Genomic DNA, 83,365 nt, shown 5'->3' with positions numbered 1-83,365 from the left:
GGCAAGCCGGCTCCTACAGGAATTGTGGGAGCCGGCTTGCCGGCGATGGGATGCGAAGCGGCCCTGGAACGAAGGATTCACATGTCTTCATTAGTCACCGACTGGCACCACCGCCTCACCCACCGCAAGGTCTGGGCGCTGGCCGCACCGATGATCCTGTCCAACATCTCGGTGCCGCTGGTGGCCCTGGTCGACAGCACCGTGATCGGTCACCTGCCCCATGCGCACCAGTTGGGTGCCGTGGCAGTGGGCGCGACCTTGTTCACCTTCATGGTCGGGCTGATGGGGTTCCTGCGCATGGGCTCCACCGGTTTCGCCGCCCAGGCCGCCGGGCGCGCCGACGGCGCGGCATTGCGCCAGGTGCTGGTGCAGGGGTTGCTGTTGGCCCTGGTGCTGGCGACGGCGATCGGCTTGCTGGCGATCCCCTTCAGCCAGCTGGCGTTACATGCGATGGCGCCCAGCGCGGCGTTGCAACAAGCCACCGAGGCGTTTTTCCACACCCGCCTGCTCGGCCTGCCGGCTGCGCTGGCCAGTTACGCGCTGGTCGGCTGGTTCCTCGGCACTCAGAACGCCCGGGCGCCGTTGGCGATCCTGCTGACCACCAACCTGCTGAACATCGCGCTGAACCTATGGTTCGTGCTCGGCCTGGACTGGGGCGTGCTGGGCTCGGCACGGGCCTCGGTGATCGCCGAATGGAGCGCCGCCCTGCTCGGCCTGGCCCTGACACGCCCGGCGCTGCGCGCCTACCCAGGCCGGGTCGACTGGGCACGGCTCAAGCGCTGGCTGGCCTGGCGGCCGCTGCTGGCGGTCAACCGCGACATCTTCCTGCGCAGCCTGGCGCTGCAACTGGTGTTCCTGCTGGTGACCGTGCAAGGCGCGCGCCTGGGCGAAGCCACGGTGGCGGCCAACGCCCTGCTGCTCAATGGCCTGATGCTCACCGCCTATGCCTTGGACGGCCTGGCCCATGCGGTCGAGGCGCTGTGCGGCCATGCCATCGGTGCCCGCGACCGCGAGGCGCTGCGTCGCTCGCTGGTAGTGGCGTGTGGGTGGTCGTTGATCGTCAGCCTGGGCTTCGCCGTGGTGTTTCTGCTGGGAGGGCATCTGTTCATCGACCTGCAGACCGATATTGCCAGCGTGCGCGAGGCCGCCTACGCGTACTTGCCCTACCTGGCGGTGCTGCCGTTGGTTGCGGTGTGGAGCTACCTGCTCGACGGGTTGTTCATCGGCGCGACCCGAGCGCGGGAGATGCGCAATGCGATGTTGCTGTCAGTGCTGATCGCGCTGCCCTTGGCAGTGCTCATGAACGGGCTCGGCAACCATGGGTTGTGGTTGGCGTTCCTGGGGTTCATGGGGTTGCGGGCGGTGACGCTGGGGTGGATGGGCTGGCGGTTGCAATCGAAAGGGCAGTGGGTTCGGTGAAGTTGGGGCCGCTTTGCTGCCCTTTCGCGGCACAAGGCCGCTCCTATAAAGGATCAGAATCCCCTGTAGGAGCGGCCTTGTGCCGCGAAAGGGCCGCAACGCGGCCCCCGGGGTTTTACGACGAAAGATACGACGAACGGGTCAGCCCCAGTCGCAGCGCATCCAGGTACTGCGTCCGCTCGCGAGCGGTGATGCGGGCGCTGGCGACTTTGTCGCGGTAGTGCGTCATCAGCTCTTCCGGCGACAGGTGCACGTAGCGCAGCATGTCCTCGATGGTGTCGTGGGTCTCGATGCCGGCGTGGTACACGCTGCCGTCGGCGTTCTGGTAGATGTTCACCGAATCGGTGTCACCGAACAGGTTGTGCATGTCGCCAAGGATCTCCTGGTAGGCACCGACCAGGAACACGCCCAGCAGATAGTCCTCGCCTTCCTTGACCGCATGTACCGGCATGCTGGTCTCGATGCTCTGCTCGTCGACGTACTGGTTGATCTTGCCGTCGGAATCGCAGGTCAGGTCCTGCAACACGGCGCGGCGCATCGGTTCCTCGTCCAGGCGGTGCAGCGGGATGATCGGCAGTACCTGGCCGATGGCCCAGGTGTCCGGCAGGCTCTGGAACACCGAGAAGTTGCAGATGTACTTGTCGGCCAGCTTGTCGTTGAGCTCGTCCAGCACCTGGCGGTGCGAGCGCTGGCGGGCTTTGAGCGAGTTGTGCAGGCGACGGCACACGGCGAAGTAGCACTGTTCGGCCAGGGCCTTCTCGGCCAGGCTGATCTTGCCGTCGGCATATTGCGCGGCCACATCGCCCATGTAGTGGGTGGCGCGCCAGTAGGTCTCGGTGACCATCTCGATGTCGGTAGGGCCCAGCAGGTCGACCAGCCACTGTACGGTCTCGGGCAACGCCTGCTTGTTCTCGATGGTCGGTACCTCGTCGTTGTGTTTCTCGACGTCGGTCACCTGGATCACCAGCATGGCATGGTGCGCGGTCAGCGAGCGGCCGCTCTCGGAGAAAATGTGCGGGTGCGGCAGGCCCTGGGCGTCGCAGAACTCTTTGAGCATGCCCACCACCACGCCGGCATAGTCGTCCATGTCGTAGTTGATGGAGCTGGCGTTGCGCGAGTGGGTGCCGTCGTAGTCCACGCCCAGACCACCGCCGACGTCGATGTGATCGACCGGCAGGCCTAGGGCACGCAGCTCGCCGTAATAGCGGATGGCTTCCTTGAAACCGTGCTGGTAGTCGGCCAGGTTGGCGATCTGCGAGCCCATGTGGAAGTGCAGCAGGCGGATGCCCTGGTCCAGGCCGGCATCGCGGAAGCGCTGCACCACCGAGATCAGCTGGGCGGCGGACAAGCCGAACTTGGACTTCTCGCCGCCTGTATCGGCCCACTTGCTCGAGGCCAGCGACGACAGGCGCACGCGCAGGCCGACCTGCGGCTTGACCTTGAGCTCCGCGGCTTCCTCGATCACCAGGGCGACCTCGGATTCCTTCTCGATGACGATGAACACGTTGTGGCCGAGCTTCTGGCCCATCAGCGCCAGACGAATGAATTCGCGGTCCTTGTAGCCGTTGCAGACGATGGTGCCCCCCTTGGGCGCCAGCGCCAGCACTGCCAGCAGCTCGGGCTTGGAGCCGGCCTCCAGGCCAATGGAGACGTTCTGGGTGGCGATGATGTTCTCCACCACCGCTTCCTGCTGGTTGACCTTGATCGGGTACAGGGCGGTGTACTGGCTCTGGTACTCCAGGCGCGCGATGTTGGCGTCGAACGCGCCGGTCAGTTGGCGCACGCGGTCCTGCAGGATGTCGGGGAAACGCACCAGCAGCGGCAGCGACAGGCCGCTCTGGCGCAGTTCGTCGACCTGCTCGTACAGGTCGATCGGGGCGCTGTCCGGGCCGTTGGGGCGCACTTCGACGCGCCCGGCCTCATTGATGGCGAAATAACCAGCGCCCCAATGGCGGATACCATAAACACTGCGGCTGTCGGCCACGGTCCATTGGCTGCCATCGTCTTTGCGTGTGCGTCGTACGGACATTCAAGTCCCCTGTAGATAAGTCGAAGACACTGCCCCACATGGGCGCGCAGGCAGTGTAGAAACCGAAAATGACGATTCGTCCGTGTCAGGGGTAGACCCTTGCCACGGGAACGAGTTTAGAAAGCACTGGGCAAAAAATCGCGCGAGCAGGCTCAACCGCCGGATTTCTTCGCCTTGAAGCCCTGCTTGGTCAACTCGCCGAGCAGCAGCTCGACGTGGTCGCCCTGGATCTCGATGACCCCATCCTTCAGCGCTCCCCCTGTGCCGCAACGGCGCTTGAGGGTGCTGGCCAGCTCCTTGAGCTGGTCGAGGGGCAGCGGGACGCCAGTGATCGTGGTCACGGTCTTGCCGCCACGGCCTTTGCTTTCGCGGCGCACGCGGGCGATACCGTCACCTTCGGGGATGACCTGTTGCTTGCAAATGCAGGCGTCCACCGGCTTGCCGCAATCCGGGCAATGCCGGCCGGCATCGGTGGAATAAACGAGACCGCCAAGGGCGGCGAAGGAAGAAGCTTTCTTGGCCACTTTTGTTCCTCTTGCTGAGGACAAAATACTGGTCGGCACCTGGGGCCAGGGCCGACCGCGAAGCCCCACTCTGGCAGGGGCAGCGCTACTGCCGCAGATCCTGCGACAGCCCGAAAAGGGCGCGCAGTGTAACGATAAATCAGGCGATTGCTAAGTACTGGAATGCGCCATTTTGCGAAACTTTTGCGACCCTCGGGCAAAGGGGCTGCCTTGCAGCCCTTTCGCGGCACAAGGCCGCTCCTACAGGTTTCCCGTCGCCCTGAAGACGGGTGGAGCACCTGTGGGAGATTCCCCATCCCTGCCGGGCTGCGCTGTCGCTCAAAGAACAAGCGGCTAGCGCAGCCTCCCCCTGTGGGAGCGGGCTTGCCCCGCGATGGGGGCCACGCGCTCAGGCCAGGCTGGCCTTGTAGCGGTCCAAGGCCGCCAGCGAATCGGGGCAGAACGGCAACTGCCCGCGATCGGCTTCCACCTGCGCCAAGCTAATGAAACGCGCCTCGCTGACCTCCTCCGGCTGCAACGTGAGCGGCCCATCGGACACCGCCGAATACACCGCGCACCACAGCCGGTTATCCGGCTGGTCGAAATAGAACCGTTCGTGGAAACGCAATTCGACACCTGCGATACCGAGCTCTTCGGCCAGCTCCCGGGCGGCCGATTCGGCGTAGCTTTCACCCGCTGCCACCATGCCGCCAGCCGCCACGTCCCAATAACCGGGGTACAACGCCTTGCTCAAGGTGCGCCGGTGCACGCACAGCTCACCGGCACCGTTGAACAACAGGATGAAGGTACAGCGCCCGATCAAGCCACGTTCACGCAGCTCGGCCCGGGGCAGCGCGCCAAGCGACTGGTCGGCCTCGTCGACCCAGGCCACCAGTTCGCGGTCGGAGGCTGCGCGGTGCGCGGCCTCCGCTGGGCTGATGGCCACCGTCAGCCCTGCGACAGCAGCTGGCGAAGGTCGATGACCGCAGCGTTGGCGCGGGAAATGTAGTTGGCCATGACCAGCGAGTGGTTGGCCCACATGCCGAAGCCGCTGCCGTTGAGCACCATTGGGCTCCACAGCGCTTCCTGGGAGGCCTCCAGTTCACGGATGATCTGGCGCACGCTGACCGTGGCGTTCTTCTTCGCCAGCACATCGGCGAAGTCCACCTCGATAGCGCGCAGCAGGTGCGACAAGGCCCAGGCCTGGCCACGGGCTTCGTAGAACACGTTGTCGATCTGCAGCCACGGGGTTTCCACCAGCTCCTCGTCCACCTGTGGCGCCTGGCCGGCGACCACCGACTCGGTCTTCAGAGTGCTGTTGAGCTTGACCCGGCCCACACTGGCCGAAAGGCGTTGGGAAAGCGAACCCAGGCGGGTGGCCACATCGCCCAGCCAGTTGTTCAGGTTGTCCGCGCGGGTATAGAAGATCGCGCCCTGGTCACCGGCGGCCAGGCGCTTCTGGTAACGGCTCAGGGACTTGATGCCTTCCTCGAACTCCGACTCGCTCGAGGGCAGGATCCAGCTCTTGTTGTCGAAGTTGAAACGCGGCTCGGCCTTGGCCAGGTCCGCATCCTCGGTGGACTGCGACTGGGAGCGAGCGAAGTCCTTGCGCAGGGCACGGGACAGGTCGCGCACCTGGACCAGCACGCCGTATTCCCAGCTCGGCATGTTGTCCATCCACAGCCCCGGCGGGAAGCGGTCGTTGGAGATGTAGCCGCCCGGCTTGGTCAGCAGGGTATTGGCGACGCTCTTGAGGGTCTCGATAGTGGTGTAGCCGACCACCATCTGCTGGCCGCTCTGCTCGGCGGCAGCCTGGGCGCTCTGCTGCACCGGGAACAGGTCCGGCTCCTGGCTCCAATACCAGCCCAGGCCGATGCACACCAGCAGGTACAGGCCGATCAGGGTACCCAATGCGCGGCTCCACAGCCCGCCCAGGTAGCTACGGGTGGCGGCGCCACGGGCGTCGACACGCTCGCGGGGCTCGGCTTTGGCCTCGCGGTTTTTCCAGTCCAGCATGGCGTTGTCCTTATCAGTCACGACAGTTCAGGGGCTTGGACCACCAGCCCCAGCCAGGGTGCCACGGCAAGCCCGCGTGGCAGCACTATAAAGCAGACACCGCCTTACGCATAAGCGACCAATGAGTCGGTAACTGAATATTCGTCCTTACAAACTTTGTTGATATAGGGCAGGCGCCACCCGGGAAAGGGATGCTAGCATGGAGCCATCATTGCACCTGCACATTCCTCCAACAAGCAGCCAGGACATGACCCAGCCAGCCGAGTCGAACCACGAGCGCCTTCAGCAGCACCGCCTGATGCACCGTCTTTCGCGCAGCGGATTGCGCAAGGGCGACCCGCTCGACAACGTAGTGCTGCCGCCCTTGCGCAAACCGGTGTACATCCTGCTCCAGGACCACGACCGCGCCGAGCGCCTGGCCCAGCAGTTGGAATTCTTCGGCCTGCACGTACAGGCCTTGTTCGATGCCCAGGCTTTTGCCGCCGCGATGAGCGAACGCCAGCCGTGCGCCATCGTCATGGATGTCGATTTCACCGGCCAAGGCCAAGGGTTGGTGTTGGCAGCCCAAGCCCAGCAAGGCCGCGAACAGCCTATCGCACTGCTGTTCTTCAGCCACCATGAAGCCGACACCCCTACCCGCCTGGCTGCCGTGCGCGCCGGCGGCCAGGAATTCCTCACCGGCCCCCTGGACGCCTCGAGCCTGCTGGAAAAGGTCGAGCTGCTGACCAGTGCCGCCCAGTACGACCCACTGCGGGTGCTGATCGTCGACGATTCTCGGGCCCAAGCCATGTTCACCGAACGCCTGCTAAACGGCGCCGGCATCATCACCCGCACCCTAACCGACCCGATCCGCACCATGGCCGAACTGGCCGACTTCCAGCCCGACCTGGTGATCCTGGACATGTACATGCCCGCCTGCACCGGTACCGAACTGGCCAAGGTGATCCGCCACAATGACCGCTACGTCAGCGTGCCGATCATCTACCTTTCCGCCGAGGATGACCTGGACAAGCAGTTGGACGCCATGAGCGAAGGCGGCGACGACTTCCTGACCAAGCCGATCCGCTCGCGGCACCTGATCACCACGGTGCGCAACCGCGCCGCTCGCGCCCGCCACCTCAAGGCCCGCATGGTGCGCGACAGCCTCACCGGGCTGTACAACCACACCCATATCCTCCAGCTCCTCGAAGATTGCAGCTTCCGCGCCCGTCGCGAGGCGCAGCCGCTGAGCTTCGCCATGCTCGATATCGACCACTTCAAGAAGATCAACGACCGCCACGGCCACCCCATGGGCGACCGGGTGATCAAGAGCCTGGCACTGTTTCTCAAGCAGCGCCTGCGCAAGACCGACTTCATCGGGCGCTATGGTGGCGAGGAATTCGCCATCGTCATGCCCGACACGCCGCTGGAGGCCGCGCACAAGGTGCTCGACGAGATTCGCCAGCGCTTCGGCGAGATCCTCTATCCGGCCCAGCCCCACGACCTACGCTGCACCTTCAGCGCCGGGGTGGTGCAACTGGACGACAGCCTCGATGCGCTGACCATGGCCAGCGCCGCCGACGAAGCGCTGTACCGGGCCAAGCACGCCGGGCGCAATTGCGTGGTGCGCGTAGAACCCTGAGGCGCGTGCAGGTCCAATCGCCGGCAAGCCGGCTCCTACTCCGATCGCTATGGGCGCGTGCCAGCGATTGGGCCAATACAGGCAAAACGCCACTTTTTTCCCGTCGGTCATCACCCGGTCACAAAACCGCAATAACTTCAGGCACCTACCTTTACACCTCCCCGCTGGAAGTTCACGGCTATGCGCCTGAAGTGGCTGACCAATTTCAATACCCTGCTGCTGGTAACCGTCTGCATCGCCCTGGGCGCGACCCTCTGGTGGTCGCAGCGCGCGCTGGAGCGCCCCTATCAACTGATGGAGCGCTACCTGGGCCTTTCCCAGCAGTTCCAGAACGATGCGGCTCGTAACATCCAGGCCTACCTGGCCAGCGGCGACACCCTGCGCCATGCCGCAGCCAGCGAGGCTACCCAAGGGCTACAAGCGGCCCTTGCCGACTGGCCCGCGAACCTGGCCCAGACCCTGCGCCCCAGCCTGGACGACCTGCAGGCCTTCACCGCCACTGAACTGCTCGCCGCCGGCAAGCTGGCCGGCGACCCGCAGGCCTTGCTGTTGCAGGCCGAACGCGAACTGGGCGCCAATTTCGAGCAGCTGGCAGGTTATGCCCGCAATAGCGCCAACCCAGACGCTGCCCGCTACCTGGCACCTTTGCTGGACGCCTCGTTACACCTGGGGCGCTTGTCGCTGGCCCGTGGCAAGCTGGTGGCCAGCGGCCGGGCCGAGCTTGCCGAGGAAGTCGAGCGCGAACTGCAGCTGATCCGTGCCCAGGCCCAGGTGGTCGATGGGCTGCCGTTGCTTGGCGTGACCCGTGCCGCCGAATCCAACGCCGACGATTTCGCCGCGCTGATGGGCCTGGATACCCAAACCAGCGCCCAGCAGGAAGACGTCGCGCTGGGCCTCAAGCGCGAATTGCAAAGCCTGCTGGCGCGCTACCCGGCCGAGCTGCAACGCACCCGCGAGCAGATCGAACGCCGCGCGGCCCTGGCCGCCAGTACCGGCGAGCGCCTGGCCGCCGTGCAGCAGGCCATCGCCGGGCTGGAGCCGCAAGTCCGCGGCCTGCACGCGAAGATCGCCAGCGAAGTGCGCCTGATCCAGGGCCTGATGATCGGCCTGATCCTGCTCATCGCCCTGCTCATAGACACCCTCCAGCGTCGCCTGGCAGGCACCTTGACTGGTCTGGCACCGGCCCTGTCACGCTGGGCCGAGGGCGATTTCGCCCAGCCTGTCGACCTCGGCCGCACCAACCGCGAGCTGCACGATATCCAGGCCTCGCTCAACCGCCTGCGCCAGTACCTGGTCGAGCTGGTCGGCACGCTGCGCCACAACGCCGAGCAGGTGGCCGGTAGCAGCCATGCCCTGGCCAGCATGAGCAGCGCCCTGCACGAAGGTGCTGAGCGCCAGGCCGGCGACACGGGGCAGATCCGTGACGCCCTTGGCGAGCTCGAGGCGACCATCCAGCAGGTGGCTGGTGACGCCAGCGCCGCCGCCGATGCCAGCCGTGACGCCGGCCGTGCGGTGGAGCAGGGCCAGGCGGTGATCGGCCAGAGCCTGTCCGGCCTGCGGGCGCTGGTGGACGAGGTGCAAGGCAACGCCCAGGCCATCGAGCAGTTGGCCGAGGAGTCGGCCACCATCGGTGGCGTGCTGACGGTGATCCGCGCCATCGCCGAGCAGACCAACCTGCTGGCCCTCAACGCCGCCATCGAGGCGGCCCGGGCCGGCGAAATGGGCCGGGGGTTCGCCGTGGTCGCCGACGAAGTGCGCTCCCTGGCCCAGCGCACCACCGGCGCCACCGGCGAGATCCAGACGCTGATCGACCGTCTGCAACAGGCCGCCCGCGAGTCGGTGAGCGGCATGCGCGCCCAGCTCGAGCACGCCGAGGCCACCGCCAGCCAGGCCCAGGCGGCCGATGGCGCGCTGGACGAGATCGTCGGAGCGATTCGCACCATTGCCGATACGGCCGTGCGCATTGCCGAGGTGACCGCACAGCAGACGGGCGCGGTGAGCGAGATCCGCGATCACAGCGAGCGGATTCATGCATTGGGCGAAGACAACCTGCAGCGCATCGGCGAAGGGCGGGAGCAAGGGGAGCAGTTGCTGAGCCTGGGAGGTGAACTGAACCGGGCGGTGCGAGCTTTCAGGGTGTGAGTAGGCTAGTGCTTGCCGCTGCATCGTCATCGACTGGGAGATCGCGCGATGACGATGCCATGATGAGCGCCAGCCCCCAATCGGCGGCAACTCCGCTATCATGCCCCCACGTTTCACCTAGCGAGACCACCATGCGCCGCCTGTTTTTCCTGTTGCTCCTGCTACTGGCCAGCCCCACGTTCGCCGCAGGCCTGCTCGACAACCGTCCCAGCGCCACCCTCGGCGCCGCTTCGCTGGGCAACAGCGCCGACTTTCTTCCCGTCCATGAAGCCTTCAAGCTCAGCCTGGTCCAGGCCGACGCCCAGTCGATCAAACTGCGCTTCGTCGCCACCGAGGGCTATTACCTCTACCGCCATCGCTTCCAGTTCCGCACAGAACCGGCCGACATCGCCCTCGGCACGCCGAACATCCCTAAAGGCGAAGCCAAGCACGATGAGTTCTTCGGCGACGTGGAGGTGTACCACGGCGTGCTCGACATCGAATTGCCTCGCCCGGCCAACGACCCGCGCCCCTTCACCCTGCTGGTGGGCTACCAGGGCTGCGCCGACAAGGGCCTGTGCTACCCACCGGAAACCGAACGCCTGAGCATCGACGGCGCAGGCGGCCCAGCCGGTGCCACGCCGGCCAGCAGCGAACAGGGCTGGAACTGGCAATCGCTGCTGCTGTTCTTCCTCGCCGGCGTGGGGCTGACTTTCACCCCATGCGTGTTGCCCATGCTGCCGATTCTCTCCGGCGTGGTACTGCGCGGCCAGGTGGGCGGCTGGCGCGGCCTGAGCCTGTCGTTGGCCTACGTGCTGCCGATGGCCGTTTCCTTCGCAGTGCTCGGCGCCCTGATGGGTGTGTTCGGTGCCAGCCTGAACCTGCAGGCACGCCTACAGTCGGCCTGGGTGCTGGTGCCCTTCGCCCTGTTCTTCGTGCTCTTCGCCCTGGCCATGTTCGGCCTGTTCGACATCAAGCTGCCCCAGGCCCTGAGCAACCGCCTGAACAGCGTCGCCAACCGCACCAAGGGCGGTTCGCTGGTGGGCGCCGCGGTGCTGGGCGTGCTGTCCAGTCTGTTGGTCTCGCCCTGTGTATCGGCACCGTTGGCCGGGGCGCTTTTGTATATCAGTGCCAGCGGCGATGCCCTGGGCGGTGCGCTGAAGCTGTTCGCCCTGGGCCTGGGCATGGGGGCACCGTTGCTGGTGGTGGCCACTGGCGGTGCAGCCTGGTTGCCGAAAAGCGGCCCATGGATGAATACGGTCAAGAACGCCATCGGCGTGTTGCTGCTGGGCCTGGCCATCGGCCTGCTCAGCCGCGTGTTGCCGGGGCCTGTAACCTTGTTGCTGGTGGGCCTGCTGGCCGCGGGCGTAGCGCTGTTCCTCGGTGCCCTGGAGTTCGTGGTCAAGACACCACGCCAGCGCCTGGCGCAGCTTCTTGGCCTGGCCCTGCTGTTCTATGCCTTGGCCTGCTGGTACGGCGCTCTTAATGGCCAGGGCGACCCCTTGCGTCCCCTGCCATCACCTGCCATCGCAAGTACCGCCAGCACGCAAGCCAACCAGGCCGATGCCTGGCAGACCATCACCACCCCGGCTGCGCTGGACGCCGCTCTGGCCCAGGCCAAGGCGGCCAGCCAGCCGGTGCTGCTGGACTGGTACGCCGACTGGTGCATCAGCTGCAAGGTGATCGAGCGCGAAGTGCTCGATGCGCCCCAGGTTCAGGCACAGCTCGCCGGCTTCAAGCTGCTGCGTTTCGACATCACCGACAGCAATGCCGAGCAACGCACCCTGCTCGATCGTTACCAGCTGTTCGGCCCACCTGCGCTGCTGTTCTTTGCCGCGAACGGCAGCGAAATAACCGCCGATCGGGTCATTGGCGAAGTGAATGCCGTCGAATTTGCCGATCACCTGGCGCGCGTGCGCCGCGATCTGGGTCTATAACTTCCCGCGAGCCGGCAATTTTCCCGCGATTAATGACCAAACTTAATCATCTGGTCACATATTTTGCGCGAATCTCGGACAACGTGCTGGCTATTGCCGGGAACTGGACACCCGACGCCCTCTTGCGGCATAGTCGCCGCGCTCATGTCGTATTGCCCTACAAGACCAAGGAATTCGCAGATGGCTACCTTACTGGTGCTACACGGCCCTAACCTCAACCTGCTCGGCACCCGCGAGCCAGGCCACTATGGCGCCGTGACCCTTGCCCAGATCAACCAGGACCTGGAGCAGCGTGCCCGCGCCGCTGGCCACCACCTGCAATACCTGCAGAGCAATGCCGAGTACGAGCTGATCGATCGTATCCACGCCGCGCGCAACGAAGGCGTGGACTTCATCCTGATCAACCCGGCTGCTTTCACCCACACCAGCGTCGCATTACGTGACGCATTGCTGGCTGTGAGCATCCCATTCATCGAAGTGCACCTTTCCAACGTGCACAAGCGTGAACCGTTCCGTCATCACTCCTACTTTTCCGATGTCGCCGTAGGGGTGATCTGCGGCCTGGGCGCCACCGGCTACCGGTTGGCCCTGGAGTCTGCACTGGAATACCTGGCTGCCAACGCACAGCCCTGATGACACAAGGCCTTGGCTCCTTCGGGCCAGGGCCTGGATAAACGTTCTAGCCACGTTTTTTAAATTACGTCCCCGACCGAACCTTGGGAGTTGATGATTAATGGATATCCGTAAAGTCAAGAAGCTGATCGAACTGCTGGAAGAGTCTGGCATCGACGAACTGGAGATCAAGGAAGGCGAAGAGTCCGTTCGCATCAGCCGTCACAGCAAGACCCCGGCCGGCGCCCAGTACTTCGCAGCTCCGGCTCCGGTAGCCGCCCCGGCTGCCGCTGCCGCCCCAGTCGCTGCCGCTGCCCCGGCCCCGGCCGCCGAAGCCGCCGCTCCTGCCCTCAAAGGCACCGTGATCCGCTCGCCGATGGTCGGCACCTTCTACCGCAAGCCTTCGCCGACCTCGCCGAACTTCGCTGAAGTTGGCCAGACCGTGAAGAAGGGCGACACCCTGTGCATCGTCGAAGCCATGAAGATGATGAACCACATCGAAGCCGATGTCGGTGGTGTCATCGACGCCATCCTGGTGGAAGACGGTCAGCCGGTTGAGTTCGACCAGCCGCTGTTCACCATCGTTTGAATCGCGGAGAGCCAACGATGTCTGGGAAGCTCGAAAAAGTCCTGATCGCCAACCGCGGGGAAATTGCCCTGCGGATCCTGCGTGCCTGCAAAGAGCTGGGTATCAAGACCGTCGCTGTTCACTCCACGGCCGACCGCGAACTGATGCACCTGGGCCTGGCAGACGAGTCGGTCTGCATCGGCCCTGCATCGTCCAAGGAATCCTACCTGCACATCCCGGCGATCATCGCTGCCGCCGAAGTGACAGGCGCCACCGCGATCCACCCCGGTTACGGCTTCCTGGCGGAAAACGCCGACTTCGCCGAACAGGTGGAGAAATCCGGTTTCGCCTTCATCGGCCCTAAAGCCGACACCATCCGCCTGATGGGCGACAAGGTCTCGGCCAAGGACGCGATGATCCGTTCGGGCGTACCGACCGTGCCTGGCTCCGATGGCCCGCTGCCCGAAGACGAGGAAGTCGCCCTGGCGATCGCCCGTGACGTCGGCTACCCGGTGATCATCAAGGCCGCCGGTGGCGGCGGTGGCCGCGGCATGCGCGTGGTGCACAAGGAAGAGGACCTGATCGCCTCGGCCAAGCTGACCCGTACCGAAGCCGGTGCAGCCTTCGGCAACCCGATGGTCTACCTGGAGAAGTTCCTGACCAACCCACGCCACGTGGAAGTCCAGGTACTGTCCGACGGCCAGGGCAACGCCATCCATCTGGGCGATCGCGACTGCTCGCTGCAGCGCCGTCACCAGAAGGTCCTGGAAGAAGCGCCGGCCCCGGGCATCGATGAGAAGGCCCGCCAAGAAGTCTTCAAGCGTTGCGTCGACGCGTGCATCGAGATCGGCTACCGCGGTGCCGGTACCTTCGAGTTCCTGTACGAAGACGGCCGCTTCTACTTCATCGAGATGAACACCCGCGTCCAGGTCGAGCACCCGGTCTCGGAAATGGTCACCGGCATCGACATCGTCAAGGAGATGCTGAGCATCGCCGCTGGCAACAAGCTGTCGATCCGCCAGGAAGACGTGGTGATCCGCGGTCACTCCCTGGAGTGCCGTATCAACGCCGAAGACCCACGCAAGTTCATCCCGAGCCCAGGTACCGTCAAGCACTTCCATGCCCCAGGCGGCAATGGCGTGCGCGTCGATTCGCACCTGTACAGCGGGTATTCGGTTCCGCCGAACTACGACTCGCTGATCGGCAAGCTGATCACCTACGGCAAGGACCGCGACGAAGCCATGGCGCGCATGCGCAATGCCCTGGACGAGATCGTCGTCGACGGCATCAAGACCAACATCCCACTGCACCGCGACCTGGTGCGTGATGAAGGTTTCTGCAAAGGCGGCGTCAACATCCACTACCTCGAGCACAAACTGGCCAACCAGGAGTGATCGCGTTAGCGTGATGCAACAGAACCCCGGACTTGTTCCGGGGTTTTTTATTGACTGAAGATCCGTCCCTGTGGGAGCGGGCTTGTCCCGCGATTGGGCTACGAAGCAGCCTCGATGCGTTGTTGCATCGCCAGCCCCTGAGCCGACCTCTACAAACCCCACGCACTCAAGTAAACTGCCAGGCTCCGCGCAGCCCTGGGCTGCCCCTGTCGATTTACCAAAGGTGCCCGCCATGCCCTGGCTGCAAGTACGCCTGGCCATCAGCCCAGACCAAGCCGAAACCTACGAAGACGCCCTGCTCGAAGTGGGTGCCGTTTCCGTGACCTTCATGGACGCCGAAGACCAGCCCATCTTCGAACCGGACCTCAACACCACGCCGCTCTGGTCGCACACCCATCTGCTGGCCCTGTTCGAGGCCGATGCCGAGCCCGAGGCGGTATTCGCCCACCTGCGCCTGCTGACCGGCGCCGAGCTGCCCGAGCACCATGCCGAAGTGATCGAGGACCAGGACTGGGAACGCAGCTGGATGGATAACTTCCAGCCCATGCGCTTCGGCCGCCGCCTGTGGATCGTCCCGAGCTGGCACGACGCCCCGGAGAAAGACGCGGTCAACCTGCTCCTGGACCCGGGCCTGGCCTTCGGCACCGGCACCCACCCCACCACCGCCCTGTGCCTGGAATGGCTCGACGGCCAGCAACTCGAAGGCACCCAGGTGCTGGACTTCGGCTGCGGTTCGGGCATCCTGGCCATCGCCGCCCTGCTGCTGGGCGCCCGTGAAGCGGTGGGCACCGACATCGACGTCCAGGCCCTGGAGGCCTCGCGTGACAACGCCGGGCGCAACGGCATCGCCGACGCGCGGTTCGCCCTGTACCTGCCCGAGCAGATGCCGGCCATGCAGGCCGACGTGCTGGTCGCCAACATCCTGGCAGGCCCGCTGGTCTCGCTGGCGCCGCAGTTGTCCGGCCTGGTTCGCCCTGGCGGCCTGCTGGCACTGTCAGGCATCCTCGCCGAACAAGGCGACGAAGTAGCCGCTGCCTACGCCGCCGACTTCGACCTGGACCCGATCGTCGTGCGCGACGGCTGGGTACGCATCAGTGGTCGCCGTCGCTAGGTCAACCTAGACTTAACCCTCTGCACAGCCCGGATCGCCGCATGACCGACAGTTTCGTCACCCAGTGCCCCCATTGCCAGACCAGCTTTCGCGTCACGCACAATCAGTTGAGCGTGGCCCGGGGCGTGGTGCGCTGCGGCCACTGCCTGCAGGTGTTCAACGCCGCCAAGCAGTTGCTGGAGCAGAACCGCACGCCCCCAGCCCCAGCGGCACCGATACAGGCACCGGCACCCGAGGCGGCGCAACCGACGATCAGCGAGCAGCCGAACACCGAACCCGAGGACTGGGCCATTACCGCACAGGCCCTGGATGACCTGGACCTGGACCAGGAACTGGCCCGCCTCGAGCGTCGCGATGCGCCCGTGGAACGCCAGGCCCCGCCCCGTGAAGATGCCTTGCAGGCCCGGCGCGACGAGCATGGCCCTGATGACCACGCCGACGAACCCTTCGGTACGGCGACCGGCGAACAGCCGGAGCTTCACGCGAACGACGAGCCGGCGCCTGTCCTGGTCGAAGAGCCAACCCTCCACCTGCAAGCAGAACCGGAACCGGGCGATCGTACCGAGCCGACCTTGGGCAATGGCCTGGTGCTGGACGACGAGGAACCAGGCGCATTCGACCAGGTCGAGCGGCAGGGCAATGACGAGCGGGCCGCGCATTTCACCCGCCTGGACGACGACATCCCTGAAAAAGGACTGTCGGCACGGGACGATGACGAGCACGGCCACGTCCGCCTGTCGGCCCGTGATGACGACGAGTTGGAGAACCTCGCCGACGAGCGGCCCGAACCGGCCTTGGCAGCCAAGGCCGAACGCCAGGCGCGCAAGGAACCGCTGGTGCATGTGGTGGACGACCCGCTGCAGCTCGACTGGCAAAAGGCCAAGCCCAACTGGGCCAAGCGCCTGCTGTGGAGTGTGCTGACCCTACTGGCCGCAGGTTTGCTGGCCTTCCAGTACATCAGCTACCACTTCGACGAAATGGCCCGCCAAGACCAGTACCGCCCGTGGTTCCAACAGCTGTGCCCGATGCTTGGCTGCCAGGTGCCGACCCGGGTCGACGTCAGCCGGATCAAGAGCAGCAACCTGGTGGTGCGCAGCCACCCCGATTTCAAGGGCGCGCTGATCGTCGATGCGATCATCTACAACCGGGCCCCCTTCTCCCAGCCGTTCCCACTGCTGGAGCTGCGATTTGCCGACCTCAACGGCCAGCTGATCGCCAGCCGTCGCTTCAAGCCCAGCGAATACCTTTCGGGCGAGCTGGCCGGGCGCGGGGACATGCCGAGCCAGACGCCGATCCACATCGCCCTGGATATCCTCGACCCCGGCCCGAAGGCGGTGAACTACAGCCTGAGCTTCCGCTCGCCGGAGTGATCCACAGGGGCGCCTTGCACCCGAACACCTGTAGGAGCGGGCTTGTCCCGCGATCAAGGGCGACCTTGCCAGGCGGCGGTAATATCGGGCCCGACCCAATCGCGGGACAAGCCCGCTCCTACAAGGCTCCTTCAAGGGCCAGCAGATTTTCGCCGCGCATGTGGGAGCAGCCTCGTGTCGCGATGGCCCGCGAAACAGGCCCGAGAAAACCCACCAACGGCCCACAATTTGCAACTTGGATCGCAAAGTCATAAGCCCCTAGCTGTTCAGATTTTATCCAGATTCATCTTTATCCGGTCATCGAGAGCGGGTATCATGCCAACCCTTTTTCGGACTCCAATGATTCGGCCCCACAACAGGGAACACCTATGTCGGCGGTACGCATCGGCCCTTACACACTGCGAAACAACCTGATCCTCGCGCCCATGGCCGGGGTCACGGACCAACCTTTCCGTACGCTTTGCCAGCGCCTGGGCGCCGGCATGGTCGTCTCGGAAATGGTGACCAGCGACATGAGCCTGTGGAACAGCCGCAAGTCGCGCCTGCGCCGCATCCATGAAGGCGATCCCGAGCCACGCTCGGTACAGATCGCCGGTGGCGATGCGCAGATGCTGGCCGCGGCGGCCCGGGCCAATGTCGAGGCTGGCGCCCAGATCATCGATATCAACATGGGCTGCCCGGCGAAAAAAGTCTGCAACAAGGCCGCCGGCTCTGCTTTATTGAAAGACGAAGCCTTGGTCAGCGAAATCCTCCACGCCGTGGTCGGCGCAGTGGAGGTACCGGTGACCCTGAAGATCCGCACCGGCTGGGACCGGGCGAACAAAAACGGCCTGACCGTGGCGAAGATCGCCGAGCAGGCCGGTATCCAGGCGCTGGCGGTACATGGCCGCACACGCGCCGACCTGTACACCGGCGAAGCCGAGTACGACACCATCGCGGCGATCAAGCAGGCGGTGTCGATCCCGGTTTTCGCCAACGGCGACATCACTTCGCCAGAAAAGGCCCGGGCGGTGCTGCATGCCACCGGTGTCGACGGCCTGCTGATCGGCCGTGCCGCCCAAGGGCGGCCGTGGATCTTCCGCGAGATCGAGCATTACCTGCGTACGGGCGAGCACCTGCCTGCCCCGGCGCTGGAGGAAGTGGAACACATTCTGCTGGAGCACCTGGCGGCGTTGCATGCCTTCTATGGCGATGTGATGGGCGTACGTATCGCCCGCAAGCACGTTGGCTGGTACCTGGCAACACGACCGGGCGGCAAGGAGTTCCGCGCCCGGTTCAATGCGCTGGAAGATACACAAGCGCAGTGCGCCAACGTTCGCGCGTTTTTCCGCGAGCGTCGAGAGAGCCTTGAGACAGAGGACGGACAAGGGGTGGCCGCATGACGATGATGACCGAGACATTAGTGAGTGGAACAACGCCCGTGAGCGACAACGCCAACCTGAAACAGCACCTCAATACGCCGAGCGAAGAGGGTCAGACCCTGCGCGACAGCGTGGAGAAGGCGCTGCACAACTACTTCGCGCACCTGGAAGGGGCGACCGTCACGGACGTCTACAACCTGGTGCTGTCGGAAGTCGAGGCACCGCTGCTCGAAAGCGTGATGAACTACGTCAAGGGCAACCAGACCAAGGCCAGCGAGATGCTCGGGCTCAACCGTGGCACCCTGCGCAAGAAGCTCAAGCAGTACGACCTGTTGTAACCCGAACCCCAACCAGAAAAGGCGGCTCTCCCAAGAGGCGCCTTTTTTGCTGAATCCACCGCGTTATGGAATCCGAAATGACCGACCAGACTACCCGCCTGCCGATCCGCCGCGCCCTGATCAGCGTCTCCGACAAGACCGGGATCCTCGAGTTCGCCCGTGAGCTGCAACAGCTCGGCGTCGAGATCCTGTCCACCGGCGGCACCTACAAGCTGCTCAAGGACAATGGCGTGAACGCGGTGGAAGTGGCCGACTACACCGGCTTCGCTGAAATGATGGATGGCCGGGTCAAGACCCTGCATCCGAAGATCCACGGTGGCATCCTGGGCCGTCGCGGCATCGACGATGCCATCATGAACGAGCACGGTATCAAGCCGATCGACCTGGTCGCGGTCAACCTGTACCCGTTCGAGGCGACCATCGCCAAGCCAGGCTGCGACCTGCCGACCGCCATCGAGAACATCGATATCGGCGGCCCGACCATGGTCCGTTCCGCAGCGAAGAACCACAAGGACGTCGCCATCGTGGTCAACGCCAGCGACTACGCCAGCGTCCTGGAAAACCTCAAGGCCGGCGGCCTGACCTACGCCCAGCGCTTTGACCTGATGCTCAAGGCCTTCGAGCATACCGCCGCCTACGACGGCATGATCGCCAACTACATGGGCACCATCGACCAAGCCGAGGAGACCCTGTCCACCGAAGGCCGCAGCGAGTTCCCGCGCACCTTCAACAGCCAGTTCGTCAAGGCCCAGGAAATGCGCTACGGCGAGAACCCGCACCAGAGCGCAGCGTTCTACGTCGAGGCCAAGAAGGGCGAGGCCAGCGTTTCCACCGCGCTTCAGTTGCAGGGCAAGGAACTGTCGTTCAACAATGTGGCCGACACCGACGCTGCGCTCGAGTGCGTCAAGAGCTTCGTCAAGCCGGCCTGCGTCATCGTCAAGCACGCCAACCCGTGCGGCGTGGCCGTGGTCCCGGAAGACGAAGGCGGTATCCGCAAGGCCTACGACCTGGCCTATGCCACCGACACCGAGTCGGCCTTCGGCGGCATCATCGCCTTCAACCGTGAGCTGGACGGCGAAACCGCCAAGGCCATCGTCGATCGCCAGTTCGTCGAAGTGATCATCGCGCCCAAGATTTCCCAGGCCGCCCGTGAGGTGGTCGCTGCCAAGCAGAACGTACGCCTGCTCGAATGCGGCCAATGGCCTGCCGAGCGTGTTGCCGGCTGGGACTTCAAACGCGTCAACGGTGGCCTGCTGGTGCAGAGCCGCGACATCGGCATGATCACTGCCGAGGACCTGAAAGTCGTGACCAAGCGCGCCCCGACCGAACAGGAGATCCACGACCTGGTCTTCGCCTGGAAAGTGGCCAAGTTCGTCAAGTCCAATGCCATCGTCTATGCCAAGCAGCGCCAGACCATCGGCGTGGGCGCCGGCCAGATGAGCCGCGTCAACTCCGCCCGCATCGCCGCCATCAAGGCCGAGCATGCTGGCTTGCAGGTACAGGGCGCGGTCATGGCCTCGGACGCGTTCTTCCCGTTCCGTGACGGCATCGACAATGCAGCTAAAGTGGGTATCACCGCAGTGATCCAGCCAGGCGGTTCGATGCGCGATGCCGAAGTCATCGCCGCTGCCGACGAAGCCGGCATTGCCATGGTGTTCACCGGTATGCGCCACTTCCGCCACTGATACACGGCCAGCCTGACCCCGCGATCCCTGTGGGAGCGGGCTTGCCCCGCGATAGCGCCAGCAGGAACACCTTTGTTGCCTGACCCGTCGCAATCGCGGGACAAGCCCGCTCCCACAGTACGCAACGATCGCCGGCCCATAGAATTCGAGGTTTTGACATGAAAGTTTTGATCATCGGCAGCGGCGGCCGTGAGCACGCCCTGGCCTGGAAAGTCGCCCAGGACCCACGGGTCGAGAAAGTCTACGTTGCCCCGGGCAACGCCGGCACCGCCACCGAAGCCAAGTGCGAGAACGTCGCCATCGACGTCACCGCCCTGGAACAACTGGCCGATTTCGCCGAACAGCACGTGCAGATGACCATCGTCGGCCCGGAAGCCCCGCTAGTCGCCGGCGTCGTCGACCTGTTCCGCAGCCGCGGCCTGGACTGCTTCGGCCCAACCAAGGGTGCGGCCCAGCTGGAAGGCTCCAAGGCCTTCACCAAGGACTTCCTGGCACGCCACAAGATCCCGACCGCCGACTACCAGAACTTCACCGAGATCGAGCCGGCCCTGGCCTACCTCAAGGAAAAAGGCGCGCCGATCGTCATCAAGGCCGACGGCCTGGCCGCGGGCAAGGGCGTGATCGTCGCCATGACCCTCGAGGAAGCCGAAGCCGCCGTGCGTGACATGCTCGCTGGCAACGCCTTCGGCGATGCCGGTTCGCGCGTGGTCATCGAGGAGTTCCTCGATGGCGAGGAAGCCAGCTTCATCGTCATGGTCGACGGCCACAATGTGCTGCCGATGGCGACCAGCCAGGACCACAAGCGCGTCGGCGACAAGGACACCGGGCCGAACACCGGTGGCATGGGCGCCTACTCCCCGGCGCCGGTCGTGACCCCGGACGTGCACCAGCGCGTGATGGATCAGGTCATCTGGCCGACCGTGCGTGGCATGGCCGAGGAAGGCAACGTCTACACCGGCTTCCTGTACGCGGGCCTGATGATCGACAAGGCGGGCAACCCCAAGGTCATCGAGTTCAACTGCCGCTTCGGCGACCCGGAAACCCAGCCAGTCATGCTGCGCTTGGAATCGAGCCTGGTGCTGCTGGTCGAAGCGGCCTTCGCCAAGGCCCTGGACAAGGTCGAGGCGCAGTGGAACCCGCAACCGAGCCTGGGCGTGGTCCTGGCTGCCGGTGGCTACCCAGGCGACTACGCCAAGGGTGATGCCATCAACGGCCTGGACGCCGCCGCCAAGCTCGACGGCAAGGTCTTCCATGCCGGCACCGCTCTGAAGGACGGCCAGGTCGTCACCGCAGGCGGCCGCGTGCTCTGCGCTACCGCCATGGGCGCCACGGTCGAGGCCGCCCAGCAGCAGGCCTATCGCCTGGCCGAGCAGATCGACTGGAACGGCAGCTTCTATCGCACTGATATCGGCTACCGGGCCATCGCCCGCGAGCGTGGCGAGCATCAGTAACCTGCACCGAATCGCCGTGTCGCCCTGGCGCACGGCCTTCGGCCAACCGACAAGGCCCCGTTGGGGGCCTTGCCTTCGTCTTGGCGCCCCGCGCATAGTTGTAATCCGGCATTTCAGCTAGGAAGGACCTCGTCGTGCGTCGGCTTCGGATTGCCATTGCCCTGATCGTCAGCCTGCTGACGCTGCTTTGCCTGCCTCCGGCCACAGCCGAGCAAGGTGCAGGCTGGTCGGTCCTGCTCGATGAACAGGCCAACCTGCAATTGAGCGACGTGCGCTCGGACCGCTACCGCAACCAGTTCAGCCCCATCCGCCTGCTCGAGCTGGACGCAGCGCCGGCCGACCAGGCCCTCTGGCTGCACTACCGGCTCGAACCCGGCGAGCAAGAACAACTGCTGCGTATCTTCGCCCCGGACCTTTCGCGCCTGGACTTCTATGCCCTGGATGGCGAGAAGCTCGTGCGCCAGCTGCACCATGGTCGCCAGGCCGGCAATACCAGCCCGACCCTGCGCAGCAGCGACCACCTGTTGCCGCTGCCCAACAGCCCCAACGCCCTCGAAATCTATGTACGGCTGGTCTCCGAACACCAGCTGCGCCCGGCTATCAGCCTTGAACCTGCATCGTCGGTCGCCGCCGACCAGACCCGCCCCCTGCTGTTCGGCCTGCTGTTCGGTGGCCTGGCGATGCTGATCCTGCATAACCTGATCCGCTTTCTCTACACCCGCTCCAGCACCACGCTGATCCTGGCCCTCTATCATGGCCTGATGCTGCTCAGCGCCCTGATCCTGCTCAACCTCAGCGGCCCATGGTGGCACCTGTGGCACAGCGCGCAGACGCCGGCGGCCTACCTGACCCTGGTCCTGGCGGGCCTGGCCGGGCTGTACTTCACCCAACACTTCTTCAGCCCGTGCAGCTCCCCCCGATGCAACCGCCTGTTGCATGGGGAAATGCTGATCGTCGCGGTCAGTGGCCTGGTGCTGCTGTTCGTCGATACCTTGCCGTTGAACCTGATGACCTACGCGCTGATGGCCCTGGGCAGCGTCACCATGCTGCTGGTCAGTGCCTACCATTGGTACAAGGGCTACGGGCCAGCGCGCTTGTTCGCCGTGGCCATGCTGGTGTTCAACCTGGGCGGGCTGGTGCTGCTGCCTGCCCTGCTGGGCCTTACCCGCACCACGACCCCCTGGCTGCTGTGCATTCTCATGGGGCTGACCGTGGTCAGCGGGCTGCTGCTGAACCTGGCGGTCAGCGAGCGCCTGCGCAGGATCAGCGAGGAACGCTTCCGCGCCAGCCGCGCCCTGGCCGCCAGCGATGCCGAGATCAACGCCAAGGCCGAGTTCCTGGCCAAGATCAGCCACGAAATCCGCACCCCCATGAACGGTGTGCTGGGCATGACCGAGCTGCTGCTGGGCACGCCGTTGTCGGTCAAGCAACGTGATTATGTGCAGACCATCCACAGCGCCGGCAACGAACTGCTGACCCTGATCAACGAGATCCTCGACATTTCCAAGCTCGAGTCCCGGCAGATCGAGCTGGACGATGTGCAGTTCGACCTCAACGCGCTGATCGAGGATTGCCTGAACATCTTCCGGGCCAAGGCCGAGCAGCAGAACATCGAACTGATCAGCTTCACCCAGCCGCAGGTGCCACGCGTGATCAGCGGCGACCCGACGCGCCTGCGCCAAGCCCTGTCGAGCCTGCTGGACAATGCCCTGAAGAACACCGAGCAGGGCGAGATCCTACTGGTGGTGGCCCTCGACCAGCGTGGCAACGTCCCGCGCCTGCGCATTGCCGTACAAGACAGCGGCGAATCGATGCCGCCCGCTGAGCGAGAAGCCTTGTTGCAGGCCGAGCTGCACAGCCACCAGTTCCTCTCCAGCAACAAGCTCGGTGGGCACCTCGGGCTGGTCATCGCCAAGCAATTGATCGGGCTGATGCAAGGCGAGTTCGGGATCAAGAGCAGCAGCAACACCGGCAACACGCTGTGGCTCACCCTGCCCCTGGACCCCTCGCGCCTGGAGCAACCGCCCACCGACCTGGACGGCCCGTTGCGCGACGCCCGCGTGCTGGTGGTGGACGACAACGACACCTGCCGCAAGGTGCTGGTGCAGCAGTGCAGCGCCTGGGGCATGAATGTCAGTGCCGTGCCGTCGGGCAAAGAGGCCCTGGCCCTGCTGCGCACCAAGGCGCACCTGCGCGATTATTTCGACGCCGTGCTGCTGGACCAGAACATGCCCGGCATGACGGGCATGCAACTGGCCGCGAAGATCAAGGAAGACCCCAGCCTGAACCACGACATCCTCGTAGTGATGCTCACCGGCATCAGCAACGCGCCGAGCAAGATCATCGCCCGCAATGCCGGGGTCAAGCGCATCCTGGCCAAGCCGGTTGCCGGCTACACCCTGAAGACTACCCTGGCCGAGGAACTCGCCCAGCGCGGCCGCGAACAGGCGCCCGCGCCTGGCCTTGCCGGCCCGCCGACGCCGCTGGACCTGCCCAACGACTTTCGTGTGCTGGTGGCCGAGGACAACAGCATCTCGACCAAGGTCATCCGCGGCATGCTCGGCAAGCTCAACCTGGAACCGGACACCGCCAGCAATGGCGAGGAGGCGCTGCGCGCCATGAAGGCGCAGCGCTACGACCTGGTGCTGATGGACTGCGAGATGCCCGTGCTCGATGGCTTCTCCGCTACCGAGCAATTGCGTGCCTGGGAAACGGCCAACCAGCGCCAACGCACCCCGGTGGTGGCGCTGACCGCGCACATCTTGAGCGAACACAAGGAACGCGCGCGCCAGGCGGGCATGGACGGGCACATGGCCAAACCGGTGGAGCTGTCGCAATTGCGCGAAACGGTCCAATACTGGGCCCGCCAGCGAGCGGCGGCCTCGGACCCTCTGCAGACTCCATGAGGGGGCGCTTTGCGCCCCAATCGCGGGTCAAGCCCGCTCCCACAGAACAACGCATAACTATTTGAGTTTGCGGGCCTTGTGGGAGCGGGCTTGTCCCGCGATGGGGCACCGCCGACATGACTGCTGATACACTTGCCCACACCTCTTCCCTGCCATGGGTCCGCGCCATGCTTCATGAGTTGTTCAGCGTCTACCTGAAAATGCTCGTGCTCTACAGCCCGTTCTTCGTGCTGTCCTGCTTCATCAGCCTGACACGCGGCTACTCCAGCAAGGAACGCAAGCAACTGGCCTGGCGCGTGGCCATCGCCGTACTGGTGGCCAGTGTCCTGCTCTACCTGTTCGGGCGGGTGATCTTCGGTGTGTTCGGCATCACCGCCGACGCCTTCCGTATCGGCGCAGGCAGCGTGCTGTTCATCTCTGCCCTGGGCATGGCCCAGGGCAAGTCGGCAGTACAGACCGACAACGTGCAACAGGACGTGACCATCGTACCGCTGACCATTCCCCTCACGGTCGGCCCCGGCACCATCGGTGCGCTGCTGGTGATGGGCGTAAGCCAGCCCCATTGGGACGACAAGCTGCTGGCCATCGTCAGCATCGCCATGGCCAGCTTCACCGTGGGCCTGGTGCTCTACCTCTCCTACCACATCGAACGCATCCTCGGCGACCAGGGCCTGCAGATCGTCAGCCGCCTGATGGGCTTGTTCGTCTGCGCCCTGGCGGCGCAGATCATCTTCACCGGGATCAAAGGTTACCTGGTCACCTGAGCTTGAGGTCGAGGATCGATTGACGACTTTGCGCCGTCACCCGGGATTGCACCTTCGCCTTGAACTCATCACGGAAGATCCGCAGGTTGAAGCGGATCAACTCGGCACTTTGGACGCGCACCTGGGTCTTGTCGTTGAAGTTGTAGAACAGAAGACTCTGCAGCTTGGCATCAAGCGGCACATTCAACTCCATGTGATAAAGCACCATGTCGAAGTAATCGCCCGAATGCCGTACGCAGGGCAACAGTTGGAAACTCAACCCGCGCCCGACCCGCGCGTTTAGCTCGAATACCTGCATCGCCTTCGAATCGTTTTCCAGCGCGGTCAACGCCTGGCCGGTCAGTTCGGCGTGCACGCCTGAGCCTGCCTGCTCGATCTGCCTCACAGCATGGTCCACCAGCCGCCCACGGTCCGGGCCCCGACGTCGCACATTGGGTGGCGGCGTGGCATCCCAACCCAGGTAACTCAGCTTGCGTCGGTAATTGTCGAACCAGTTGGTGTTCAAGCCCGAGGTGAACTCGTCGCGCGTGGCGCGCTGCGCGAACAGGTTCACCAGCAGGATATCCTCCCGATCCGCAGGACTCACGCTCGGCATGAACGCTGCCAGGCTGCCGGAGACGATGCTGGCACTGATACGGTTTGCTTCACTCATGGTGTTGTCCTCCTGACGCAGGCAAGGCGACCTGACATACGTACTTGGCTCGCTCCTGCGCATATTTCTCCCGAAGCCCATCACGGATATCCGCCAACGCACGTTCGGAAACCAGGTAACGGGTGGCATGCAGGGTCAACTGCTCCAGCGCCAATACATCGAACCGCTGCCAGGGCCAACGTCGTTCGATGCCCTCACGGCTTTTGAAGCGCATTTCCCCACTTACGATCGACGCGTCAGGCAACACCACTCGCAGCTCGGTCACCAAGGTGGCGCAAAGGTCCCGCTCGGGGGGGAGGACGCATTCGGTCCATAAGACCTGCAAGGCTGGGTGCGCCTCAGGTAGGTCGACAGCTTGCAGGCAACGGGCGACTCCCGCTCGGTGTGCATGTCCAAGCCTGTTCAATACATTGCAGCACAAGGCCTTGAAAGGTTCGATCGAGACAGCGGGCTTGTCGGGCGCCGCCAGTTCGGTGAAGGGGCAACCCAGATCCAGCTGGGTGTTTCGGTATTCCGACCGCCACCGTGTGTAGTCATCGAACATGGCATATTCCGCGCTCGCCTGAAGGTAGGCGGCCAATTGCAGGTCGAGCAAGGTATCGACCTGTCGCGAGCTCAACGCACTGGACATCAGTACCAGGCTGTTGCCGTTGAGCCACAAGGTGTAATCATGGGGCATGATTCATCCCTCCAAAGGCGCATCGGGAACGATCTCCCGATGCGCATGGGCTCAACGCTTGAGTTTCAGGCTCAGCAAGGTGGAGCGAGCATTCTTGCTCACGCGGTCGATCAAGACATCGCGGTTCTGCTCGTAGAGGCCACGATGGAAGGTCAAGGCAGCGACACCGGTATAGGTGGTGCTGCCCCTGCTGTTCCAGTTGAACAACAGGTAGTTGCTGTTCACGTCCGGCTCGGCATCGGTATGGACAGCGGTCAGCAGCATGACCACCTCACCGTTGGCCGATTGGTTGCACTGTGCCAGGCTCAGGCCGCTGCGATCCTTCTCGAGGGCGTCGCGCTGGAGCAGCTCGATGGCTTCGGGGCTATTGGCAAGCGCGTCGATGGCCGCCGTGCCGACTTCCTTGGCCGCACCGACGATGCCACCGGACAGAAAGCCGATCGCTACCTGCAACCCTTTACCCAGCAAATTGCTGACCTGCAACTGCACATTGCTGCTGACGGTGCGGTTCATTTCATAGCGAACCGGCACCCAGCCCGTTTGCTGCATGACATCGATGTAGAAGCCGAACCACTGGTCCGCCTGGTTCGTCGGATGAAACTGCGCGGTGGCCGCCTGGGTGGCGAAGACATGACATTCCTTGGCAGCGTCACAGTTCGCCTTGCTCATGTGGTCAGGGAAGACGAACAGGTTCTTGTCTGCCAGCACTTCGACGCGCTGATCCTCGATTTTTTCGCTCATGGCCATGTTTCCTCGGGTAGTTGAAGCTGGAGCCGGGTGACTCCAGCCCTCAACCTACCGAGCGCGACAGGCCATGCCTGCCACGAAAGGCTTCCCAGCCCGGTACGCTTTCAACCGTCAGGGCCGGGTGCCATACCAACGTGGCGTGTATACCCATTCGCCACCGCCAGAGCGCTCGAACCGGCAGGTCGTCGAGGATCCCACCAACACCATGGTGCGCATGTCGACCATTTCCGGCACCAGCTCGGCCAAGGTGACGACCCTGAGTGTCTGCCCTGGCCTACCGATATCTCGGCCAAGGACTACAGGCGTTTGCCCATCGCGATGCTGACGCACGATGTCCAGCGCACGCCCTAACTGCCAGGGCCTGGCCCGGGAGATCGGGTTGTAGAACGCCAGCACCAGGTCGGCTTGCGCGGCCAGGTCCAGACGCCGCTCGATGATCGACCAGGGCTTGAGGTTGTCCGACAGGGACATGACGCAGAAGTCATGGCCCAATGGTGCCCCTGCTTGCGCGGCGGTGGCCAGGGAGGCCGAGACGCCTGGCAGGATCTCCAGGTCCACTTGGTGCCAAGCAGGATCACTGGACTCGTGCAAGGCTTCGAGCACCGCCGCCGCCATGGCGAACACGCCTGGGTCACCGGACGACACGACCACCACCGAACGCCCCAGGGCAGCCAGCTCGAAGGCGTGGCGAGCGCGCTGCATCTCCTCGCGGTTGTCGGTGCAATGCAGCACCTGGTCCTCACGGAACGGGCCGGCCATGCGCACGTAGGTCTCGTAGCCGAGCACGTCCTGGGCCCGGGCCAGCTCGGCCTTGACCGCCGGGACCATCAGCTCGGCCGCGCCGGGGCCAAGGCCGATCACGGCCAGGCGCCCTCGACGCCTGCCCACCTGCTGGGCATCCACTGGCGCCGCGGCCACCGCGAGGACGACTCCGTCCTGCTCGATCAACCGGGCCCCGGGGACGGCTGCGGCGGCCATCTCGGCGAGGCCCGAGCCCATGGCGGCGAAACGCAGTTCGATCCCCAGCGTTTGCGCGGCTTCCTGCAAGGCCTGATCGGCCATGGCCTGCTCGTCGGCCAGCAGGCAGGCCAGCGATTGCTCGGCGATACCGGCCTTCTGAAGCCCCCAACGTACCCGTTCGACGACACCCGCGCCTGCGCCCTCGACCGCCACGACCACGCAGCGGGCATGGATGAGCAGCTCGTCACGGCTGGCCGGTCGCGCCTCGCACCCCACGTGGATGGAGCGCTGGGCGGCTTGATCTTCTGGCAGTTGCGCCTGTGCGAGCCACGGCGCATCCCCGTGCACCCGCACCGACTCGCCGGCCAGCAGGTCGGAGACGAAGCGCTTGCCCTGCTCCAGGTCCGCGAGCAGGTAGCCCGGCGGCGGGTTGAGCAGGCAGGTGCCGAAACGCAGCTCGCCACTGGTGGTGATGGCCGGTGCCACGTCCAGCGCCTGGCCAATCTCCCGGGCCATAACGTTGACCCCACCCAGGCCGCCCAGCAGTGGCACCACGGCGCTGCCGTCCTCGGCCACGGCCAGTACCGGTGGTTCGACGCCCTTTTCCGCAAGCACACCGGCCAGGCTGCGAATCACGATGCCGGCAGCGCACAAGGCGATGATCGGTGAGCCCTGCCGGTAGAGCTGACGCAGGGTCTCGCCGAAGTTGTCGTAGCATGAATCCACTGCCTCGACCCGCCCCTGCAGGCCATGGATGATCGCGTGTGGATAACGCCGTTGGATCCGCTGCGCGGTAACCAGGCTGCCCGGGCCAAGGATGACGATCGCCGGGGCCTTCTCCATGTTCAGCCCTGCCATTTTTCACCTGGCACGACAATCAGCGAGAAGTACGGCGAGGACTGCGGGTCCACCTCGTCCAGAGGGACGATCTTCTGGTTGGCCATGGTCGCGCGCTCCACGTATAGCGCGCGCCCCTCCAGGCCCAGTTCGCCCAGCACCTGGCGCACCTTGGGGAAGTTGCGCCCAAGCTTCATGATCACCGCGGCATCGGCATCGGCCAGGCGCCGCTTGAGTTCTTCGTGGGGCAACACCCCAGAGAGCACCGACAGGCTCTGGTTGCGATACACCAGCGGTGCGCCCAGCACCGAGGCGCCTCCGAGCATCGAGCACACGCCAGGGACCACGTCGGCCTCATAGCGCTGGGCCAGACGATCGTGCAGGTACATGTAGGAGCCGTAGAAGAACGGGTCGCCTTCGCAGATCACCGCCACGTCACGCCCCGCGTCCAGGTGCGCGGCCACCTGCTGGGCGGCCTCGTCGTAGAAGTCGCTGATCACCTGTTCATAGGACAGCGGTGCCGGCAGGACCTCGGTGGTCACCGGGTACACCAGCGGCAACAGGGTCTGCGCCGCCTGCAGGTGCGCCTCGATGATGCCGAAGGCATTGCCCCGCTTGCCCTTGGCCACGAAGTAGGCCACCACGGGGGCTTCGCGCAGCAGGCGCAGGGCCTTGACGGTGATCAGTTCCGGGTCGCCAGGGCCTACGCCCAGGCCGAACAGACGTCCACGCGGCTGCATCACTCCACCTCCGTGGCCAGGGCGTTGACCGCGGCGGCGGCCATCGCGCTACCGCCCAGGCGACCTTGCATGATCACGAACGGCACGCCACGGCTGTCGGCAGCGAGCATCGCCTTGGATTCCGCAGCGCCGACGAAGCCCACCGGGAAACCGAGGATCAGCGCGGGCTTGGGCGCGCCGGCGTCGAGCATCTCCAGCAGGTAGAACAATGCCGTCGGGGCATTGCCGATCACCACCACGCTGCCTTCCAGGTGCGGGCGCCACAGCTCCAGGGCCACGGCCGAACGGGTGTTGCCCTGCGCTTGGGCCAGGCCAGGCACGCTAGGGTCGCGCAGGGTGCAGATCACCTCGTTGTTCGCCGGCAGGCGGGCGCGGGTGACGCCCTCGGCAACCATGTGTGCGTCACAGAGGATCGGCGCGCCCTTGGCCAGGGCCTCGCGACCAGCGCGGCCGGCACCTTCGGAAAACTGCAGGCCGTCGATGGCATCGACCATGCCGCAGGCATGGATCACCCGCACGGCGAGCTTTTCCAGGTCGGCGGGTATCCGCTCGAGCCGGGCTTCCTCGCGGATGATCCGGAAGGAATTGCGATAGATCTCCTGACCATCGCGGATGTAGTCAATCATCAAGGTGCTCCGTCGGCAGGTCGAGCATGGCGCCTGCTTCTTCTGGGGTGATGTCGGTTGCGCGAAGCCTGCCGAAGCCCGGCTGGCACCTGTCGCGCAGATAAAGGTCGTATCGGCCCGGTGAGCGGGCCAGCAAAGTGGCCGGGGCAACGTGGGCCGCAGCGCAGGAACGCAGGCACCCGGACACGTGCACGCTGCCGGGGCGCCCGGCGCGCAACAAGGGGGCGAGCGTTTGGGCATCGGCCTTGGTGTCGGCCAGCGCCTTGGCGCACCCGCTGGAACCCGTGCAAGCGGTGAGCCGGGCAAGGGGGTGATCGGCGTGGCAGAGCAGGCCCAAGGCGTGCAGTTCCGCCTGGGCCTGGTCGAGCCGCGTCAGGTCGAGGTTCGGTATCACTAAGCTTTGCCAAGGGCTCAGGCGCAGGCTGCCATCACCTGCTGTACGGGCCACGCCTGCGATGCCGCGCAACTGGTTCGCTGTCAGGCGCCCCAGCGGCGGGGCGACCCCCAGGGCCATGCCCTGTCGCTGGGCCAACGGGCCGAGCCAGGAGGCACGGGCCGGCGCGCGGCGCCATCCAAGTACCGCCGCATCGCGGCGGATCTCCAGGCCCAGGCCGTCGATGAACGCGTCGACCGAACAGTCGGCGAGCAACTGACGCATGCGTGACTGCTGCGGCCCGGCCAGGTCGAGGAAACGCACCAGCACCGCCTGCACCAGCGCCAGCCCCTGCTCGACCGGCACGGCGCCCAACGCCTGGCCAGGGCACCCCGCCAGGCCGAACGCAAACCAGGTGCGCTGGTCGAGCGTCATCGCCGCCAGCCACAGGTCATGGGGATGCTCGAGCATCGCCAGGTCTTCGCCACCGTCGAGCTGGATGGCGAACTTGGCCGACAGCTCATGCAGGCGGGGCGTGGCTTCCAGCATCCGCAGAATCTCCCCGGCCAATGGGCGGGTATCGAGCAGCATGGCGGGATCGAGGCCCGCCAGTGGGCTGAGCATCAAGTTGCGCACATCATCAAAGGCGGCGTCACGCGGCCCGAGGCCGGCGTCGAGCAAGCACTGCACCAGGCCCTGGCGGTCGTTGCCAATACCGCGGATTTGCAGGTTGGCACGGTTGGTCGCCTCGATCACCCCCGTGGCGAAACGTTCGGCGGCGTCGGCCACGGCCTCGGCCTGCCCGGCCTGCAGCAAGCCGCCGGGCAACTTGATGCGACAGATCCCGCCGTCGCGCGCGTCGACGATACGCCACAACCCCGGGCAAGCCGAGGGGCGGGGCGAAACGAGGGCGGCTGGGGGCTGCGTCAAGGGGGCGTCCGGCATCTTGAAAATGCGCTTGAGTGTAGAAGGCGCGGTATTATGCCTGCTTTGTCCGACGGCATGAAAAACCGGCGGTCGAACATGCACAGAATTTCCGGGCGGCGTACCCAGCTCCTGTAGGCGCGGGCTTACCCCGCGATGGGCTGCAACGCGGCCCCAACATGGCGGATCAACAACAGATGGCACCCTGGCTGACAATAGTGGGCATCGGCGAAGACGGCTTCAGCGGCCTGGGCAAGCAAGCACGGCGGGCGCTGCTGGCCGCCCCGCGAATCTTTGGCAGCCCGCGCCAGCTGGCGCTCCTGCCTCGCTGCGTGGCCGGCGAACGCCTGAACTGGCCGAGCCCGTTTTCCCTCGCTCCGGTCCTGGCACTGCGTGGCGAGCCGGTGTGCGTGCTGGCCAGCGGCGACCCGATGTTCTACGGCGTGGGCGCCAGCCTCGCGCGCCAACTGCCCGCCGAAGAACTGCAGGTGCTGCCAATGCCGTCCTCCTGCGCCCTGGCCGCCGCCCGCCTGGGCTGGGCGTTGCAGGACGTGCAGGTGATATCGATCGTCGCCCGGCCCCTGGCCGCCCTCAACGCCCACCTCTACAGCGGCCTGCGCCTGCTGGTGCTGAGCAACGACGGCGACAGCCCGGCGGCCATTGCCCGCCAGCTCTGCGAGCGCGGTTTCGGCCCCAGCCGGCTGCATGTCCTCGAACACCTGGGCGGCCCCCAGGCACGCCAGGTGTCCGGCAGCGCAGAGGACTGGCCCCACGGTCGGGCCGCAGACTTGAACCTGGTGGCCATCGAATGCCAGGCCTCGGCCACCACCGTGCAGCTGTCGCCTATCGTCGGCTTGCCCGATAACGCCTTTCGCCATGACGGTCAGCTGACCAAGCGCGACGTGCGCGCCATCACCCTCGCGCGCCTGGCCCCTCGCCCAGGTGAGCTGCTATGGGACGTGGGCGCCGGATGCGGCTCGATCGGCATCGAGTGGATGCGCGCCCACCCCAGTTGCCGGGCCCTGGCCATCGAAGCCGACGAGGGGCGCCAAGCCTACATCGAACATAACCGCGACACCCTTGGCGTACCCGGCCTGCAACTGGTCCGCGGCAAGGCTCCCGAGGCGCTCGCCGGGCTGGAGCGCCCCGATGCGGTCTTCATCGGTGGCGGCGTCACCCGCGACGGCGTATTGGCAACATGCTGGGAACAATTGCGCCCCGGCGGGCGCCTGGTGGCCAATGCCGTGACCCTGCAGAGCGAACTGGCCCTGGCCACGTTCCGCGACACCCATGGCGGCGAGCTGACCCGTATCCATGTGGCCCATGCCCAGCCCCTGGGCAGCTTCGACACCTGGCGCCAGGCCTTGCCGATCACCCTGCTCGATGTGGTGAAGCCTCTCGATGCGTGAAGAAACCCGCGAGAAAGCCGCCCCCCTGCGCAGCGGCCTGACCACCGGCAGTTGCGCCACCGCCACCAGCCTGGCGGCGGCGCGCCTGCTGCTCACCGGCGAGCCCGCCGACGCCGTGGGCATTACCCTGCCCAAGGGCAAGCAGGTGCAGATGCGCCTGGAATTCTGCCGCCTCACGGCCGAGGGCGCCGAGGCTGGCACCTTGAAGGATGCGGGCGATGACCCCGACGTGACCCACGGCGCCCTGCTCTACAGCCAGGTACGCCTGCTCGATGCGCCGGGCGTGCGCTTCGTCGCAGGCGCGGGTGTGGGCACGGTCACCCGCCCAGGCCTGGTGCTGGCGGTGGGCGAGCCGGCCATCAACCCGGTGCCACGGCAGATGATCCGCGAACACCTGCAGCGTCTGGCGGACGAATGCGGCCATGAAGGTGGTTTCGAAGTGACCGTCAACGTGCGTGACGGTGAACAGCTCGCCCTCAAGACCATGAACCCGCGCCTGGGCATCCTCGGCGGGCTGTCGATCCTCGGCACCAGCGGCATCGTCCGGCCGTTCTCCTGCTCGGCCTACATCGCCTCGATCCAGCAGGGCATCGACGTTGCCCACACCAATGGCTACACGCACATCGCCGCCTGCACCGGCAACGCCAGCGAAGACACCATGCGCCGGGTCTACGGCCTGCCGGAAATCGCCCTGATCGAAATGGGCGACTTCGTCGGCGCCGTGCTCAAGCACCTGCGCAAGGTCCCGGTGCCACGCCTGACCCTGTGCGGGGGCTTCGGCAAGATCAGCAAGCTCGCCGCCGGGCACATGGACCTGCACAGCCGCAGTTCGAGCATCGACCTGCCGCAACTGGCCGGTTGGGCTGCCAACCTGGGTGCCGATGCTGCGCTGCAAGCATCGATCATCGGCGCCAACACCAGCCAGCAAGCGTTGGCCCTGGCCCATGCGGCGGGCATTCCTCTGGGCGATGCGGTGTGCGCCCATGCCCTGGCGTTCGCCCGCAGCGTGGTGCCGGCACAGGTGCAGGTCGAGGTGTTCGCCATCGATCGCCAAGGCGGCATCGTCGGCAAGGCGGGCGTGCCATGAGCACACGCATCCTGCTGCTCGGCGGCATCACCGAAGCCCTGGCCATCGCCCGCCAACTAGGCCCTGAACATGTCTATAGCCTGGCCGGCATCGGCCGCGTGCCTCAGGACCTCGCCTGCCAGGTGCGCGTAGGTGGCTACGGCGGCGCCGAAGGCCTGGTCGCCTTCCTGCGTGAAGAACGCATCGGCCTGCTGATCGACGCCACGCACCCCTATGCGGCGCAGATCAGCGCCAACGCAGCCCAGGCCGCCGCCACTGCCGGCATCCCTTGCTGGGTCCTGCGCCGCCCGGCCTGGCAGCCCCAGCCGGGCGACGACTGGCGCGAGGTGGACGGCTGGGCCGAGCTGATCGACGCCCTCGCCCCGTTCGAACGCCCCTTGTTCACCCTCGGTCGCGAACCCTTGCAGCACCTGCATGAAATCCCCGCTCACCAGTTCTGGACCCTGCGTGCCCTCGAGGCCTGCCCCGGCAACGAGCGCTGCGAAGTGATCGGCGCACGCGGGCCGTTCCATCTCGCGGACGAGCGCGCCTTGTTCGCCAGGCGGCGAATCGATGTGCTGGTGAGCAAGAACAGCGGCAGCACCGCCACCGAGCCCAAGCTCGAGGTGGCTCGGGAGCTGGGGGTGCCGGTGCTGGTGCTCAAGCGGCCGGTATTGCCCAAAGTCGACCGGGAATATGAGGAGGTACGTTTGCTGCTCGAAGCAATCCACAAGCAAAAACGCCTCATGTGATGGCGAAGGTAGAACACGTAGAAATCGCCGAATCCGATCATGCCCGCACCACTGCACCTGCTGATGAAAGTTGGAGCAGTTGGTTCGATGGAGACGAGGTCGGCCCTGACTTCGGCGTTAGCCGCAATCAACCTGTCGACCCGGACGATGATCCGCTCTGCGAACTCCAACCTTTTCGCGAATAGTTTTGAGTAAATCCCTACATCGGCTTGCCTACCCATGGTGCGACACTTCATCGCACCCGGGCATTTTTACCTATACTCGCCCTTACAATAGCCACCTGATTCCTGACCGGATCTCTCCCATGACCCCACGTCGGCACATTGCGTGGATAGCCTGCCTGGCAGTGCTGTTCAACCTGCTGGCCATGCCGCTGTCCTCGGCCGCGCCCAAAGGGCCGGCCGAGCAGCTGCTGTGGGGTGCCTTCTGTTCGAGCATGGCGAACAAGAGCAAGGTCGATGTCCAGGCCCTGGCCAAGATCGACCTGGGGCCGCAGAGCGACGACAGCGCCAGCATGATGAACTGCTGGTGCTGCTCCGGCGCCGCGCCCCTGCTCGCATTGCCCGGCTACCCGCCGCAGCTGCATAACCCCCCGCTGCGCCTGGCCAGCCCTGCAACGCACCTTGCCGACTACCAGCCCACGCCGCGCCAGCTATGGCCGGCGCTCAACCCGCGCGCGTCCCCCCTGGCCTGAGTTCCCCCCGCTGTCTGCCTGAACCTGTACAGATCGGAGACTCACCATGCTCAAGCAAGCCCTCGTCCTGGCCGCACTGATGCTGCCCGGCGCTTTCGCCAATGCTCATGAATACACCGCGGGCGACCTGCATATCGCCCACCCCTGGTCCTTGGCGCTGCCGCCCAATGCACCGAATGTCGCGGCCTACTTCGTCGTGCACAACAACGGCCAGCAGGACGACCGCCTGCTCTCGGTCGACAGCCCCATCACCGACGACGCCCAGTTGCACGAGCACGCCAGAACTGCCGACGGCCTGATGAAGATGCAGCAGGTGCCCAGCGTGGTGGTCCCGGCGGGCAAGGACCTGACCTTCGCCCCCAGCGCCTACCACGTGATGCTGATGCAGCCCAAGGACCGCAGCCTGCTCAGTGACGGCAAGCGCTTCCCGCTGACCCTGCACTTCGAGAAAGCCGGCGACGTCACCGTCGAGGTGGCCGTGCAGCGACAGCCTCCTGCCGAGCAGCAAGGGCAGGCGCATAACCACTGATCGTCGACGAGCACTCGCCATGAGCCTGCCGCGTAACCGGTTCGCCCGCACCTTGCGCCCTGATCGCAGGCGCGCGGGTGGCGGCTGGCTGAGCCTGTTCGCCATGTGGATGATCTTCATCGGCCCACTGGTTTCCCAGTCGATGCCGACGGAGCACCACGCCGGCATGAACATGGCCATGCCGATGGACATGGCCATGGCGGCCGGGCACGACCATGGCAGCACAGGCCACCGCGGCCAGGCCGACGGCCAGTTGCACGTGGTCTGGGAAAAATGCGGTTATTGCAGCCTGCTGTTCAATTGCCCGGCCCTGCCCCAGCCCCTCAGCCCGCTCAACGCCGCAAGCGCCCTCCCCCCGCTGCTCAGGCCCGCCCCGGTTCGCCAAGGGCATGCCCGCCAGGCCATATTCCCAGGTGCCCGCAGCCGCGCCCCGCCCATTTCGATCATCGCCTGAACACAACTTGCCAACGCACGGAGCCACGTGGCTTCGCACCTGTTCACGACTGATCGACTGGAATCACTATGTCTGGCTGTACCTCTGTTTTTGCCCTTTCCCTGCGCGGCACCGTCGCCGTGCTCTGCGGCTCGCTGCTCGCGCCCGTGGCCCTGGCCGCCGAAGCCGGCCACCTCGAAGGCCATGAGCACGACCCTGCCGAGCTGAGCCCGACGGTGGTCACTGCCATCGCGCCCAGCTCGCCGCTGACCGTGGTCGCCAACCCCAAGGACCCACGCCAGCCCGTGCCGGCCAGCGACGGCGCCGACTACCTCAAGACCATTCCCGGCTTCTCGGCCATCCGCGCAGGCGGCACCAACGGCGACCCGGTGCTGCGCGGCATGTTCGGCTCGCGGCTGAACATCCTCACCAACGGCGGCGTGATGCTGGGCGCCTGCCCCAATCGCATGGACGCACCGACGTCCTACATCTCGCCGGAAACCTACGACCGCCTAACGGTGATCAAGGGCCCGCAAAGCGTGATCTGGGGCCCAGGCGGTTCGGCCGGGACCATTCTCTTCGAGCGTGAGCCGGAACAGTTCGGCGAGCTCGGCAGCCGCGTCAATGCCAGCCTGCTGGCTGGCTCCCATGGGCGCTTCGACAAGGTGCTCGATGCCGCCGCCGGCACCCGCCAGGGCTACGCCCGCTTTGTCGGCAACCAGTCGCGTGCCGATGACTACGACGATGGTAACGGTGACACCGTGCCCTCGCGCTGGGACAAGTGGAACGCAGACGTCACCCTTGGCTGGACGCCGGACCAGGACACCCTGCTGGAACTCACCGCCGGCAAGGGCGATGGCGAAGCCCGCTACGCCGGGCGCGGCATGGACGGCTCGCAGTTCAAGCGCGAGAGCCTGGGCCTGCGTTTCGAGAAGTCCAACCTGGGCGAAGTGCTCGACAAGGTCGAGGCGCAGGTCTACTACAACTATGCCGACCATGTGATGGACAACTACAGCCTGCGCTCGCCAGGCATGATGGCGATGGTCAGCAACGTCGACCGTCGCACGATGGGCGCACGCATCAAGGCCACCTGGCGCTGGGACGACATGCAGTTGGTCAGCGGCATCGACGCGCAGACCAACGAACACCGCAAGCGCGGTGGCATGGCCGTGGATGCGCACAAGGGCCAGTCCTGGACCAAGGACGCCGACTTCCACAACTACGGGCTGTTCAGCGAGCTGACCTGGTACGCCACCGGGGAAGATCGCCTGGTGACCGGGGCTCGCCTCGATCGTGCCTCGGCCCGCGATTTTCGCGCGAAAAGCCTCACCGAAGGGGACACCCGCGCCGACACCCTGCCCAGCGGTTTCATACGCTACGAACATGACCTGGCTGCCGTTGCGGCCACCACCTACATCGGCCTGGGCCATGCACAGCGCTTCCCTGACTATTGGGAGCTGTTCTCGCCCACCCTGCCACCCAATGGGTCAGCGAACGCCTTCGATGGCATCAAGCCTGAAAAGACCACTCAGCTCGACGTTGGCATCCAGTACCACGACGAGCGCATGGAAGCCTGGGCCTCGGGCTACATCGGGCAGGTTCGCGACTACATCCTGTTCGACTACGTACCAGGCAGTGGCGGCATGGGCAGCAAACTCGTATCCCAGGCCCAGAACATCGACGCCCGCATCATGGGCGGCGAACTGGGTGCGGCCTACAAACTGAGCGAACACTGGAAAGCTGACGCCACCGTGGCCTATGCCTGGGGCAAGAACAGCAGCGACGGCAAGGCCCTGCCGCAGATGCCGCCCCTGGAAAGCCGCCTGGGCCTGACCTACAGCCGCGACACCTGGAGCGTCGGGGCCCTGTGGCGCCTGGTGGCCGCGCAGAACCGCATTGCCGAGAACCAGGGCAACGTGGTTGGCAAGGACTACGAGAAGAGCGCAGGCTTCGGCGTGTTCTCGTTCAACGGCGCCTACAAGGTGAACCGCAACCTCAAGCTCAGCGCAGGCGTCGACAACCTGTTCGACAAGGCCTACGCCGAGCACCTGAACCTGGCTGGGAACGCCGGGTTCGGCTACCCGGCCAGCGACCCGCAGCCGGTGATGGAGCCAGGCAGGACCTTCTGGACCAAGGTCGATATCAGCTTCTGACAACAACGACCCAGGCGCGGTCTTCCCCGCGCCTGACCAGTCACTCGGGGGGTTCACATGAGCGAAAAACGCGTCTCCTTCTACAACCTGGCCTGGCGCTGGCATTTCTACGCCGGGCTGTTCGTCGCGCCCTTCATGATCCTGCTGGCGATCACCGGGATCATCTACCTGTTCAAGCCACAGCTCGACCCACTGCTGTATCGCGACTTGATGGTGGTCGAGGCCGGCCATCACCGGCAGGACGCCGACAAGCTCCTGGCCGAGGTACGCCGGGTCTATCCACAGGGGCACGTGGGCCAGTACCTGCCACCGGTCAGTGCCGAGCGCAGCGCGCAATTCGTCGTGCACGACGGCGGACGCGAGCTGAACGTGTTCATCGACCCGTACACCGGCCAGGTGCTCGGCGAGCAGGACGGCAAGAACAACCTGCAGGCGGTGGCCCGCGCCCTGCACGGTGAGCTGATGGTCGGCACCGTGGGCGATCGCCTGGTGGAGCTCGCCGCCGGCTGGGGCATCGTGCTGGTGGTGTCCGGCCTGTACCTGTGGTGGCCACGCGGGCGCAGCAGCGCCGGTGTGTTGTGGCCGCGGTGGTCGGCACGCGGCCGGGTGCTGTGGCGTGACCTGCATGCTGTCACCGGGTTCTGGGGCTCGCTGTTGTTATTGTTGATGCTGCTCAGCGGCATGACCTGGACTGGCCTGTGGGGCAAGCAGTACGCCGACCTGTGGAACCGCTTTCCGGCCGCCATGTGGAACGACGTGCCCAAGTCCGACCAGCAGGCCCGCGAGCTGAACAATGCCCACCGCCAGACCGTACCCTGGGCCGTGGAGAACACGCCAATGCCGGTCTCCGGCGCACATGCCGAGCATGCGGGCCACCACGCCATGGCCAGCGGCCCCGCCGCGCCCCAGGTGAGCCTGCAGCAGGTCGAGGACGTGGCCACGGCACGCAAGGTCGAGCCAGGCTACAGCATTACCCTGCCGACCACCGCCGAGGGCGTGTTCACCATCGCGGTGTTCGCCGACGACCCTCGCAATGACGCCACCCTGCATGTGGACCAGTACACCGGCCAGGTGCTGGCCGATGTGCGCTGGCAGGACTACAGCCCGGTCGCCCGTGCCACAGAGCTTGGGGTGATGCTGCATGAGGGCAAGATGTTCGGGCCGCTCAATCAGCTCATCATCCTGCTGGTGTGCCTGATGATCCTGCTCGGTTCGGTCAGCGGGTTGGTGATGTGGTGGAAACGCCGGCCCGATGGTCGTCTGGGCGTGCCGCCGCTGCGCCATGACCTGCCACGCTGGAAGACCGCCACGGGGGTGATGTTGGTGCTGGGTATCGCGTTCCCGCTGGTGGGGGTGTCGATGCTGGTGATGTGGGTGGTCGATAGCCTGGTGGTGAGGCAGCGGGCATTCGCCCGGGCCTGAGACATTGCTTGGCTGGTCCGGCCGCAAACCCCGGCCCCCCGGGCCCCCCGCGGGCCCCCCCGGGGGGGGGGGCCCCGGGGGGGGCGGCGGGGGGCCGGGGTGGGCGGCCCCCCCCCATGCAACCATTGACGCCCGTCATGTCGAGCATCGCGCCGTACCACCAAGGTCGTGCCGATCTGCCACATCCGTGATTGGGACGCGCGTGTTAGCCTACCTAGCTTTCCCACAAGAAGACCGACCCTCAATGGAATGCAGCCCATGACCCGGACCTCCTCCACACCGGCAGACGATACCCATCTGCAACGCAACCTCACCAACCGCCATATCCAGTTGATCGCCATCGGTGGCGCCATCGGCACCGGCCTGTTCATGGGTTCGGGCAAGACCATCAGCCTGGCGGGCCCGTCGATCATCTTCGTCTACATGATCATCGGCTTCATGCTGTTCTTCGTCATGCGCGCCATGGGCGAACTGTTGCTGTCGAACCTCAACTACAAGTCGTTCATCGACTTCTCCGCCGACCTGCTCGGCCCCTGGGCCGGCTATTTCACTGGCTGGACCTACTGGTTCTGCTGGGTCATCACCGGCATCGCCGACGTGATCGCCATCGCCGCCTACTCGCAGTTCTGGTTCCCCGACCTGCCCCAGTGGATACCCGCGCTCACCTGCGTGGCGGTATTGCTGTCGCTGAACCTGATCACTGTGAAGATGTTCGGCGAGATCGAATTCTGGTTCGCCATGATCAAGATCGTCGCCATCCTGGGCCTGGTCGCGACAGGCCTGTACATGGTGATCACCGGCTTCGAGTCACCTGCCGGGCGCACGGCGCAGCTGGCCAACCTGTGGAACGACGGCGGCATGTTCCCCAACGGCCTGATGGGCTTCTTCGCAGGTTTCCAGATCGCCGTGTTCGCCTTCGTCGGTATCGAGCTGGTAGGCACCACCGCCGCCGAGGCGAAGAACCCCGAACGCACCCTGCCACGGGCAATCAACTCCATCCCGGTGCGCATCATCGTGTTCTACGTGCTCGCGCTGATCGCCATCATGGCCGTCACCCCATGGCGCGACGTGGTACCAGGCAAGAGCCCGTTCGTTGAACTGTTCGTCCTGGCCGGCCTGCCAGCGGCGGCGAGCATCATCAACTTCGTGGTGCTGACTTCGGCGGCGTCCTCGGCCAACAGCGGCGTGTTCTCCACCAGCCGCATGCTCTACGGCCTGTCCCAGGAAGGCGACGCACCCAAGGCCTTCGAGAAGCTGTCGCGGCGGGCCGTGCCGGCCAATGGCCTGTACTTCTCCTGCACCTGCCTGCTGCTCGGGGCCGTGCTGATCTACGTGATCCCCGACCTGGTCGAGGCCTTCACCCTGGTCACCACGGTCTCGGCGCTGCTGTTCATGTTCGTCTGGACGCTGATCCTGCTGTCGTACCTGACCTACCGCAAACACCGCGACGCGCTGCACCAGGCCTCGACCTACAAGATGCCTGGCGGGCGCCTGATGTGCTATGTATGCCTGGTGTTCTTCGCCTTCATCCTGGTGTTGCTGAGCCTGGAGGCCGATACCCGCGCTGCGCTGGTTGTCACGCCGCTGTGGTTCGTGATCCTGGCCGCGACCTACCAGATGGTGCGGAGCAAGCGTCACCCACGCACCGCCGTGCGTGGCAACCAGGACAGCTGAAGCTGCCCCAACCCGCACAGCCCCTTGCGAGCCGCCACCATGCGCCATGAAATCCGCGAAGCCCAACCCGAAGACGTCCCCGGCATCCTCGACATCTACAACGACGCCGTGCGCAACACCCTGGCAATCTGGAACGAAGCGCCGGTGGACCTGGCCAACCGTCTGGCCTGGTTCGCCGCGCGGGCCGAACAGGGCTACCCGATCCTGGTGGCGGTGGATGACAGCGGCGTGCTGGGCTACGCCTCGTTCGGTGACTGGCGGCCATTCGAAGGGTTTCGCCACACGATCGAGCATTCGGTCTACGTGCGCAGCGACCAACGCGGCAAGGGCCTGGGCCTGATGCTGCTCGAGGCCCTGATCGAACGGGCGCGGGCGTGCCGCAAGCATGTGATGGTCGCGGCGATCGAAAGCGGCAATGCGGCTTCGATCCGCCTGCACGAGCGGCTGGGCTTCGTGGTGACCGGGCAGATGCCGCAGGTGGGGGTGAAGTTCGGCCGCTGGCTGGACCTGACCTTCATGCAGCTGATGCTTGACCCAGGGGCCGAGCCGAGGGACTGAAGGATGGCCCGATCGCGGGACAAGCCCGCTCCTACAAGGGGCAGCGCTAACCCAATGGTTTTCTGCATGACAACGCAGCCGAAGGGCTGGGAAAGCCCCTTCACATGTGAATGAACCGCCCCAACCGCTGGCGCAGCATGCTGTTCTCGCTGCGCAGCTGCTGCACCTCGTCCAATAGCTCCAAGGCCAGGGCCACGCCCTCCCATTCCAGCTCCAGTTCCTGGTGCAGCTTCACCGCCCGCTTGGCCAGCAACGGCGCCTGATCGTCGAACAACCAGTCCTCCGGCGTTCGCCCCGAGGGTTCAACGATGCCGTGCTCGACGATTTCGATCACGCAGTCAGCCGTGATGTCGGCTTCCTGGCAGAGGGTTCGCATGTCCAGTTGAACGATCAGGGTGCTGCTCATGATCAACTACTCCATTGTGTCCTCGGATTGAACGCGGCCTTCTCGGAGAGCTTGGTCCAGAGTTCGCGCGTGGTGGCGTCCGACTGGGTGGGCATCACCACCTTGAGCTGGGCGTAGAGGTCGCCACGCTCGCCCTGCTTGTTCGCCAAGCCCATGCCCTTGACCCGCAGGCGCTGGCCGCTCTGGCTGTCGGGGCGGATGGTCAGGTTGATCTTGCCGGTCAGCGTCGGCACCGCCACCTTGGCCCCCAGGGCCGCTTCCCATGGCGCCAGGGGCACGGTGATGATCAGGTCATGCCCTTCGACATCGAACAGCGGGTGCGGTGCCATGCGGATGGTCAGGAACAGGTCGCCATTGGCCCCGCCACCGATACCCGGGGCGCCCTGGCCCTTGAGGCGGATGCGCTCGCCATCGGTTACCCCGGCAGGAATCTTGACGTTGAGGGTCTTGGTGGTGAACCCGGTACGCTGCCCGGCCGCGTTGGTCTGCGGGACCTGGAAGCTGATCTGCTTGGATTCCTTGCTCAGGGTTTCTTCGAGGAAGATCGCCAGTTCCAGCTCCACGTCCTGCCCTCGCCTGCCCGCGCTGCGCTGCTGACCACGACCGAACGGGTTGCCGCCACGGGCGCCGAAGATCGAACTGAAGAAATCGGAGAAGTCGCCGCCTTCGAAACCACCGCCGCCGCCACGGCTTTCCCAGCCCGGCGGCGCCTGGAACGGCCTGCCGTGCTGGCCGCCGTACTTGCGAATCTCGTCGAACTCAGCGCGTTTCTGGGGGTCGCCCAGCACTTCGTAGGCCTCGTTGGCCTCCTTGAATTTTTCCTCGGCGTCGCGCTCCTTGCTGACGTCGGGGTGATACTTGCGCGCGAGCTTGCGGTAGGCGGCCTTGATCGCCTTGTCATCCGCCGTCGGCTCCACGCCGAGTATCTTGTAATAGTCTTTGAAGTCCATCTAAGGCATCACCGTTGGAAATTTTTACGATGTTTCTGAAGATTGGGGTCAAGCATAGCCTTTCAAGGTTCGCCTGGGGTTGCTGCAGAGCAGACGACCGGTCTTGATTTAGCTGGCCACTGGCATAAACTGCGCGGCCGTTTTGCCTCCGGAAGCTGCTCCCCATGTCTGACGTATCCCCGGCCCGTGCCTGTGGCATCGACTTCGGCACCTCCAATTCCACGGTCGGCTGGCACCGCCCCGGCGTGGAATCGCTGATCGCCCTGGAAGACGGCAAGATCACCCTGCCCTCGGTGGTCTTCTTCAACATCGAGGAGCGTCGCCCGGTCTACGGCCGCCTGGCCCTGCACGAATACCTGGAGGGCTACGAAGGGCGCCTGATGCGTTCGCTCAAGAGCCTGCTTGGGTCCAAGTTGATCAAGCATGATACCAGCGTGCTGGGTACCGCCCTGCCGTTCAAGGACCTGCTGGGCATGTTCATCGGCGAGTTGAAGAAGCGCGCCGAGGCCAGCGCCGGCCGTAGCTTCGACGAAGTGGTACTGGGCCGCCCGGTGTTCTTCGTCGACGAAGACCCGGCAGCCGACCAGGAGGCCGAGGACACCCTGGCCGAGGTGGCCCGCAAGATCGGTTTCAAGGAGGTCTCGTTCCAGTACGAGCCGATCGCCGCAGCCTTCGACTATGAGTCGGGCATCAGCCGCGAAGAGCTGGTACTGATCGTCGACATCGGCGGTGGTACCTCCGACTTCACCCTGATCCGCCTGTCGCCGGAGCGCCATTTGCTGGCCGAGCGCCAGAGCGACATCCTCGCCACGGGCGGCGTGCACATCGGCGGTACCGACTTCGACAAGCAACTGAGCCTGCAGGGCGTGATGCCGTTGTTCGGCTATGGCAGCCGAATGAAGAGCCAGGCCTTGATGCCCACCAGCTACCACCTCAACCTGGCGACCTGGCACACCATCAACTCGCTGTATTCGCAGAAATCGCAACTGGCCCTGGGCAGCATGCGCTACGACATCGAGGACACCTTGGGGATAGATCGGCTGTTCAAGCTGATCGAGGAACGTGCCGGGCACTGGCTGGCCATGGAAGTGGAAGCGAGCAAGATCGAGCTGACCGAGCACGAAAGCCGGCGCATCGACCTGGGCCGCATCGAGCCGGCACTGGCCGTGGACCTGACCCGTGCGCTGTTCGAGGAGGCCATCGAGGGGCTGCTGGAGCGGGTGCGCGGTAGCGTCAGCGAACTGCTGAACAAGGCCGGCGTGAGCGAGGGGCAAGTGGACACGGTGTTCTTCACCGGCGGCTCCAGCGGTATCCCGGCACTGCGCAACAGCGTGGCAGCGATGCTGCCCAATGCCCGCCATGTCGAAGGCAATATCTTCGGCAGCATCGGCAGCGGCTTGGCGATCGAGGCGCGCAAGCGCTACGGCGTAGCCTGATGTTGTTGGGGCTGCTGCGCAGCCCTTTCGCGGCACAAGGCCGCTCCTGCAGACGCGAAAGGGCCGCAAAGCGGCCCCAGCCATCGCTCAGACCAACTCCGCCCGCTTCAGCTCGCTCTTGAGGTAGGCATAGTAGATCGGCCCCGCCACCACCCCTGGCAACCCGAACGCCGCCTCGAACACCAGCATCGCCAGCAACAGCTCCCACGACTTGGCACTGATCTGCCCGCCGACGATCCTCGCGTTGAGGAAATACTCGACCTTGTGGATCACGATCAGGTAGCCCAGTGCCGCCACCGCCACCCAGATCGACAGCGACAAACCGACGATGGTGATCAGCGTGTTGGACATCAGGTTGCCGATCACCGGCAGCAGGCCCAGCAGGAAGGTCAGCACGATCAGGGTCTTGGTCAGCGGCAGGTGCACGCCGAACAGCGGGAACACCACGGCCAGGAAGATCCCGGTGAAGAAGGTGTTGAGCAAAGAAATCTTGATCTGCGCGAAAACGATGTTGCGAAACGCCTGCACCAACAGGCTCAGGCGCTCGAACAGCGCCGCGGCCAATGGCTTGCGCCGGGAGATGTCGGGGATACGCTGCAGGGCGACGATGGCGCCCAGGATCATGCCGATCAGCAAGGTGACGAACATGTGCGCCATGCCCTTGCCCACCAACTGCAGCTCGCCCAGGTGGCTCTTGAGCCAGTCGCCGATGGCCACCTTGAACTCGGCGGCGCTGGCCGGCAGGTAGCCTTCGATGAACGGCGGCAACTGGCTGCGGGCGCGCTCGACGAGGCCCATGAACTTGTCCAGCGAAGCGCCGGGGTTTTCCGCCTCGTGCAGCAGGAAGCTGAAAGCACCCGCGATCAGCAGGGTCAGGGTGCTGACCACCAGGGTGCCGAGCAGGGCCACGGCCAGCCAGCGCGCACGCTGCCCAGCAATGACCGGTTGCAACCGGGGGGTGAGCATGTTGACCAGCTCGAACACCAGCAGGCCGGCCAACAGGCTGGGTAACAGTTTCAGGGGCAACGCCAGCAGCAGGCCGGCAAACACGATGATCCAGCTGGCCAGGGTGACCTGGCGGGGGGTGAAGGTCATACAGCCTCAACGGCAGACAACGGGAAAGAACCGCAGTCTGCCAGCCTTCGCCGTACAAACATAGGCACAGGTCACTTCTTCTTGAGGCAGTCGCTCATGAAGGCCTTGCGCTCATCGCCCTTGAGGGCCTTGGTGGTGGCATCGGCGTTACAGGTCTTCATCTTCTCCTGCTGGGTGGCCTTCAGGCATTTGCTCATGAACGCCTTGCGCTCGTCACCCTTGAGGGTTTGCGCGGTGGCTTCGGCGTTGCAGGTCTTCATTTTTTCTTGCTGCGCAGTGGCGGCGAATCCCTGCGCGCTGATCATCACACCCAATACCAGCAATGGTACGTGCAGCATCTTCATGAAGCGGTCTCCTTGTCTCCACGCTGTGTGCGCGGTCGTCGAGCAGAGTGTAGACAAATTTTGTCACTCCCTGATCAGCCCATGCGCGCCCGCCGCCGGTACTGCTCCGGCGTGCAATGGGCCTGGCGCTGGAACATGGCGATGAACGCCGAGGCAGTGCTGTAGCCGAGGTCAAAGGCAATGGCCTGAATCGGCAAGCCCGCCTCCAGCGCCTCGATCGCGCGCAGGAACCGCAGGCGCAGGCGCCACTCGCCGAAGCTGATCCCCAACTCACGCAGAAACTGGCGCGCCAGGGTCCGTTCGCTGACGAACACCTGGCTGGCCCAGTCGGCCAGCGGGCGGTTGTCCCCGGGCTCGGCATGCAGGGCGTCGAGCACCTGGCGCAGGCCCTCGCTGCGGGCGAAGGGCAGGTAGCAGCGCTGGGTCGGCGCCAAGTGCAGTTGGTCGAGCAGTACCTGGACCAGGCGCTGGTCGCGCTCGTCCCGCGCCACCTTGAGGTCGCGCTGGGCGAAGTCGCCGAGGATGGCCTTGAGGATGTCGCTGATGACCAGGCTACAAGGGGCCGTCGGCAAGCCCTGGCACAATTCCCGGTCTAGATAGACCGAACGATAGACGATGGCCTGGGGGTTGTAGCAACCATGCTCGATGCCCGGCGGTACCCACACGGCATAATGCGGCGGCGAGACGAAGCGCTGTCCCTCGACATCCAGGTGCATGACGCCGTGGGCAGCATAGTTGAGCTGGCCCCAGGGATGACGGTGCGGGGCGCTGTGGGTGTCGGCGCTGAACTCGTCATAGCGGAAGTACACCGGGGCCGGGAGCTGATCGAAGGTCGGGATGTCGAGGTATTTGCGGGCCATGTTGGCTGCTTCGTGGGGTGAATTGTCCGTTTGCAAGTATAGGCATATGGACAGACAAGGGATAATGACTGCCAGTCGGCGCCGCCGCGTGCCCCTTTCGCGGCAGCCCCAAAACCTCGCGACACCAAGAGATCCACCGCCACATGAATTACCTGTTCCCCCTGCTTGCGATCCTCATCTGGGCCGGCAATACCGTGGTCACCAAGATGTCCGCAGGCGCTATCTACCCTGCGGAAATCGGCTTCTACCGCTGGTTGCTGGCCGGCCTGCTGTTTACCCCGTTCCTCTTGCCTCAGGTCTGGCGCAACCGCGCGGCCATCGCCCCGCACCTGGGCAAGATCTTCGTCCTTGGCGTGTTGGGCATGGCCCTGTACCAGAGCCTGGCCTACTTCGCCGCCGGCATCACCAGTGCCACCAACATGGGCATCATTCTCTCGCTGATGCCGTTGATGTCGCTGGCCCTGGCCATCGCCTGGCTGGGCCAGCGGCTGACCTTCGGTGCGCTGTTCGGTGCCCTGGTGTCATTCTTCGGCGTACTGGAAGTGGTCTCGGCAGGCCAACCCGCAGCGCTGCTGCACCAAGGCCTGAACAGCGGCGACCTGATGATGCTGGTGGCCACCTTCGCTTATGCGCTGTACAGCTTCCTGCTGAAGAAATGGCAACTGCGCGTGCCCGCGATGCAACTGCTGTACTTGCAGGTGCTGGTGGCGATCATCGTGCTGCTGCCGTTGTTCGTGCTGTCACCGAAGACCGGCCTGAACGCGCACAACATCGGCCTGGTGCTGTATGCCTGCGTCCTCGCTTCGATGGTCGCCCCCCGGGTGTGGATGCAGGCCGTGCATCGTCTGGGCCCGAGCCGTACCACGCTGTTCTTCAACCTGCTGCCGGTGGTCACTGCGGTGATCGCCGCCCTGGTGCTGGACGAGCGCCTGGCCAGCTACCACCTGTACGGCGGCGTGCTGACGCTGCTGGGCGTGCTGCTTGCCGAGCGCTGGACCACGCCGCTGCGCAAGGTCACTACAGCCCCGCGGCCTTGAGCCTTGCGGCATGCTCGGTGAACAAGCGCACCGGGTCGGCGCCCTTGCCTACGGCGCCGAGGGACTGGTTGACGATATCCAGGTGGTCCAATGGATAGTCGTCGCCGATCACCTGGCCAAGGTGCGAGCTGTAGCGCCCGACCATGCCATCGCACTGGCCCCGTTCCCGTACGAAGGTACGGGCGAACAGGCGGCAGAAGCGGTTGCTGCCATCGAAGCGGTTGCGCCCCTGGTCGGTGCGCCCGGGCTGCAAGGTCCCAGACCAGGAGTAATAGCGCACGCCATCGACCTCATAGGCGCCTTCGCCGCCCCAGGTCGTCGGCAAGCCCTGTGGATACGCCTGGTTGAAGCGGGCGACCCCGGCCGTGGTGAAGGACTGGTGCGAGGCGTGCACATCGATGGGCAGCGGGTCGCGGCGCCAGCCGGTCTCCAGCCACACCAGCAACACGGCCAGGGCATGCAAGGCCGCCTTGAGCAGCCGCCCCTGGGGTGAATCGCCTGGCGCCTTGCGCTCGAGGTAGTCGGCCAGCTCCGACCCCTGGTTGGGGCCCGCCACCGAAGTCACCGAGGCCACCCGGTCCGGGCGCTGGGCCGCGGCGTAGCGGGCGCTCAAGGCGCCCTGGCTATGGCCGATCAGGTTGACCCGCTCGGCACCGGTACGCCGGCAGATATCCTCGATGATCGCCAGCAACTGCTCGCCACGCAGCTCGCTGCAATGCAGCGGCGAGACCTGCACAGGGAACACCTGCGCTCCGCCCCGGCGCAGCGCCGGCACGATGCCGAACCAGTAGGGGTAGAGCAGCACCCGCACGAAACCGAGCATGCCCGGTACCAGCACCAACGGGTAGCGCGTGGCCAACACCTGGTTCATGGCTCCCTCCCCTCTCCTCTCCTGGGCGATGCGCCCAACACTACCGCGCAGGGTCCGGCCATCGCAATCGAACTCCTGGCGCGCGGTGCGGTTCCAAACCAGAACATACCCCTGAGCAAGGAGCGGGACCATGTACAAGCAGACCCTGGCAATTCTTTTGACCAGCGCGGCCCTGGCCGGCTGCGGCAGCCACCCGGAAAACCCGGTGGACTACGTGACCTACCGGGACGAGCCGCTGGTCAAGCAGGTGGAAAACGGCATGACCATGCAGAAGGTCATCGCCATCGGCGGCAGCCCTTCGAGCGCCACCGACCTGCCCAATGGCGGCACCTGCAACGACTACATCCTCAACCGTGACGGCCACCAGCAGCCGTACTACGTGCGCTTCGATGCCACCGGCCATGTCGACGCCAAGGGCTTCAAGACCTGCAAGCAACGAGAAGAGGACCGCGAGGCCGTCCCCGGCGCCTGAGCCCTCCCAGATTGACCGTGACCCACCTGATCCTTTCGGAGATGACCATGAACACGACTGAACTGACCGACGTGCAGACCCTGCGCGAGCGAGCGCGGCAACACGTCGAGCAAGGCGCCGTGACCGAAGGCTACAGTGCCGACCGCGACAAGATCCTGCGCCTGCTCAACGAGGCCCTGGCCACGGAGCTGGTGTGCACCCTGCGCTACAAGCGCCACTACTTCATGGCCAGCGGCATCAAGGCCAGCGTAGCGGCCGACGAATTCCTCGAACATGCCAACCAGGAAGCCGAGCACGCCGACAAGCTGGCCGAGCGCATCGTTCAGCTCGGTGGCGAACCGGACTTCAACCCGGACAACCTGAGCCAGAACGCCCACGCCCAGTACGTGGCGGGTAATTCTTTGAAGGAAATGGTGCTGGAAGACCTGGTGGCCGAGCGCATCGCCATCGACAGCTACCGCGAGATCATCCAGTACATCGGCGAGAAGGACCCGACCACACGGCGCATCTTCGAAGAGATCTTGGCCCAGGAAGAAGAGCATGCCGACGACATGGCGGACCTACTGAAAGGGTTGTAGATCGCTGGGGCTGCTTTGCAGCCCTTTCGCGGCACAAGGCCGCTCCCACAGGGTGTGGTTGGCGCTGCACCAGTGGGAGCCGGCTTGCCCACAACCATAGAATCTCCTACAGATACCGTGCAGGACCTGTAGGCGCGGCCTTGTGCAGCGAAAAGGGCCGCAAGTGGCCCTCTTGCACTATTTCCTGCCCTTCACCGCAGCCGGCGCCTTGCCCGCCTTCATCCGCTCGAGCAAGGGCGTGCACTGGTTGGGCACATCCCCACTGGGCGCGATCAGCGCCAGCAGCCCCGCCGCCGGCCCGATGGCCACGCCCAGGGCAACCATCCCCGCCCCACGCAACGCCAGCGGTACCGCTTGCACCCCGGCGCGCGGGTTGGCGAAGGTGCCGCGCACATAAAGCGGCGAACGCAGCGAGAACAGCCGCACCCCCTTGGACTCAGGCGTGATCTTCAGGTCCAGCTGTTCACTGGCGAAATTCGCCGTGCCGTTGACATAGATGATCGCGTTCTCGGTGTCGAAGACGAACAGCCGCGTAGTCGCCAGGCCATCCTTGATGCCGACATCGGCCGCCGCGCAGTTGATCTTCACTTCCTCGTCGCCGAACAGCTTGCCCAGCACATAATTGCCCACGTTGAGCCCGGCGATCTCCATCAGGCTGCGGCTGATGGCCCCGTCGTTGATCAGCAGGCTCAGGTCACCGTTCGAGGTGCCCAGCAAGGCCGCCACCGAATTGCCGCGCCCACTCAGGTCGGCATCACCGTTGAGCTCGCCGAAGCTGGTCTGCATCGGTGCGAAGGTCGGGAACAACTGCTTGAGCTTGAAGCCACGGGCCGACAACCGTGCCCTGCCCTGCAGCGGCACGCTGCGGCCATCCAGGCGGATGTTCGAATTCAGGTTGCCGCCGGCCACGCCAAAACGCAGGGGCTCCAGGCGCAGCACGCCATCCTCCAGGACCACATGGGCAGACAGGTCCTTGAACGGCAGTTGCTCACTGTGAACGATGCGCTTGCCGCTGAAGGTGACGTCGGCATCCATGGCCCGCCAGCGTTCGGTACGAAATTCCTCCACCGGCAGCACCTTGCCTGCTGGCTGCTTGCTCGCCCCGCCGCGGGCCTTCTGCTCGGCGTTGGAGTCAGCGCCGATCAGCGGCGCCAGGTCCTTGAACAGCAGCTGGTTGGACACCAGCGTGCCGGAGAGCCTGGGCCGTGGCTTGCTGGCGACGAAGGCCAGATCGCCATGGATATCGCTGTCGCCGATCTTGCCGTTGAAGCCTTCATAGCGGAACCGCGCACCCACGGGCTCGTGCAGGTTGGCAATCAGGTGGCCATCGGTGGCATAGGCCGGGGTATCGGGCAGGGTCACGCCGGTCAGCGGGTAGAGGTTGCCCAGGCTGCTGCCGGACAAACGCAGGCGCAGATCCAGCGCGCCGAGGTTGCGCGGATCGGTCAGGGTGCCAGCGAGCGCCACCCGGGTATCACCGATGCGTGCATCGGCCTGCAGCGGGAATGGCTGGCTGGCGTCCTGCAAGGCCAGCAGGCCACCGATCTTGCCGGTGCCGGACACGGCCTGGCCCTTGTAGGTGCCCTGGGCCTTCAGGCCGAAGGCGTAGTCCTGGGCGCCACCGGCTTTCTCGGCGCTGGCCTTGCCGACGATCTCGCTGAACGGGATCGGCTTGCCCAAGGGGTCGATCTGCACCTTCATGCGGGTCTTGAGGGTCTGGTCGTCGAAACGCACGTTGCCTTGATCGAAGCCGATGGCGCCAATGTCCAGCACCCAGTTGGATGGCTCGGCGTTCTCGTCCTTGGGCCCGAAATCGAAGGTCCAGTTGGCGCGGCCGTCGGCCAGGCGAGTGAGGCTCGCGGTCGGCTTGGTGAGGTCGATGCGCGGAATGACGATCTGCTGGAACACCAGCGGCACCGGCGCCAGGCGGAAGGCCACGCGCTCCAGGCCGACCATGCGTGGCTCCTCGAGCCAGTCGGGGTTGCCCAGGGTGAGGTCCTCGGCAATGAAATGCGGCCAGGGCACCCAGGCCCGCCAGCCGCCTTCCTCGGGTTCGCGGCGCCACTGCACGGCAAGGTTGCCATTGATCGCGAATGGCCTGTGCAGGGCTTCGGACACCTTCTCGTTGAGCAGCGGCTTGACGCGGTTCCAGTCGAATGTGGCGATCACCACCACCAGTATCGCCAGCAGGGTCAACAGGCTGGTGAGGATCCAGGTGAGGATTCGGATGGGACGCGTCATTGCGTGATTCTCCTGACTGCATGGCACAAAGCGGGTGCGACGGGGCACATAGTATTTCGGACTGATGAAAACCCGCTGGGTTTTATCGATGGCGATGATAACGGAGATTTTCCTGGCGCCTTTCTCAGCTTTTGGTCGGCTGTCACCGGACCATTGCCAGGCCCACACGTTTCCTCAAGGCCCTGAAAGCCTCGAGCCAGAGCCTTCTTTCGCTGTATCAATGCCGTCGATTGTTACCATTATCCGTATGAACTTCTCTCTGGAGTTACCAAGCGTAGCATTGGCCTCGTACCCACTTTCCCAGCCCCCCAGAGGAGCACCGAGATCATGAAACGCCACCTGCTGCTGAGCCTTGCCCTGTCTGCCCTTGCCGCCAACGCCTTCGCCCTGCCGGCCGAGGAACAACACCTGAACGCCGAGTCGCGCTCCAGCGCCGCCACTGTTTCGCAACCGCTGAACACCCTGGCAGAAGGTGGCTCCGATCGTTTGATCGAACGTAACAACCGCGTCGCCGAAGGCGGCTCCGATCGCCTGATCGAGCGTAACAACCGCGTCGCCGAAGGCGGTTCCGATCGCCTGATCGAGCGTAACAACCGCGTCGCCGAAGGCGGTTCCGATCGCCTGATCGAGCGTAACAACCGCGTCGCCGAAGGCGGCTCCGATCGCCTGATCGAGCGTAACAACCGCGTTGCCGAAGGCGGCTCCGATCGCCTGATCGAACGTAACAACCGCGTTGCCGAAGGCGGTTCCGATCGCCTGATCGAGCGTAACAACCGCGTTGCCGAGGGTGGTTCCGATCGCCTGATCGAGCGTAACAACCGCGTTGCCGAGGGTGGTTCCGATCGCCTGATCGAACTCAGCCGCATGAGCTGATCGCCATGGCCAAGAACAATAACCCTTCCTGCGCTGGCTGTTCCCCTCCAAGCCCGGTCCATTGACCGGGCTTCGTTTTTTTATCTAGAGTGCCCAGCCGTATAGCCACAGAATCCGCCCCATGCTGCCGCGCGCTGAACAGAAGCTACAGACCCGCCAGGCCCTGCTGGATGCCGCCTGCCAGCTCATGGAGAGCGGCCGGGGCTTCGGCAGCATCAGCCTGCGCGAGGTGGCCAAGGCCGCCGGCATCGTGCCCACGGGCTTCTACCGCCACTTTCCCGACATGGACGCGCTGGGCCTGGCTCTGGTCGCCGAAGTCGATGCCACCTTCCGCCAGACCATCCGTCTGGTGCGGCACAACGAATTCGAGCTCGGTGGCATCACCGATGCCTCGGTGCGCATCTTCCTCGATGTGGTCGCCGCGCACCGCGCCCAGTTCCTGTTCCTGGCCCGCGAGCAGTACGGCGGCTCCCAGGCCGTGCGCCAGGCCATCGCCCGCCTGCGCCAGGACATCAGCGACGACCTGGCCACCGACCTTGCCCGCATGTCCCGCTGGCAGCACCTGGACAGCGCGGCCCTGGCGGTCATGGCCGACCTGGTGGTCAAGACCGTGTTCGCCACCTTGCCGGAACTGATCGATTGTCCCGACCCCGACAATCCGCAAACACTGACGCCCCAGGAAAAGATCACCCAGCAGCTGCGCTTCATCTTCGTCGGCGCACGACACTGGCAAGGGCTCGGCAACCCAGGCTGAACAGCGTCAGCCCAATCGCCGGCAAGCCGGCTCTCACAAGGGTCCGCAAAATCAAGTAGTTATGCGCTGTTCTATGGAAGCCAGCTTGCCGGCGATTGGGGCAGCGCAAGCAACCCGCAACCCCGTTCTGCTACCATGGCGCACTGCCCGATAGCGACGAGCGCCTTCATGCCCAACCCCTGCCAAACCCTGCCCGAACTGGCCCGCTTCAACCAGCATTTCGCCGAGCGCATCGTGCCGCTGTGGCAAGGCCCGGGCTGGAATGCCGAGCTGGCCCTGCCCTTCGAGGCGCTCGACAGTGCGCACCGGCCGATGCCGGTCCAACGCTACCGGGCCATGGCCTGCGCCCGCCAGCTGTACCTGTTCAGCTGCCGTATCGAGCAACCAGGTGCGGCCGAACGTGCTGCAGCGCTGTTCCGCTCCCTGCAACGGCATTTCCATGATGCCGAGCACGGCGGCTGGTTCTACAGCATCGACGCCGAAGGCCGGCCGCTGGACCGGCGCAAGGACCTCTACACCCATGCCTTCATCGTTTTCGCCTGCGCCCATTACTGGGGCAAGGTGCGCGAAGGGTTGGTGGAATCGGCGCTGAACGCGGCCCTGGGCATCGTCGCCGAGCGCTTCGCCCGTGACGACGGGCTGTACGAGGCGAGCCTGGGCGAGGATTGGTCGGACCTGGGCAGCGGCCCGTTGCAGAACCCGCAAATGCACCTGGCCGAGGCCTTCCTGCAAACCTTGGCGGTACGCGACGATGACCCTACCCGCCAGGCCCTATTGCACCTGTGCGAGGCCCTGCAAGCCCACTTCATCGACCCGGCCCACGGCCTGATGCTGGAAAAACCCCGTGGGGCTGTGGATAACTGGTTCGAACCAGGCCACCAGTTCGAATGGTTCTATTTGCTCGATACTTCGCCGCTGTTGCGTGAAAGCGCGCTGCACGCCTCCATCACCCGGGCGTTCGACTATGCCGAGCGCCATGGGGTCAAGGATTCGGCGGTGCTGGCCATGCTGGATGTGGACGGCCGGGTGCTCGACCCGACCCAACGCATCTGGGCCCAGGCCGAATACCTGCGGGCACTGGCCCTGCGGCCGGGCAACGAGGGCAAGGTGCAGGCCCAGTTGCACGCGCTGGAAGAACGGTTCCTGCATGCAGGCGGCTGGCACGAATGCCGCGACGGCAATGGCGCGGTGAGCCGGCATGACATGCCCTCGACCACGCCCTACCACCTGGCGACCTGCCTGGAAGGCTTGCAGCGCCTGGCCTGAACGATTGCACGTTACCTGTGGGAGCACACCCCGAAGGGCTGGGTGATCTCCCACAGGTCTTGTGCCGGCCTACTGCTTGGCCGACCGATCGATCGAGAACCCTGCCCAGTCCTGGCTCACCGGCATCAACTCCAGGCTGTTGATATTGATGTGCGCCGGCTGGTTGAGGATCCAGAAGATGGTCTCGGCGATGTCCTGTGGCTGGATCGGCTCGGCACCCGCGTAGGTCGCGTCGTAGCGCGCCTGGTCCCCGCCGAAGCGCACCAGCGAAAACTCGCTTTCGCACAGCCCCGGCTCGATGTTGCTGACGCGCACGCCCGTGCCACGCAGGTCGCAGCGCAGGCTCAGGGAGAACTGCCCGACGAAGGCCTTGGTGCCGCCGTACACATGGCTGCCCGGATAGGGATAGTTACCCGCCACCGACCCCACATTGAGGATGCTCGCGCCACGGCCATGGGCGATCAGGCGCGGCAGCAACAGCCGGGTGGTGTACATCAGCCCCTTGATGTTGGTGTCGACCATGGTTTCCCAATCGTCCAGGTCACAGTTCTGTGCAGGCTCCGCGCCCAGGGCCAAGCCCGCGTTGTTGACCAGCCCGCGCAGCTTGTCGAACGCCGGCGGCAGGTTGCCGATGGCCTGCTCCATGGCCTTGCGGTCACGCACATCGAGCACCAGGCCATGCACTTCGGTCTGGGCCGACAGCTCGGCGCACAGGGCATCCAGGCGCTCCTTGCGTCGACCGGTGAGCACCAGCTTCCAGCCAGCCTCGGCGAAACGTCGGGCAGTGGCTTCACCGAACCCGGAAGTGGCGCCGGTAATGAATACGGTGGACGTCATGCTGATCTCCTTTCAGGTGGATAAGTTCGTAGGCAGGCTTGCAGCATGCCCGCCAGCGCGATTGCCAGCAAGCCAATCCAACAGCTGATCAAGAAATAGCCAGATCGCCGAAACCCTTGTGGCAGAGGCCTCGAATGCACCTATGCGCACGTTATCCACAAGGCTTTCCCCACGGATTGGGGGCAAGTTGTCCATGCAGCGGAACGTTTTTTCCCAGGCAGGCTGCCGAAAGCGCCTTGCCATGATGGCCCAAGGCTTTCAGCGGCGGCGCCTGCAGCGGTCTGTCCAAGGCTTTTGCACAGAGTTATCCACAGCTTTTCCCAGGCAGCCGCACGTCGCCCCAGGTGCTTGAAAGCAAGGGGAAATCACCCACGGAATGCTTTTGGTCAAAAAACGTACAGATCACTACAACCCTTGATGCCAAAGGCTTTGCGCCACATGCCACCATGTTTTCCACAGCCGGTTCCACACGATCCGTGGACAAAGCGAAGCCTGTGGAAACAATGACTTGCGAAGCAGTTTTACGAAGCTTCAAGCAAGGTGTGCGACAAGTTGTCCACATACGAGAACCCAAGTGCCCAATCGCCGGCAAGCCGACTCCCACAGAGGGTCAGCACTGGCCGTTGTTCTTTGCTCGACAGCGCAGCCCAAAGGGCTGGGTGACCTCCCGCAACAAGCGTACACAGGGCCTGTGGGAGCCGGCTTGCCGGCGATTGGCCAGAACGGGCAACAGCATCATGAATCCTGAGCGAGCAGGGCTGGTTGAGTGCATGGTGATTACCCACACTGGGATGCGATCTGGCTTTGGGTAAAGGGTTGTCTTCATCGCCGGCAAGCCGGCTCCCACAGGGTGTGGTTGGCGCTGCACCAGTGGGAGCCGGCTTGCCCACAACCATAGAATCTCCCACACGTGTAATGCTGCCCTACCCTGTGGGAGCCGGCTTGCCGGCATCAGGCCATTGGTCAGTGCCCGCCCAGGTAGGCGTTACGCACCTCCTCGTTGGCCAGCAGTTCCTTACCTGTCCCGCTCATGCGGATCTGCCCGTTGACCATCACATAGGCCCGGTCGGACAGCTTCAACGCATGGTTGGCGTTCTGCTCCACCAGGAAGATGGTCATCCCGCTCTGGGCCAGTTCGCGCAAGGTCGAGAAGATCTGCTTGACCACGATCGGCGCCAGCCCCAGCGATGGCTCGTCGAGCAGCAACAGCTTGGGCCGGCTCATCAACGCCCGGGCGATGGCGAGCATCTGCTGCTCGCCGCCGGACATGGTCATGGCCCGCTGATTGCGGCGTTCCTTTAACCGCGGAAACAGCTCGTACATGCGCTGCATGTCCGCATCGGCATGCTTGTCGCCGATGGGGATGGTCCCCATCATCAGGTTCTCCTCGACGGTCATGTCGGGGAACACCCGGCGCCCTTCCGGCGACTGGGCAATGCCGTTGGAGGCGATGTAGTGCGACGACTTGCGGGTGATATCGGTACCGCGGTAGACGATATGCCCCGACGCCGCCCGCGGCTGGCCGAAGATCGACATCAGCAGGGTCGACTTGCCGGCGCCATTGGCCCCGATCAGGCTCACCGTCTCGCCTTCGTTGATGTGCATGCTGACTTTCTTCAGGGCCTGGATCGGCCCGTAGAACACGTCCAGGTCCTTGAGCTCGAGAATGGGTGCACTCATACCAGTTCCTCTTCGTCGGCACCCAGGTAGGCGGCGATCACCGTCGGGTTGTTGCGGATGTCCTGCGGGGCGCCTTCAGCGATCACGTTGCCATGATCGAGCACCACGATGTGGTCGGAAATGCTCATGACCATGCCCATGTCGTGTTCGATCAGCACCACGGTGATGTCGTGCTCGTCGCGCAACACCCGGATCATGCGGCTGAGCGCCTCGGTTTCCTGGGGGTTGAGGCCAGCGGCCGGCTCGTCCAGGCAGATGATCTTCGGCCGGGTGCACATGGCCCGGGCGATTTCCAGACGGCGCTGCTGGCCGTAGGACAATTCGCCCGCCAAGCGGTTGGCACAATCGACCAGGTCGACCACTTCCAGCCAGTAGAACGCATGGTCCAGGGCATCGCTCTCGGCCTTGCGGTAGGCCTTGGTATTGAGCACACCGGCCAGCAGGTTGCGGTTGACCCACATGTGCTGGGCCACCAGCAGGTTTTCCACCACCGACATTTCCTTGAACAGCCGGATGTTCTGGAACGTGCGGGCCAACCCGGCGCGGTTGACCAGGTGGGTACCGCCGAACATCTTGTAGTACATGCGGTTGGCGAAACGCGCCGGCGACACGAAGTCGCCCGGCTGGAAGCGCTCGCCCAGCAGCTGGATGACGTTGGTCTTGCCGCCGCGCACATTCAGCTCGATGCGCCCGCCACTGGCCTTGTAGAAGCCGGTGAGGCAGTTGAACACAGTGGTCTTGCCGGCTCCGTTGGGGCCGATCAGGGCGAAGATCTGGTTGCGCCGGACCTTCAGGCTGACATCGCTGAGCGCCTTGATGCCGCCGAACTGCATCATCAGGTTGTCGACCGAGAGAATGATATCGTCGCTCATGGCGCCACTCCTTTACGCGGGACCACACCGGCGCGGCTGATACGGATCAACCCGCGAGGTCGCCAGATCATCATCAACACCATCAGTACGCCGAACAGCAGCACCCGGTATTCGGAGAAGCTGCGCAGAAGCTCCGGTGCCACGGTCAGCACGAACGCCGCGATCACCACGCCCACGGTCGAGCCCATGCCGCCCAGCACCACGATGGCCAGGATCAGCGCAGACTCGAAGAAGGTGAACGAGGACGGGTTGACGAAGCCTTGGTAGGTGGCGAAGAACACCCCGGCAAGGCCTGCGGTGGAGGCGCCGATGGTGAAAGCCGAGAGCTTGACCAGCACATGGTTCAGGCCCATGGAGCGGCAGGCGATCTCGTCTTCGCGCAAGGCTTCCCAGGCGCGGCCGACCGGCATGCGGGTCAGCCGGTGCTTGATGTACAACACCGCCAGCACCACCAGGAACAGCACCACGTAGATGAAGAGGAATTTCAGGTTGGGGTTGTAGTCGATGCCGAAGAACTCATGGAACGGCACCCCACCGTCCTTGGCCCGGCGCCCGAACTCCAGGCCCATGAAGGTCGGTGCAGGCGCCGGCATGCCGTTCGGGCCGCCGGTGAACGACAGCCAGTTGTTCAGCACCAGGCGGATGATCTCGCCGAAGCCCAGGGTCACGATCGCCAGGTAGTCGCCGTGCATGCGCAACACCGGGAAACCGAGGATACACCCGGCCAACGCTGCCGCGATCGCCGCCAGCGGCAGCACGCTCCAAAAGCCCAGGCCCAGGTACTGGTAGCCCAGGGCCAGGCCGTAGGCGCCGATGGCGTAGAACGCCACATAGCCCAGGTCGAGCAGGCCGGCCAGGCCCACCACGATGTTCAGGCCCAGGCCCAGCAGCACGTAGATCAAGCCGAGGATGACCACCGTGAGCAGGTACTTGTTGGCGAAGATCGGGAAGACCATGGCGATGACGATCAGCGCCGGGATGATGTAGCGCAGCCGCGACTTGTAGTCCGGCGCCAGCACATGCACCCCCGAGCCGCCGCTTTCGAAGCCCTGGAGCATGCGCTGCCCGCGGGCGGTCTGCAGGTACAGGCTGAGCAGGAAGCGCCCGAGCATCACGCCGCCGACCAGCCAAGCCACGCGGCGAGGCTCGGCGTTGAAGCTGTAGCCATCGAGCACCACGCCGACCACGGGGCCGAAGACGATCAGGGCGAGCAGGCCCGCGACGATGGTCTCCAGCAGGCTGCGCTTGATGTCGAAACCGGAAGAAACAGTATTGGGCGAAACAGGATTGGCAGCAGACATGTTCACACCTTAGCCACGAGCGGGCGACCCAGCAGGCCCTGGGGACGGAAGATCAGGATCATCACCAGCAGCGAGAAACTGAACACGTCCTTGTAGTCGGAGTTGATCAGGCCGGAGAACAGCGACTCGGAGATCCCCAGGATGATGCCGCCAAGCATGGCGCCGGGGAGCGAGCCGATCCCGCCGAGCACCGCGGCGGTGAACGCCTTGATGCCGATGATGAAGCCGGCATAGAAGTCGAAGGTGCCGTAGTTCATGGTGATCAGCACGCCAGCCAGGGCGGCCATCACCGCGCCGATGACGAACACGTAGGAGATCACCCGGTCGGTGTTGATCCCCAGGATCGAGGCCATCTTGCGGTCTTGCTGGGTGGCACGGCACATGCGGCCGAGCTTGGTGTACTTGATGACATAGGTGAGCAGGGCCATCCCGATGAAGGCCGCCACCAGGATGAAGATCTTGGTGTAGGTCAGCTGCACGAAACCGGTGCCCACTTCGACGCGTACAGCGCCTTCGAGCAGGGTCGGCACGCCTTGCTGGCGGGCGCCCTGGCTGATCTGCGCGTAGTTCTGCAGGATCAGCGAGATGCCGATGGCACTGATCAAGGGTGCCAGGCGGGTGGAGTTACGCAGGGGCTTGTAGGCGATGCGCTCGATGGTGAAGCCGTAGACGCCGGTCACGACGATGGTGAACAACAAGGTTCCCAACATCAGCAGCGGAAACGACTCGATACCGAAATAGGCCAGCAATGCCAGGCTGATCGCCGCGAGGTACGCGGAGATCATATACACCTCGCCGTGCGCGAAGTTGATCATGCCGATGATGCCATAGACCATTGTGTAGCCGATGGCGATCAGACCATAGACAGACCCGAGGGTCAGCCCATTGATCAGTTGCTGCAGGAAAATACCATCCATAACGCAATCTCACCTGATTGAGATTGCACGAGCGCCGACCACGGCGGACCACCGCTGAAGCGGCCCTCGCAGCGCAGAACTGTGCAGATCTACGGATAAAGACAGGTACCGCGGGGCTATGGCCCGGAGCACTGCGCATCCGGGCCGGTCGCCATTTTTATTTTTGTTTTTCCAGCTGGTGGTACTTGCCGTTGGCATCCCACTGGTAGACCACGTAGTCGGAGACGGTCAGGTCGCCCTTGCTGTCCCACTTCTTCTCGCCCATGACGGTCTTGACCGGGTTGGCCTTGAGCCATTCGGCGGCGTCTTCGCCCTTGTTCGACTTGGCGCCGTTGAATGCGGCGGCCAGGGCCTGCAAGGAGGCATAGGCGTACAGGGTGTAGCCTTCAGGCTCGGTGCCGGCCTTGCGGAACTCCTCCACCACCGCCTTGCTGTCGGGCAGCAGGCGCGGGTCGGCGCCGAAGGTCATGTACACGCCATTGACGTACTGGGCGCCACCGGCAGTGGCCACCAGTTCGTCGGTGACGATGCCGTCGTCGGACATGAACTTGACGTCCTTCAGGCCCTGCTCGCGCAGCTGGCGTACCAGCGGGCCGGCTTCCGGGTGCAGGCCGCCGAAATAGACGACATCGGCACCGGCGGCGCGGATCTTGGTGACCACGGCGCTGAAATCCTTCTCGCCACGGGTCAGGCCTTCGTACAGCACCGGCTTCACGCCGCGTTTCTCGAGTTGTGCCTTGGTGGCGTCGGCCAGGCCCTGGCCATAGGTGTCCTTGTCATGCAGGACCACGACCTTCTTGCCCTTGAGCACATCGACGATGTAGTCGCCGGCGACGATGCCCTGCTGGTCGTCACGGCCGCACATGCGGAACATGGCGCTCAGGCCACGCTCGGTGACCTGCGGGTTGGTGGAACCTGGGGTGATGGCGATCACGCCGGCTTCGTCGTAGACCTCGGAAGCGGGAATGGTGTTGGAGGAGCAGAAGTGGCCGACCACGCCGATCACCTTGTCCTGGTCGACCAGGCGGTTGGCCACGGCCACGGCCTGCTTCGGCTCGCAAGCATCGTCCCCTTTGACCAGGACGATCTTCTCGCCGTTCACCCCGCCGGCGGCGTTGATCTTGTCGGCGGCCGCCTGGGCACCTTTCATGTACTGTTCGCCAAACGCTGCGTTGGCTCCGGTCATCGGGCCCGCGACGCCGATCTTGACGTCGGCTTGAACAAACGAAGAGACACCCAGTGCCGAAGCGACGGCGAGCGCCAGGAAACCTTTCTTGTAGAACGTCTGCGACATGAGGTGGTGCTCCTTAGAGTTTTTTTGGTTGGCACTACAACTTTCAGCATCAAGCTCAGAGCAAGCGGCGTGCCAGAGGTTTTGTCCTTGCGCAAAACGCACCCATGCGGCAGGCCAGAGGCGACCGACGGCCTTTTCTTTATTGAGCGTGCAACCGTCTGCCACAGGCACGTCGCCACCCTCTTCCCTAGACAAGGCGCAACCATGCAGCGCCATCATTGCAACCAGGGCAAGTGTTTACGTGCAACCACCCTGTAACAGCGAACGTCACCGAACTGCACACTGATAGTGCGCGACTGCTACAGGCGGCACCGTTTCAAGGCTGGGAAATAGGTCGATGTGTGCCGTGCCCTTTGTAGGAGCAGGCTGGGCCCGCGATCGAGGGCCAAGCCCTTGCCATCAATCGTGATCGCAGGACCGGCCAATCGCGGGACACGTCGGACCGCCGCACCTCCTACAAGGCCGCCGACACAATGACAGCCAAAAGACTGGCACAATGGCCCGCATTCAGCGCGCTCGCCTTCATTACGCGAGCGCCGCCACCTGGAGCCTTTCAATGAGCGAGAGCGCATTTGCCGAGCGCATCGTGCACAACCTGCTCGACACCGACTTCTACAAGCTGACCATGATGCAGGCCGTCCTGCACAACTACCCGGATGCCGACGTGGAATGGGAATTCCGCTGCCGCAACGGCGAGGACCTGCGCCCCTACCTGGGCGAGATCCGCAATCAGATCGAACTGCTCAGCGACCTCACCCTCGACGATGGCCAGCTGGAGTTCCTCGAACGCATCAGCTTCCTCAAGCCTGACTTCCTGCGCTTTCTGCGCCTGTTCCGCTTCAACCTGCGCTACGTGCGCATCGGCATCGAGCACGACCAGCTGTGCCTACGCCTGCGTGGCCCCTGGCTGCATGTGATCCTCTTCGAAGTGCCCCTGCTGGCGATCGTCAGCGAAGTGCGCAACCGCCATCTGCACCCGCGCATGCGCCTGGCCGAAGCGCGCGACCAGCTCTACCGCAAGTTCGACTGGCTACGTGCCCATGCCACCGCCGAGGAGCTGGCCGCACTGCAGGTCGCCGACTTCGGCACCCGCCGGCGTTTCTCCAGCCGCGTACAGGAAGAAGTGGTGAAGGTGCTGCGCGATGACTTCCCGGCGCGCTTCGTGGGCACCAGCAATGTCGACCTGGCCTGGAAATTGGACGTAAAACCCCTGGGCACCATGGCCCACGAATGGATCATGGCCCACCAGCAGCTCGGCCCGCGGCTGATCGACAGCCAGATCGCCGCCCTGGACTGCTGGGTACGCGAATACCGCGGGCTGTTGGGTATCGCCCTGACCGACTGCATCACCATGGATGCTTTCCTGAATGATTTCGACCTGTATTTCGCCAAGCTCTTCGACGGCCTGCGCCACGATTCCGGCGAGCCGGTGGCCTGGGCGGAAAAAGCCATTGCCCACTACCAGAAACTGGGCATCGACCCGATGACCAAGACCTTGGTGTTCTCCGACGGGCTGAACCTGACCCGCTCGCTGGAAATCTTCCGCGCCCTGCGCGGTCGCATCAATGTGAGTTTCGGCATCGGCACCAACCTGACATGCGACATCCCTGGGGTGGCGCCCATGAGCATCGTGCTTAAAATGACCGACTGCAATGGCTCGCCGGTGGCCAAGATTTCCGACGAAGCCGCCAAGACCCAATGCCGAGACGCAAACTTCGTCGCCTACCTGCGTCACGTATTCAAAGTCCCCAGCAAGGAGTAACCCATGCAAGCCGTTCAGCGAGAGATTGCCCAGCAGCTCAAGGTGCAGCCGCCGTTCGCCGATGCCGCTGCGCTCGAGGCCGAAGTCGCCCGGCGCGTGGCCTTCATCAAGCAGTGCCTGGCCAATGCCCGGCTCAAGACGCTGGTTCTGGGCATCAGCGGCGGGGTCGACTCGCTGACCGCCGCCCTGCTCGCCCAACGCGCCATCAACGAGCTGCGTGCCGAGACCGGCGACGAGACCTACCGCTTCATCGCCGTGCGCCTGCCGTATCAGGTGCAGCACGACGAGCACGATGCCCAGGCCTGCCTGGAGGTCATCAAGGCCGACGAAGTCCACACCGTCGACATCGCCCCGGCGGTGCGCGCCCTGGCAAACGAAACCAAGGCCCTGGAAGGCGGCTCGCCAACGTTGGTGGATTTCGTGGTGGGCAACGTCAAGGCACGCATGCGCATGGTGGCCCAGTACGCCATCGCCGGCGCCCGCGCAGGGCTGGTGATTGGTACCGACCACGCGGCTGAAGCGGTCATGGGCTTCTTTACCAAGTTTGGTGATGGTGCCTGCGACCTGGCGCCGCTGAGCGGGCTGGTGAAGAACCAGGTTCGCGATATCGCCCGCAGTTTCGGCGCACCCGAGGCGCTGGTGGAGAAGGTGCCGACCGCAGACCTGGAGGACCTTGCGCCGGGCAAGCCGGACGAAGCCTCCCACGGTGTGACCTATCAGGAAATCGATGCGTTCCTGCATGGCGAGCCGGTGCGCCAGGAAGCGTTCGACATCATCGTCGCCACCTACCGCAAGACCCAGCACAAGCGCGAGCTGCCGTTCGCGCCGTAATAAACGGTAGAACGAACGGTGGGAGCGGGTTTACCTGCGAATGCGATGATGAATCCACCGTCGCATTCGCGGGCAAGCCCGCCCCCACACGAGGCACTGCGTCAGGTTTTGCTTACTTGACGATGACCTTGCCCTTCATCATCGAGATGTGGCCCGGGAAGGTGCAGAAGAAGCTGTAGTCACCACCGGCTTCCAGCTTGGAAGTGTCGAACTTCACCTCGGTTTCCTTCTCCGGCGCGCCGATCATCTTGGTGTGGGCGATGATGTTGGCGTTATCGGCCTTCAGGTAGTCCTTGTCCAGGCCCTGGGACATGCCTTCGGTGGCGATGGCCTGCATGTCGGCAGTCTTGCTGATCACCAGGTTGTGGCCCATGACGTTCTTCGGCAGGTTGCCCGAGTGGGTCAGCTTGACGGTGAACTCCTTGCAGCTCTTGTCTACGGTGAATTCCTTGGTGGTGTAGGACATCTGGTCGGTGGACTCGACAGTCACCGAGCACTCGGCTGCGAAGACAGAGGCGCTGGCGAGGGTCAGCAGGGATACCGCTACAGCTTTCGCAAACATCGTGAATCTCCTTGGCAGGGTTTTATCAATTGCGAGACTGCCTGAAACCTGTTTCCCCCTCGCTGACGTGCGTCAAGGAGGATCGAAGGGCCAGCCAGTAGATTTGTTCAATGGATTGTATACAACCAATCTAAGTGCACATCATGCCCTCTTGAAGGACGATGGGACAACCTCTCATTACAGGAGCCATGACAATGTTTATTTCGAATTTCATGAACAGCCTGCTCGCCGCCTATGCCCACGGGGCCACCGGCGCGCTGTGCGAGTTCTCCCGCCCGGAGTGAGTCCGGCCTTGGGAGCGGATGGGATTGGAGATAAGCGGGTCGACAAGATGCCTGATTGATCTTGGGATTCGAGCCCGGTTTGCGGTCGGTTCGCGGCACAAGCCCGCTCAAACAGGACAACCCATACCCCTGTAGGAGCGGCCTTGTGCCGCGATGGGCTGCAAAGCAGCCCCAGAAATGGACCCGTCAGCGCGGAATGACTGGCTGGCGCGGCTTCTTCTTGCCCTTGCCACCCTTGGCCGCTTCCTTGCGCTCCTTGGCCGCCTGCTGGTTGCGGGCGAATGCCTCGGCCTTGGCCTTCTCGCGCTTGTCCCACGGCTTGCTGCCATCGCTGGCCCGCGGCGGCAGGCCGGTGTGCTGGGTGAGGACTTTCTGGTCCTTGCCCACCTTGTGGCTGCCGGCCGGGGTCGAGTTCTTGCGCCGCGCGCTTTGGTAGCTGTCGGTCTGCGGCTGGTGCAATGGAATCAGCTGGTGCTTGCCCGGGCCAATCAGGTCGGCGCGGCCCATACGCTGCAGGGCCTCACGCAGCATCGGCCAGCCCTTCGGGTCGTGGTAGCGCAGGAACGCCTTGTGCAGGCGGCGTTGCTCCTCGCTCTTGACGATCTCCACCCCCTCGCTCTTGTAGGTGACCTTACGCAGCGGGTTCTTGCCCGAGTGGTACATGGCCGTGGCCGAGGCCATGGGCGATGGGTAGAACGCCTGCACCTGGTCAGCGCGGAAGCCGTTGCCCTTGAGCCACAGGGCGAGGTTCATCATGTCCTCATCGGTGGTGCCGGGGTGGGCGGCGATGAAGTACGGGATCAGGTACTGCTCCTTGCCCGCCTCCTTCGAAAACTTCTCGAACATGCGCTTGAAGCGGTCATAGGTACCGATGCCCGGCTTCATCATCTTGTCCAGCGGGCCACGCTCGGTATGCTCCGGAGCGATCTTCAGGTAGCCGCCCACGTGATGGGTCACCAGCTCCTTGACGTACTCCGGCGACTCCACCGCCAGGTCGTAGCGCAGGCCCGAGGCGATCAGGATCTTCTTCACCCCCGGCAAGGCACGGGCCTTGCGGTACAGCTCGATCAACGAGCTGTGATCGGTGTTGAGGTTCTCGCAGATCCCCGGGAATACGCACGACGGCTTGCGGCAGTGCTTCTCGATGTCGTGGCTCTTGCAGGCGATGCGGTACATGTTGGCGGTCGGGCCACCCAGGTCGGAGACCACGCCTGTGAAGCCCGGTACCTTGTCGCGCATCTCTTCGATCTCGTGCAGGATCGACTCGTGCGAGCGGTTCTGGATGATGCGGCCTTCGTGCTCGGTGATCGAGCAGAAGGTGCAGCCACCGAAGCAGCCACGCATGATGTTCACCGAGAAACGGATCATCTCGTAGGCCGGGATACGCTCCTTGCCATAGGCCGGGTGCGGCACGCGCGCGTAGGGCATGCCGAACACGTAGTCCATTTCCTCGGTGCTCATGGGAATGGGTGGCGGGTTGAACCACACATCCACCTCACCATGTTTCTGCACCAGGGCACGGGCGTTGCCCGGGTTGGTCTCCAGGTGCAGCACACGGTTGGCGTGGGCATAGAGCACTGGGTCGTTGCGCACCTTCTCGAACGACGGCAGGCGGATCACCGATTTCTCCCGGGTCATGCTCGGGCTGTCGAGGATCTGCACCACCTTGGCTTCGTTCGGGTCCTCGACCTCGCCCTTGGCCTGCTCGATGGCGCAGGCCTGGGTATCCTGGGTGTTCACGTACGGGTTGATGATCTTGTCGACCCGGCCCGGGCGGTCGATGCGGGTGGAGTCGATCTCGTACCAGCCTTCTGGCGTGTCACGGCGTACGAACGCGGTACCACGCACATCGGTGATGCTCTCGATCTTCTCGCCGCTGGCCAGGCGCTGGGCCACCTCGACCACCGCGCGCTCGGCGTTGCCGAACAGCAGGATGTCGGCGCTGGCGTCGATCAGGATGGAGTGGCGGACCTTGTCCTGCCAGTAGTCGTAATGCGCGATACGGCGCAGGGAGGCTTCGATGCCGCCGAGCACGATCGGTACGTGCTTGTAGGCTTCCTTGCAGCGTTGGCTGTAGACCAGGCTGGCACGGTCCGGACGCTTGCCGGCCATGCCACCTGGGGTATAGGCGTCGTCGGAGCGGATCTTCTTGTCCGCGGTGTAGCGGTTGATCATCGAGTCCATGTTGCCGGCCGCGACACCGAAGAACAGGTTCGGCTCGCCGAGCTTCATGAAGTCGTCCTTCGACTGCCAGTTCGGCTGGGCGATGATGCCAACACGGAAGCCCTGAGCCTCCAGCAGACGGCCGATGATGGCCATGCCGAACGACGGATGGTCGACGTACGCATCACCGGTCACGATGATGATGTCGCAGGAGTCCCAGCCGAGCAGATCCATCTCCTCCCTGCTCATCGGCAGGAAAGGCGCTGGCCCGAAGCATTCGGCCCAGTACTTGGGATAGTCGTAGAGTGGCTTGGCTGCTTGCATGTCAATGACCGGTGTGATGTGCAGGGAAATCGCGGGCGCGGAATATAGCACAAATTTTGATCAAATCCGACGGCAAAGGTCGGATTCATCGAAAGCGAGGGACGGCTGGAATGCTGTAGGAGCGGCCTTGTGCCGCTCCTACAAGGGTCTATTCGTCGTCGTCGAAGTTGTACATGCCCGGTGCGAGGTTCTCGAAACGGGTGTACTTGCCGATGAACGCCAGACGGATGAAGCCGATGGGGCCGTTACGCTGCTTGCCGATAATGATCTCGGCTATGCCCTTGTGCTCGGTCTCGGGGTGATACACCTCGTCGCGGTAGACGAACATGATCACGTCGGCATCCTGCTCGATCGCACCGGATTCACGCAGGTCGGAGTTCACCGGGCGTTTGTTCGGGCGCTGCTCCAGGGAACGGTTGAGCTGGGACAGGGCGATGACCGGGCAGTTGAATTCCTTGGCCAGGGCCTTGAGGGAACGGGAGATCTCGGAAATCTCGTTGGTCCGGTTGTCACCACTGGAACCTGGGATCTGCATCAGCTGCAGGTAGTCGACCATGATCATGGCGATGTCGCCGTGCTCGCGCACCAGGCGACGGGTACGGGCACGCATCTCCGACGGGCTGATACCGGCGGTATCGTCGATGAACAGCTTGCGGTCGTTGAGCAGGTTGACCGCCGAGGTCAGGCGCGGCCAGTCATCGTCGTCCAGCTGGCCGGAACGCACCTTGGTCTGGTCGATACGCCCCAGCGACGAAAGCATACGCATGATCAGTGCATCGCCGGGCATCTCCAGGGAGAACACCAGCACGGCCTTGTCGCTGCGCAGCACAGCATTCTCCACCAGGTTCATGGCGAAGGTGGTCTTGCCCATCGATGGACGGCCCGCGACGATGATCAGGTCGGCTGGCTGCAGGCCGCTGGTCTTTTCGTCGAGGTCGGTATAGCCGGTGGACAGGCCCGTGATGTCGCTGTCGGAGTTGAACAGCGTGTCGATGCGATCGATGGCCTTGGTCAGCAGTTCGTTGACGCCCACCGGGCCACCCGTCTTGGGGCGGGCCTCGGCGATCTGGAAGATCTGCCGCTCGGCATCGTCGAGGATCTGCGCAGCGTTTCGGCCTTGGGGGTTGAAGGCGTTGTCGGCGATGTCGGTGCTGATGCTGATCAGCTGGCGCAGGGTGGCGCGCTCGCGAATGATCGCCGCATAGGCCTTGATGTTGGCTACCGAGGGGGTGTTCTTGGCCAGCTCGGCCAGGTAAGCCAGGCCGCCGATCTGCGACGACAGGCCTTCCTTGTCCAACTGCTCGTGCAGGGTGACCACGTCGAACGGCTGGTTCTGATCCACCAGCTTGTGAATGGCGCGGAAGATCAGGCGGTGGTCATGCCGGTAGAAATCCCCGTCCGACACCTGGTCCAGCACACGTTCCCAGGCGTTGTTGTCCAGCATCAGGCCACCGAGCACGGCCTGTTCGGCCTCGATGGAATGCGGCGGCACCTTGAGGGCGGCAGTCTGCAGGTCTAGCTGTTCGGGGTTGCTGATCTCGTTCATGTCCACGCGAAGAATCTGGGTGATGAAAAAGACAAAGGGCACGACCTGCTGGAAGCAGGACCGTGCCCGATGTTACCGGCTGGCCCGCAAGGAGCCAACCGATCGCTGCAGCTTAGGCTGCGACGACAACCACGCGTACAGTGGCTTCGACGTCGCTGTGCAGGTGCACGGCTACGTCGTATTCGCCAACCTGGCGGATGGTACCGTTCGGCAGACGAACTTCAGCCTTGGCCACTTCAACGCCGGAGGCGGTCAGGGCGTCAGCGATGTCGTGGGTGCCGATCGAACCGAACAGCTTGCCTTCGTCACCGGCGGTGGCAGTGATGGTCACTTCCAGCTCGGCCAGTTGGGCAGCACGGCTTTCAGCCGAAGCTTTACGGTCAGCAGCGGCCTTTTCCAGCTCGGCGCGACGCTCTTCGAACGCAGCCAGGTTGACGGCGTTGGCAACGACAGCCTTGCCGAAAGGCAGCAGGAAGTTACGGCCGTAACCACCTTTAACTTTTACTTTGTCGCCCAGGTTGCCCAGGTTGGCGACTTTTTCCAGCAGGATCAGTTCCATTTGGTAAAACCTCTTAACTTTTAACCTTCACCGTTCGCGGAGTCGTCACCCTGGTGAGGGGACTTGCGACCGCGAAAATCAATCAGGCTATCGACAATGGCCAGGACCACGAGCAACGGATAGGTCAGCTGCATGAACAGCACCAGCGTCACGTACAACCCCACCAGCCAGAACCTGGCCAGGCGTTTCTGGGCCACCAACCCATGCAGCAGGGCAATGCCCGCGAACATGAGCGGTACGCTGCACAGTGGCGTCAGCAATGCCAGCCCGGAACCGAGGTTCGGGCCGAACAGCATGCAGGCCAACAGCACCAGCATCGGCACCAGGGGAATCCGCACCGCTTGAAACTCGCGGCCGAAACCTCCCGGGTTGTACAACACGGCTTGCCAGTAGCGCCCCAACATCAGGGCCAGCACACTGACAACTTGCAACAGGGCCGCGATCAGGCCGCCGAGCACCGGTACGATGAGGCTTCCAAGGTGTGCCTGTTCCTCTACCGATAACTGCTGGTAGAGGCCGTCGAGCATCTGCGGCAGGGCTTTTTCAAGCGCTCGCGCCAGAGCTTCGATCGGTTCGCGGAACACCGAACCAAGCACAACACCGTACAACAGGCCCAGAGCGATGCTGGACAACAGCACCCGGTTCCAGGAATGCCCGGCGCGCAACAGCGCAGCCAGCCCCAGCGTCCCCAGCAGCACCATCAAGGTGCGTGGCTCGCCGAAGACCCACCAGGCCAACGCCGGCAAGATGCCCCAGACGATGACCGAGGAAGCGTCCTTGAAACCGCGCCGCAGGAACACCAGGCTCCCGGCGGCGGCACTCAACCAGAACAACAGCGGCAATGCCGCACAACCGGCCACCACGATGGAGGCCTGCACACGACCGCGCATGATGAAATCAGCCAACGCTCGCATGCTTATCCCTTGCTACTTGTCGACGACCCGGTCTCAGCGGCCGTGGCTGTCGGTGTAGGGCAGCAGGGCCAGGAAGCGGGCGCGCTTGATAGCGGTAGCCAGCTGACGCTGATAACGAGCTTTGGTACCGGTGATACGGCTTGGAACGATTTTGCCGGTTTCGGATACGTAAGCTTTCAGGGTGTTGAGATCTTTGTAGTCGATCTCTTTCACGTCTTCGGCAGTGAAGCGGCAGAATTTACGACGACGGAAGAAACGTGCCATGTAATAGGCTCCTCAAAAAGGTCCGTGGATTACTCGTCAGCGTTATCGCTGTTGTCGCTGTCGTTGCTGTCGTCGCCTTCGGCGCCATCAGCAGCTTCAGGACGCTCACGACGCTCACGGCGCTCGCTGCGGTTCTCTTCGGCCTTCAGCATCTCGGACGGGCCGGTGACGGCTTCGTCGCGACGGATGATCAGGTTACGGATCACGGCATCGTTGTAGCGGAAGTTGTCTTCCAGCTCGGCCAGGGCCTTGCCGGTGCACTCAACGTTCAGCATCACGTAGTGAGCCTTGTGAACGTTGTTGATGGCGTAGGCCAGCTGACGACGGCCCCAGTCTTCCAGGCGGTGGATCTTGCCGCCGTCTTCTTCGATCAGCTTGGTGTAACGCTCAACCATGCCGCCGACTTGCTCGCTCTGGTCCGGGTGAACCAGGAAGATGATTTCGTAATGACGCATGAATGCTCCTTACGGGTTAGTAGTCTGCCAGCACCCTGGTCAGACAAGGAGTGAATGACACTGTATGTCTTGCCTTGAAAAAGAAGGCACATGCGCGCCTGCCTGCTTGGCAAGGGGCGCAATTGTAGAGAAGGCGGGGGACACAAGCAAGGCTATTGGCGATTATTTGAACAGCCTGAAACCATTCCCGGCCGCAATACCGCCATCGCCGGCAAGCGGGCTCCTATAGGGACCTCTGTAGGAGCCGGCTTACCGGCGATAGAGCCATCACACTCAGCGCTTGCCCTGACGCTGGCGCACGGCCTCGAACAAGCACACGCCGGTGGCCACCGACACGTTCAGGCTGCTCACGCTACCGGCCATCGGCAGCTTGACCAGGAAATCGCAATGCTCGCGGGTGAGACGGCGCATGCCCTTGCCTTCGGCCCCCATGACGATGACGATCGGCCCGGTCAGGTCCTGCTGGTACAGCTCCTGCTCGGCCTCGCCGGCGGTGCCGACGATCCACAGGCCTCGCTGCTGGAGTTTTTCCAGGGTACGGGCGAGGTTGGTCACGGCCACCAGCGGGATCACCTCGGCGGCGCCGCAGGCAACCTTACGCACCACGGCGGTCAAGGTCGCCGACTTGTCCTTGGGGATGACTACCGCAGTCGCGCCGGCGGCATCCGCGGTACGTAGGCAGGCACCGAGGTTGTGCGGGTCGGTGACGCCATCGAGCACCAGGATCAGCGGCGGCTGCTCGGCGCGCTCGAGCATCTCGTCGAGCATGGCCTCGCCCCAGACCTGACTGGGGCTGACCTCGGCGACCACGCCCTGGTGCACGCCCTCGACCCAGGCGTCCAGCTCACGGCGTTCGGCCTGGCCGACCGGCACGCGGTTTTCCGCGGCCAGCTCCAGCAGGGCCTGGACACGCGGCTCGCTGCGCCCTTCCGACAACCAGATCTGCTTGACCCGCTTGGGATGGTGCTGCAGCAGGCCTTGGACGGCATGTACGCCGTAGATTTTTTCCAGCTGGCTCATGACTTCTTGCCTTTACGCGGCGCGCCGGACTTCGACGGCCCCTTGCGATGCTTGGTCGGCTTGCCGGACGCCTTGGCGCCCTTCTCCGACTTGCCGCTGGCGTGGCTGTGGCGGGCCTCGCTCATCAGCGCCTTCTTCATTTCGCGGCTCTTGCGCACTTCGGCGTTGCGCTGCACGGCGTCCTTGGGGAAGTACGCCTCGGACGCCTCGCTCTTGCGGCTGCGCGGCTTGGGCGAAATCTTCGGCTCCGGTGCAGGCTCGACGGTGGCAGTAGCGGCTTGCGGGGCGGCACCACGCGACTTGCGGCCGACCGGGGCGGCGACGGCCTGCTCGGACATTTCGAAGTCGATCTTGCGCTGCTCCAGGTCGACGCGCATGACCTTGACCTCGACCGTATCGCCCAGGCGGAAGCTGCGCCCGCTGCGTTCGCCGGACAGGCGGTGATGCACCGGGTCGAAGTGGTAGTAGTCGCCCGGCAGGGCGCTGACATGCACCAAGCCTTCGACATAGATGTCGGTCAGCTCGACGAACAGGCCAAAGCCGGTCACCGCGGTGATCACCCCTGGGAAGGTCTCGCCGACGCGGTCACGCATGTATTCGCACTTGAGCCAGTTGACCACGTCGCGGGTGGCCTCATCGGCGCGCCGCTCGGTCATCGAGCACTGCTCGCCCATCTGCTCGAGGGCATTCTCGTCGTACGGGTAGATCCGCGCCTTCGGGATGCTCATGGCGCCGGCACGCTTGACGTGCGGAGTGTCGACCTTCGAGCGGATGACGCTGCGGATGGCGCGGTGGACCAGCAAGTCCGGGTAACGGCGGATCGGCGAAGTGAAGTGGGTGTAGGCCTCGTAGTTCAGGCCGAAGTGGCCATTGTTCTCGACGCTGTACACCGCCTGGCTCAGCGAGCGCAGCATGACGGTCTGGATCAGGTGGAAGTCCGGGCGCTCGGCGATGCTCGCCAGCAGGGCCTGGTAGTCCTTCGGCGAAGGCTCCTTGCCCTTGTGCAGTGACAGGCCCAGCTCGCCCAGGAAGGCGCGCAGTTTTTCCAGGCGCTCCGGCGGCGGGCCGTCGTGCACGCGGTACAGGGCCGGGACGCCATGCTTTTGCAGGAATTCGGCAGTCGCGACGTTGGCCGCCAGCATGCATTCCTCGATCAGCTTGTGGGCGTCGTTGCGCACGGTCGGGCGGATTTCATCGATCTTGCGGTCTTCACCGAAGATGATGCGGGTTTCCTGGGTCTCGAAGTCGATGGCGCCACGGGTATGGCGAGCAGCCACCAGCGCCTTGTACAGCGCGTAGAGGTGCTTGAGGTCCGGCAGGACGGCGCTGTACTCCTCGCGCAGGGCCTTGCCTTCGCGGGTGCGGGCATGCTCGAGCATGCTGCTGACCTTGTTGTAGGTCAGGCGCGCATGGGAGTGGATGACGCCTTCATAGAACTGGTAGTCGACCATTTGGCCGGCCTTGTTGATGGTCATTTCACAGACCATGGCCAGGCGATCGACGTGCGGGTTCAGCGAGCACAGGCCGTTGGACAGCTCCTCGGGCAGCATGGGCACGACGCGCTCGGGGAAGTACACCGAGTTGCCGCGCTGCTGCGCCTCGACGTCCAGGGCCGAACCCAGGCGCACGTAGCTTGAGACATCGGCGATCGCCACGTACAGGCGCCAGCCACCGGAGAACAGGCGCAGCTTGCCCAGCGGTTCGCAATAGACCGCATCGTCGAAGTCGCGGGCGTCCTCGCCGTCGATGGTGACGAACGGCAGGTGGCGCAGGTCGACACGCTTCTCCTTGTCCTTCTCCTCGACTTCGGAGCGGAACTTGCGCGCTTCCTTGATCACGTCCTTGGGCCAGACATGCGGGATGTCGTAGCTGCGCAGAGCGACATCGATCTCCATGCCCGGCGCCATGTAGTTGCCGATGACCTCGACCACGTCGCCCTGGGGCTGGAAGCGCGGCGTCGGCCAGTGGGTGATCTTGATCTCGACGAACTGGCCGATCTTGGCCCCCCCGTTACGCCCGGCAGTGACCAGCACTTCTTGCTGGATCTTCGGGTTATCAGGGGTCACGTAGCCGATGCCGCCTTCCTCGAAGTAACGGCCGACCACGCTCTCGTGGGCGCGGGAAATGATTTCAACCAACACGCCTTCGCGGCGGCCACGGCGGTCGACCCCCGAGACGCGGGCAAGGCCGCGATCGCCGTCGAACACCAGGCGCATCTGCGCGGGGCTGAGGAACAGGTCCTCGCTACCATCGTCGGGAATAAGGAAGCCGAAGCCGTCACGGTGGCCGGAGACGCGGCCGCAGATCAGGTCCAGCTTGTCCACCGGGGCATAGGTGCCGCGCCGGGTATAGATCAGCTGGCCGTCACGCTCCATGGCGCGCAGGCGACGGCGCAGGGCTTCGATCTGGTCTTCGTCGTGCAGGCCGAACTCTGCGGCCAGCTCTTCGCGGGCGGCGGGCTCGCCACGGTCGGCAAGGCGCTGCAGGATCAGCTCACGGCTGGGAATGGGATTCTCGTATTTTTCCGCTTCGCGAGCGGCCTCGGGATCGAGGGATTGCCAATCGGCCATCAGAAGGGGTTCACCTTGGGGTATATAGATAGGAATTCTGGCATAGGCGTATTGAAACCGGAAATGTCAGCCTTGGACAGCCCCAGCGGCATGTCCGGTGTGCGGGAATAGGCCTGCGGAATCAACAAGTTGAATTTTTTGAAATTTTTTTGAGCTGGGGGCTTTACAGCCCTCAGGAGCGTCCGTATAGTGCGCACCACAACGACGGACAACCCCGAAGTTGTAGTAGAGATGAGCGGCGCTGTAAAGCATCTTTTATCTCGAATGTGTGCCCAGGTGGCGGAATTGGTAGACGCGCTGGTTTCAGGTATCAGTGGCTTAACGGCCGTGGAAGTTCGAGTCTTCTCCTGGGCACCAATGATTTTCAAGTAACAGATGACCAAGGATCTGTTACTACTGTGTGAAAGCGAACGATTGTCGCCTCACCAGACGATGTAAAGCTTTGCCCAGGTGGCGGAATTGGTAGACGCGCTGGTTTCAGGTATCAGTGACTTAACGGTCGTGGAAGTTCGAGTCTTCTCCTGGGCACCATACAAAAACCCACTAGCTTGCTAGTGGGTTTTTTCTTGCATGCGTTTTTTACCTCCCCAGGTCCCCCTTGTAGAAGCGGCCAGGCCGCCCTCACCCTTTGGTCTGCCCCTGAATTTTCCTTCATACGGCCACTTGAGAAACGATTTCGTTTACCATTGTTTCCAAATATGTAGCCGTAAGCGAGGAAGTACCCGCATGACGATCCGCCCGCAATTGCTGATGCGCAGCCTGGCCACCGTTGTTCTCGGCCTGGTGATCGGCGCACCGGCCGCCCTGGCTGACGACCCGGTCACCTTGACCCTGTACAACGGCCAGCACAAGGAAATCGGTGAAGCCATCGCCAAGGCCTACGAGGCCAAGACCGGTATCCACATCAATATCCGCAAGGGCAGCAGCAACCAGCTGGCCAGCCAGATCATCGAGGAAGGCGACCGCTCCCCGGCCGACGTCATCTATACCGAGGAATCCCCGCCCCTGAACAACCTGGGCGAGCTGGGCCTGCTGGCCAAGATCGACGACGCCACCCTGAACATGCTGCCCAAGGAATATGTCGGCGCCAACGGCACCTGGATGGGCGTCACCGCACGCACCCGCGTGGTGGTGTACAACCCCAAGAAGGTCGACGAAAAAGACCTGCCGACCACCGTGATGGATTTTGCCAACCCCGAGTGGGACCGCCGGGTCGGCTACGTGCCCACCAGCGGCGCCTTCCAGGAGCAGGCCGTGGCCATCCTCAAGCTGCACGGCCGTGAAGCCACCGAGGAATGGCTGACCGGCCTCAAGGCCTTCGGCAAGACCTACACCAACAACATGGTTGCCCTCAAGGCCGTGGAGAAAGGTGAAGTCGATGCCGTGCTGGTGAACAACTACTACTGGTATGCCCTCAAGCGCGAGCGCGGCCAGCTGGACACCCGCCTGTACTACCTGGCCGACGGTGACGCCGGCAACCTGGTGACCATCTCCGGCGCAGGCGCGGTCAAGGCCAGCAAGCACCCCAAGGAAGCCCAGGCCCTGCTCAACTGGATGGCCAGCGAAGAAGGCCAGCGCGTGATCACCCAGACCACCGCCGAGTACCCGCTGCACAAGGGCATGGTTTCCGACCAGGGCCTGAAGCCGTTCGAGGACCTGCGCCCGCCGAAGATCACCCCGGCCGACCTGGGTAATGCCGAGGAAGCCCTGGAGCTCGAGCGCGAGGTCGGCCTGCTCTGATGACCGCCGCCCTGCCCCAAGCGGCCTTGCCGCGCTTCGTGCCACGCCGCAAACGCCCCTCCATCTGGGTCGTGCTGCCGGTCCTGTTCCTGGTGGCGATGAGCGTGCTGCCATTGCTGTATGTCGGTACCAAGGCCTGGGAGGCCGGCTGGCATGAAGCCTTGCGCCTGCTCTGGCGGCCATTCGTCTGGGGCCTGCTGCGCAACACCCTGATGCTGATGGCCGGGGTGACAGCACTGTGCATGGTCGTCGGCCTGGCCCTGGCCTGGCTGCTCGAGCGCAGCGACCTGCCGGGTCGCCGTCTCTGGGGCGTGGTGCTGTGCCTGCCGTTCGCCGTGCCGTCGTTCGTCAGCAGCTTCACCTGGGTATCGCTGAGCTCGGACTTCGAAGGCCTGGGCGGGGCGATCCTGGTCATGGCGCTGTCCAAATACCCACTGGTATTCCTGCCGGTGGCGGCGACCCTGCGTAACCTGGATACCTCCCTGGAAGAGTCGGCACGCACCCTGGGCTGCAGCCGCTGGGGGGTATTCCTGAAAGTCACCCTGCCGCTGTTGTGGCCTTCGATGCTGGGCGGCGCACTGCTGATCGCCCTCCACATGCTGGTGGAGTTCGGCGCACTATCGATCCTCGGCCTGCAGACCTTCACCACGGCGATCTACCAGCAGTTCGAGCTCGAGTTCAGCAATGCCAACGCAGCCATGCTTTCGGCAGTGCTGCTGGCGCTGTGCCTGGCGATGCTCTGGCTCGAACTGCGGGTACGCGGCAAGGCGCGCCATGTGCGCATCGGCCAGGGCGTGGCACGCCGCGCCCAAGCGGTGAAACTGCGCGGCTGGATGCCGGCGGCCCAGCTGTTCTGCCTGGCCTTGGCGGTACTGGGCAGCGGCATTCCGTTGGCGATGCTTGGCTACTGGTTGAGCGTTGGCGCCTCGGCCGCCTTCCCGGTGGCCGAGATCGGCAGAGCATTGCTGACCTCGCTGTCGGTGTCCCTGGGTGGCGCCGGTTTCTGCGTCCTCTTGGCATTGCCGATCAGCTTCCTGGTGGTGCGCTACAAAGGCCGCCTGGCGATCTGGGCCGAACGCCTGCCCTACCTGTTGCATGCCCTGCCAGGCCTGGTTATCGCCCTGACCCTGGTGTTCTTCGCCCTGCACTACGTGCCGGCGCTGTACCAGACCACCGCGCTGCTGATCCTGGCCTATGCCCTGTTGTTCCTGCCCCTGGCCCAGGCGCCAGTGCGCACGGCACTGAACAAGGCCTCGCCAACCCTGGAAGAAGCCGCCCGCACCTTGGGCTCGAGCAGCTTCGGCGCCTTCTGCCGGGTCACCCTGCCGATCATCTTCCCTGCCCTGGCGGCGGCCTTCGCCCTGGTATTCCTCGATGCCATGAAAGAGCTGACCGCGACGCTACTGCTGAGCCCGACTGGCATGACCACCCTGGCCACCGAGGTGTGGGCGCATACCGCCAACGTCGAGTTCGCGGCGGCGGCGCCTTATGCGGCGTTGTTGATTGTGGTGTCTGGGTTGCCGGTGTATCTGCTGACTACGCGGATGTATTTGAACAAGGCTTGAGAGCTTGCCCAGGCTGCCATGTGGCCTGGGTTTCACCATCACAGCTAACTTCTACCGCTCAAGACATTGTCCAAAGATGAGCAATCACACCCTACAAGACAAGCTATATGCATAGTCAAATAGTGGCTTGCCCAGAATGCCCAGTGAACTTACGAGAAGTATCGAGAGCCGTTTACTTCAGCCTCGTATTTTCTCGATAGATTTTCAAGAATCGATAGATGAGATATAACATTAAAATAAAAACACAAAAATTTAGAGCAATAAAAACTGACTTTACACTCGCCTCATAAAAATAAATGAGAAGCCACGTTAGAAACAGCCCTACCCCATTAAGGCAGACCATTGTGGCAATGGTAGGGGCCCAAGAATCACCAAGACTTCGCAACGTCATCCTAAGCACAACGTACACAAACTCAAAAATCAGAAATGGCACTGAAATTTTTATATTATGGCCAATTAATTCCGCCACCGCCAAATCTGACGTGTAGAGCCTAGCCACATACCCAGACAGAAAGAAACAGACGATTAGGCATGGGATCATCAAGCACCCACCAAACTTAAGCCCTTCCAGCAGATTTTCTTTTGCCGCCAAACTATTTCTACCGGGAGCAACTCCCGCAACGCGTATGGCAACGGCATTCCCCACGCCAATTGATATCATATAAATCAAACTCAAAAAATGCAAAGATGCCTGATAGGCTGAAAGCCCAAGACTTCCTAGGCCGCTTGAGATTAATGACAATGCAAAATACAAAAAACTCTCACCGGCAAAACACAACGCTAGTGGAGCCCCCTTAACCATGAAGGGAATGACTTTCGCCTTTCGAAAATAAAATAAAATTGACCTTTTGCTTCCTCTTCTCGCAGCGCTAGAAACATATACCAACAGTAAAAATACCATTATCCAGCGCATTAAAATATATATAAAAACAAACAAACTGAACGACACTGACAAATTGGCGTATACGTAACCTAATCCAGCCAGCATGAATATAGCATTCGACAGCCAGACAAACTTAACCTCATACCCCGGACGACCGATTGCATTTAAATAGCTAAAGGCGACAATTTGGCAGTAGATTGCGGGAAGCGATAGCGACATTATCAAGAGCCCTAGACTTATAGGCGTTAACAATCCTGCCAACCCATGCCACATCATCGAAAAAACCAGAATACCTCCGAAGATAGAAAAGGCTACTGTTAAAGCTACCCTCAAGCCCGTTGCAAGCAAGATACTAGCTTGCTCTTTGGCATTTCCTTTGAGGCCCGCAGCATCAATCATAAGTGTAGAGAATAAACCAATTCCAACTACGGTAGAGAACGAAATGAACGCCCATGCGAAAGACGCTTGACTTAACGATTTAGGTAAGAAGTGTCCCACGAATGACAAGAACAGAAATGAGGACGCCATGTCTCCCAGCCTTGATATTATAAGAGGGCCGGCCAATGTTGCGACTGTCATGATGACTGTATCTCTGAAAGTAAGTCTGCGTATACTTCTGCTTCCCAATCTGATATTCGGTTGAACCCAAGCACCCCCAAAAAGCTGGAAAATATTCGTCCAAATAGAAAATGCAAAGACAAATTTCTAGCGTCAAATGCGGCAAACTTGGACAAATTGATCGACCGCCCCTTATTAATGATATTTATTGTCTTATTATTCCATTTTACTGTCTCGCGATCTCCAGATTCGAACAAGCCTCTGACGGATGACTCAAACTCATCATCGTATGATGTAACCACGGATATATATGAATTATCTTTTAGCGCCGCGAGCACCATCGGAGTAACTCCGTGTTGACCAGACATAGCAAAACAATAATCAAACTTATCAACAGTCGTGCTTAGCTGCGAGCGTGTAAATGTCTTAAACCCTTCTGTCGCTGCCATAAACAATCAGCCGTTGTCGATATCAACCACGCCTATGTTCTTAACGCCTTTAGCGCGCAACCCGAAGCACAGCGAGCGTCCGATGCGTCCATACCCGACGACTAATATAGATCGATATGCAGACCAGTCGGGTATAAACGACCCCACATGCCCTACGGTAATGTTGGCGACCATGACATTTTCTGCCATTTTATAGGAGTCGTATGCTACAGACTTGAATCCCATTGACGTCAAATAGTAATTTGTATTTTTATACTTGATATGTCCATTGGCGGTATCTTCAAGAACCAGGCGAAGGCGGCCACCCAACAACACTGACAGGTCATCTATATAGGGTGCAAAATAACCGCCTATATCAAACAAAATAACAGGAAGATCCGATTGAGATAAAACACCTTTAATCTCATCGACTGTATTCTTGAAATCCGACCTATCCCTAGCCCGCAATATACGTGTCGGATTCGCAACATGACGAAGCAGCGCAGTATTTAAAGAAGACTTTTTCGGTATCAAATAAATGTTTTCAAAAATGGAAATCCAGTGGTTACAGATGCTCAAATTGACAGTAGAGGACAGATGCGAAAAACAAAAAATAACGCACTTACCTAACGCATCACCGCTTGTTGCATCATGTGAAGCCAGTATTCGGGCATAAAATAAACCAGCCATTTTATGTGCACTTAGATATGTCAACCGATTATCAACTGCCGCACTCTGTAAAATACGTTCTACATTACTCATTTGACATCCTGTCTCAATAATAAAATTTTAAAAATCTTTGAGCGCCAAATTAATAAGACAACCGTAGGCTTTGGAGAGAATGCGCAGTGGGAGAACACGCTCATGATCTCTCCTACCGGGTAGGTTTCGTGGACACGCTTCGAAAGTGCTATTGATTGCGGAAAGTAACGCAGCGACATCTTCGCTCAGATCCTGCCGATGGCCAGCGTCGTTACGTTTCATAAAAGCTAACCCGTTCGAGCACTCACCAGGCAGTTTCAGCGCTATTGCCAGATCGATCTCCATCGGGTTTGTAGTGTCTCTTATCCTGGTTTGCTCACTGGCATCTATAATCCTCTCCGTTATGTAGAGAACTCCCAACAAGGCTCGTGCTCTCGCCTCAGTAAATAGCCCCTGCCTCAATGACTGATCCATCTCTGATATAAGTACGCCTAGCTCACCGTCGGAAACAATTTCTCTATTTTTTGTTATGGTTTCCCATTCATTGCTGGACAATATACCCTTAAAGGGCAACATCAACTTTAGCTCTGCAATATAGTTGGAGAAACTACTATTCATAGTATCACCACCTTTTGGGTTGGCGTATCCATGTAAATATTTTTACCCAAGAGGGAGCAAGGGCCTTGCGATGAACGCTCTATGAAAACTGCTGGAATCCCACTATTTCTAGCAAGCGCAGCTCTCAGAAAAAAATCACCGCGTGACTTACCATAAAAAATAAAACCTTCCGGCAATGTCGAACAATCAAATGGAAGTTCGGTATCACTCAAGCACAAGCAGATACTACCGCGCCTCCAGCCATTTCTACCTTCTTCTACAATTCCGACGGATGTCCCTGGCACCTCGCAAGCACCACTTGTAATTTCAAAGTCATCGGCGGCTGAAGAGAAATCCTCGCACGCGTCCAGGATGCAGGCTTGTTCATCAACATCAATTAGATAGAGCGCAGTATCTCCTGCCGTAGCATAGCGAGCCCCCGGCGTATTCAAATCAGCGACAAAGGAATCTTTTATTTCTGGGGTGATGGCTTTAGCACTCAGTAGCAATTCCGGCCCAAGCCAGCGGTGTTTCGTAGCCAGTCCCCCGGAAAAAATAAATCCGTTGACACTTTCAAGTGCTGTGATCGCTCTAAAAAGTTCGACGCCGTTAGCCTTTAGATACGCGTTTTTGGCCTGAGTATATTGGGGCTGGCTTAGAATATCCTCAACAGTGATCGAACTGTCTGCCGACAAATTAGCTAAGCCGTAAATACCGCTTAATCGACTATACACATTTGACAAATCACCTGATTTCAACCCATATTTCAAGAAACGTAATGCGATGCCTATGGGCTGTGTGCCTGAACGGTTATGCATAACTGCCCCATCACACGCCGCATATTGCATTGTATTAAAAACCACCTTTCCACTTGAGACAGCAGTAAAGCTAACCCCTGAACCCACGTGGCATATAACGCCATTAAAATCACTCGTATTGAAGTCTTTGCGCATCTGCGCTAAGCACGCTTTCACTGCAAGGCCATGGTAACCATGCGCGTAAAGTCCATAGCGCCGTATCGTGGGATGATCGAAAGGGATTTTACTTTCATTGTGAAGTGACAGATCGTCATTAATCTGATCGCGCACCATTAGTTGCTCTGCGTCTGGAAATGCCTGCT

74 protein-coding genes and 2 tRNA genes (1 of these 76 running past the window's edge) are annotated in these 83,365 nt (G+C 63.4%); 39 read left to right on the top strand and 37 right to left on the bottom strand.

The window, feature by feature from the left end; genetic code table 11:
• Window positions 1-81: 81 nt before the first annotated feature.
• On the top strand, window positions 82-1,419 hold the full coding sequence (locus ACNFG0_RS03260; RefSeq protein ID WP_416763997.1) for an MATE family efflux transporter: 1,338 nt from the start codon (window positions 82-84) through the stop codon (window positions 1,417-1,419).
• Window positions 1,420-1,534: 115 nt separating this feature from the next.
• On the opposite strand, the gene speA is transcribed toward ACNFG0_RS03260, so the two are convergent.
• The 4 genes from speA to ACNFG0_RS03240 form a co-directional block, all read right to left on the bottom strand.
• Window positions 1,535-3,448: an arginine decarboxylase gene (gene speA / locus ACNFG0_RS03255; RefSeq protein ID WP_196146666.1), complete on the bottom strand. Its 1,914-nt coding sequence runs from the start codon at window positions 3,446-3,448 to the stop codon at window positions 1,535-1,537.
• A gap of 152 nt (window positions 3,449-3,600) precedes the next feature.
• Entirely contained in the window at window positions 3,601-3,972 is a 372-nt protein-coding gene (locus ACNFG0_RS03250) for a translation initiation factor Sui1 (RefSeq protein WP_196146665.1), read from the bottom strand.
• A gap of 388 nt (window positions 3,973-4,360) precedes the next feature.
• A complete protein-coding gene (locus ACNFG0_RS03245; protein ID WP_196146664.1) occupies window positions 4,361-4,897 on the bottom strand; it encodes an NUDIX hydrolase in 537 nt (178 codons plus the stop codon).
• 2 nt (window positions 4,898-4,899) lie between these two features.
• Window positions 4,900-5,967, bottom strand: a complete 1,068-nt coding sequence (locus ACNFG0_RS03240; RefSeq protein WP_196146663.1) for a DUF2333 family protein — start codon at window positions 5,965-5,967, stop codon at window positions 4,900-4,902.
• 247 nt (window positions 5,968-6,214) lie between these two features.
• Here ACNFG0_RS03240 and ACNFG0_RS03235 point away from each other — a divergent pair, with 247 nt between their 5' ends.
• From ACNFG0_RS03235 to ACNFG0_RS03170, 14 genes are all read left to right on the top strand, one after another.
• Entirely contained in the window at window positions 6,215-7,588 is a 1,374-nt protein-coding gene (locus ACNFG0_RS03235) for a diguanylate cyclase (RefSeq protein ID WP_196146670.1), read from the top strand.
• 180 nt (window positions 7,589-7,768) lie between these two features.
• On the top strand, window positions 7,769-9,730 hold the full coding sequence (locus tag ACNFG0_RS03230) for a methyl-accepting chemotaxis protein (protein WP_416763996.1): 1,962 nt from the start codon (window positions 7,769-7,771) through the stop codon (window positions 9,728-9,730).
• A gap of 131 nt (window positions 9,731-9,861) precedes the next feature.
• Window positions 9,862-11,646, top strand: coding sequence for a protein-disulfide reductase DsbD (locus ACNFG0_RS03225; RefSeq protein ID WP_416763995.1), 1,785 nt, complete (start codon window positions 9,862-9,864; stop codon window positions 11,644-11,646).
• Between the two features lie 180 nt (window positions 11,647-11,826).
• Window positions 11,827-12,279 carry a type II 3-dehydroquinate dehydratase gene (gene aroQ / locus ACNFG0_RS03220; RefSeq protein ID WP_070090423.1) on the top strand — a complete coding sequence of 151 codons (453 nt, stop codon included), beginning with the start codon at window positions 11,827-11,829 and terminating at the stop codon, window positions 12,277-12,279.
• Between the two features lie 100 nt (window positions 12,280-12,379).
• On the top strand, window positions 12,380-12,847 hold the full coding sequence (gene accB, locus ACNFG0_RS03215) for an acetyl-CoA carboxylase biotin carboxyl carrier protein (protein WP_196146660.1): 468 nt from the start codon (window positions 12,380-12,382) through the stop codon (window positions 12,845-12,847).
• Between the two features lie 17 nt (window positions 12,848-12,864).
• The gene (gene accC / locus ACNFG0_RS03210) at window positions 12,865-14,220 is read left to right on the top strand and encodes an acetyl-CoA carboxylase biotin carboxylase subunit (protein ID WP_196146659.1); all 1,356 of its coding nucleotides are present in this window, start codon (window positions 12,865-12,867) and stop codon (window positions 14,218-14,220) included.
• Window positions 14,221-14,452: 232 nt separating this feature from the next.
• On the top strand, window positions 14,453-15,331 hold the full coding sequence (gene prmA, locus ACNFG0_RS03205) for a 50S ribosomal protein L11 methyltransferase (RefSeq protein WP_416763994.1): 879 nt from the start codon (window positions 14,453-14,455) through the stop codon (window positions 15,329-15,331).
• A gap of 41 nt (window positions 15,332-15,372) precedes the next feature.
• Window positions 15,373-16,701: a DUF3426 domain-containing protein gene (locus ACNFG0_RS03200; protein WP_196146657.1), complete on the top strand. Its 1,329-nt coding sequence runs from the start codon at window positions 15,373-15,375 to the stop codon at window positions 16,699-16,701.
• A gap of 368 nt (window positions 16,702-17,069) precedes the next feature.
• A complete protein-coding gene (gene dusB, locus ACNFG0_RS03195) occupies window positions 17,070-18,083 on the top strand; it encodes a tRNA dihydrouridine synthase DusB (RefSeq protein WP_196154828.1) in 1,014 nt (337 codons plus the stop codon).
• Window positions 18,080-18,400 (top strand): DNA-binding transcriptional regulator Fis, encoded by a 321-nt coding sequence (gene fis / locus ACNFG0_RS03190; protein ID WP_008093076.1) that lies wholly within the window; start codon window positions 18,080-18,082, stop codon window positions 18,398-18,400. The genes dusB and fis overlap by 4 nt, the downstream gene beginning before the upstream one ends.
• A 77-nt stretch (window positions 18,401-18,477) precedes the next feature.
• The gene (gene purH, locus ACNFG0_RS03185; RefSeq protein ID WP_416763993.1) at window positions 18,478-20,085 is read left to right on the top strand and encodes a bifunctional phosphoribosylaminoimidazolecarboxamide formyltransferase/IMP cyclohydrolase; all 1,608 of its coding nucleotides are present in this window, start codon (window positions 18,478-18,480) and stop codon (window positions 20,083-20,085) included.
• A 158-nt stretch (window positions 20,086-20,243) separates the two neighbouring features.
• Window positions 20,244-21,536, top strand: a complete 1,293-nt coding sequence (gene purD / locus ACNFG0_RS03180; protein WP_196146654.1) for a phosphoribosylamine--glycine ligase — start codon at window positions 20,244-20,246, stop codon at window positions 21,534-21,536.
• Window positions 21,537-21,670: 134 nt separating this feature from the next.
• The gene (locus ACNFG0_RS03175; protein ID WP_416763992.1) at window positions 21,671-24,442 is read left to right on the top strand and encodes a response regulator; all 2,772 of its coding nucleotides are present in this window, start codon (window positions 21,671-21,673) and stop codon (window positions 24,440-24,442) included.
• A 167-nt stretch (window positions 24,443-24,609) separates the two neighbouring features.
• Window positions 24,610-25,206, top strand: coding sequence for a MarC family protein (locus ACNFG0_RS03170; RefSeq protein ID WP_416764004.1), 597 nt, complete (start codon window positions 24,610-24,612; stop codon window positions 25,204-25,206).
• Here the strand turns inward: ACNFG0_RS03170 and ACNFG0_RS03165 are convergent.
• The 7 genes from ACNFG0_RS03165 to cobG all read right to left on the bottom strand — a co-directional run bounded on the left by ACNFG0_RS03165 (window position 25,199) and on the right by cobG (window position 31,765).
• Window positions 25,199-25,858 (bottom strand): hypothetical protein, encoded by a 660-nt coding sequence (locus ACNFG0_RS03165; protein ID WP_416763991.1) that lies wholly within the window; start codon window positions 25,856-25,858, stop codon window positions 25,199-25,201. The two genes, ACNFG0_RS03170 and ACNFG0_RS03165, sit on opposite strands and share 8 nt — an antisense overlap.
• On the bottom strand, window positions 25,851-26,537 hold the full coding sequence (locus tag ACNFG0_RS03160) for a hypothetical protein (protein WP_416763990.1): 687 nt from the start codon (window positions 26,535-26,537) through the stop codon (window positions 25,851-25,853). The genes ACNFG0_RS03165 and ACNFG0_RS03160 overlap by 8 nt, the downstream gene beginning before the upstream one ends.
• 51 nt (window positions 26,538-26,588) lie before the next feature.
• Window positions 26,589-27,278, bottom strand: coding sequence for a hypothetical protein (locus ACNFG0_RS03155; protein ID WP_196146650.1), 690 nt, complete (start codon window positions 27,276-27,278; stop codon window positions 26,589-26,591).
• A 117-nt stretch (window positions 27,279-27,395) separates the two neighbouring features.
• On the bottom strand, window positions 27,396-29,102 hold the full coding sequence (cobJ, locus tag ACNFG0_RS03150; RefSeq protein ID WP_416763989.1) for a precorrin-3B C(17)-methyltransferase: 1,707 nt from the start codon (window positions 29,100-29,102) through the stop codon (window positions 27,396-27,398).
• Window positions 29,090-29,821 carry a precorrin-2 C(20)-methyltransferase gene (locus tag ACNFG0_RS03145; RefSeq protein ID WP_196146648.1) on the bottom strand — a complete coding sequence of 244 codons (732 nt, stop codon included), beginning with the start codon at window positions 29,819-29,821 and terminating at the stop codon, window positions 29,090-29,092. Before ACNFG0_RS03145 ends, cobJ begins: the two co-directional genes overlap by 13 nt.
• Window positions 29,821-30,447, bottom strand: a complete 627-nt coding sequence (locus tag ACNFG0_RS03140) for a precorrin-8X methylmutase (RefSeq protein WP_196146647.1) — start codon at window positions 30,445-30,447, stop codon at window positions 29,821-29,823. The genes ACNFG0_RS03145 and ACNFG0_RS03140 overlap by 1 nt, the downstream gene beginning before the upstream one ends.
• On the bottom strand, window positions 30,440-31,765 hold the full coding sequence (gene cobG, locus ACNFG0_RS03135) for a precorrin-3B synthase (protein WP_416763988.1): 1,326 nt from the start codon (window positions 31,763-31,765) through the stop codon (window positions 30,440-30,442). The genes ACNFG0_RS03140 and cobG overlap by 8 nt, the downstream gene beginning before the upstream one ends.
• A 176-nt stretch (window positions 31,766-31,941) precedes the next feature.
• Between cobG and cbiE the strand changes: the two genes are divergently transcribed.
• From cbiE to ACNFG0_RS03080, 11 genes are all read left to right on the top strand, one after another.
• Window positions 31,942-33,153 (top strand): precorrin-6y C5,15-methyltransferase (decarboxylating) subunit CbiE, encoded by a 1,212-nt coding sequence (gene cbiE / locus ACNFG0_RS03130; RefSeq protein ID WP_416764003.1) that lies wholly within the window; start codon window positions 31,942-31,944, stop codon window positions 33,151-33,153.
• On the top strand, window positions 33,146-34,240 hold the full coding sequence (locus ACNFG0_RS03125) for a cobalt-precorrin-5B (C(1))-methyltransferase (protein ID WP_196154822.1): 1,095 nt from the start codon (window positions 33,146-33,148) through the stop codon (window positions 34,238-34,240). Before cbiE ends, ACNFG0_RS03125 begins: the two co-directional genes overlap by 8 nt.
• Window positions 34,237-34,971: a cobalt-precorrin-6A reductase gene (locus ACNFG0_RS03120; protein WP_416763987.1), complete on the top strand. Its 735-nt coding sequence runs from the start codon at window positions 34,237-34,239 to the stop codon at window positions 34,969-34,971. The genes ACNFG0_RS03125 and ACNFG0_RS03120 overlap by 4 nt, the downstream gene beginning before the upstream one ends.
• The gene (locus tag ACNFG0_RS03115; RefSeq protein ID WP_416763986.1) at window positions 34,971-35,156 is read left to right on the top strand and encodes a hypothetical protein; all 186 of its coding nucleotides are present in this window, start codon (window positions 34,971-34,973) and stop codon (window positions 35,154-35,156) included. Before ACNFG0_RS03120 ends, ACNFG0_RS03115 begins: the two co-directional genes overlap by 1 nt.
• A gap of 119 nt (window positions 35,157-35,275) precedes the next feature.
• Window positions 35,276-35,665, top strand: coding sequence for a DUF2946 domain-containing protein (locus tag ACNFG0_RS03110; RefSeq protein ID WP_196146642.1), 390 nt, complete (start codon window positions 35,276-35,278; stop codon window positions 35,663-35,665).
• Window positions 35,666-35,711: 46 nt separating this feature from the next.
• Window positions 35,712-36,194: a copper chaperone PCu(A)C gene (locus tag ACNFG0_RS03105; RefSeq protein WP_196146641.1), complete on the top strand. Its 483-nt coding sequence runs from the start codon at window positions 35,712-35,714 to the stop codon at window positions 36,192-36,194.
• A 19-nt stretch (window positions 36,195-36,213) separates the two neighbouring features.
• Window positions 36,214-36,648, top strand: coding sequence for a DUF2946 domain-containing protein (locus tag ACNFG0_RS03100; protein ID WP_416763985.1), 435 nt, complete (start codon window positions 36,214-36,216; stop codon window positions 36,646-36,648).
• Window positions 36,649-36,716: 68 nt separating this feature from the next.
• Window positions 36,717-38,780, top strand: a complete 2,064-nt coding sequence (locus tag ACNFG0_RS03095; protein WP_416763984.1) for a TonB-dependent copper receptor — start codon at window positions 36,717-36,719, stop codon at window positions 38,778-38,780.
• Between the two features lie 57 nt (window positions 38,781-38,837).
• Window positions 38,838-40,202, top strand: a complete 1,365-nt coding sequence (locus ACNFG0_RS03090) for a PepSY-associated TM helix domain-containing protein (RefSeq protein WP_196154816.1) — start codon at window positions 38,838-38,840, stop codon at window positions 40,200-40,202.
• Between the two features lie 258 nt (window positions 40,203-40,460).
• Window positions 40,461-41,876, top strand: a complete 1,416-nt coding sequence (cycA, locus tag ACNFG0_RS03085; RefSeq protein WP_196146961.1) for a D-serine/D-alanine/glycine transporter — start codon at window positions 40,461-40,463, stop codon at window positions 41,874-41,876.
• Between the two features lie 39 nt (window positions 41,877-41,915).
• Window positions 41,916-42,434, top strand: a complete 519-nt coding sequence (locus ACNFG0_RS03080; protein ID WP_196154815.1) for a GNAT family N-acetyltransferase — start codon at window positions 41,916-41,918, stop codon at window positions 42,432-42,434.
• 100 nt (window positions 42,435-42,534) lie between these two features.
• Here the strand turns inward: ACNFG0_RS03080 and ACNFG0_RS03075 are convergent, their stop codons facing one another.
• Both ACNFG0_RS03075 and cbpA read right to left on the bottom strand, forming a co-directional pair.
• The gene (locus tag ACNFG0_RS03075) at window positions 42,535-42,840 is read right to left on the bottom strand and encodes a chaperone modulator CbpM (RefSeq protein WP_196146963.1); all 306 of its coding nucleotides are present in this window, start codon (window positions 42,838-42,840) and stop codon (window positions 42,535-42,537) included.
• A gap of 2 nt (window positions 42,841-42,842) precedes the next feature.
• Window positions 42,843-43,790, bottom strand: coding sequence for a curved DNA-binding protein (gene cbpA, locus ACNFG0_RS03070; RefSeq protein ID WP_196166395.1), 948 nt, complete (start codon window positions 43,788-43,790; stop codon window positions 42,843-42,845).
• 164 nt (window positions 43,791-43,954) lie between these two features.
• On the opposite strand from cbpA, the gene ACNFG0_RS03065 reads away from it, so the two are divergent.
• Window positions 43,955-45,226 carry an Hsp70 family protein gene (locus ACNFG0_RS03065; RefSeq protein ID WP_196146965.1) on the top strand — a complete coding sequence of 424 codons (1,272 nt, stop codon included), beginning with the start codon at window positions 43,955-43,957 and terminating at the stop codon, window positions 45,224-45,226.
• An 87-nt stretch (window positions 45,227-45,313) separates the two neighbouring features.
• Here the strand turns inward: ACNFG0_RS03065 and ACNFG0_RS03060 are convergent, their stop codons facing one another.
• From ACNFG0_RS03060 to ACNFG0_RS03050, 3 genes are all read right to left on the bottom strand, one after another.
• Window positions 45,314-46,321 (bottom strand): AI-2E family transporter, encoded by a 1,008-nt coding sequence (locus ACNFG0_RS03060; RefSeq protein ID WP_084854268.1) that lies wholly within the window; start codon window positions 46,319-46,321, stop codon window positions 45,314-45,316.
• 71 nt (window positions 46,322-46,392) lie between these two features.
• Window positions 46,393-46,665: a PsiF family protein gene (locus ACNFG0_RS03055; RefSeq protein ID WP_416763983.1), complete on the bottom strand. Its 273-nt coding sequence runs from the start codon at window positions 46,663-46,665 to the stop codon at window positions 46,393-46,395.
• 74 nt (window positions 46,666-46,739) lie between these two features.
• The gene (locus tag ACNFG0_RS03050; RefSeq protein ID WP_196146967.1) at window positions 46,740-47,525 is read right to left on the bottom strand and encodes an AraC family transcriptional regulator; all 786 of its coding nucleotides are present in this window, start codon (window positions 47,523-47,525) and stop codon (window positions 46,740-46,742) included.
• Window positions 47,526-47,668: 143 nt separating this feature from the next.
• Between ACNFG0_RS03050 and ACNFG0_RS03045 the strand changes: the two genes are divergently transcribed.
• Window positions 47,669-48,562: a DMT family transporter gene (locus tag ACNFG0_RS03045; protein ID WP_196154813.1), complete on the top strand. Its 894-nt coding sequence runs from the start codon at window positions 47,669-47,671 to the stop codon at window positions 48,560-48,562.
• On the opposite strand, the gene ACNFG0_RS03040 is transcribed toward ACNFG0_RS03045, so the two are convergent.
• Window positions 48,543-49,433, bottom strand: a complete 891-nt coding sequence (locus ACNFG0_RS03040) for an esterase/lipase family protein (RefSeq protein ID WP_416763982.1) — start codon at window positions 49,431-49,433, stop codon at window positions 48,543-48,545. The genes ACNFG0_RS03045 and ACNFG0_RS03040 overlap by 20 nt on opposite strands.
• 130 nt (window positions 49,434-49,563) lie before the next feature.
• Between ACNFG0_RS03040 and osmE the strand changes: the two genes are divergently transcribed.
• Together osmE and ACNFG0_RS03030 are read left to right on the top strand one after the other, a co-directional pair.
• Complete coding sequence (osmE, locus tag ACNFG0_RS03035; RefSeq protein ID WP_084854257.1) at window positions 49,564-49,905, top strand: osmotically-inducible lipoprotein OsmE; 342 nt, start codon at window positions 49,564-49,566, stop codon at window positions 49,903-49,905.
• Between the two features lie 47 nt (window positions 49,906-49,952).
• On the top strand, window positions 49,953-50,483 hold the full coding sequence (locus tag ACNFG0_RS03030; protein WP_196146970.1) for a ferritin-like domain-containing protein: 531 nt from the start codon (window positions 49,953-49,955) through the stop codon (window positions 50,481-50,483).
• 177 nt (window positions 50,484-50,660) lie between these two features.
• Here the strand turns inward: ACNFG0_RS03030 and ACNFG0_RS03025 are convergent, their stop codons facing one another.
• Window positions 50,661-52,724, bottom strand: a complete 2,064-nt coding sequence (locus ACNFG0_RS03025; protein ID WP_416763981.1) for an AsmA family protein — start codon at window positions 52,722-52,724, stop codon at window positions 50,661-50,663.
• A gap of 327 nt (window positions 52,725-53,051) precedes the next feature.
• Here ACNFG0_RS03025 and ACNFG0_RS03020 point away from each other — a divergent pair, with 327 nt between their 5' ends.
• From ACNFG0_RS03020 to ACNFG0_RS03010, 3 genes are all read left to right on the top strand, one after another.
• Complete coding sequence (locus ACNFG0_RS03020; RefSeq protein WP_416763980.1) at window positions 53,052-53,597, top strand: phage infection protein; 546 nt, start codon at window positions 53,052-53,054, stop codon at window positions 53,595-53,597.
• Window positions 53,598-53,718: 121 nt separating this feature from the next.
• Entirely contained in the window at window positions 53,719-54,351 is a 633-nt protein-coding gene (locus ACNFG0_RS03015; RefSeq protein WP_196145027.1) for a TetR family transcriptional regulator, read from the top strand.
• Between the two features lie 168 nt (window positions 54,352-54,519).
• Window positions 54,520-55,617, top strand: a complete 1,098-nt coding sequence (locus ACNFG0_RS03010; protein WP_416763979.1) for an AGE family epimerase/isomerase — start codon at window positions 54,520-54,522, stop codon at window positions 55,615-55,617.
• 69 nt (window positions 55,618-55,686) lie between these two features.
• Here the strand turns inward: ACNFG0_RS03010 and ACNFG0_RS03005 are convergent, their stop codons facing one another.
• From ACNFG0_RS03005 to ACNFG0_RS02980, 6 genes are all read right to left on the bottom strand, one after another.
• Complete coding sequence (locus ACNFG0_RS03005) at window positions 55,687-56,454, bottom strand: SDR family oxidoreductase (protein ID WP_196145029.1); 768 nt, start codon at window positions 56,452-56,454, stop codon at window positions 55,687-55,689.
• A 963-nt stretch (window positions 56,455-57,417) separates the two neighbouring features.
• Window positions 57,418-58,134: an ABC transporter ATP-binding protein gene (locus tag ACNFG0_RS03000; protein ID WP_084854241.1), complete on the bottom strand. Its 717-nt coding sequence runs from the start codon at window positions 58,132-58,134 to the stop codon at window positions 57,418-57,420.
• Window positions 58,131-59,006 (bottom strand): ATP-binding cassette domain-containing protein, encoded by an 876-nt coding sequence (locus ACNFG0_RS02995; protein ID WP_084854238.1) that lies wholly within the window; start codon window positions 59,004-59,006, stop codon window positions 58,131-58,133. The genes ACNFG0_RS03000 and ACNFG0_RS02995 overlap by 4 nt, the downstream gene beginning before the upstream one ends.
• Window positions 59,003-60,307: a high-affinity branched-chain amino acid ABC transporter permease LivM gene (livM, locus tag ACNFG0_RS02990; protein ID WP_196145030.1), complete on the bottom strand. Its 1,305-nt coding sequence runs from the start codon at window positions 60,305-60,307 to the stop codon at window positions 59,003-59,005. The genes ACNFG0_RS02995 and livM overlap by 4 nt, the downstream gene beginning before the upstream one ends.
• Before the next feature lie 2 nt (window positions 60,308-60,309).
• Window positions 60,310-61,224: an ABC transporter permease subunit gene (locus tag ACNFG0_RS02985; protein WP_084854233.1), complete on the bottom strand. Its 915-nt coding sequence runs from the start codon at window positions 61,222-61,224 to the stop codon at window positions 60,310-60,312.
• A 157-nt stretch (window positions 61,225-61,381) separates the two neighbouring features.
• Window positions 61,382-62,518 (bottom strand): branched-chain amino acid ABC transporter substrate-binding protein, encoded by a 1,137-nt coding sequence (locus ACNFG0_RS02980; RefSeq protein ID WP_196145032.1) that lies wholly within the window; start codon window positions 62,516-62,518, stop codon window positions 61,382-61,384.
• A 556-nt stretch (window positions 62,519-63,074) separates the two neighbouring features.
• Here ACNFG0_RS02980 and pncB point away from each other — a divergent pair.
• Both pncB and nadE read left to right on the top strand, forming a co-directional pair.
• Window positions 63,075-64,280 carry a nicotinate phosphoribosyltransferase gene (gene pncB, locus ACNFG0_RS02975; protein WP_416763978.1) on the top strand — a complete coding sequence of 402 codons (1,206 nt, stop codon included), beginning with the start codon at window positions 63,075-63,077 and terminating at the stop codon, window positions 64,278-64,280.
• A gap of 3 nt (window positions 64,281-64,283) precedes the next feature.
• Window positions 64,284-65,111 (top strand): ammonia-dependent NAD(+) synthetase, encoded by an 828-nt coding sequence (gene nadE, locus ACNFG0_RS02970; RefSeq protein WP_196154804.1) that lies wholly within the window; start codon window positions 64,284-64,286, stop codon window positions 65,109-65,111.
• A 112-nt stretch (window positions 65,112-65,223) separates the two neighbouring features.
• Here nadE and azu read toward each other — a convergent pair whose 3' ends face one another.
• From azu to rnr, 9 genes are all read right to left on the bottom strand, one after another.
• Entirely contained in the window at window positions 65,224-65,673 is a 450-nt protein-coding gene (gene azu, locus ACNFG0_RS02965; RefSeq protein ID WP_196145035.1) for an azurin, read from the bottom strand.
• A 470-nt stretch (window positions 65,674-66,143) separates the two neighbouring features.
• Window positions 66,144-68,444, bottom strand: coding sequence for a YgiQ family radical SAM protein (locus tag ACNFG0_RS02960; protein ID WP_416763977.1), 2,301 nt, complete (start codon window positions 68,442-68,444; stop codon window positions 66,144-66,146).
• A 148-nt stretch (window positions 68,445-68,592) separates the two neighbouring features.
• Window positions 68,593-69,990: a replicative DNA helicase gene (dnaB, locus tag ACNFG0_RS02955; RefSeq protein WP_196145037.1), complete on the bottom strand. Its 1,398-nt coding sequence runs from the start codon at window positions 69,988-69,990 to the stop codon at window positions 68,593-68,595.
• Between the two features lie 112 nt (window positions 69,991-70,102).
• Complete coding sequence (gene rplI / locus ACNFG0_RS02950) at window positions 70,103-70,549, bottom strand: 50S ribosomal protein L9 (RefSeq protein WP_196145038.1); 447 nt, start codon at window positions 70,547-70,549, stop codon at window positions 70,103-70,105.
• Window positions 70,550-70,569: 20 nt separating this feature from the next.
• The gene (locus ACNFG0_RS02945) at window positions 70,570-71,463 is read right to left on the bottom strand and encodes a hypothetical protein (RefSeq protein ID WP_084854206.1); all 894 of its coding nucleotides are present in this window, start codon (window positions 71,461-71,463) and stop codon (window positions 70,570-70,572) included.
• A gap of 33 nt (window positions 71,464-71,496) precedes the next feature.
• The gene (gene rpsR / locus ACNFG0_RS02940) at window positions 71,497-71,727 is read right to left on the bottom strand and encodes a 30S ribosomal protein S18 (RefSeq protein WP_009403887.1); all 231 of its coding nucleotides are present in this window, start codon (window positions 71,725-71,727) and stop codon (window positions 71,497-71,499) included.
• Window positions 71,728-71,756: 29 nt separating this feature from the next.
• Window positions 71,757-72,182, bottom strand: a complete 426-nt coding sequence (rpsF, locus tag ACNFG0_RS02935; RefSeq protein WP_084854204.1) for a 30S ribosomal protein S6 — start codon at window positions 72,180-72,182, stop codon at window positions 71,757-71,759.
• Window positions 72,183-72,455: 273 nt separating this feature from the next.
• Window positions 72,456-73,202: a 23S rRNA (guanosine(2251)-2'-O)-methyltransferase RlmB gene (gene rlmB, locus ACNFG0_RS02930; RefSeq protein WP_416763976.1), complete on the bottom strand. Its 747-nt coding sequence runs from the start codon at window positions 73,200-73,202 to the stop codon at window positions 72,456-72,458.
• Window positions 73,199-75,772, bottom strand: coding sequence for a ribonuclease R (rnr, locus tag ACNFG0_RS02925; RefSeq protein WP_416763975.1), 2,574 nt, complete (start codon window positions 75,770-75,772; stop codon window positions 73,199-73,201). The genes rlmB and rnr overlap by 4 nt, the downstream gene beginning before the upstream one ends.
• A gap of 270 nt (window positions 75,773-76,042) precedes the next feature.
• On the opposite strand from rnr, the gene ACNFG0_RS02920 reads away from it, so the two are divergent.
• The 4 genes from ACNFG0_RS02920 to ACNFG0_RS02905 all read left to right on the top strand — a co-directional run bounded on the left by ACNFG0_RS02920 (window position 76,043) and on the right by ACNFG0_RS02905 (window position 79,077).
• Window positions 76,043-76,129, top strand: a tRNA-Leu gene (locus tag ACNFG0_RS02920).
• 87 nt (window positions 76,130-76,216) lie between these two features.
• A tRNA-Leu gene (locus tag ACNFG0_RS02915) sits at window positions 76,217-76,303 on the top strand.
• 195 nt (window positions 76,304-76,498) lie between these two features.
• Window positions 76,499-77,512, top strand: coding sequence for an extracellular solute-binding protein (locus ACNFG0_RS02910; RefSeq protein WP_196145042.1), 1,014 nt, complete (start codon window positions 76,499-76,501; stop codon window positions 77,510-77,512).
• On the top strand, window positions 77,512-79,077 hold the full coding sequence (locus ACNFG0_RS02905) for an ABC transporter permease (protein ID WP_196145043.1): 1,566 nt from the start codon (window positions 77,512-77,514) through the stop codon (window positions 79,075-79,077). Before ACNFG0_RS02910 ends, ACNFG0_RS02905 begins: the two co-directional genes overlap by 1 nt.
• Window positions 79,078-79,249: 172 nt before the next feature.
• Here ACNFG0_RS02905 and ACNFG0_RS02900 read toward each other — a convergent pair whose 3' ends face one another.
• The 4 genes from ACNFG0_RS02900 to ACNFG0_RS02885 all read right to left on the bottom strand — a co-directional run.
• Complete coding sequence (locus ACNFG0_RS02900) at window positions 79,250-80,488, bottom strand: MATE family efflux transporter (protein WP_416763974.1); 1,239 nt, start codon at window positions 80,486-80,488, stop codon at window positions 79,250-79,252.
• Between the two features lie 485 nt (window positions 80,489-80,973).
• Window positions 80,974-81,708 carry a hypothetical protein gene (locus ACNFG0_RS02895; protein ID WP_416763973.1) on the bottom strand — a complete coding sequence of 245 codons (735 nt, stop codon included), beginning with the start codon at window positions 81,706-81,708 and terminating at the stop codon, window positions 80,974-80,976.
• A gap of 27 nt (window positions 81,709-81,735) precedes the next feature.
• Window positions 81,736-82,266, bottom strand: coding sequence for a hypothetical protein (locus ACNFG0_RS02890; RefSeq protein ID WP_416763972.1), 531 nt, complete (start codon window positions 82,264-82,266; stop codon window positions 81,736-81,738).
• A protein-coding gene (locus ACNFG0_RS02885) for a hypothetical protein (RefSeq protein ID WP_416763971.1) crosses the window boundary here: on the bottom strand, window positions 82,263-83,365 show its 3' portion. It continues 388 nt past the right edge of the window; 1,103 of the gene's 1,491 nt are visible here — the last part of the coding sequence; its start codon lies off the right edge, out of view; it ends in the stop codon at window positions 82,263-82,265. Before ACNFG0_RS02885 ends, ACNFG0_RS02890 begins: the two co-directional genes overlap by 4 nt.

This window comes from Pseudomonas sp. NY15372 (assembly GCF_048068215.1).
In the GTDB taxonomy this organism is placed as follows: Bacteria; Pseudomonadota; Gammaproteobacteria; order Pseudomonadales; family Pseudomonadaceae; genus Aquipseudomonas; species Aquipseudomonas guariconensis_A.
This window is presented reverse-complemented; position numbering and strand designations above follow the sequence as displayed.

Coding starts and splice junctions, on each gene's coding strand:
- ACNFG0_RS03125 (WP_196154822.1), top strand. CDS start 33,146: ATGCGTGAAGAAACCCGCGAGAAAGCCGCCCCCCTGCGCAGCGGCCTG.
- ACNFG0_RS03020 (WP_416763980.1), top strand. CDS start 53,052: ATGAAACGCCACCTGCTGCTGAGCCTTGCCCTGTCTGCCCTTGCCGCC.
- ACNFG0_RS03115 (WP_416763986.1), top strand. CDS start 34,971: ATGGCGAAGGTAGAACACGTAGAAATCGCCGAATCCGATCATGCCCGC.
- ACNFG0_RS02995 (WP_084854238.1), bottom strand. CDS start 59,006: ATGAGCGACGATATCATTCTCTCGGTCGACAACCTGATGATGCAGTTC.
- ACNFG0_RS03080 (WP_196154815.1), top strand. CDS start 41,916: ATGCGCCATGAAATCCGCGAAGCCCAACCCGAAGACGTCCCCGGCATC.
- ACNFG0_RS03010 (WP_416763979.1), top strand. CDS start 54,520: ATGCCCAACCCCTGCCAAACCCTGCCCGAACTGGCCCGCTTCAACCAG.
- ACNFG0_RS03045 (WP_196154813.1), top strand. CDS start 47,669: ATGAATTACCTGTTCCCCCTGCTTGCGATCCTCATCTGGGCCGGCAAT.
- purH (WP_416763993.1), top strand. CDS start 18,478: ATGACCGACCAGACTACCCGCCTGCCGATCCGCCGCGCCCTGATCAGC.
- ACNFG0_RS03170 (WP_416764004.1), top strand. CDS start 24,610: ATGCTTCATGAGTTGTTCAGCGTCTACCTGAAAATGCTCGTGCTCTAC.
- ACNFG0_RS02980 (WP_196145032.1), bottom strand. CDS start 62,518: ATGTCGCAGACGTTCTACAAGAAAGGTTTCCTGGCGCTCGCCGTCGCT.
- ACNFG0_RS03145 (WP_196146648.1), bottom strand. CDS start 29,821: ATGCAGCCGCGTGGACGTCTGTTCGGCCTGGGCGTAGGCCCTGGCGAC.
- ACNFG0_RS02960 (WP_416763977.1), bottom strand. CDS start 68,444: ATGCAAGCAGCCAAGCCACTCTACGACTATCCCAAGTACTGGGCCGAA.
- rplI (WP_196145038.1), bottom strand. CDS start 70,549: ATGGAACTGATCCTGCTGGAAAAAGTCGCCAACCTGGGCAACCTGGGC.
- ACNFG0_RS02985 (WP_084854233.1), bottom strand. CDS start 61,224: ATGGATGGTATTTTCCTGCAGCAACTGATCAATGGGCTGACCCTCGGG.
- ACNFG0_RS03030 (WP_196146970.1), top strand. CDS start 49,953: ATGAACACGACTGAACTGACCGACGTGCAGACCCTGCGCGAGCGAGCG.
- ACNFG0_RS03260 (WP_416763997.1), top strand. CDS start 82: ATGTCTTCATTAGTCACCGACTGGCACCACCGCCTCACCCACCGCAAG.
- ACNFG0_RS03075 (WP_196146963.1), bottom strand. CDS start 42,840: ATGAGCAGCACCCTGATCGTTCAACTGGACATGCGAACCCTCTGCCAG.
- cobJ (WP_416763989.1), bottom strand. CDS start 29,102: ATGGCAGGGCTGAACATGGAGAAGGCCCCGGCGATCGTCATCCTTGGC.
- ACNFG0_RS03065 (WP_196146965.1), top strand. CDS start 43,955: ATGTCTGACGTATCCCCGGCCCGTGCCTGTGGCATCGACTTCGGCACC.
- purD (WP_196146654.1), top strand. CDS start 20,244: ATGAAAGTTTTGATCATCGGCAGCGGCGGCCGTGAGCACGCCCTGGCC.
- livM (WP_196145030.1), bottom strand. CDS start 60,307: ATGTCTGCTGCCAATCCTGTTTCGCCCAATACTGTTTCTTCCGGTTTC.
- ACNFG0_RS03155 (WP_196146650.1), bottom strand. CDS start 27,278: ATGAGCGAAAAAATCGAGGATCAGCGCGTCGAAGTGCTGGCAGACAAG.
- aroQ (WP_070090423.1), top strand. CDS start 11,827: ATGGCTACCTTACTGGTGCTACACGGCCCTAACCTCAACCTGCTCGGC.
- azu (WP_196145035.1), bottom strand. CDS start 65,673: ATGTTTGCGAAAGCTGTAGCGGTATCCCTGCTGACCCTCGCCAGCGCC.
- ACNFG0_RS02910 (WP_196145042.1), top strand. CDS start 76,499: ATGACGATCCGCCCGCAATTGCTGATGCGCAGCCTGGCCACCGTTGTT.
- ACNFG0_RS03095 (WP_416763984.1), top strand. CDS start 36,717: ATGTCTGGCTGTACCTCTGTTTTTGCCCTTTCCCTGCGCGGCACCGTC.
- rpsF (WP_084854204.1), bottom strand. CDS start 72,182: ATGCGTCATTACGAAATCATCTTCCTGGTTCACCCGGACCAGAGCGAG.
- ACNFG0_RS03005 (WP_196145029.1), bottom strand. CDS start 56,454: ATGACGTCCACCGTATTCATTACCGGCGCCACTTCCGGGTTCGGTGAA.
- prmA (WP_416763994.1), top strand. CDS start 14,453: ATGCCCTGGCTGCAAGTACGCCTGGCCATCAGCCCAGACCAAGCCGAA.
- ACNFG0_RS02900 (WP_416763974.1), bottom strand. CDS start 80,488: ATGGCGTCCTCATTTCTGTTCTTGTCATTCGTGGGACACTTCTTACCT.
- ACNFG0_RS03055 (WP_416763983.1), bottom strand. CDS start 46,665: ATGAAGATGCTGCACGTACCATTGCTGGTATTGGGTGTGATGATCAGC.
- ACNFG0_RS03060 (WP_084854268.1), bottom strand. CDS start 46,321: ATGACCTTCACCCCCCGCCAGGTCACCCTGGCCAGCTGGATCATCGTG.
- dusB (WP_196154828.1), top strand. CDS start 17,070: ATGTCGGCGGTACGCATCGGCCCTTACACACTGCGAAACAACCTGATC.
- ACNFG0_RS03025 (WP_416763981.1), bottom strand. CDS start 52,724: ATGACGCGTCCCATCCGAATCCTCACCTGGATCCTCACCAGCCTGTTG.
- ACNFG0_RS03200 (WP_196146657.1), top strand. CDS start 15,373: ATGACCGACAGTTTCGTCACCCAGTGCCCCCATTGCCAGACCAGCTTT.
- ACNFG0_RS03100 (WP_416763985.1), top strand. CDS start 36,214: ATGAGCCTGCCGCGTAACCGGTTCGCCCGCACCTTGCGCCCTGATCGC.
- dnaB (WP_196145037.1), bottom strand. CDS start 69,990: ATGAACGAGATCAGCAACCCCGAACAGCTAGACCTGCAGACTGCCGCC.
- ACNFG0_RS03105 (WP_196146641.1), top strand. CDS start 35,712: ATGCTCAAGCAAGCCCTCGTCCTGGCCGCACTGATGCTGCCCGGCGCT.
- ACNFG0_RS02945 (WP_084854206.1), bottom strand. CDS start 71,463: ATGCGAGCGTTGGCTGATTTCATCATGCGCGGTCGTGTGCAGGCCTCC.
- rnr (WP_416763975.1), bottom strand. CDS start 75,772: ATGGCCGATTGGCAATCCCTCGATCCCGAGGCCGCTCGCGAAGCGGAA.
- ACNFG0_RS03160 (WP_416763990.1), bottom strand. CDS start 26,537: ATGCCCCATGATTACACCTTGTGGCTCAACGGCAACAGCCTGGTACTG.
- ACNFG0_RS03090 (WP_196154816.1), top strand. CDS start 38,838: ATGAGCGAAAAACGCGTCTCCTTCTACAACCTGGCCTGGCGCTGGCAT.
- cycA (WP_196146961.1), top strand. CDS start 40,461: ATGACCCGGACCTCCTCCACACCGGCAGACGATACCCATCTGCAACGC.
- ACNFG0_RS03140 (WP_196146647.1), bottom strand. CDS start 30,447: ATGATTGACTACATCCGCGATGGTCAGGAGATCTATCGCAATTCCTTC.
- cbiE (WP_416764003.1), top strand. CDS start 31,942: ATGGCACCCTGGCTGACAATAGTGGGCATCGGCGAAGACGGCTTCAGC.
- cobG (WP_416763988.1), bottom strand. CDS start 31,765: ATGCCGGACGCCCCCTTGACGCAGCCCCCAGCCGCCCTCGTTTCGCCC.
- ACNFG0_RS03235 (WP_196146670.1), top strand. CDS start 6,215: ATGACCCAGCCAGCCGAGTCGAACCACGAGCGCCTTCAGCAGCACCGC.
- ACNFG0_RS02890 (WP_416763972.1), bottom strand. CDS start 82,266: ATGAATAGTAGTTTCTCCAACTATATTGCAGAGCTAAAGTTGATGTTG.
- ACNFG0_RS03110 (WP_196146642.1), top strand. CDS start 35,276: ATGACCCCACGTCGGCACATTGCGTGGATAGCCTGCCTGGCAGTGCTG.
- pncB (WP_416763978.1), top strand. CDS start 63,075: ATGAGCGAGAGCGCATTTGCCGAGCGCATCGTGCACAACCTGCTCGAC.
- ACNFG0_RS03240 (WP_196146663.1), bottom strand. CDS start 5,967: ATGCTGGACTGGAAAAACCGCGAGGCCAAAGCCGAGCCCCGCGAGCGT.
- speA (WP_196146666.1), bottom strand. CDS start 3,448: ATGTCCGTACGACGCACACGCAAAGACGATGGCAGCCAATGGACCGTG.
- nadE (WP_196154804.1), top strand. CDS start 64,284: ATGCAAGCCGTTCAGCGAGAGATTGCCCAGCAGCTCAAGGTGCAGCCG.
- rpsR (WP_009403887.1), bottom strand. CDS start 71,727: ATGGCACGTTTCTTCCGTCGTCGTAAATTCTGCCGCTTCACTGCCGAA.
- osmE (WP_084854257.1), top strand. CDS start 49,564: ATGTACAAGCAGACCCTGGCAATTCTTTTGACCAGCGCGGCCCTGGCC.
- cbpA (WP_196166395.1), bottom strand. CDS start 43,790: ATGGACTTCAAAGACTATTACAAGATACTCGGCGTGGAGCCGACGGCG.
- ACNFG0_RS03000 (WP_084854241.1), bottom strand. CDS start 58,134: ATGAGTGCACCCATTCTCGAGCTCAAGGACCTGGACGTGTTCTACGGG.
- rlmB (WP_416763976.1), bottom strand. CDS start 73,202: ATGAGCCAGCTGGAAAAAATCTACGGCGTACATGCCGTCCAAGGCCTG.
- ACNFG0_RS03120 (WP_416763987.1), top strand. CDS start 34,237: ATGAGCACACGCATCCTGCTGCTCGGCGGCATCACCGAAGCCCTGGCC.
- ACNFG0_RS03015 (WP_196145027.1), top strand. CDS start 53,719: ATGCTGCCGCGCGCTGAACAGAAGCTACAGACCCGCCAGGCCCTGCTG.
- ACNFG0_RS03050 (WP_196146967.1), bottom strand. CDS start 47,525: ATGGCCCGCAAATACCTCGACATCCCGACCTTCGATCAGCTCCCGGCC.
- ACNFG0_RS03040 (WP_416763982.1), bottom strand. CDS start 49,433: ATGAACCAGGTGTTGGCCACGCGCTACCCGTTGGTGCTGGTACCGGGC.
- accB (WP_196146660.1), top strand. CDS start 12,380: ATGGATATCCGTAAAGTCAAGAAGCTGATCGAACTGCTGGAAGAGTCT.
- ACNFG0_RS02905 (WP_196145043.1), top strand. CDS start 77,512: ATGACCGCCGCCCTGCCCCAAGCGGCCTTGCCGCGCTTCGTGCCACGC.
- ACNFG0_RS03230 (WP_416763996.1), top strand. CDS start 7,769: ATGCGCCTGAAGTGGCTGACCAATTTCAATACCCTGCTGCTGGTAACC.
- accC (WP_196146659.1), top strand. CDS start 12,865: ATGTCTGGGAAGCTCGAAAAAGTCCTGATCGCCAACCGCGGGGAAATT.
- fis (WP_008093076.1), top strand. CDS start 18,080: ATGACGATGATGACCGAGACATTAGTGAGTGGAACAACGCCCGTGAGC.
- ACNFG0_RS03225 (WP_416763995.1), top strand. CDS start 9,862: ATGCGCCGCCTGTTTTTCCTGTTGCTCCTGCTACTGGCCAGCCCCACG.
- ACNFG0_RS02895 (WP_416763973.1), bottom strand. CDS start 81,708: ATGAGTAATGTAGAACGTATTTTACAGAGTGCGGCAGTTGATAATCGG.
- ACNFG0_RS03165 (WP_416763991.1), bottom strand. CDS start 25,858: ATGAGTGAAGCAAACCGTATCAGTGCCAGCATCGTCTCCGGCAGCCTG.